This window comes from Pedobacter africanus, from assembly GCF_040548825.1.
GTDB classification, from domain to species: Bacteria; Bacteroidota; Bacteroidia; order Sphingobacteriales; family Sphingobacteriaceae; genus Pedobacter; species Pedobacter africanus_A.
On sequence record NZ_JBEPSL010000004.1, the window covers coordinates 346,029 to 461,371 of the forward strand.

Annotated in this window: 88 protein-coding genes (2 of these 88 cut by a window edge); 24 read left to right on the forward strand and 64 right to left on the reverse strand. The window is 45.2% G+C overall.

Annotation, left to right across the window (positions count from 1 at the left end):
- From ABIE26_RS21100 to ABIE26_RS21120, 5 genes are all read right to left on the reverse strand, one after another.
- A protein-coding gene (locus ABIE26_RS21100; protein WP_310145505.1) for an endonuclease/exonuclease/phosphatase family protein crosses the window boundary here: on the reverse strand, positions 1-289 show its start. The gene continues 548 nt to the left of window position 1, outside the view; 289 of the gene's 837 nt are visible here — the first part of the coding sequence; its start codon is at positions 287-289; its stop codon lies beyond the left edge, outside the window.
- A 29-nt stretch (positions 290-318) separates the two neighbouring features.
- Positions 319-1,017 carry a RadC family protein gene (gene radC / locus ABIE26_RS21105; RefSeq protein ID WP_310145506.1) on the reverse strand — a complete coding sequence of 233 codons (699 nt, stop codon included), beginning with the start codon at positions 1,015-1,017 and terminating at the stop codon, positions 319-321.
- Between the two features lie 70 nt (positions 1,018-1,087).
- Positions 1,088-1,342 carry a 30S ribosomal protein S20 gene (rpsT, locus tag ABIE26_RS21110; RefSeq protein ID WP_012780987.1) on the reverse strand — a complete coding sequence of 85 codons (255 nt, stop codon included), beginning with the start codon at positions 1,340-1,342 and terminating at the stop codon, positions 1,088-1,090.
- Positions 1,343-1,461: 119 nt separating this feature from the next.
- Positions 1,462-2,064 (reverse strand): GIN domain-containing protein, encoded by a 603-nt coding sequence (locus ABIE26_RS21115; protein ID WP_310145507.1) that lies wholly within the window; start codon positions 2,062-2,064, stop codon positions 1,462-1,464.
- A gap of 158 nt (positions 2,065-2,222) precedes the next feature.
- Entirely contained in the window at positions 2,223-2,936 is a 714-nt protein-coding gene (locus ABIE26_RS21120) for a superoxide dismutase (RefSeq protein ID WP_310145508.1), read from the reverse strand.
- A gap of 134 nt (positions 2,937-3,070) precedes the next feature.
- Between ABIE26_RS21120 and ABIE26_RS21125 the strand changes: the two genes are divergently transcribed.
- On the forward strand, positions 3,071-3,649 hold the full coding sequence (locus ABIE26_RS21125; protein WP_310145509.1) for a phosphoribosylglycinamide formyltransferase: 579 nt from the start codon (positions 3,071-3,073) through the stop codon (positions 3,647-3,649).
- A gap of 1 nt (position 3,650) precedes the next feature.
- Here the strand turns inward: ABIE26_RS21125 and ABIE26_RS21130 are convergent, their stop codons facing one another.
- The 4 genes from ABIE26_RS21130 to ABIE26_RS21145 all read right to left on the reverse strand — a co-directional run bounded on the left by ABIE26_RS21130 (position 3,651) and on the right by ABIE26_RS21145 (position 9,740).
- The gene (locus ABIE26_RS21130) at positions 3,651-4,715 is read right to left on the reverse strand and encodes an SO2930 family diheme c-type cytochrome (RefSeq protein WP_310145510.1); all 1,065 of its coding nucleotides are present in this window, start codon (positions 4,713-4,715) and stop codon (positions 3,651-3,653) included.
- Between the two features lie 10 nt (positions 4,716-4,725).
- Entirely contained in the window at positions 4,726-6,009 is a 1,284-nt protein-coding gene (locus ABIE26_RS21135) for a parallel beta-helix domain-containing protein (protein ID WP_310145511.1), read from the reverse strand.
- Positions 6,010-6,011: 2 nt separating this feature from the next.
- Entirely contained in the window at positions 6,012-8,762 is a 2,751-nt protein-coding gene (locus ABIE26_RS21140; protein ID WP_310145512.1) for a TonB-dependent receptor, read from the reverse strand.
- 93 nt (positions 8,763-8,855) lie between these two features.
- Positions 8,856-9,740, reverse strand: coding sequence for a LytTR family DNA-binding domain-containing protein (locus tag ABIE26_RS21145; protein ID WP_310145513.1), 885 nt, complete (start codon positions 9,738-9,740; stop codon positions 8,856-8,858).
- 101 nt (positions 9,741-9,841) lie between these two features.
- Between ABIE26_RS21145 and purH the strand changes: the two genes are divergently transcribed.
- The 6 genes from purH to rodA all read left to right on the forward strand — a co-directional run bounded on the left by purH (position 9,842) and on the right by rodA (position 17,079).
- The gene (gene purH, locus ABIE26_RS21150) at positions 9,842-11,368 is read left to right on the forward strand and encodes a bifunctional phosphoribosylaminoimidazolecarboxamide formyltransferase/IMP cyclohydrolase (RefSeq protein WP_310145514.1); all 1,527 of its coding nucleotides are present in this window, start codon (positions 9,842-9,844) and stop codon (positions 11,366-11,368) included.
- 85 nt (positions 11,369-11,453) lie between these two features.
- Positions 11,454-12,476 (forward strand): rod shape-determining protein, encoded by a 1,023-nt coding sequence (locus ABIE26_RS21155; RefSeq protein WP_084241394.1) that lies wholly within the window; start codon positions 11,454-11,456, stop codon positions 12,474-12,476.
- A gap of 44 nt (positions 12,477-12,520) precedes the next feature.
- Positions 12,521-13,357, forward strand: a complete 837-nt coding sequence (mreC, locus tag ABIE26_RS21160; protein ID WP_310145515.1) for a rod shape-determining protein MreC — start codon at positions 12,521-12,523, stop codon at positions 13,355-13,357.
- Positions 13,350-13,865 (forward strand): rod shape-determining protein MreD, encoded by a 516-nt coding sequence (locus ABIE26_RS21165; protein ID WP_310145516.1) that lies wholly within the window; start codon positions 13,350-13,352, stop codon positions 13,863-13,865. The genes mreC and ABIE26_RS21165 overlap by 8 nt, the downstream gene beginning before the upstream one ends.
- Complete coding sequence (mrdA, locus tag ABIE26_RS21170) at positions 13,865-15,817, forward strand: penicillin-binding protein 2 (protein WP_310145518.1); 1,953 nt, start codon at positions 13,865-13,867, stop codon at positions 15,815-15,817. The genes ABIE26_RS21165 and mrdA overlap by 1 nt, the downstream gene beginning before the upstream one ends.
- Positions 15,814-17,079, forward strand: a complete 1,266-nt coding sequence (gene rodA / locus ABIE26_RS21175) for a rod shape-determining protein RodA (RefSeq protein WP_310145520.1) — start codon at positions 15,814-15,816, stop codon at positions 17,077-17,079. The genes mrdA and rodA overlap by 4 nt, the downstream gene beginning before the upstream one ends.
- Here the strand turns inward: rodA and ABIE26_RS21180 are convergent.
- Positions 17,076-18,083, reverse strand: coding sequence for a hypothetical protein (locus tag ABIE26_RS21180; RefSeq protein ID WP_310145522.1), 1,008 nt, complete (start codon positions 18,081-18,083; stop codon positions 17,076-17,078). The genes rodA and ABIE26_RS21180 overlap by 4 nt on opposite strands.
- Positions 18,084-18,181: 98 nt before the next feature.
- Here ABIE26_RS21180 and ABIE26_RS21185 point away from each other — a divergent pair, with 98 nt between their 5' ends.
- Positions 18,182-18,763, forward strand: coding sequence for a thymidine kinase (locus ABIE26_RS21185; RefSeq protein ID WP_310145523.1), 582 nt, complete (start codon positions 18,182-18,184; stop codon positions 18,761-18,763).
- Between the two features lie 7 nt (positions 18,764-18,770).
- Here the strand turns inward: ABIE26_RS21185 and ABIE26_RS21190 are convergent, their stop codons facing one another.
- The 6 genes from ABIE26_RS21190 to ABIE26_RS21215 all read right to left on the reverse strand — a co-directional run bounded on the left by ABIE26_RS21190 (position 18,771) and on the right by ABIE26_RS21215 (position 32,020).
- Complete coding sequence (locus ABIE26_RS21190; RefSeq protein WP_354376251.1) at positions 18,771-20,804, reverse strand: glycoside hydrolase family 2 protein; 2,034 nt, start codon at positions 20,802-20,804, stop codon at positions 18,771-18,773.
- 38 nt (positions 20,805-20,842) lie between these two features.
- Complete coding sequence (locus ABIE26_RS21195) at positions 20,843-22,234, reverse strand: right-handed parallel beta-helix repeat-containing protein (RefSeq protein ID WP_310145525.1); 1,392 nt, start codon at positions 22,232-22,234, stop codon at positions 20,843-20,845.
- 139 nt (positions 22,235-22,373) lie between these two features.
- Positions 22,374-24,113, reverse strand: coding sequence for a RagB/SusD family nutrient uptake outer membrane protein (locus ABIE26_RS21200; protein WP_310145526.1), 1,740 nt, complete (start codon positions 24,111-24,113; stop codon positions 22,374-22,376).
- Between the two features lie 11 nt (positions 24,114-24,124).
- Positions 24,125-27,208: a SusC/RagA family TonB-linked outer membrane protein gene (locus ABIE26_RS21205; protein WP_310145528.1), complete on the reverse strand. Its 3,084-nt coding sequence runs from the start codon at positions 27,206-27,208 to the stop codon at positions 24,125-24,127.
- 41 nt (positions 27,209-27,249) lie between these two features.
- A complete protein-coding gene (locus ABIE26_RS21210) occupies positions 27,250-28,911 on the reverse strand; it encodes a RagB/SusD family nutrient uptake outer membrane protein (protein ID WP_310145530.1) in 1,662 nt (553 codons plus the stop codon).
- A gap of 4 nt (positions 28,912-28,915) precedes the next feature.
- A complete protein-coding gene (locus tag ABIE26_RS21215; RefSeq protein ID WP_409035707.1) occupies positions 28,916-32,020 on the reverse strand; it encodes a SusC/RagA family TonB-linked outer membrane protein in 3,105 nt (1,034 codons plus the stop codon).
- A 143-nt stretch (positions 32,021-32,163) separates the two neighbouring features.
- Between ABIE26_RS21215 and ABIE26_RS21220 the strand changes: the two genes are divergently transcribed.
- Positions 32,164-36,243 (forward strand): hybrid sensor histidine kinase/response regulator transcription factor, encoded by a 4,080-nt coding sequence (locus ABIE26_RS21220; protein WP_310145534.1) that lies wholly within the window; start codon positions 32,164-32,166, stop codon positions 36,241-36,243.
- 192 nt (positions 36,244-36,435) lie between these two features.
- Here ABIE26_RS21220 and ABIE26_RS21225 read toward each other — a convergent pair whose 3' ends face one another.
- The 3 genes from ABIE26_RS21225 to ABIE26_RS21235 form a co-directional block, all read right to left on the reverse strand.
- Positions 36,436-36,963 (reverse strand): ferritin, encoded by a 528-nt coding sequence (locus ABIE26_RS21225; protein ID WP_310145536.1) that lies wholly within the window; start codon positions 36,961-36,963, stop codon positions 36,436-36,438.
- A gap of 114 nt (positions 36,964-37,077) precedes the next feature.
- Positions 37,078-37,443, reverse strand: coding sequence for a hypothetical protein (locus ABIE26_RS21230; protein WP_310145538.1), 366 nt, complete (start codon positions 37,441-37,443; stop codon positions 37,078-37,080).
- Positions 37,444-37,544: 101 nt separating this feature from the next.
- Positions 37,545-38,213, reverse strand: coding sequence for a class I SAM-dependent methyltransferase (locus ABIE26_RS21235; RefSeq protein WP_310145540.1), 669 nt, complete (start codon positions 38,211-38,213; stop codon positions 37,545-37,547).
- A gap of 168 nt (positions 38,214-38,381) precedes the next feature.
- On the opposite strand from ABIE26_RS21235, the gene ABIE26_RS21240 reads away from it, so the two are divergent.
- Genes ABIE26_RS21240 through ABIE26_RS21250 form a run of 3 tightly spaced genes read left to right on the forward strand, consistent with a single transcriptional unit; the run spans position 38,382 to position 40,937 of the window.
- Entirely contained in the window at positions 38,382-39,167 is a 786-nt protein-coding gene (locus ABIE26_RS21240; RefSeq protein WP_084241496.1) for an MlaE family ABC transporter permease, read from the forward strand.
- A gap of 4 nt (positions 39,168-39,171) precedes the next feature.
- Positions 39,172-39,942, forward strand: a complete 771-nt coding sequence (locus tag ABIE26_RS21245) for an ABC transporter ATP-binding protein (RefSeq protein ID WP_084241411.1) — start codon at positions 39,172-39,174, stop codon at positions 39,940-39,942.
- A gap of 5 nt (positions 39,943-39,947) precedes the next feature.
- Entirely contained in the window at positions 39,948-40,937 is a 990-nt protein-coding gene (locus tag ABIE26_RS21250) for an MlaD family protein (RefSeq protein WP_310145542.1), read from the forward strand.
- 146 nt (positions 40,938-41,083) lie between these two features.
- Here the strand turns inward: ABIE26_RS21250 and ABIE26_RS21255 are convergent, their stop codons facing one another.
- The 10 genes from ABIE26_RS21255 to ABIE26_RS21300 form a co-directional block, all read right to left on the reverse strand.
- Positions 41,084-43,495: a glycoside hydrolase family 3 N-terminal domain-containing protein gene (locus tag ABIE26_RS21255; RefSeq protein WP_310145544.1), complete on the reverse strand. Its 2,412-nt coding sequence runs from the start codon at positions 43,493-43,495 to the stop codon at positions 41,084-41,086.
- 135 nt (positions 43,496-43,630) lie between these two features.
- Positions 43,631-44,080: a hypothetical protein gene (locus tag ABIE26_RS21260; protein ID WP_310145546.1), complete on the reverse strand. Its 450-nt coding sequence runs from the start codon at positions 44,078-44,080 to the stop codon at positions 43,631-43,633.
- Entirely contained in the window at positions 44,047-44,556 is a 510-nt protein-coding gene (locus ABIE26_RS21265) for a hypothetical protein (RefSeq protein WP_310145548.1), read from the reverse strand. The genes ABIE26_RS21260 and ABIE26_RS21265 overlap by 34 nt, the downstream gene beginning before the upstream one ends.
- Positions 44,557-44,699: 143 nt before the next feature.
- The gene (locus ABIE26_RS21270; RefSeq protein ID WP_310145550.1) at positions 44,700-46,337 is read right to left on the reverse strand and encodes an NAD(P)-binding protein; all 1,638 of its coding nucleotides are present in this window, start codon (positions 46,335-46,337) and stop codon (positions 44,700-44,702) included.
- A 1-nt stretch (position 46,338) separates the two neighbouring features.
- Positions 46,339-47,853 (reverse strand): polyamine aminopropyltransferase, encoded by a 1,515-nt coding sequence (locus ABIE26_RS21275; protein ID WP_310145552.1) that lies wholly within the window; start codon positions 47,851-47,853, stop codon positions 46,339-46,341.
- Positions 47,854-47,855: 2 nt separating this feature from the next.
- Entirely contained in the window at positions 47,856-48,080 is a 225-nt protein-coding gene (locus tag ABIE26_RS21280) for a DUF350 domain-containing protein (protein WP_310145553.1), read from the reverse strand.
- Positions 48,081-48,090: 10 nt separating this feature from the next.
- The gene (locus tag ABIE26_RS21285; protein WP_310145554.1) at positions 48,091-48,264 is read right to left on the reverse strand and encodes a hypothetical protein; all 174 of its coding nucleotides are present in this window, start codon (positions 48,262-48,264) and stop codon (positions 48,091-48,093) included.
- A 1-nt stretch (position 48,265) separates the two neighbouring features.
- Positions 48,266-49,570, reverse strand: coding sequence for a DUF4178 domain-containing protein (locus ABIE26_RS21290; protein WP_310145555.1), 1,305 nt, complete (start codon positions 49,568-49,570; stop codon positions 48,266-48,268).
- A 2-nt stretch (positions 49,571-49,572) separates the two neighbouring features.
- Complete coding sequence (locus ABIE26_RS21295) at positions 49,573-49,926, reverse strand: S-adenosylmethionine decarboxylase family protein (protein WP_310145557.1); 354 nt, start codon at positions 49,924-49,926, stop codon at positions 49,573-49,575.
- A gap of 72 nt (positions 49,927-49,998) precedes the next feature.
- Positions 49,999-50,976, reverse strand: a complete 978-nt coding sequence (locus ABIE26_RS21300) for an NAD-dependent epimerase/dehydratase family protein (RefSeq protein WP_310145559.1) — start codon at positions 50,974-50,976, stop codon at positions 49,999-50,001.
- Between the two features lie 86 nt (positions 50,977-51,062).
- On the opposite strand from ABIE26_RS21300, the gene ABIE26_RS21305 reads away from it, so the two are divergent.
- A complete protein-coding gene (locus ABIE26_RS21305; RefSeq protein ID WP_310145561.1) occupies positions 51,063-51,626 on the forward strand; it encodes a Crp/Fnr family transcriptional regulator in 564 nt (187 codons plus the stop codon).
- A gap of 207 nt (positions 51,627-51,833) precedes the next feature.
- On the opposite strand, the gene ABIE26_RS21310 is transcribed toward ABIE26_RS21305, so the two are convergent.
- The 9 genes from ABIE26_RS21310 to ABIE26_RS21350 form a co-directional block, all read right to left on the reverse strand.
- On the reverse strand, positions 51,834-53,096 hold the full coding sequence (locus ABIE26_RS21310; RefSeq protein WP_310145564.1) for a glycoside hydrolase family 88 protein: 1,263 nt from the start codon (positions 53,094-53,096) through the stop codon (positions 51,834-51,836).
- A gap of 22 nt (positions 53,097-53,118) precedes the next feature.
- On the reverse strand, positions 53,119-54,000 hold the full coding sequence (locus ABIE26_RS21315; RefSeq protein ID WP_310145566.1) for a DUF5017 domain-containing protein: 882 nt from the start codon (positions 53,998-54,000) through the stop codon (positions 53,119-53,121).
- 23 nt (positions 54,001-54,023) lie between these two features.
- Positions 54,024-55,625, reverse strand: a complete 1,602-nt coding sequence (locus ABIE26_RS21320) for a RagB/SusD family nutrient uptake outer membrane protein (protein ID WP_310145568.1) — start codon at positions 55,623-55,625, stop codon at positions 54,024-54,026.
- A gap of 11 nt (positions 55,626-55,636) precedes the next feature.
- A complete protein-coding gene (locus tag ABIE26_RS21325) occupies positions 55,637-58,777 on the reverse strand; it encodes a SusC/RagA family TonB-linked outer membrane protein (RefSeq protein ID WP_310145569.1) in 3,141 nt (1,046 codons plus the stop codon).
- Positions 58,778-58,942: 165 nt separating this feature from the next.
- Complete coding sequence (cslA, locus tag ABIE26_RS21330; RefSeq protein ID WP_310145571.1) at positions 58,943-60,997, reverse strand: chondroitinase-AC; 2,055 nt, start codon at positions 60,995-60,997, stop codon at positions 58,943-58,945.
- A gap of 22 nt (positions 60,998-61,019) precedes the next feature.
- The gene (locus ABIE26_RS21335) at positions 61,020-62,429 is read right to left on the reverse strand and encodes a sulfatase (protein ID WP_310145573.1); all 1,410 of its coding nucleotides are present in this window, start codon (positions 62,427-62,429) and stop codon (positions 61,020-61,022) included.
- Positions 62,426-65,521: a chondroitinase family polysaccharide lyase gene (locus ABIE26_RS21340; protein ID WP_310145575.1), complete on the reverse strand. Its 3,096-nt coding sequence runs from the start codon at positions 65,519-65,521 to the stop codon at positions 62,426-62,428. The genes ABIE26_RS21335 and ABIE26_RS21340 overlap by 4 nt, the downstream gene beginning before the upstream one ends.
- Before the next feature lie 63 nt (positions 65,522-65,584).
- Positions 65,585-69,703 (reverse strand): hybrid sensor histidine kinase/response regulator transcription factor, encoded by a 4,119-nt coding sequence (locus ABIE26_RS21345; RefSeq protein WP_310145577.1) that lies wholly within the window; start codon positions 69,701-69,703, stop codon positions 65,585-65,587.
- Between the two features lie 19 nt (positions 69,704-69,722).
- Positions 69,723-70,736 carry a zinc-binding alcohol dehydrogenase family protein gene (locus ABIE26_RS21350; RefSeq protein ID WP_310145579.1) on the reverse strand — a complete coding sequence of 338 codons (1,014 nt, stop codon included), beginning with the start codon at positions 70,734-70,736 and terminating at the stop codon, positions 69,723-69,725.
- 46 nt (positions 70,737-70,782) lie between these two features.
- Here ABIE26_RS21350 and ABIE26_RS21355 point away from each other — a divergent pair, with 46 nt between their 5' ends.
- A complete protein-coding gene (locus ABIE26_RS21355; protein WP_354376252.1) occupies positions 70,783-71,508 on the forward strand; it encodes a DUF2461 domain-containing protein in 726 nt (241 codons plus the stop codon).
- Here the strand turns inward: ABIE26_RS21355 and ABIE26_RS21360 are convergent.
- Positions 71,503-72,303 (reverse strand): endonuclease/exonuclease/phosphatase family protein, encoded by an 801-nt coding sequence (locus ABIE26_RS21360; RefSeq protein ID WP_310145583.1) that lies wholly within the window; start codon positions 72,301-72,303, stop codon positions 71,503-71,505. The genes ABIE26_RS21355 and ABIE26_RS21360 overlap by 6 nt on opposite strands.
- A gap of 76 nt (positions 72,304-72,379) precedes the next feature.
- Between ABIE26_RS21360 and ABIE26_RS21365 the strand changes: the two genes are divergently transcribed.
- The 5 genes from ABIE26_RS21365 (at position 72,380) to ABIE26_RS21385 (ending at position 76,604) form a co-directional block, all read left to right on the forward strand.
- Complete coding sequence (locus ABIE26_RS21365) at positions 72,380-72,643, forward strand: hypothetical protein (protein WP_310145585.1); 264 nt, start codon at positions 72,380-72,382, stop codon at positions 72,641-72,643.
- 29 nt (positions 72,644-72,672) lie between these two features.
- Positions 72,673-73,524, forward strand: coding sequence for an AraC family transcriptional regulator (locus ABIE26_RS21370; RefSeq protein WP_310145587.1), 852 nt, complete (start codon positions 72,673-72,675; stop codon positions 73,522-73,524).
- Between the two features lie 86 nt (positions 73,525-73,610).
- A complete protein-coding gene (locus tag ABIE26_RS21375; RefSeq protein WP_310145589.1) occupies positions 73,611-74,774 on the forward strand; it encodes an MFS transporter in 1,164 nt (387 codons plus the stop codon).
- Between the two features lie 5 nt (positions 74,775-74,779).
- The gene (locus ABIE26_RS21380; protein ID WP_310145591.1) at positions 74,780-75,541 is read left to right on the forward strand and encodes a siderophore-interacting protein; all 762 of its coding nucleotides are present in this window, start codon (positions 74,780-74,782) and stop codon (positions 75,539-75,541) included.
- A 43-nt stretch (positions 75,542-75,584) separates the two neighbouring features.
- Positions 75,585-76,604: a LacI family DNA-binding transcriptional regulator gene (locus tag ABIE26_RS21385; protein ID WP_310145593.1), complete on the forward strand. Its 1,020-nt coding sequence runs from the start codon at positions 75,585-75,587 to the stop codon at positions 76,602-76,604.
- Here the strand turns inward: ABIE26_RS21385 and nagA are convergent.
- From nagA to ABIE26_RS21400, 3 genes are read right to left on the reverse strand one after another with little or no spacing between them, the layout of a single operon-like run.
- On the reverse strand, positions 76,601-77,791 hold the full coding sequence (gene nagA, locus ABIE26_RS21390) for an N-acetylglucosamine-6-phosphate deacetylase (RefSeq protein WP_310145595.1): 1,191 nt from the start codon (positions 77,789-77,791) through the stop codon (positions 76,601-76,603). The genes ABIE26_RS21385 and nagA overlap by 4 nt on opposite strands.
- 2 nt (positions 77,792-77,793) lie before the next feature.
- Positions 77,794-79,014: a Gfo/Idh/MocA family protein gene (locus ABIE26_RS21395; RefSeq protein WP_310145597.1), complete on the reverse strand. Its 1,221-nt coding sequence runs from the start codon at positions 79,012-79,014 to the stop codon at positions 77,794-77,796.
- Positions 79,015-79,052: 38 nt separating this feature from the next.
- A complete protein-coding gene (locus ABIE26_RS21400) occupies positions 79,053-80,393 on the reverse strand; it encodes a sugar MFS transporter (RefSeq protein WP_310145715.1) in 1,341 nt (446 codons plus the stop codon).
- A gap of 188 nt (positions 80,394-80,581) precedes the next feature.
- On the opposite strand from ABIE26_RS21400, the gene ABIE26_RS21405 reads away from it, so the two are divergent.
- On the forward strand, positions 80,582-82,006 hold the full coding sequence (locus ABIE26_RS21405; RefSeq protein ID WP_310145599.1) for a Gfo/Idh/MocA family protein: 1,425 nt from the start codon (positions 80,582-80,584) through the stop codon (positions 82,004-82,006).
- Positions 82,007-82,116: 110 nt separating this feature from the next.
- Positions 82,117-82,854, forward strand: a complete 738-nt coding sequence (locus ABIE26_RS21410) for a glucosamine-6-phosphate deaminase (RefSeq protein WP_310145601.1) — start codon at positions 82,117-82,119, stop codon at positions 82,852-82,854.
- Between the two features lie 115 nt (positions 82,855-82,969).
- On the opposite strand, the gene ABIE26_RS21415 is transcribed toward ABIE26_RS21410, so the two are convergent.
- The 11 genes from ABIE26_RS21415 to ABIE26_RS21465 all read right to left on the reverse strand — a co-directional run bounded on the left by ABIE26_RS21415 (position 82,970) and on the right by ABIE26_RS21465 (position 93,490).
- Positions 82,970-83,713, reverse strand: coding sequence for an SDR family oxidoreductase (locus tag ABIE26_RS21415; RefSeq protein ID WP_310145603.1), 744 nt, complete (start codon positions 83,711-83,713; stop codon positions 82,970-82,972).
- A 182-nt stretch (positions 83,714-83,895) separates the two neighbouring features.
- On the reverse strand, positions 83,896-86,508 hold the full coding sequence (locus tag ABIE26_RS21420; protein ID WP_310145604.1) for a sigma-54-dependent Fis family transcriptional regulator: 2,613 nt from the start codon (positions 86,506-86,508) through the stop codon (positions 83,896-83,898).
- A gap of 212 nt (positions 86,509-86,720) precedes the next feature.
- Positions 86,721-87,500 (reverse strand): DUF1223 domain-containing protein, encoded by a 780-nt coding sequence (locus ABIE26_RS21425; protein WP_310145605.1) that lies wholly within the window; start codon positions 87,498-87,500, stop codon positions 86,721-86,723.
- A 122-nt stretch (positions 87,501-87,622) separates the two neighbouring features.
- Positions 87,623-88,384, reverse strand: coding sequence for a LytR/AlgR family response regulator transcription factor (locus ABIE26_RS21430; RefSeq protein WP_310145607.1), 762 nt, complete (start codon positions 88,382-88,384; stop codon positions 87,623-87,625).
- The gene (locus ABIE26_RS21435; protein ID WP_310145609.1) at positions 88,365-89,384 is read right to left on the reverse strand and encodes a sensor histidine kinase; all 1,020 of its coding nucleotides are present in this window, start codon (positions 89,382-89,384) and stop codon (positions 88,365-88,367) included. Before ABIE26_RS21435 ends, ABIE26_RS21430 begins: the two co-directional genes overlap by 20 nt.
- Positions 89,385-89,389: 5 nt before the next feature.
- On the reverse strand, positions 89,390-89,767 hold the full coding sequence (locus ABIE26_RS21440; RefSeq protein WP_310145610.1) for a winged helix-turn-helix transcriptional regulator: 378 nt from the start codon (positions 89,765-89,767) through the stop codon (positions 89,390-89,392).
- Positions 89,768-89,798: 31 nt separating this feature from the next.
- Positions 89,799-90,539 carry an SDR family oxidoreductase gene (locus ABIE26_RS21445; protein WP_310145612.1) on the reverse strand — a complete coding sequence of 247 codons (741 nt, stop codon included), beginning with the start codon at positions 90,537-90,539 and terminating at the stop codon, positions 89,799-89,801.
- An 88-nt stretch (positions 90,540-90,627) separates the two neighbouring features.
- Complete coding sequence (locus ABIE26_RS21450) at positions 90,628-91,080, reverse strand: organic hydroperoxide resistance protein (protein WP_310145614.1); 453 nt, start codon at positions 91,078-91,080, stop codon at positions 90,628-90,630.
- Positions 91,081-91,127: 47 nt separating this feature from the next.
- On the reverse strand, positions 91,128-92,036 hold the full coding sequence (locus ABIE26_RS21455; RefSeq protein WP_310145615.1) for an alpha/beta fold hydrolase: 909 nt from the start codon (positions 92,034-92,036) through the stop codon (positions 91,128-91,130).
- Between the two features lie 234 nt (positions 92,037-92,270).
- On the reverse strand, positions 92,271-92,429 hold the full coding sequence (locus ABIE26_RS21460; RefSeq protein WP_310145616.1) for a hypothetical protein: 159 nt from the start codon (positions 92,427-92,429) through the stop codon (positions 92,271-92,273).
- Positions 92,430-92,887: 458 nt separating this feature from the next.
- A complete protein-coding gene (locus ABIE26_RS21465) occupies positions 92,888-93,490 on the reverse strand; it encodes a competence protein (protein WP_310145617.1) in 603 nt (200 codons plus the stop codon).
- A 285-nt stretch (positions 93,491-93,775) separates the two neighbouring features.
- On the opposite strand from ABIE26_RS21465, the gene ABIE26_RS21470 reads away from it, so the two are divergent.
- Positions 93,776-94,096 (forward strand): hypothetical protein, encoded by a 321-nt coding sequence (locus tag ABIE26_RS21470; RefSeq protein WP_310145618.1) that lies wholly within the window; start codon positions 93,776-93,778, stop codon positions 94,094-94,096.
- Here the strand turns inward: ABIE26_RS21470 and ABIE26_RS21475 are convergent.
- From ABIE26_RS21475 to ABIE26_RS21485, 3 genes are read right to left on the reverse strand one after another with little or no spacing between them, the layout of a single operon-like run.
- Positions 94,059-97,130, reverse strand: coding sequence for a T9SS type A sorting domain-containing protein (locus tag ABIE26_RS21475; protein ID WP_310145619.1), 3,072 nt, complete (start codon positions 97,128-97,130; stop codon positions 94,059-94,061). The two genes, ABIE26_RS21470 and ABIE26_RS21475, sit on opposite strands and share 38 nt — an antisense overlap.
- Position 97,131: 1 nt before the next feature.
- Positions 97,132-98,901: a RagB/SusD family nutrient uptake outer membrane protein gene (locus tag ABIE26_RS21480; RefSeq protein ID WP_310145621.1), complete on the reverse strand. Its 1,770-nt coding sequence runs from the start codon at positions 98,899-98,901 to the stop codon at positions 97,132-97,134.
- Positions 98,902-98,919: 18 nt separating this feature from the next.
- Positions 98,920-102,159: a SusC/RagA family TonB-linked outer membrane protein gene (locus ABIE26_RS21485; RefSeq protein ID WP_310145622.1), complete on the reverse strand. Its 3,240-nt coding sequence runs from the start codon at positions 102,157-102,159 to the stop codon at positions 98,920-98,922.
- 230 nt (positions 102,160-102,389) lie between these two features.
- Between ABIE26_RS21485 and ABIE26_RS21490 the strand changes: the two genes are divergently transcribed.
- Positions 102,390-103,163, forward strand: a complete 774-nt coding sequence (locus ABIE26_RS21490; protein ID WP_310145624.1) for a rhamnogalacturonan acetylesterase — start codon at positions 102,390-102,392, stop codon at positions 103,161-103,163.
- A 3-nt stretch (positions 103,164-103,166) separates the two neighbouring features.
- Here ABIE26_RS21490 and ABIE26_RS21495 read toward each other — a convergent pair whose 3' ends face one another.
- Entirely contained in the window at positions 103,167-104,243 is a 1,077-nt protein-coding gene (locus ABIE26_RS21495) for a universal stress protein (RefSeq protein ID WP_310145626.1), read from the reverse strand.
- A 57-nt stretch (positions 104,244-104,300) separates the two neighbouring features.
- Positions 104,301-104,939 carry a hypothetical protein gene (locus tag ABIE26_RS21500; protein ID WP_310145628.1) on the reverse strand — a complete coding sequence of 213 codons (639 nt, stop codon included), beginning with the start codon at positions 104,937-104,939 and terminating at the stop codon, positions 104,301-104,303.
- A gap of 91 nt (positions 104,940-105,030) precedes the next feature.
- Between ABIE26_RS21500 and ABIE26_RS21505 the strand changes: the two genes are divergently transcribed.
- Positions 105,031-105,735 carry an SMUG2 DNA glycosylase family protein gene (locus ABIE26_RS21505; protein WP_310145630.1) on the forward strand — a complete coding sequence of 235 codons (705 nt, stop codon included), beginning with the start codon at positions 105,031-105,033 and terminating at the stop codon, positions 105,733-105,735.
- Positions 105,736-105,788: 53 nt separating this feature from the next.
- Here the strand turns inward: ABIE26_RS21505 and ABIE26_RS21510 are convergent, their stop codons facing one another.
- From ABIE26_RS21510 to kynU, 6 genes are all read right to left on the reverse strand, one after another.
- The gene (locus tag ABIE26_RS21510) at positions 105,789-107,378 is read right to left on the reverse strand and encodes a RagB/SusD family nutrient uptake outer membrane protein (protein ID WP_310145632.1); all 1,590 of its coding nucleotides are present in this window, start codon (positions 107,376-107,378) and stop codon (positions 105,789-105,791) included.
- A gap of 17 nt (positions 107,379-107,395) precedes the next feature.
- Positions 107,396-110,926, reverse strand: a complete 3,531-nt coding sequence (locus ABIE26_RS21515) for a TonB-dependent receptor (RefSeq protein WP_310145634.1) — start codon at positions 110,924-110,926, stop codon at positions 107,396-107,398.
- 294 nt (positions 110,927-111,220) lie between these two features.
- Complete coding sequence (locus ABIE26_RS21520; RefSeq protein ID WP_310145636.1) at positions 111,221-112,372, reverse strand: FecR family protein; 1,152 nt, start codon at positions 112,370-112,372, stop codon at positions 111,221-111,223.
- Positions 112,373-112,437: 65 nt separating this feature from the next.
- Positions 112,438-112,998: an RNA polymerase sigma factor gene (locus ABIE26_RS21525; protein WP_310145638.1), complete on the reverse strand. Its 561-nt coding sequence runs from the start codon at positions 112,996-112,998 to the stop codon at positions 112,438-112,440.
- An 81-nt stretch (positions 112,999-113,079) separates the two neighbouring features.
- Positions 113,080-114,039 (reverse strand): tryptophan 2,3-dioxygenase family protein, encoded by a 960-nt coding sequence (locus ABIE26_RS21530; protein ID WP_310145640.1) that lies wholly within the window; start codon positions 114,037-114,039, stop codon positions 113,080-113,082.
- A gap of 34 nt (positions 114,040-114,073) precedes the next feature.
- Positions 114,074-115,343, reverse strand: the 3' portion of a protein-coding gene (kynU, locus tag ABIE26_RS21535; RefSeq protein WP_310145641.1) for a kynureninase. Its footprint extends 17 nt past the window's final position; 1,270 of the gene's 1,287 nt are visible here — the last part of the coding sequence; its start codon lies beyond the right edge, outside the window — the gene reads right to left on this strand; it ends in the stop codon at positions 114,074-114,076.

Here is a 115,343-nt window from a genome sequence, read left to right on the forward strand (position 1 = left end):
CCTCACGCTTCCCGTCCGTACGCCCTACACCAACCATTTCATAGTTTGTATTTTCCAGCAACTGATCAGCCTGCAGGGCCAGCGCTTCCTGTACACATAAAATATCTGCATCATGAAATTTCACCAGCGCCTTTACATTTTCCTTTCTGTTAGGCCAGGCGTCTTCTCCATCCGTGGTATTGTTGTAGCGGATGTTATAGCTCATTACATTGATGTAATCCGCCGGCTTTCTTTGGGCTTTAGCAGCTGTTGTCAGCAGCAGCAAACCCATACATAATTTCGTCATCATCTTCATAAGTCCAATTTACAGCTTCAATGTTAAATTAACCCTTCATCTCCAAAACTAAAAAACAACTTATTCGTTACAATAAGATGGTCGAGCACATATAAATCGAGCGTTTTACCAGCGGCAACCAGTTTTTTGGTAATGCTTAAATCTTCAGCGCTGGGTTTAAGGTTTCCTGAGGGATGGTTATGTGCCAGGATGATATAGGCAGCATTATGCTCCAGTGCGGTCTTAAAAACAACCTTCGGATCGGCCACTGTACCTGCCATGCCCCCTTTGCTGACCAGCTGTTTGCCAATTACATAATGGGCCTGGTTTAGCATCAGGATCCAGAACTCTTCATGGTTCAGGTCGGCAAAAACAGGGAGCAGCATTTTATAAACATCAGCTGAGGTCATAACCTTCATCAGCTCTTCGCCCGCCGCTTCTTTTCTGCGTCTGCCCAGTTCAAGTGCCGCCACAATACCAATAGCCTTTGCTTCACCAATCCCCCTGAACTTCGAGAGGTCTTTTACCGATAGCTTACCCAATGCATCCAGGTCATTGTTACAGGAAACCAGTATACGTTTACTCAGGTCTACCGCCGTTTCGTCCTTATTGCCCGAACCTATTAAAATGGCGATCAGTTCGGCATCGGTCAGGTACCGCCTTCCATTAAGCAACAATTTTTCGCGGGGCCTGTCGGCTTCGGCCCATAGCTTAATACCCAATTTTTCCTGGTAAACCTTCATAGCGTAAATTCATTGAAACAAAAAAGGGATATGCAATGCATATCCCTTTTACAATATTGTAAAGCTATGTTTATTTTAAGCCATTCACAAATTTAGTCAGCTTAGATTTGTTGTTAGCTGCTTTGTTTTTGTGTATAACATTCTTTTTGGCTAAACGATCCAGCATAGAAACTACTTTAGGAAGTAATTCCAATCCAGTTTTTTTATCTTCCGCAGCACGCAATCTTTTGATAAACGTACGCGTTGTTTTTGCCTGGTACCTGTTACGTAAACGTTTAGCAGCGTTTGCTCTGATTCTCTTTAATGAAGACTTATGATTTGCCATTTCTTATTGTTAATATTTTATTTTAGCGTTACCGCTCTTTTATTGTTCTAATTTTCGGACTGCAAATATAGAATTAATGTTTTTAAATTACAAAAGCATTGTGCAAATTATTTTATGTTTTATTTTATCGCTGTAAGCTGTGCTGCAATCAGTCCCATATCCATATCAGCCTGCGGCCGCGTGGTGCTCAGGCTTAAAAGACCATCCAGCTGCACATTTTTTGTATTCGTAGCCACAGCGGTATGCTGATCAGTTACCCCGCTCATTTTCAGGCGTGCATGTTCACGTACGTTTGTATATAAACTCCCCGCTATGGCATCCACTTTTGCAGAAGCGCTCTGACTCAAAATCACCTGAAGGCATTTTACATCAAATTTATTGCTGGTTACCACCTGGGCATTCCCGGCAGCCTGTATTCTTTGCAGATCTTTTACAGATACCCGGATAACCACACAACCTATTTCTGAGGAATTAATATATAAGGTATTGCCTTTTCCCATCACCGATGTGAAAGCAGGATTAAAATCTTCCTCCACAAACACGCCTTCCTTATCACTTTGGGTTAAGAAGACCTTAACGTTTCCGCTAACCCATATTTTATTGAATCCTGTGGCCGGCATCTCTAACTGAATTGTGTTTGCTGCCAGACCTTTAACTGATGATGACGCTAAAAGTACTACTGCCAGTACTGCTGCGAATAATGTTTTTGTAAGGGTTTTCATAATCTTATGTTTTAAAATTGTTGTCTTATTTGTTTGTAGATAAGACGCCTTCAATTTCAAAACGTTGCAGCCCTTTTTTCAGCAATATACCAGTTCAGCAATAGCCACGACCAACACCCTAAACTTCTCGACCAATCCAGATCGTTTTCGACGAACGCCTACTTAAATCTTCTGCCAACAACGTCCCAGTCTACCACATTCCACCAGCTGGCGATATAATCTGCGCGTTTATTCTGATATTTTAAGTAGTAAGCATGCTCCCATACATCCAATCCCAGCAATGGCGTGCCTTTCACTTCCGCATTGTCAAACAATGGGTTATCCTGGTTGGCAGTAGAGCTGATCTTTAAGGTACCCTTGTCATTTACCAGCCATGCCCATCCCGAACCGAAGCGAGCAGCAGCCGCAGCAGAGAATTGTTCTTTAAACTTATCAAAAGAGCCAAAGGTTTGCTCAATTGCAGTTTTTAGCTTACCCTGCGGTCCGCCCGAAGTTCCTGGCTTCAAGGTCTCAAAAAAGAAATTATGGTTCCATGCACCACCGCCATTGTTGCGGGCTTTGGCCGAAAGCTTCGAAGCATTGTTAAAAAACTCCTTTTCTGTAGCGTAAGGTATATTTTCAGCAGCTATAGCATCGTTTACATTTTTGATGTATGCAGTATGGTGTTTGGTATAATGAATTTCCATAGTCAGCGCATCTATATTGGGCTCAAATGCATTGTAAGGAAATTTTAAGGGCAGCTGGGTAAACTTTAAAGCGGCAGCGCCTGTGTTTTCTGTACCGGCAATAGCCGCCAGCGGCGAAGCCATAGCTACAGCCAATGATGCGGTCAACGTATTTTTAATAAAATCTCTGCGGGTGTTTGTTTCCATGATCAGGATTATTTTACGGGATTAAAAGAATAATGATGCAATACTAAACCATTGCGCTATTATAACTAACGATATACGTAAATTGTTGCTGTGTGTGACTATATTTTTACAAAAATTTTATCTTTGACCTCTATATGAAGAAACGCATTGCCATATTTGCATCAGGATCAGGATCAAACGCTCAGAAATTAATGGAGCATTTTAAAAGAAGTACCGAAGCAGAGATTGCTTTGGTATTGACGAATAATCCTGATGCGTATGTTTTACAACGTGCAGACAATTTTGAAATTCCTTCTCACATTTTTGACAAAAAGGAGTTTTACCATAGTGACAGCATTATTGACATGCTAAAGAACCTGGAAATTGATCTGATTGTACTGGCAGGCTTCTTATGGCTCATCCCTAAAAAACTCATCGCCGAATATCCGGGCCGTATCATTAACATCCACCCAGCCATCTTACCTAAATTTGGTGGCAAAGGCATGTATGGCGACCATGTACATCTGGCCGTTATGGAAGCGAAAGAGCCCGAAGGCGGCATCACTATTCACTATGTAAATGAAAACTACGATGAGGGTGAATACATTTACCAGGCCAGGTACCGCATTGATAAATCGGACAACCTGGAGATGATCAAATTTAAAGGCCAGCAACTGGAACACCTGCATTATCCGCGTATTGTGGAAAGCATCATTAAGAAAATTAAAAAATAACCTATTTCGGCATACTGTTGATCCAGTCCCGGATCAGCTGAATACCTTCTTTATGGGGCAGGGTCCTGGCCAGTTCGGGCATAGCCGTTCCGGGCTCGGTGCTGTTCATCCGATAGGCCAGTATAGAATGTGCCGCATTGCCCGGAACGATGTCGTAATCCAGGCCGCCGGCACCGCCACCGGCAGAAACCGGCACTTTTCTTATCCCCAGATGATTCGGATTGTTTTGTTCATATTCCAGGAACAAACCGGTATTGTAGGCATCCCCTCCGCGGGTATGGCAATGCGCACAGTTTACATCCAGATAAGCCCTGGCACGCTGTTCCAGGCTAAAGTGCCTCGCATCCGCCCAGTTCGGCAATTGTGCTACCCCAATATCCGGCAAACCTTTTAGTACACCTTTTGCAGCCCAGGCGCGAAGCTGGTTCAGCTCCTGCCCTGCAAGCCTGATGTTCAGGTTTCTGATCTTAGGCCCGATAGGGATCAGCTCATCATCTTTGATATGACAGCGTTTGCAGTCGTTGGTATTGGGTACCTGGTAGTTGGTGAACAGCTTATTGCCTTCATTATCCAGCAGGGTGAGCGGGATTTTGGCTCCCGTAATGTGCCTTATTGCATCTGTCTGCTCATTGTTCCAGAGGTAATTCATTACTTTCCAGCTTTTACTGCCCGGGTCTTTAACCAGGAGCCGGGTCTCGATCATGATCTTTTCATGTTTTACATTGGTGTAGGCGAAATTTTTGATGATGATGGTTGAATCAGGAAAATCGGGCAGTCCGTCATCCTTATAACGCATCACCGCTCCTTTAGGCAATACGATAAAGCGATCTTTAAGGGCATAGTCTGTAAACAGCGGGGTACTGATGTCATAAGGCAGAAGCCCCTCTGCCGGTTGAAGTAATTTAAGCGGCCCCTTAAAAAAACCATAGTCGGAAAGCTGCGCTTTAAATTCAAAGGCATTGTGCTTAGCTGCAGTTTTGCTTTTATTTTTGCAGCAGCCGCCACTGATTAACGACAGCGAAACGCTGAAAAGAAAGATAAATCCTAAAATGAAAGTATTGCGCATCAGAAAAATTTTATTTGCATGTAAAAGGGGCCATATTGGTGTTGGGTTTCCAGTTTTCAGGTTTGCTGATGTGGAGAAAATCGGCATTTACGAAAACATTTTCTCCAGCCTGCCGGATACAGATATTATCGGGATTGGCAGCATTACCCCTGGTCAGCACATTGCTGGAAATACCATCGTACATGATCAAAGGGATTCTTTTATTTTTCCTTGACGGATCAGCCGCGTTCAACTGTTGCTCAACCGCTACCAGTATTTTCCCAATGCGGTGTTCATAAGCTGCCCGAGGAAAAGCTGCTCCCATTTCGATCTTGTTGTCGTGAATATTGATATTTTTTGAAATGGGTGAATAATTGGCATTTATTTTTTCAGCAGCCTTGTCATCCACTGCAAAACCAGATGCAATGGTAATGGACGAGGAATTGTTGTTGATGATCCGGTTGTTATAAAGTTCTATATCAGACGCCGCCAGGATGATGATCCCGCTTCCCGGTGAGGCATTGCCCACTCCCCATGAGGTACCAAAGCTGCCGGCTTTGGCAAAATTCCTGAAATTATTGTCGTGGATGTAATTGTTATAAGCCTTTACATGGCCTCCTTTTTTAGAGAGGTCGGGCAGGTCGAACACCAGGAAGCCTGCGGTATTGTTGTAAAACTCGTTGTCATACACCTCTGCATGGGAAGTATTTTCAATTTCGCAGCCCGCAACATTTTTGGCTGCCCGGCATTTCCTTACAACGGCACTATCTGTTTGACCTACGTAAATACCTGCATCCGAAGAGCCTTCCGTATAACAGTTTTCAATCAGCACATTTTTACACATTACCGGGTAAATGGCATAGCCCCCGCTGGTCGAATCGGCTTTGCTCCATACCGCATGCAGGTTGGTAATGGTAATATCCCGGCTTTTGTTGATCTTGAGCAAGTCGCCCTTTGAATCACGTATCGTCATTCCATCAATGGCAAAACCTTTGACATCCGTTACCCTGATCCCTTCACCACCCTGACTCTGGGCCTTAAAATCAAGAATGGTTTTATCGTGCCCCTCACCCCTGATGAGGATGTGCTTTACCTGTGCAATGCTCAGGTTATCGAATTTGTAGGTACCCTGTTTCAAAATGAGCTCTGTGCTGTCCTTTATGCTGAGGAAAGCTTCTGCAATCTTCTGCTCGTCACCAGGTTTAAAGGTCAGAATTGTGGTGTATTTCCCTTGCCGGGTCGTTTGGTTTCCGCCGCAGGAGAACAGCAGTATGCCTGCGCTGAACAGGGCAGCGGCTAAATGTAATGGTTTCATATTTATAGAATGTTATAGGCGTAGGTTACGTAGTAAACAGCCCCGATATTAGGGTTGGCCACACCAGTTGAATAGTATTTATTGGTAATATTTGTAGCACCCAGTCTGATTCCCGAACGTGCTTTGACCAGCTTATAGCTAACCTGCGCGTCGATAACTGCAGAGCTTGGCACATGCCCCTCTGCCAGTCCGCCCGATACCACATAAAAGTACCCCGGTTTATAGCGCAGGGTGGTCCCGAACGACCAGACCTGTTTTTTTCCAAAGCCGCTGTTCCCGAATTCCATATTGATGTGGTAATTTGGAGTATTGAAGTTGTTGATCTGGCTGTTGTTCTTGTTTTTAATGTGGTCTGAAAAGTAATTTACCTTTGCCAGGAAGTTATGGGACAGGTCTACGCTCACACTGGCCGCATAACCGTAGGTGTTCACCGTTTGCCCGCCATTAAAAGCAATATTGTATTGTACATAGGTACTGTGGTCTTTAAAAGCAGTCACATCATTGGTGCCGGGGGTATTGGCTACGTTGGCATAGCCAATAAAGTTTTTCCAGGTAGAGAAATAGCCCAGGACATCAAACATCACCCGCTTTCCTATCAGCGCAGCATAGCCCAGTTCAAAGGCATTTACAGATTGTGGTTTGATGTCGTTGTATTCAAATCTTTTGAGTTGGTTCGCATCGCCCGACTGCTGGTAGGCCGAAACACTTTCCAGGGTGTATGGCGGATACTTGTTAAACTGATAGTTATCGTTCAGCAGCAAGGAAGAACCGCCCGAAGAATAACTGTTGTAGCCATTAAGTGTGTTTTGCAGGGCCTGGATATTGGATGGAAAACTATAGGCATTCTGATAGGAAAAACGGATAAAATTTTCTTTAACCGGCTCGTATACAGCCGAGGCCCTTGAGGTTACTTTTGGAGAAGAAAACAAGGTGTTTTTATCGTAGCGGAACGAAGTGCTCAGACTTAACCTGTCGGCGGCCAGTTTTTTGGCCAGTTGCACATAGGCACTGTATTCCTTTACATTGATCGGCTTGTCTTTATCGGGAAACAAAGTGTTCTTGCTGTTGAGGCTGTAAAGGCGCCAGTTTACCCCGGCAATGATGTTTACAAATTTTATATGTTCCGCAAAATTATACTGTGCCTCTGCATTGTACAATTTACTCCGGTCCAGAAACAGCGTTCCTCCTTCAGAAATGGGCGTATTGGAAATCTTTTCTTTGAGTGTATTAAACTGAGCGCTGCCCAGCTCTGCCCTTCCTTTATCGGCAAAGGCCCTGGCCGCCAAATGTGCGTCGCCAATACTTGCCCCTCCGGCCAGTGCTTCCAGCAATGCACCTGTATACTCAGGGTACCAGCCGCCTGTTGCACCGTCGTAACTGGTTTTCCAGCCTTCATTGATGTACTGAGACGTCGGCCCGGCAATTATGGTCCTTCCCGAGTTTTCGGAAGTGGTGTAGGCCCTTACAAACCAGTTATTACTTTTCAGTTCGGCCCGGTACTGTCCCACTTTAAAATTTTTAAGCTGGTACCTGGTATCGTTGGTATATACAATATTGCCCGTACCGTAGGTACCCGAAACAATAGCTTCCAGTTTTGGATTGATCTTATACCTGAATTCTGCATTTACTTTCAGCAATTTCGCTTTATTGTCCAGGTAACCATATTCAGGATAGCCTGTCCGGCTTACATAATTGGGTTTGGCCAGCAGGGGTTCTATCAACGGAGCAAGTGAAGGATCACCGGCAAGTGCGCCTTGCAAAAAAGGGTTGATATCGGCATTCGTAGCGCCTCCGTAAAAATTCACCCCGTTATAGTTGGGGTCTGTAAACCGGGTTCCCGGACCGTTTTTGTTGGTACTGTCGGTTGCCACCCAGTCGCTGGCTTGAGTGTATTGCCCGTTTACTTTAAATGCCATTTTTTCATTGATCTTGGTGGCATAACGAATGGCCCAATCGTAATAGGGCGAGGCCCCCACCGGATCGTAGGTATTCCCGTTTTTCACATGGTTGACACCCTGAGTTACCAGCACACTTAAACCCTGGTACTTAAAAGGGTCTTTTCCGGTCATGACCATGGTTCCGTTTAAGCCTCTGGATCCGTATAAAGCTGAAGAAGCCCCCGAGAGCACCTCTATGTTATCCACATCCAGCTGGGTTAAACTGATGGCAGAACCCAGGGGAAAGTTGAGCCCCGGCGCCTGGTTGTCCATTCCATCTACAATTTGTGTGAAATTTGTGTTACCACTGGTATTAAAGCCCCGGGTAGAAATACTCGTAAACCCTATACTGGACACCGTTACATCGACCCCCTTTAGGCCCTGGATCATGTCCATATAGTTTAACTGGGGCGAATTACTGATATCCTTGCTGCTGATCTGCTCGATGGTTACCGGCGAAGACAGCTTTTTCTGTACCACCCTGCTGGCAGAAACCACAACCTCCTGTCCGAGTATGGCCCCTGGTACAAGTGTAAAATCTATAGGGCCCGTACCGCTGTTCACCTCAATTTCCCTGGTTTCAAAACCCATGGAAGAAACAATCAGTACTATCGGAAGTTTCTTTTTGACGCTGAGCTGAAACCTTCCGCGGTCGTCAGAATACGTTCCTTCAGTCGAGTTTTTCACTTTGATGGATACTGCAGACAGCCCCTCCTGTGTGGCGCTGTTCCTGATTGTTCCCCTGATCACCTGGGCGTTCAGTCCTGCAGATATCATCAGGAAAGGGATCAACAAAAATAGTTTGGTTACCTTCATTGCGCTAGAGTTTGGTTTGTAATTGGTTAATGCAATATAGATTACAGAACCCTTGCGGTACAATGACTGAACTGTGTTTGGGACGAAGCAGGCCTATAATGGGGTGAATGAACGGGCCTCGAAATGTTTTTGATGGGAAGCAGACACCGGTATCCTTAGGTCCGGCAGGGCATCAAACTGAATGACATACCCCCGGCTTGTTTTTCTGGCCGAAGAAACCGCCGTCATGTTAACAGTGTACGACCGGTGCACCCTGATGAGTCCCGCATAACTACAGCAGGATTCAATTCTTTTAAGTGTGGTCCGGATCAGCTCTTTTTTTAACTCCCCTCCCAGCAGGTAATGGACATCTACATAATTGTCTTCTGATTTGAAAAACAGGACATGACTGGGTTGCAGGGTTAAAATAAGTTTCCCGTTTTCATCGCTGATCAGCAGCTGATCTGATACCGGCTTATGCGTGGTTGCGGTAAGCGACAGCTGGCGTGCCAGCTTGTATTGCTGTGCCCCAAATAAAATAAGCAGGGCTATTGCATACGGAGGGATGGCAATGAGAATGGTATAATTAAAGGTATCCAGGTAATTGCGTACAGAAAGTTCGGGATGGTGGTTTAAGATCCAATCGCAAGCCAGTACCCCGAATGTCAGGATCATAATTTCGGCAATAAAGAAAAAGAAATAGCGTGCATAGGTAAGGTATTGCAGACGCAGCCATTTGCGCAATCCAAACTGGGTGAACAGCAGTGTAAGTGTTCCGGCCAGGGAAAAGATGCTGAAGATCTTTAAAAGGTCGAGCTTCCCTACATCATACCATTTGTTGATGTTAAAAGGCACGAAAGTATACATAAAAAGCAGGCTGATCAGGGTAACCAGGCCAATAAATATGATCTTGTTAGTGCGGCTGTTGAGTAAGGAAAAATGGCTTTCCAATATCACCTTAAAAAGGGGGCTGGTCTTAAAAGTTGTAATTCCTGGCATAAGAGTTAGTTAGATTCAATAAATCAATTTACTAATTTTTAAATTCTCTTAAAAATTTATCCCATAAAAATCCTAATTTTGCGGCTCAAATTTTTTCTCCGATGAGTCAATCTATAAAGATCAAAAACGCCTTAATTTCAGTTTATTATAAAGATGGTTTGGAACCCCTGGTACGCTTACTTGCCCAGCAAGGTGTGCAGTTATTCTCTACAGGAGGTACCGAGCAATTTATTAAAGACCTGAATTTACCTGTTACAGCTGTTGAAGACCTTACCGGTTATCCTTCTATTTTAGGAGGAAGGGTAAAAACCCTGCACCCTAAAGTTTTTGGCGGTATTTTAAACCGCAGGGCTTTGGCATCCGACCAGGAACAAATTGCCCAGTATGAGATTCCGGAGATCGACCTGGTTATTGTTGATCTGTATCCTTTCGAGGAAACCGTTAAAGCTGGTGGCACCGAGCAGGAAATCATCGAAAAGATTGACATAGGCGGCATTTCCCTGATCAGGGCTGCAGCCAAGAACTTCAACGACGTGGTCATCCTGGCGTCTAAAGATGATTATTCAACTTTGCAGCAGCAACTGGAGGCCCAGAATGGGGAAACCACACTGGCACAGCGTAAAGCTTTTGCCAAAAAGGCATTCCACACCTCGTCGCATTACGATACTGCAATTTTCAATTATTTCAATACCGAAGAACCGTTGAATGTATTTAAACACAGCATCAGCGATTCACAGACATTAAGGTATGGCGAGAACCCGCATCAACAGGGTGTATTTTATGGCAACCTGGATGAAATGTTTACCAAACTTAATGGCAAAGAACTTTCTTATAACAACCTGGTCGACGTAGATGCTGCGGTAGCGTTAATAGACGAGTTTGAAGAGCCTACTTTTGCCATTTTAAAACATACCAATGCCTGTGGTGTAGCCTCTAAACCAAGCATCCTTGATGCCTGGAATGTGGCATTGGCCTGCGACCCGGTTTCGGCCTTTGGCGGAGTGCTGATTGCCAACCGGGAGATAGACCTGGCTACTGCGACCGAGATCAACAAGCTGTTTTTTGAAGTACTGATTGCCCCTGCTTACCAGCCTGAGGCTGTTGAGCTTTTCCGCGGCAAAAAGAACAGGGTAATTTTACAACGCAATGAGGTAGCGCTCAACAAAAAACAATTTAAAACCTTATTGAACGGGGTAATTGAGCAGGACAAAGACCTGGTTATTGAAGGCCCTGAGCAAATGACACCGGTAACTGAAAAAACACCTACAGCACAGGAACTAAAAGACCTGCATTTTGCCAATAAAATTGTAAAACATACCAAATCAAATACCATTGTATTTGTTAAGAACGACCAGCTGCTGTCGAGCGGTGTAGGTCAGACCTCCAGGGTGGATGCCTTAAAACAAGCCATCGTTAAAGCTGATGCTTTTGGTTTCGACCTTAAAGGATCTGTAATGGCCTCAGATGCTTTCTTCCCTTTCCCTGACTGCGTAGAAATTGCAGCCGAAGCGGGCATTACTGCCGTTTTACAACCAGGCGGTTCTATCAAAGACGCAGATTCTATAAACATGGCCAATGAAAAAGGAATTGCAATGGTGACCACAGGGGTAAGACATTTTAAACACTAATTTATTTGTCTGCGAATACAATAAAAAGCTGTAGTTTTACATTATATAGTACACAGAATTTTTAATATTTAACTATCACCTATAAATGGGTTTATTTAATTGGTTTACACAAGAAGTTGCTATCGACTTAGGTACAGCAAACACCTTGATTATACATAACGACAAAGTAGTAGTTGATGAACCTTCAATCGTTGCTTTTGACAGGCAGACAAATAAAATTATCGCAATTGGCAGGCAAGCCATGCAGATGGAAGGTAAAACCCATGACAATATTCGTACCGTAAGACCGCTTAAAGATGGTGTAATTGCAGACTTTAATGCCGCTGAAGCCATGATCAAAGGAATGATCCGTATGCTGAACGGTGGTAAAGGCTGGATGTTCCCATCCCTAAGAATGGTGATCTGCATCCCTTCAGGGATTACCGAGGTTGAAAAACGTGCGGTAAGGGATTCGGCTGAGATTGCCGGTGCCAAAGAAGTATACCTGATCCATGAACCTATGGCTGCTGCAGTGGGTATCGGTATTGATGTGGAAGAACCAATGGGCAACATGATCATTGATATAGGTGGCGGTACTACCGAAATCGCGGTAATTGCTTTATCGGGTATCGTGTGCGATCAATCCATTCGCGTTGCCGGTGACAATTTTGATTCGGACATCGTAAACTACATCCGCCGTCAGCACAACATCATGATTGGCGACCGTACCGCTGAAAAAATTAAAATAGAGGTAGGTGCGGCTTTACCTGAACTTCAGGACCCACCATCAGACTTCGCCGTTCAGGGTAGAGACCTCATGACCGGTGTTCCCAAACAGATCACAGTTTCCTACACAGAAATTGCGCACTGCCTGGATAAATCTATTTCTAAAATTGAAGAGGCTATACTTAAGGCCCTGGAGATCACTCCGCCAGAACTTTCTGCAGATATCTACCAGACCGGGATTTATTTGACCGGTGGCGGGGCTTTGCTTCGTGGCCTGGATAAACGTGTGGCAGCAAAAACCAAACTTCCGGTTCACGTGGCCGAAGATCCGCTTCGTGCAGTGGTACGCGGAACAGGTATCGCCTTAAAGAACATTGGTGGCTATAAATTTTTAATGCAATAAAGTTTGGGTTAAAAACCAAACTTTATTCCCTAAAGTAAATCGAAATGCGTAACCTTTGGATTTTCATAAACAGATATAACGCATTTTTTCTTTTTATTATCTTTTTCGCTATTGGTGTTACCCTTACGGTAAAGAACAATCCCTACCAGCGCAGCATCATGGTCAACTCCACCAATGAGGTTGTTGGCGAAGTGTACCAAAACCTGAATGTTTTAAAGAAGTACATCAACCTTGGCAATGTAAACGACAGCCTGGCCCAGGAAAATGCTAAACTAAAGACAGAACTACTGACGCTAAAAAGTATAGACAGTGCTAAAAAAACAACCATTACAGATACTGCAGGTAGGCCTCAATACACCTATCTTTCGGCAAGGGTAATTAAAAATTCCATTACACTGCGCAACAACGTTATTACCATCAACAAAGGAAGCGCGGACGGGATTGCTCCCGGGATGCCGGTAATATCGCCCGGAAAAGGGGTAGTGGGTCATGTACTGGATGTTTCTGAACACCTGGCCACCATCCGGTCCCTGTTACACAAAGATGCTAAAATCAGCGTGGTGGTTAAAAACACCAAAGCCATCGGTACACTGGTGTGGGGCGTTGCCAATGCCGATTACAGAAAGGCTTATGTTAAAGACGTACCCAACCATTTTAAAGTAAACCTCAAAGACAGCATTGTAACTTCAGGATTTGGGTCTTTCCCTCCGGGGATTCCTGTTGGAACCGTCACTAATACCGGGGTAGCCACAGGGGATAATTTTATGTCGCTCGAAATTAAACTTTTCAATGATTTCAGTACCTTACAGTATGTGTACGTAATTTTTGATAAATATGCCGTTGAACAGAAAGAATTAGAAGGAAAATTGCCCAATGAATAGCAGATTAGTATTGGTAAATATAATCAGGTGGTTTGTACTTGTGTTGATCCAGATCCTTTTGCTGAGGAACCTGAGTTTTTACAATATCGCGACTCCATTTGTATACATCCTGTTTCTCCTGCTCCTCCCTTTTGGCATGCCGAACCTGTTGCTCTACCTTGTGGCTTTCATTACGGGCTTAACACTTGATGCGTTTTACGATACCCTGGGTGTGCACACGGCGGCCTGCGTTATGCTGGCCTTTGTAAGGATACTGTTCATTTCCGTAACGGTAAACCGCGATGGTTTCGACGAGCCGGAACCTACTTTAGGAAACATGGGCTTTAAATGGTTTATCCTATACGCCTTTTTATGTACATTCTCCCATCACCTGGTACTGTTCTTCCTGGAAACATTCCGTTTGACAGAATTTTCTTATACCCTGCTCAGGTGCTTCTTTAGCGGCATATTTACCTTGTTTACTGTTGTATTGATAGAATTTATATTCTATAATAGAAAAATGCGCTAATGGATAATCTCTTTGGTCGGAAATATGTAATACAGGGTTTATTTATCGCAGTTGCGCTGATACTGATAGGCACCCTTTTTTATATACAGGTGGCCAGTGATAAATATTTCATTTCGGCGGAGAGTAATGTGCTGCGCAAGATCTATACGTTTCCGGCAAGGGGTGTCATTTTTGATCGCAATGAAAAGCCTCTGGCCCAGAATGAAGCAGTATATGACCTGATGGTCATCCCCAACCAGGTCAAAAACATCGACACTTTAGCGCTTTGCCAGCTCATAGGTATAGATACCCCTACCTTTAAAAAGAATTTTAAAAAGGTTTCCAACCAGTCCAGGTATCAGCCCGGCATTTTCGAAAAGCAGCTCTCTATTCAAACTTATGCTGCGCTTTCAGAGCAACTTTCCCGTTTTCCCGGTTTCTTTGTACAAAGCCGTACCATTCGTCATTACCCGGACAGTGTAGCTGCACACTTCCTGGGCTATATCAAGGAGGTATCTCCAAAAGACATCCAAAACTCTGAAGGGTATTACCGCCCGGGCGACTATATCGGTAAATCCGGTGTGGAAAAATCTTATGAAACTTTGCTAAGAGGTGAAAGAGGTGTGGTAAATATGATGTACGACGTCCATAACGTGCCCAAAGGCAGTTATGCCGAGGGCCGGTTTGATACCACTGCGGTTTCGGGCGACCGGCTGATCTCCTCTTTAGATCTTAAACTGCAAAAGCTCGGCGAGCAGCTCATGCAAAACAAAGTAGGGAGTATTGTAGCCATAGAGCCCGCTAGCGGAGAAATACTAGCCTTTGTAAGCAGCCCGGGATATGATCCAAACTTAATGGTGGGCCGCAGTCAGGGCAACAACTATATGGCCCTGCTCAGCAACCCCAACCGTGCATTTAACATCCGGCCTATACAAGGTTACTACTCACCGGGTTCCTCCTTTAAGCCCCTGGATGCCTTGCTAGGCTTGCAGGAAGGGGTAATTGACCCGAACACAACTTTTAATTGTCCGGGTTATTTCAAAGTAGGGAGCCATACCGTAAAATGTGAACACGTTGATGGAAATATTGCCCTGCGCAGGGGGCTGGCCAGATCGTGTAACACTTATGCCTGCTACGTTTTCCAGCAGCTGATTACCCAGCGCAAGTATGCCAACCAGAAAGTGGCTTACGATGAATGGCAAAAGAAGGTCAGAAAATTTGGCCTGGGCGATAAACTGGGCATAGACCTGCCTTCAGAAAAAGCCGGAAGGCTTTATGATGCTGCTTATTATTCAAAAAAATACAGTAAATACTGGAACTTCGGAACAGTAATTTCCCTGGCTATCGGACAGGGCGAAATGGATGCTACTCCACTGCAGATGGCCAATATAATGGCTATTATTGCCAACAGGGGCTATTACATTAAACCCCACCTGGTAAAAGCCATCGGTAAAAACAGGGTGATCAAAAAAGAATATGTCAAAAAAAACTATGTAGATGTAGAGGCACGGCATTTTGAACCGGTAATTGATGGAATGCAGGATGCTGTGAATACGCCCTGGGGAACAGCCATAAAATCCAGAATTGAGGGGATACTGATGTGCGGAAAAACGGGAACAGTACAAAACCCACGCGGTAAAGACCACTCTGTTTTTATAGGTTTTGCACCGAGGGACAACCCTAAGATTGCTATCGCTGTAATTGTAGAGAATGCAGGTTATGGCAGTGCCTATGCGGCACCTGTTGCCAGCTACATCACCGAATTATATCTAAAAGGTACACTATCAAAAGACAAAATTGCCCAGGTGGAATGGATGAAGAAACAGGTGGTATTACCTGAACCGCCAAAACCAAAGGTAAAACCTAAGCCAAAAGATACCGATTCAGCTGTAAAGGTACTTCCGCCAATACCTTCCACAGGAATCAAACCTGAAGATAAAACGATCAATAAACCCATTCCTACTACCAAATGAGCAATCAGCAAAGCAACAGGTTTTTCTTCAATGTAGACTGGATCACTATCCTTGTGTATGTAGCATTATGTACAGTTGGTTTTGTGAATATTTATTCTACAACTTTTAAACCCGAAGAATCCGTGGCTTTTAGTTTTGCTGCCAACTATGGCAAACAGCTGATCTTTGTAATTACGGGATTGATATTAGGCCTGTCCATTTTATTGCTTGACGGGAAGTTTTTTAGTGTCTTCTCGCCCATCATCTATGGTGTTACCATGCTGCTTTTGCTGGCAGTACTTGTAGTTGGCCGTAATGTAGGTGGTAACCAGGCCTGGATACCGCTCGGATCTTTTCGTTTACAACCTTCCGAACTGGCCAAGTTTGGAACCGCATTGCTCCTGGCCAGATACATCAGCTCTTACAGCCCGAAACTCAACACTTTGAAGCCTGTAATGATGGCAGCTGTGATTGTTGGCTTGCCAATGGCACTGATTATGCTTCAGCCAGATGCAGGCTCCATGCTGGTGTTTCTATCTTTTATGTTTCCCCTTTACAGAGAGGGCTTACCGGGATATCTGCTGGTTATTTTCTGGGGAATGGCATTTCTGTTTATCCTCAACCTTTTTGTACCACCATGGATCCTGATTTCTGCTATCCTGGCAATGGGTGGTTTATTTATTTATTTCAACAAAAAAAAACAGCAAAGAATGATCACGATAGGGGTCATTACCATAGCTGCAATAGGTTACCTGTTCATTGCCAAAGCCATATTTGAAAACGTACTGACCACACGGCAGCGCACACGTATAGAAGTAAGCCTCGGCTTAAAGACCGACCCTAAAGGCGCAGGGTATAATGTGAATCAATCCAAAATAGCCATCGGTTCAGGCCAGCTTACCGGACGCGGTTTTATGGAGGGTACACAAACAAGATACGACTATGTACCAGAGCAGAGCACTGACTTTATTTTTTCGACCGTTGGAGAAGAATGGGGCTTTGTTGGTTGTTTTACCGTAATCGCATTGTACATTTTTATGCTGCTGCGTATCATTAATCTGGCCGAACGGCAGCGCTCTACCTTTTCAAGGGTTTACGGTTATTGCGTTGCCTGTATCATCTTTTTCCACGTATTCATCAACATCGGCATGACCATCGGGATTATACCGGTTATAGGCATTCCTTTGCCCTTCATCAGCTACGGGGGCTCTTCACTCTGGAGCTTTACCGTATTGTTATTTATCTTCCTGAAACTGGACTCGAACAGGATGGGCTTTATTTAGCCGGCCGGAAAACGTTGGTTCAGCAACTCATAAAACTGGTCAACAGTACCCTGTTTGGCGGCCCAGTTGTTTTTTACCGCATAATTGTGCTGTAAAAATGTATCGGCAGTTTTAAAATCAGGCATCTTGTTGAGCAGCTCAATCGCTTCTGCATAAGCCAGGTTATAACCATTAAAAAGATCTTTGATGAACAGTAATTTCTGGTTAAGGTTGATGGCCTGTTTCAGGTCTGTAATCACGGCCCTATTGCTTTCTTCGTTCAGGCTCCCAGCCAGGTTGTTTTTACCTGCCAGCAAGTCGTTTAAGGTTGGCCTTACTGCACTGGGTTCTGGTTCAGCCGCCACTACCCTGGCTTCTACTTTATCTGGTACCGGTTCTGGGATATAAACCTGAACGATCTGCTCTTCAACAATATCGGGTACAAGTTCTGGCTCAGGCTCAGGAATGGCTTCCGGCGCAGGTTCCGCTGCAAGGACTAACGCTGACTCCTCCTCTTCAGGAACTACTTCTGTAATTTGTTCAGGCTGGCTGTCCCTTAGTTTTTGTTTCTGGGCAATGATCTCTTCTTCTTCAGCGCTTAAAGGCCGGTCAAAAATAGCCTCTACCGGTTGCTCTTCAAATTCAAATTTATCCATTACAGGAGTTTCATTCAACAGGAATTCCAGTTTTGAAGGTTCAGATTCCAGCTTAAACAGTTCATCCTGAAAAGCAGGTTCTGCAGCAGCTGGTTCTGCTATCCGGGTAGCAGGTTCTTCATGAACTACTGTTATTTCGGCCCCGGCCGGGTCCTCTGCAATGTGTTCTGCTATGGCGCGCTGTGGCCTGTTGCTATTTATTTTCTTTACAATCTGAACATGATCTGATAAAAAGTTTGCATTCGCCAGGAAAAGTTCCAGTTCCAGCTCATTGAGCTGACCTGGGTTTTGCGCCAAAAAATCGTACTGATCCTGAAGTTCATTTAGTATCTGACCTACTTTTTTAAAAATATCCTCTTGGTTCATCATAGCTTAATAACGGGAGATTTGATGTTTTATGTTGGTAACTTGCTATTCAAAAGTACTACAAAATTCTGATATTAGCAGGCTTTAAGATCCTATTCAACATGTTATTCAGCGAACAAAATTACAGGCGGGGCGAGTATTGCGGCAGTATTGAGGTAATTTGCGGCTCTATGTTTTCCGGCAAAACAGAGGAATTGTTAAGGCGTTTAAAACGTGCACAGATCGCTAAACTGAATGTAGAGATCTTTAAACCAAAAACAGATACCAGGTATGACGAAACTGCGGTGGTTTCGCACGACCTGAATTCGATCCAGTCTACCCCGGTAGAAAGTTCATCGGCAATTTTACTTTTAGGTGCCAATACGCAGGTGGTAGGTATTGATGAAGCTCAGTTCTTTGACGATAACCTGCCCGAAGTTTGTAACAAGCTTGCACAGAAGGGCATCAGGGTTATTGTTGCCGGACTGGACATGGATTTTCAGGGTCAGCCTTTTGGCCCGGTTCCGGCCTTAATGGCCATTGCCGAACTGGTAACCAAAGTAAATGCAGTTTGCGTACGCTGCGGCAGTCCGGCAGTATATTCCTACCGAACCGCCGCCAGCGAAAGCAGGGTACTGCTGGGCGAAAAAGACAGTTATGAGCCCCGGTGCAGGCATTGTTTTCATTTAGGCGATATGGCCTGAGTTTTGGCTACATCTGGTTCCAGACACAACTATCCTCCAACACTTTTCCTCCAGTTACAGACCTTACCAGGATGGTATTCTTACCTGGCTGCAGTTTAATATGCTCCCATAAAATGATTTTCAAACCGTCCGGTTTCTTCTTCTGGTAAACCTTTCCATTTACCCATAAACTAACCATTCCTGCATTGCAAAACACCTTAACGGTCGCTGTTTTGTTATGTCTGACGTTGTTCCTCTGCTCTGCAATGTACAGCATAGGCTCCGGGTTCCAGTTGGCTTTATAAAAGTAGAAAGCATCCTTTTTTATTTTTCTATCGTACGTTACCAGCCCCTTATCGTTAATGGCATTGTGATCCCCTTCGGTGCGTATGGAAGATCCAAAATCAGCCAGTACCCATACAAATTTACCCCATACAAATGGTCGCTGCTTCAATGCTTCCCAGTGTTTTTCATGGAAGGCAGTCTGCCACTCTTCGGGATGAAAACGCCCGGCGGGGGCAGGTTTAGTGAGCGTTTCAGTATGTTTAAAGGGGCTGGCCCCTGCGCCGTACTCGCTTACCGAGATTGGGGTAAGCGGCAGAACCCGATGTGCATCATCAGCCCATTTCCCCACTTCATCGAAATTGCCGCCATACCAACCGTAATATTTGTTCCAGCCCATCAGATCGGTCAATCCGTTAAATTCTTCCGGCTCCAGATTTGACGCAAGTGTGGTTAACCTACCCGGGTCTTCCTGTTTGGCCAAAGCGTTCAACTCCTTAATAAAAGGCTGCGGATCATCATAATTGAGTTTTAGTTCATTGAACATCCCCCAGAAACAAATGGAGGGGTGGTTGTAATTCTGCCTGATCAGCTCAATGAGCATTTTCCTGGCGTTGGCTTCCAGTTCTTTATTTTTCAGATAACCGGCACCCGTATACCCACCAGGTCCTACAAAGGGAATTTCCGACCAGAGCACAATCCCATTACGATCGCACAGATCATAAAAGTGTTTATTTTGTGGGTAATGCGTTAAACGCATGGCCGTAGCTCCCAGTTCTTTAATGAGCTCCATGTCACTATCATGATCTGCATCGCTCAAAGCAGAACCTTTTCCTGCCAGATCTTCATGGCGGCCCGCACCATAGAGGTCAAGGTATTTCCCGTTCAGAAAAAAGCCTTTGTCAGGGTCTACCTCAAAAAAGCGTAACCCCAAAGATTGTGACACCTGATCAATGAGCTGGTCATTTTTTAAGAGACAAACCTCTACCGTATAAAGGTAAGGGTCAGCCTTCCCGTTCCACAAGCGTGGATTACTAATACGGATATCCTGCCTGGCTTCCCTGCTGTTTACATCGGTAATGTTCACTACCGAAGATGCAACCAGGTTTTTCTCCCGGTCATATACCCTGGTTTTTAATGATAATCCGCGGTCATTTCCAACAGACAGTTTACTTAGTACAGTAATTCTGGCAGATTGCGCAGACACTTGTTCCTGACTGATGTATACCCCTGAAGCGCCATGATCCAAAGGGCTGATGCAATCCTGGTCTGCAATGATCAAAGAAACCGGGCGGTGAATCCCTCCGTACACATTAAAATCGCCATGCAGGGGAATGACATCTAAACGGTAGGCATTGCTGACCTGCACAGTAAGGGCATTGGCCCCCGGCTTCACAAAATTTGTGATTTCCACACAAAAACCGGTATACCCGCCTTTATGTTCATCTACAAATTTGTTGTTCAGCAATACCGTGGCCACACTGTTTGCCCCTTCAAAATACAGAAACAGGCGCTTCCCCTTCATTGCATCCGTTACGTTAAGGGTGTTTTCGTAAATAGCCGAGGTACGGTCATAGTTGGCTACACCCTTTAGCGTTTCTGCTGCATTCCAGGTATGGGGCAGGTTAACCTTTTGTTTTTGTATATTTTGTTCAAAATTGTATGCAAAATAAAATTGCCAGTTCTTATTTAAAGGAAGGATCTGCCTGCCATTACTGCCATATCCGGATACCCCACTAAATAGGAAAAGAATAAAGGCAATGAAGTTCTTATACTGCATGATATGATTTTGTATTTCCGTCTGTTTCTTCAATTATTTTACTTGTTAAGTTTTAACTTCTTTAAAAGCGACCAGGGGTATTTTCTGGTATTCTTATCTTTAAGCATGGTTTCACCATTAATAACATTTAGCAGGTTTCCCCTACCCACGATATTCCCTTTAAAATCGTTTTCTTTCCAGCTCAATCGTTCATACTGTTTCGCTGTTTTACTAAAAACCGCAGATGAAGCCCCGGTATAATGAATGATATTGCGCTCAAACAGCACATTTTTCTGGCCACTGTATTCCACATCAACAAATTCTATCTTAACAGAATCCTTTGAATTGTTATAAAAAACATTACCGGAAACCAATGTACTGTCTGAAGCAGATGCAAAATTAAAAAGCCTTTTACGGTTATTGCCGTCATTTATACTCAGATTATCTCTGATGATGCTGTTCCTGGTCATCCTGCTTTTTACATTTATGGCATCAGAAATAACCAGCATAAATCCACCTTCGTTATCATGACTGTAGTTGTTCTGAATAATGGTATGGTTACAATTGCCATCAATATCAAACGACTGACCGTCGTTTGACCAATCATCATTTTGGGTATAGGCTACTTCATTAAATTGAATTACCGTATTATCGCTGCTGTGCGGCCATATCCCTACCGCGTTGTCTTTTGCTCTTGTCCGGATGTAAAACAATTTATTATGCTCTACTAAAGCACCGTCAAAAGCTTTGATCACAATTCCGTCTCCGCCTATGTCTGAGATAGTACAGCCTCTGATTGTCAGGTTCCTGTTCGGGAACCAATTGTTCCTGAAGCCGAAGGTTCCGTTTCCCCGGATCCCATTACGGTCCACACGTTCCAGCCTGCAGTTTTCAATAAGCAGATTTTCTATATTGCTTGCTTTAGGCCCCTGGCAGTCCCAAAAAATTCCGTGGCCCTCTTTACTGCCTTTTTTATTGTCGCCATTGATGTCGTGCACAAACAAATTTGACAGGCGGATATTGGAAATGGTACCTATATCTTCAGAAAGAATACGGACCCCGGTTGGCCCTGTTTTTTGCTCTTTGACGCCTGCATCAAAATTGGAGATGTCCAGAAACTCAATGGCCAGGTGGCTGATGTTTTTTATCCGCACGGCATCAGTAAACTTACCCTCAGCAGCAATAACAGGCAAAGCGCCCTTACCATAAGCCCCAAAAACAATAGGTTTTTCCTGAGTTCCCGAACCCTGAGGCACCAGTTGTCCCTGCCATTTGCCTCCGCGCTTAAAAAGCACCTGATCGCCGGGATTAAAAACCTGCGCATTCACTTTTTGCAGTGTTTTCCATGGCCGTTTTACCGATGTCCCTTCTTGATTGTCATTTCCATTCTGCGGATCTACGTAGTATTTATTTGCCGCAACAGTATCATTTGCACTTAGTATTCCAGGCATTGTTAAACTGCAAAGCAGCAATAAAAAATTAAGTAGCATCGTTCTTGTCATTGCCATTTCTTTATATAAAACCATCAGATTCATTCAATTTTACGCTAAGTTAGCATCCCCTTCGATATATCCGGAGGGGGAATTGTGATTACCAACCTGGGTTCTGTACCAGTTTCGGAGATTTTGCAATCTCAGACTCAGGGATAGGGAACAGGTAAAATGCCGGTCTGAATGCATGCGGTTTGATATCTATCACTTCATAGGTGAAATTATTCCCTGTTTTTGTGATTTTCATTCCTTTTAACATTACATTGTCTGTTACTTCCGCAATTTTCCATCTTCTTACATCCCATATCCTATGCTCTTCCAGTGCAAGTTCTACCCGGCGCTCATTCTGAATAACCAAACGCATCTCGTCCTTGGTAATGCCACTCTTTAATCCATAACTGCTATTTAATCCCGGCAATATGCCAGCCCGCTTCCTGATTTGGATCAGGGCATTGTATACTTCAGCTGTGGGACCCTGGTATTCATTTAATGCTTCTGCATAATTGAGCAGAATTTCAGCATAACGGATTAAAGGATAGCAGCGCTCGGTATTTCCTGAACCATCTTCAATCATCATCTTTCTCCAATAATAACCCGGAATATTGATCGGTCCTGTAGCAGCTGGTCCGTCCGGACTCGAACCTACAAAAGTATTAACGGCCACCATGGCATTGCTACTGGCCAGAAAGAACCTGGAGCCATTGTAAATAATGCTGTTTCCAAAACGTGGATCCCTTTTAACATAGGGATCATTAGGGTTATATCCTGAAGCAGGATCGGTTATTGGCAATCCGTTTTCCATTCCAAAAGCATCCACCAGCTGCTGGGTCGGCGCACTCGACTTACCGCTTCCGGTTCTTGAAGTAGGCAGCAGATTATTTTCATATTCCCTGTTTGGGGCCTTCATTGCAGCAAAAAGGTACTCATTATTGTAACGCTTCAGAAACACATTGTAAAATCCATAGCCCATCCGCGTTACATTATCCTCCATCAAAGCATAGCTGCCTGAGTTGATGATCTCTTTTGCTGCCTGCGCGGCCTTATTCCAGCGTTCCGGATCTGCTGTAGCATAGCCGGCAATATTCTTCAGCGCTGCATCAGTGGCAATCCCCCCTCCGTTAAACAATGGACTGGCAGCATACAATAACATTCTCGACTTTAAGCCCATACAAGCTCCCTTGGTAATGCGGCCATAGTCCTGCTGTGGCTGCTCACTGAACGAGGGGAGGTCTACTGCAGCCGCTTCGCACTCCTTTACAATATAATCTACACAGTCGCCATAATTAGAACGGGTCAGATCAATGTTATCAGTAGCCGTATAGGTTGCATCCCCTATCAGAGGGACCCCGCCATACACTTTTACCAGCTGAAAATAATACCAGGCCCTCAGGAAACGGGCTTCAGCTTTCAATTGTTTCTTTAAGCGCTCACTTAAAGGGCTACGTCCAATATTTAAAAGAAAAACGTTGGCCCTTCTTATGTTTTCCCAGGGCGTTTTCCAGTTATTCAATACCTGTGCCTGCTTGGCAACATTGGTACTGGAGGCAGAAAGCGCTCCGCTGGCCATTAATATCGCATCGTTCTGTGGCCCCGTAAAACGAACAGGGATGGCCTCATCTGCCAATACCGGGTGCCCGCCACCTTCCCAGCGGTTGGCGTCGAAGTTAAAGCCCACATCCACGTAAGAACGTGTGAGGAAGGCAATAGTCCGCACGCTATCTGTAAAAGTAGATTCCTCATTTAAGTCACTAGGTTGTTTGGCGTCAAGAAAACTTCCTTTTTTACAGGCCCCGACTCCCAACAGGAGCACTGCCATTATAAAGTATATATTTTTTTTCATGGTCTTACTCATTATAATGAAAAGTTAGCACCGAAATTATAGATGCGTTGATTAGGATATGCAGTAATTGCACCGGTATTGATGATTCCACCCGACGCATTAACCGACTCGGGATCTGCCTGATAGAACTTGTTTACATTTGTCCAGGTTAGCAGGTTATACCCGTTTGCATATATCCTGATACCCTTGAAACCAATAGCCTTTGTCCACTGAACCGGCAACTGGTACCCTACCTCCATGGTTTTTAGCCTTAAGTACTTGGCGTCTACTAACCAGAAATCTGATAAAGATACGTTTGCACGGCTGATGGTACTATTGGTTCCCAGTAAAGGAAGTTTTGCTTTATTGCCCAGTTCAGGTGTCCAGGATTGTTTGTGTATGGGCTGAAAATTAGAACTTAAGCCCTCAATGGCTTCCGAAGCAAAATACATGGAGTAATCGTACGAGCCTTGCAACAATGCACTGAAACTAAAACCTTTGTAATTAAAACCAAGGGTTAAGCCCATCGTGGTACTTGGTAAGTTCGGGCTCCCTACCGGCCGTTGGTCCAATGCGTCAATGATTCCATCTCCGTTCAGGTCCTTGTACTTTAAGTCGCCGGGCTTGATGGCTGTGGTCGGCTTGGCGCTGTTTGCTATATCATCCGCATTCTGGTAATACCCCTCAAACACATAACCAAAACCCTGGCCCACAGGCTGACCGGTTCTTGCCAGCCATGGATATCTCGGATTTGCCTCATCTCTGAAAACAATTTTATTTTTGGCGTATGAAAAGGTTGCGCGGGCAAAATACTGGAAGCTGTTAATATTGTCCCTGTAGTTCAGTTCGCCATCCCAGCCCCTGTTATTCACCTTTCCCAGGTTAACAGGAGGAAGACCGATACCAACAATAAGGGGAACACTTGCCCTGCTGGTCAGGATGTCAAACCTGTTGTTGTTGAAATAATCTACTGTAACCGTAAACTTTCCCTCAAACATACTCATATCCAATCCCACATCTGCTTTCTTCTCCTTTTCCCAGGTCACGTTATCATTGCCAAGGGTCCCCTCCAGTATCCCGGCATAGCTGTTGTGTTGCTGTCCAAAAGAATAGCTACCACTATTGGTATAAACCTGATCATATACAAACTTTGCATCACCGATATTATCGGAGCCAACTAAACCATATGATCCCCTGACTTTAAACAGGTTGATAAACGGAATGTTCTTTTTGAAAAAGGATTCTTCGGCAATGTTCCATCCGGCAGATATTGCCGGGAACCAGCCATTGCGTTTTTTGCCAACAAATTTATCGGTACCGTTTCGCGCTGCATTAAATTCCAGCATATACTTTTGTTTATAATCGTATCCGGCCCTTAGGGTAACACCCCTGAAGTTTGTAGGCAAACTTGATCCTGCCTTACCATTGTCATTTTCGATATAACTGTTCCTGTTGTATAACCCCAATGCATATACCCGGTGGGCATCAAAATTGCGATCATAATTCAAAGAAGCCTGAACATTGGTAGTTCTGGAAACACCTCCTGCTGAACGGCTCAGGTTATAGGCTGGTATCCGGTAAATGGTGGCATCTTTAGGGGTATAGGTTCCTGTTTCCTGGTTGTAGTAATACATCGGAAAGCTTGTGCTGGTCCTTGCCAGGCCCCTGGTATTCGTCTGCGAACTGGCATACGAGATCAATGCCTTTGCTGATAAGCCCTGGGTAAGCATGTCCAGTTTCTGCGTTCCCCCGAAAGTGATGTTCAGGTCATTGTCAAAACTTCGGTTATAACCCTGTGTAGCTATCCTTCCTACCACGTTTACACCACTTAAACTGGCATTGGTTCCATAACTGCCATCCGGATTATATACCGCATAGGCAAAGGGGGGCAAAAAATTAAAGCTATAGATTTCACCGATAAGTCCATTTGAGTTAGGGCTATTCGTGATCGGCTCGTTTGTTTCGCCAAAGCGGCCCGTCATATCCAGCCTGAAATTTAGTGTTTTGGTGGCCTGAATATCCAGGTTTGACCGGAAATTGTAACGCTTATAATAATGAGTATTGTTTACTTCGCTTTTTTTGCTGAAATCTCTCAACGCTCCGTTTTGCCACAAATAGCCTAATGAAACGAAATACTTGACACTCTCCGTACCACCAGAAATATCCAGATTGTTTCTTGAAATCAGCGAAGTTGGCTTCATAAGTGTCTTAAACCAGTCTACATCAGGATGTCCATAGGGGTCACTGCCGTCCTTAAAAAGTTCAAGGTCCCTGTCTGTAAAACGCTTGGTCTGGTCACTGTTTACCAGGGCCTCGTTGGTCAGCAAAGCGGCTTCATAAGAACCTAAAAATTTAGGGGTAAATGTTTTTTGCTGTAATCCCAATTCAGATTTAAAATTAATCACGGGTGCTCCGGCTACACCTCTTCTGGTGGTAATTACCATTACTCCGTTTGCGCCTTTAACACCATAAATTGCAGTTGTGGAAGCATCTTTAAGAATGGAGATGCTTTCAATCTCATTCGGATCGAGTTGGGCAACGTCAGAGTAGCTGTATTCAATATCGTCTACAATAATCAAGGGGCGTTGTCCGGGAGTATAACTACTGACCCCCCGAATAAAGAAATCTGCACCATCTTTGCCCGGCTGGCCGCTTCTCTGCTGAGAGAAGAAGCCCGGTAATCTGCCAGCCAGGGTATTCTGGACACTGGCTGTTGGATTTTGCCGGATTTCAGCAGCATTAATGGAACTCACTGCCCCGGTATTGGTAATTTTCTTTTGTTTACCAAAACCCACAACGATTACTTCTTCAAGTCCTTTGGCATCAACCGTAAGGGTAACATTTACTTCCGATTTACCAGCAACGTTTACTTCCTGAGAAATAAAACCTATACTCCTTACGATAATGGTTTGACTGCCACCCTTGAGTGTCAACTGAAACCCCCCGTCTGCCCCGGTCTGGGCCCCATTGTTGGGAAGCCCTTTTTCACTAATAGTGGCACCAGGCATCGGTCCCCCGCTTTCCCTGACCAATCCTTTTATCACTTTGGTTTGCGCCAGCAAAATACCCGGCCCGAAGAAAACCATTGCAAGTGTGATATATATAATTCTTTGCATAACCTTTGTTCGTTTAGTTTATTTCCAGAGAACCATATGACCTACCAGCCCTGGTTTTGGATTAAATTTGTGTTTTTAGTGATCTCACTGTAAGGAATCGGATAACTGTACATTTTTCCTGCATCAAATGTTACCGTTGCCGCTTCAACCGGTGTATAGGTAAATACCCCTGGAGCTGTACGTATAATTTTCATTCCATGCAGTTTTCCATTCATCACCTGTTCAGCAATCTTCCATCTTCTGATGTCCCAGAACCGTTGCTCTTCAAAAGCCATCTCCACCCTTCTTTCATGACGGATCACTTCTCTCATCTGGTCCTTTGTAAGATTTGCAGCCAATGTAAAAGGTACCAATCCTGCCCGTTGCCTGATATCTTCAATTGCCTTTTTTACCTCTGCCGTTGGCCCGGAATATTCATTCTGTGCCTCGGCAAAATTCAACAGGGTCTCTGCAAAACGAAAAATAATGGGGTTGTGCGTCTGATTACTGTAAGTTGTCGCATTGGAGAAATCGGCCATAAACTTCCTGGCATAGTAACCTGTACGGGTTTGTGTAACAATGCCGCCCGGTTTATCCAAGCCCCCCTCAAAGGTTTCCACGGCCCGTTTTACCCAGATCATTCCGTTGTGGAAAATTGTATGATAAAAACGCGGATCACGCGAAAAGTATGGGTTTGACGCACTATAGCCCGATGTCGGATCAGTAATTGCTTTTCCGTTTTTCATTTCAAAAGCATCTACCAATTCCTGTGTCGGGCTGGTCAGGCCGTTGCTGGCTACTGCATCTGTATATCCGATTGGCGCATTGTTCCGCTCAACAGAAATATCTGGTGTACGCTGAAAAGCCAGAATAACTTCTTTGTTTTTACGGGTAGTAAACACATTCAGGTAAGAACTTTCCAATCCAATGGTGTTCGTTAGCGTCATCAGGTCTCTCGCTGCATTCGCCGCCGCAAGCCATTTCGAAGGATCGTTGTTGCTGTTGTATAATGGACTAGCCAGATACAATAAAAGCCGCGACTTTAACGCCAGTGCAGCAGCCTTGGAAACCCGGCCTAAATCTGCGTCCTGAATCGGATTAGGCCGGAGCTGGTCTTTTACTGCTTCGAGTTCAGAAAGTATATACTGACTGCATTCCTCTGCAGCATTTCTTTTAATTGCCAAATCATCATTGATTGTCAGTATCCGATCTCCAAGCAGTGGAACACCACCGTAACGTTTAAAAAGTTCAAAATAAAACATGGCCCGCAAAAACCGGCTTTCGGCTATCCAGTAGTTTTTCTCGGCAATCATAGTTTTGAGAAAAGGCACCTTTCCAATATTGGCCAGGAAAATATTGACTTTTCTGATGCCCCTGTAATTTTTGTCCCAGGCATCGTCTACCACACTGAAAGAACTGATCCTTCCGTTTGTAAAAGACTCTATGTTACTCGAAGCCCTTGAGGAAATGGCATCATCGGTGGCGGCATCCAACATATCATTGGTAGACAATCCTGCAAAATTTGAGCCTATACGGTTGTAACCTGTAGGAAGTAAAGTATAGGTATCATTAAGAAAATTCTTGGCGTAATTGCCCAATGAATCTGTTGTATCAAAGATCAGATCCTCGGTCCATCTTTCCAGCGGGACTTCTTCAATATTATTTTTCTTACATGCGGTTAAACACAATAATCCGCCCAATAAGATGTATATAAAATGTTTCATAGGATTAAAGTTTAATGTTGATTCCTGCGTTAACAATTCTTTGTGCCGGGTAGGCAACACCAAAGGTTTCCGGGTCGTAGTCTTTTGTCTCCGAGAAGGTGTAAAGGTTCATTCCATTTACAAAAACACGGATCGATGCCAGCTTAACCTTTGCAGCCAGTCGCGAAGGCAAGGAATAGCCCAGTTCCATATTTTTTAACCGCATATAATTGCCCGAACGCAGCCAGAAAGAGGAACTGGCCTGGTTATTCGGGTTGCTTCCAACTGAAAGACGCGGATAGGTAGCTGTTGCTGCAGTTGCAGGAGTCCAGCGGTTCAGATGCTGTTCAAAGGCCTGTCCTTTCCCTTCGCTCTGAAATTCCCATTGGGTAGGGCCGTTTACATACACATTACGGTTTTGTGCACCTTGGAGCAAAGCACTGAAATCAAAGCCCTTGTAGTCAAACCCAAAGTTCAATCCATAATAAATAATCGGTCTTTTATTTTTCAACCCGGTTACATCAAACTGGTTAATGATCCCGTCTTTGTTCAAATCCCGGTATTTGATGTCGCCCGGAACAGGATTATAGCCTTCTGTTTTAGGACTGTTTGCAATATCTGCTGCATTCTGATAGAAGCCCTCTGCAATATATCCAAAGGTTTGGTCTGTCCTTTGCCCGGTTCTTTTCATCCAATCGTATTCTCTCCGCACCTCATCACTATACTCAATGACATTGTTGTTGGATGTTACATTTCCGGCAATGAAATAATTGAAATTCTTAACATGATCACGATAGGCCGCATTCAGATCAATCCCTTTATACCTGATTCTTCCAATGTTTTCCAGGGGGAAGGTGTTTCCGATAATACTGGTATTTTTTCCCCTGGTTTGCAGTAAATCAAAAAACTTGTTGTTATAATACTCTGCAGTCAGCGTCAGTTTATCCTGAAACAATCCAAAATCAACTCCGAGGTTAAATTTATCCGCTTTTTCCCAGGTTACATTCGGATTAGCTAAGGTCTGCTCTCCTACAGAAAAAACGAAGGTACCCGATCCGGTTCCGAAATAATAACCCTCACCATCAGCAAAATACTGATTGTAAACAAAATAGCCTGCATTGGCATTTCCCGTCCGGCCATAACTGCTGCGCAATTTTAAGGTAGTGAGCCAATTTACATGATTTGCTATAAAGTCTTCTTTTGCTATGTTCCAACCCAAGCCGGCAGCAGGAAAGAAGCCATAACGTTTGCCATCGCGATAGCGGTTCAGTCCGCTATAGTTCATCACCACCTCTGCCAGGTATTTTGCTTTGTAATCGTATGAAAATGTTCCGCCCAGGGTTTTGTAAGTCAGCGGCAAATCGCTATAAATACTGATAGACTGAATGTTGGCTGTAGCTAAGGCTTTGATGTGATGCCCGCCAAAAGACTGGTCATAACCTGCAGAAAGTTCAGAATAGAGGTTTTTGTATTGATAGGTATTGGTACTGGTACCAGGATTAATTGTTCCATCAGTACCAAAACGCTGGTAAGTAATACCAGCAGGGTCATTTTTACCCTGATAAACAGCAAACGTTTTTCCCCGCGGGGTCACCTCCGCCAGGTTGGTGTTAAAGGTCACAAAACCTTTTACCCACAAGCCCTTGAGCACATCTTTCAGGTCCCTTTTTAAAGACAGGTCTGCTGACATTTCCCTGGAATAACTCAAAGTATAACCCGAGCGCACGCTTTGTCCGTAAATGTTTCTTTGGTAATCCTTATTGCCTCCTAAAGAGCCATCCGGATTAAACAAAGGATAGGCGCCATTAGGTGTAGTAGCCAGCGAAGCAAAAATCGTATTTATGCCCAGGTTTACAGATCTTCCATTGAAAGTAGCAACGCCGCTTCCCCCCGGAGCAGTACCATTTTCAATCCTCCCAAACAGGTTCAGGTTGAGCATCAGGTTGCTGGTCAGGTCAACATCTATATTGGTACGTACGATGTATCTTTTGAAATCTGAATTGGTATTGTAGGTATTCTCATCAGATGTCTTTAAAAGCCCCTTCTGATCCAGATAATCTACACCTACAAAGTAACGCGCACTGTTTCCCCCGCCCGAAGTATGAAGGTTGTAACGGGTAAAAGGAGCATTATTCCGTAGTATCTCTTTATACCAGTTTACATCGGGATGTCCCATCGGATCTGAACCGTTCCGGTAAGCTTCCAGATCTTCGGCAGTGTAAACAGGTGCTTTCCCATCGTTAACCAAAGCCTCATTATATAACGTAGCATAATTAAAGGCATTTAAGGGTTTAGGCATACGCATCGGTGTTTGCAGCCCTCGTTGCGCGGTGAAGGAAATCTTTTGTTTACCAACCTCGCCTTTTCTGGTTGTGATCAGTATCGCCCCACCCGATCCCCGAACGCCAAGCATTGCAGTAGCAAGGGCGTCTTTCAGAACGGTAACAGATTCGATCTCTTCCGGGTCTATTGAACTCACATCTCTGGGTACGCCATTGATCAGGATCGTTGGCGACTGTCCCCTTAAAAAATAGTTTGAAGCATCCAGACCGGGTATACCGGTTGACTGAAGGGTACTTAGTCCAGACATTCTCCCGGTCAGTGCATTATTAACAGCCGTGACTGGTGAACTGAGCAAATCCCTGGCATATACACTTTCGGTAGATAAAATGCTCGAAGACCTGCTTTGAGTATCATACAAACGATAAACACTGTTTTGCGGTTTTTCCGACTCTATAAGCACCAGATCGAACTTCCCTCCTGAAACATTTATCTCTTTTGTAAGATATCCCTTTAAAGAGAAAACAGCGACCTCGCCCGAATCGATCAGCAAAGAATATTGTCCCTTGCTATCTGAGGTTACAGCAGTGCTACCCGACTTGTTTCTGACCTGCACCCCAAAGAGCGGCTCTCCGTAGATATTTGTCAGCCGGCCGCTCAGCACTCCTGGGGTTACCACCGGACTAACCGTTCCTTTGTCACGTTTTTCAACCTGGGCAAAGGAAAAAATGGGAACAAGTACAACAAACAGCAGTCCTGTAAATAAGAACTTTCCGTATGCATACGGTCCCAATGCTTTTAAGTAAAATTTCATCATAATTTGTTTAGTTAAGTTATTGATGATGGGCATCAAAAATTATTTGGCTGTTGTAAAGGTGTCCGGATTATTAAAAACAGAGGGATGAAAATCCTCGCTATTTGGGGAGAAAATCTTGTTTTAATATCAAAAAACAGTATCTTCAATTGCTTAACTTAACCATCTGAATTTAACCAGTGATCATCAAACGAACCATTTTGACGGTCTTTGTCATTCTGGTACAATTGTACTGTAAAGGACAAGAGCTTGTCTTCAACCATCTGATGGCCGAAGATGGCTTGTCGCAGAATTCTATATTTTCCATTACTCAGGACAGCCGGGGCTTTATGTGGTATGGATCCAGGTTTGGATTAAACCGATATGACGGCATCAGGTTTAGTTTGTATAAAAGCAGTGCAACTGATACCAGCACACTTAGCGATGACTACGTAACGGCCTTGTATAACGACACTAAGGGAATATTATGGGTGGGTACAGCCAATGGACTAAACAAATTTGATCCCAGGAAAAACACCTTTAAACGCATTACACTGGCAAAGGTGACCGGCGACAGACCTTACATTTTGGTAAGAAATATTCAGGAAGACAGCCAGGGACGGCTGTGGATTGCCAGCAACAAGGGGCTCTTTTTTCTTAGTGACCGAAACTCTGATAACTTTTCAGGGGCTGAAAAACTGGGACTGCCTTTGAATATTGCAAAAAGTGACATTTTAAGTGTGTTCGAAGACCATGATCATGAGCTGTGGATAGGCACCAACAATGGCCTGGTACGCCTTTCTATCAAAAAACGCATTGAGTCCATCAAAATATTTGTAAATGATAATAGTCCGGGCAGCATCAGCGACAATTCCGTTACGGGAACAGTAGAGGACCTGCAAAAAAAACTGTGGTTTGCAACCGAAAATGGTGGAATAAATCTATTCGACAGGAAGACACAAACTTTTACAGCCTTCAAACATGGGCCGTTAAACAATAACGGGCCTGCACATAATGCCATCAGGAAAATGATCATGACCCGTTCCGGCGAAATATGGATCGGCACCCAGGAAGGGCTCAGCATATTAAACCCGCAAACCAGAAAATTCAGGAATTTCCAGCACCGCAAAGCGAACCCAAAGAGCCTGAACCAAAATTCCATATACAGTATTTACCAGGACATCAATGGCTCGGTATGGATTGGAACATATTATGGTGGGGTAAACGTAGTTTATGCCGCAGCCACAAACTTCAAAACCTGGCAATATCATGAACAGCACCCTGGTTTGAACCATAACGTAGTAAGTGCGATTACGGAAGACAAAAATGGCAAGTTATGGATTGGAACAGAAGGAGGCGGATTAAACTATTACAACTGGAACAACAAACACTTTGGTGCTTATACCTATAATGCAAATGATCCGGAAAGTCTGGGTTCCAACCTTGTAAAAGCAGTTTACAAGGACAAAACCGGAGACATATGGGTGGGCACGCATGGGGGTGGATTAAATCTGCTTAATCAATCGACCGGAAAATTTACCCGGTACCTCACCCACAAGAATGACCTCAATACCACCAGATCTGAAATTGTTGCGATGCTTGAAGACAGCTACGGAAGGTTCTGGGTAGGCAGCCAAACAGGATTAAGAATATTTGACAAGGCCAGTAGCAAACTACAAAATAAGCCCCTTTCAGGTAAATTGAAAATATTTGAAGATAAAAATATTAAATTCCTGTTCGAAGATGCTAAAAAGAACATCTGGATAGCTGCTACTACCGGCCTCTATACTTTTTCCCGAGACCTTAAAGTGTTTCAATCTTTTCGTTTACCAAAAGTGAATAACAGTGTCAGCAATAATTCCAACTTCATCAACTGTATTATCGAAGATCAGGGAGGAAATATCTGGATAGGGTTCTATTATGGCGGTTTAAAGATGTACGATCCAAAAAAACGCAGTTTTTCACGCACCTATGGGGTTAAAGACGGGTTGCTTAGCAGTAACGTACTGGGCATCATTGAAGATGATAAGCGTCAGCTATGGATCAGCACTTCAAATGGCCTTTCGAAATTTGATCCGCAAACACATACCTTCCAAACCTATATTACCAGTGATGGCCTTGCGGGCGATGAATTCAATTACAATTCTTTTTTTAAAGGTAAAGACCGGGAATTCTTTTTTGGCGGTTACAATGGCCTGACCCATTTCTTCCCCGATCAGATCAATAAAAATAACTACCGGGCACCGGTTGTGTTCACCGACTTGCTGCTTTTCAATAAACCCGTAAAAATCGGCACCTCAGATGGGCTGCTGGAACAGGATTTGGGTTTCACCAGCAAGCTACAGCTTAAATACGATCAGAATATTTTTACGATACAGTTTGCTTTGCTGAACTATATCAAATCGAAAAAGAACAAATATGCTTACAAACTGCAGGGCGTAAATACGCAATGGATTGAAACCAGTATTCCGGCCGCATCTTATACCAACCTGCCCTCAGGAAATTATACACTTTTAGTTAAAGGAGCAAACAATGACGGCCTATGGAGTAAAGTCGCAAGCATACAAATCGAGATCCTGCCGCCATTCTGGAAAACCTGGTGGGCATTTTGTATTTATAGCATTTTAGTGGTTGCCATCGTGTTCTTCATTACCAGGTTCTTCTACCTGCGGGAGTTGCTGATCAAAGATGAAGAGCTTCATCAGAACAAACTTAATTTTTTCACAAATGTATCTCATGAAATCCGCACCCACCTTACGCTGATCATGGCTCCGATAGAAAAAATGCTGGATAGCAGCCGGCAAACAGCAGCGCTGAATAAAGAAATGAGCAGCGTAAAAAGTAATGCGGACAGACTGCTGAAACTGGTTAGCGAGCTTATGGACTTCAGAAAAGCAGAGACCAGGCACCTCAAACTCCGGATTACGGCCTATAACCTGGTCGATTTCATTAAAAACATCTATAGTTCCTTTGAAGCGCTGTCAGAAAAAAAACAGATCGATTATACGCTGACCTATGATCAGGAAAGCCTGATGGTTTATTTTGATAAGGAACAGCTTGAAAAGGTCTTTTTCAATGTGATCTCCAATGCATTTAAATTTACCCAAGCCGGTGGTCAGATTGCCATTGCCTTGAAAACCTTATCAGATAAGGTGGTTGTTAATATTACAGATACAGGAAGAGGCATAGCCCCCGAATACATGGATCGTCTGTTTACTAATTTTTTCCAGATAGACGATCATAACATCCAGAATACGGGCTATGGAATTGGCCTGGCCCTTTCAAAGCATATAACAGAACTTCACAAGGGCAGCATTGCAGTAAACAGCATACCTGCCCAGCACGAGGGCCCGGGTTATACCAACTTTACAGTCACACTACAGCTGGGCAATGGGCATTTTAAAAACACCGGTTACCTGCAGCCTGAAGGTTCGGCAACAGAAAACAATAAAAGCAGCATTACACCACCGGCCGAACATAGCGACATATCAAAAACAACAGACGACAGCACCAAAGAAAAAGCTTATACTGTTTTAATTGTCGAAGACAATGCTGCCCTGCGACGACTGATTACGGAATCGTTGGAGGAGGAATACCGTATCATAACCGCTAAAAATGGCGTACACGGCTGGACAAAAGCTACTGAAGAAGTACCAGACCTGATTGTAAGTGACGTGATGATGCCCCAGATGGACGGGTTTACACTTTGCGGCAAACTGAAATCGGATGAAAGGACAAGTCATATCCCTGTTATCCTTTTAACGGCCAAAAGTGCTGAAACAGATCAGATCAGCGGCCTTACGGGCGGGGCGGATGTTTACCTGACAAAACCATTCAGTCAAAAAATACTTCAACTGAATGTGCGCAACCTGCTTACAGCAAGAGCGGTCATGCGCCAGAAATTCAGCAGGCAGCTGATCCTGGAACCCCAGCAAATCGCCCTGGCCCCGGTGGAAGAACAATTCCTCTCCAGGCTCATCCTGATCATTGAAAACAACATGGAAAACGAACATTTCGGTGTAGAACAACTGGCGGAGGGGATTGGAATGAGCCAATCGGTCCTCTATAAAAAGCTCAAAGCACTCACCAATATGTCTGTAAATGACTTTGCAAAATCCATACGCTTAAAGCGTGCAGCCCAGCTATTGCTGCAAAAACAATACACCGTGTATGAAATTGGCTATATGGTAGGTTTTGCAGACCGCAAGTATTTCAGCAGAGAGTTCAAGAAACAATTTGGCAAAACGCCTAGTGAATATATGGACACCGTCAGCCATTAGGACAGTTCTTGCACCTTTTCCCCTCTTTATACTTTTCACAGCACTCCTTTTTCTTTTTGTCCTTTTTCTTCTTTTTATCTTTTTTCTTTGACATGGCCTGTTGAATAAAGTATTAAACAAAAAAAGGTACATACTGTTTTGCCTGTTGCATGAGTATGTACCTTAACACCGGAGAACCGGGAACAATATTGTTTACGCTTCGCTGTAGCTGATCTGGCCTACGTGCTTGTCGATTTGCCATCTGCCGGTTCCTTCTTCGCCAATCACGTCAAACAGTTCAACTGCCCTTCTGGCTTTATATTCTTCTTCTCTTTGCTCTTTAAAGAACCAGTTTAAGAATTCAAGTGTTACGAAATCCTGCTCTTTGTGGCAACGTGCCGCAATATTTTTGATGGATTGGGTTACACTGATCTCCTGCTCAAGGGCTTCCTCAAAAACCTCACGGAAAGAGTTGTACTCAGCTTTAACATTTGTGATCTCAGGAGAAATTGCATTTCCGCCCATATCGAGTACATATTTAAAGAATTTCAACTGGTGCATTCTTTCTTCTTCTGCCTGTTTGAAAAAGTAATCTGCAGAGTAATCATAACCATTGCGGTTGCACCATGAAGCCATAGAAAGGTAAATGGCAGATGAATGTGCTTCTTTTTTTATTTGCTGGTTTATAAGTGCCTCTACATCTGATGAGATTGAACACTTAACACGCATGATGTCTTTCATAATCCTATATATTAATCGTATTATTTTCTAACACAAAAATACGGCGAAGGATTTAAAATAGTGAAAATAAGGTTAATATGGAAAGAATCTAAGTCCAGTTACGTATGCTTAGATTTAGATGACAATGCGGTGCAAACGGTCCTGAATGATATGGTTCAGTTCCAGCATTACAAAAGTTCCCTGCAGCAATTCCTTTAATTCAATGATCTGCATCAGCGACAAAACGTAGCAATGATCGCAGGCGCAGATAAAAAGGATTTCTACATCAGGAGATTTGGTATTGTTTAGCAACAGGTCTTCAATATCGATGTGATAAACTGCCTTTTTCAGTTTCAGAATGTTACGGTAATCAAAACGGGCCAGCTTGCCGGCAAAGTCTACATACCAGCAATTCTCAGCGTCGGACTGATAAATAGCACCAGCTTTAGTACTAAACACCTCAACAAAATCGACTGATGACTGAATGGTTAAATTTTGCATTGATAAATCTTGATGGAGACAAAGGTGATTATTATTTAGATTTATTCCAAATCAACTGAAAGATTTTTTGGTTTTTTTTTAACTGGCCTATCAGCTGTGCATTAATGCTTTGTAGCCGTAATCACAATAATATCCCTGTTAACCAACTCCCCCGTATGACTGCTGGTAAGATCTTTTTGCGCACTGATGTTAAGCATAGAAAAACCAGCCCCAACCAAAAGGTTTTCAGCCGCAGCAGCATCATACAGTTTAAACCGGTATTTGGTAAAAGGCAGCTGCTTCATAAATTCTTCGGTAGCAATGGCCATACAAAATATACCACCAGGTTTTAGCACTCTAAGTACTTCCTGCGCATACAATATTGGTTCTTCCCAGAAATAAAGCGTATTTACGGTAAAGATCTTATCAAAAAAACTGTCACTAAAATTCAGTTTATCGGCCTCAGTAATTTCGAAACTAACCTTTCCTGTATCCAGCAGTTCTTTATTGATGTTCGCAGCCTCGGCCACCATGGTATCAGAAATATCTGCTCCATAATAACGCAAACCAAGGGCCTTGCTCATCAGCTGACTTACATGACTGCCGTTACCCGGGCCAATTTCCAGGACGGTATCACCTTCGGTTAAGGCCAATGCCTCTATTGCCGCAAGTGTCATGTTGTGATTGGTATGCGCCATACGTTCGGCGGTTATCAGTCCGTCTGCGCCCTCAGGTTTGCTGAGCTGGCTGGCGATGTGCATTAACACTTCTTCGCTTAGTGGTTCTTTCATGTCGTTCTGGTTCTTATACAAACTTATAAACTTTTTTATAATCGTTCTAAATAAATAAAAAACAACAAACTCCATTATAAAATTACATTCATTTTCTTCCGCAAAAATTAACTTTACAAAATTCTGGCTTAGCGTTTGATGGTAAGGCTTAAAGCAAGAGCTTATTGCATGGAGAATAAAGAAGTAGCTAAAGGACCGGGCAAATTGGCCCGGATGTTTTTAACCTTATATGATGTTTATAAATTCATAGCCCGTTTTTTTAAAGAGGGTTTTCTTCCTCCATACGAGGCAAAAGAGCTGTTTCGCCAATGTTATGAAATAGGCTACCGCTCTGCTTTATTGATTTCAACAACAGGTTTCATTACCGGAATTGTATTTACCAAACAATCGCGTCCTTCTTTATCTGAATTCGGAGCAACTTCATGGCTCCCTTCACTGGTAGGGATCGCGCTGCTCAGAACACTCGCTCCTTTACTTACAGGTTTGATTGCTGCTGGTAAAGTAGGTTCCAGTATTGGTGCCGAACTGGGTTCCATGCGGGTTACCGAACAAATAGATGCGATGGAAGTTTCGGCCACTAACCCTTTTAAATTCCTGGTATCTACACGTGTGCTTGCCGCCACCATCACCATACCTATCCTTACCTTTTATACGGCAATGGTGGGCATGCTTGGTGCTTTGCTTAACGTTTCGCTCAGCGAAGGAACCAGCGCCAAGGCCTTCTTTCAGTCTTCCTTAGAACAGATCACCTTCCTTGATATTACCGCATCTACCATCAAAGCCATACTTTTTGGCTTTACCATTGGCATGGTTGGCTGTTACCAGGGCTACAATTCGTCAAAAGGAACTGAAGGCGTAGGTAAGGCAGCAAATTCTGCAGTAGTCATTGCCATGTTCCTCATTTTTATTGAAGAGGTTGTTTCCGTTCAGTTTTTTGGTTTATTCAGGGGTTGATCTTATGGGAAAAACAGCAACATTTCATCACAACGAAAAGGTCATAGAGATCAAAGGGCTGAACAAATCTTTTGGCAACTACCACGTGTTAAAAGGAGTAGACCTCGATTTGTACAAAGGAGAGAACCTGGTGGTACTCGGTAAATCGGGAACCGGAAAGTCCGTGCTGATCAAGATCATTGTTGGCTTGCTTACCCCCGACGAGGGCATGGTTAAAGTACTTGACCGCTATGTAGACCAGATCTCTTACAAAGAACTGCTTGCTCTACGCTTGAAAGTAGGCTTCTCCTTTCAGAACAGTGCTTTGTACGATAGTATGACCGTAAGGCAAAACCTGGAATTTCCATTGGTAAGGAACCAGCGGAAGCTCACCAAATCGGAGGTGAACCTTGCCGTTGAAGAAATGCTGGATGCGGTAGGCCTGCTGCAAACCATTAACCAGATGCCCTCAGAGTTGTCGGGCGGACAAAGAAAAAGGATCGGGATTGCCCGCACTTTAATTCTGCGGCCAGAGATTATGCTGTATGACGAACCTACAGCTGGGCTGGATCCGATTACCTGTCTGGAAATAAACAGCCTGATCAACGAAGTTCAGGAACGTTTCCACACCAGTTCTATTGTCATTACGCACGACCTTACCTGTGCAAAAGCAGTTGGTAACCGGGTGGCCATGCTATTGGACGGACAATTCCAGCGCATAGGCACATTTGAAGAAGTTTTTAACACAAGCGACGAAAGGGTTAAACCTTTTTACGATTATAATTTTATCCAGTAAAAGATATGCAAGTAACAGACAACCGTAAACAGATAACAGTAGGCGTTTTTATACTGCTTGGCCTGGTCATATTCGTTTTAGGGGTTTTCACTTTAGGAAGCCAGAGAAAAGCGTTTGTAAAAAGCTTCACTGTAAATGCTGTTTTTAGTGATATTCAGGGACTCAAAGCCGGGAACAATGTTTGGTTTTCGGGTGTAAAAATCGGAACAATCAAAAAAATCCAGTTTTATGGTATCTCGCAGGTTCAGGTATTCATGAACATTGAAGAGGACGCCCATAAATACATTCATAAAAACGCTTCGGCAAGTATCAGCTCAGACGGATTGATCGGGAACAAGATTGTGGTGATCAGTGGCGGTAACCCTAAATTTCCTTTTGTGGAAGATGGGGACCAGCTACAGGTTGCCAATACGCTTTCTACCGATGACATCATGAAAACCTTTCAGGTAAACAACAAAAACCTGGTAGATGTAACTTCCGACTTTAAAGTGCTGGCCAAAAACCTGGTTGAAGGCAAAGGAACAGCCGGTGCACTACTGGCTGATGAAAAGATTGCCAACAATTTTAAAGCCATCGTAGAAAACCTGAAAACCACTACGGAATCGGCAAACAGGATGGCCGCCGAAATGAATACTTTTACCAAAACCTTAAATACCAAGGGCGGACTGGCGGATAAGCTAATGACAGATACCGCGGTTTTTGCAAAACTACAGCAATCGGTAAACGAACTTCAAAAAACAGCGGCTTCAGCATCGGCCATGACCGAAAACCTCAACAAGGCAACGGCCAAGTTTAATCAGACAGATAATGCTGTAGGTTTGCTGATCAATGACCAGCAGACGGCCGACAGGATCAAAGGCATCATGAAGAACCTGGAAACCAGCAGCCAGAAACTGGATGAGAATATGGAAGCACTGCAGCACAATTTCCTGCTGCGCGGTTTCTTCAAGAAAAAAGCAAAGGCAGAAGCAGCGGCTGCAGCTCCTCAGAAATAAAAATAACCGTTCTCTTCATCGCGGGAACGGCGAAGCCCTCTTGAAGGCCAGCGTCAATAATCACTCCTGAAAAAACCTTTGGCTGAAAAAGCCAAAATTTTCCAATGCTCTTCAGAGAAGGTAATTTTTGTTTGAAAGCGTGATGCTTATTTAAGCACTGTAAACTCTTTTTTAAGTTTGATGTCTTCTGAGGAGGTGCCGATCATGACCTGAAATTTTCCGGGTTCAACGGTCCAGTTCATGTTTTTATCCAGAATAGCCAGGTCATCCGGCTGTAAAGTAAACTTAATGGTTTTGCTTTCCCCCGGGTTCAGGCTTACTCTTTCAAAGCCCCTCAGTACCGACTCGTAGGTAGTTACGCTACTCACCATATCTTTCAGGTACAGCTGCACCACTTCGTCACCTTTACGCGCGCCGGTATTTTTTACAGTTACACTGGCCTCTATTCCGGCCTGGTTATTGATCTCGGCAGCACTTAACTGCAGGTCACTCAATTCAAAAGTAGTATAGCTCAGTCCGTAGCCAAAAGGGTACAAAGCCCCCAGCACCCTGGTCTTGCCATTGCCATTCGGGTCGTCGTTTTTACCCTGACCCGCCTGCGATCCCGGCTTAAAAGGGAAATTCAGTTCAATCTGTCCGATGGATTTCGGATAGGTCATGGTTAACTTGCCACCTGGATTGTTTTCTCCAAACAGGGTTTCGGCTACCACCTTACCGGCTGATGGCCCGGGGAAACCAGCCTGCAGAATAGCTGGCAGATACCTGTTCTCCCAGTTAATGGTCAAAGGCCTGCCATTGATCAATACCATTACCACCGGTTTTCCGGTAGCATACAAAGCCTGTAAAAGCTGCAGCTGCCTGCCGGGCAAATTCAGCCCCGTACGCGATTTACTCTCTCCAACCTGCTCGTCCGTTTCACCCACAACAGCAATAACAATGTCCGATGTCTTTGCTTCGGTTACCGCCTGGTTGATCTGGCTTTGCTCCTCGCTGGTCAGCTCCGTGGGGATGATCTCACTTTCCGGCCATTTTGCGTCAATCACCTCACAACCTTTTGAATGGCTTACTTTTGCTGTTTTACCGGCAAAAGCTTTAATTCCTTCCAGAACCGATACTATCGGGTTATTGGATGGCCCGTACCTGCTGGTAGTATAATTTACTTCGGTTGCCAAAGGCCCGGTTACCAGGATATTCTTATAGTTGTTTACATTTAGCGGCAGCAGGCTTTTATCGTTTTTCAGCAGCACCATCGATTCCCTGTTCAGCCGTACCGCCAGTTCTTCATCAGCGGGGGTATGCACCTTTTTATCAGAAGCCGCCGGATCTTTTACATAAGGATCGTCAAATAGCCCCAGCCTGAATTTGACACGCAGCACATCAGCTACACGCTCGTCAAGGGTTTTCATGGATACCGAACCTTCCTTAACCAATTCCCTCAATGGAAGTATAAAGTTTTCCGGCTGCGTAAAATGGGTACGTACGTTCAATCCGGCTTCTATGGTCTGCTTTACAGCTTGTTTATAATTCTCGGCCACATGGTGCTTTCCCGACAGGAATTCAACGGCTTCACTATCCGAAACCACATAGCCCTCAAACCCGAACTGCTTGCGCAAAAGTTCTGTCAGGAAATAATAACTGCCGGTTACAGGCTCGCCGTTCCAGTCGTTGTAACTGCTCATCACCCCCATTGGTTTTGCTTCCCTGATTACTCTTTTGAAAGGATAAAGGAACATTTCGTGCATTTCCCTTGGCGCCACATGCGGGTCTGTACGCGCCTGTCCGTCGCGCCCGCCTTTGGGCACACTATAAACAGCATAGTGTTTTAAAGTGGCAGCTACCCCCTGGCCCTGAATCCCCAGGGTCATCCGTTTACCCAGTTCGGCAATCAGGTAAGGATCTTCGGCATAACATTCCACCACCCTGCCCCAGCGCTGATCGCGCGCCACATCAAGTATAGGGGCGTATACATTGGTATAACCCAGGGCTTTTGCTTCGCGCCCAACGATACTTCCCGCCCGGTAAACCAGATCCTTGTTCCAGGTACTGCCGATGTTAACCGGAGCAGGAAAAGGCGTAGCCCTGTCATGGCAGAGCCCATGGATGCCTTCATTGCTGAAATCTACCGGGATGCCTAACCGCGTTTCCTCTACAAACCACTTTTGCACAGTATTGATGGCATTAGCATGTTTGCTGAAAGGGTATGAGTACTGGGTTACCGCTTTTTTATTGTAAGGGAGGCTGTTCAGTTCCTCGTCTATATTTGCGATCCCATCTTTCCAGATCTTCGTTTTCCATTCCGGTGTTGGCATTTCATCTTTCAATACCCGGCCGTAACCATACAGGGTAGCGGTCTGACAGGTTTTCTCATCCAGGTTCATCTGGCTGAGCAGGTCCCTTACCCTCGCATCAATGGTTTTGGAGGGGTCTTCAAAAACATCTTTTTTACCGTTTTTGTTAAAGTCGACCCAGCCTTTATGATAAATATTTTTAGTTTGTGCACCTGCGGCAGAAGCCAGGAACAGGAGCGCCATCCATGTAAGTGATTTGTATGTTTTCATGTCTGAGATCCGGATGTAGAACCGGACTTCTAAAATAGGCTTTATACAGACTTAAAAATGCGCTGAAATTGGCCATTGGTTCAGTAATTTTAACATTTTCATTAAATGCTGCCATAACCTTTTTATAATATATTATCATGTATTCCGGCCTTTGTTCCGCCATATAAATCCATCGAGCACATAATGTGTACTCTGCGGCAGCGCCAGCAGGGGGATGAGCAAAGTCAGTAAGTTTCCCTCAATCTGGGGCAAAGCAGAAAACAAAGAAAACACATGGGGATGTTCTTTCCAGACAAATCCATCCCATAGGCCTTCTTCCAGATAAGCCAGCAAAAGGATAGTTAGTATAAACACCAGCACGCCGTATTTACCAAAGGTCAAACGCTGCAGCTGCCCGGTCCGGCCTGTTTCTTTACGGTAATTTTTCTTCTCAAAAAACCAGATCAGCGCTATATAGGGAATACCGTGCGAGATCACATTCAATGTGGTAAAGGCCATGTCACCGTTAAAATAAACAATTCCAAAATACCAGGAAAGGAAAGTCCCCGATATCAACAGGTTACGCGCAGATTTATTTGCCTCCATTTCAAAGACAGCCAAACCTCTTTCAAGAGGTAAACCGCAATAATGATAAAGTACAGAGCGGTAAATAGGGAAGTTAATGTTCCCGAAGGAAAATGGATAAAATCATCCGCCACAAACCAGTTAAAATTTCTGCTTTCGCCAAAGTGCCAGTAAAGGATGGGATAAACTGTGGCTGTATATATGGCAACGTTATCTATCATTTTCATCATCCTACCAGTTTTTTCAGTACGCGAGTATAAGCGCATAAAACCGTATTGTTGCCTGATGAAATGGAACACAGCCAGGTAAGCCAGTATCCGCCAGAACAACAGACCATCGATATGATATAACAATACTCCGGAAAAATAACACACCAGCGGAATACCGATCAGCAGGCCAGACTCCTTTCTGAAACGTTCAGGATTGAAATATGTCCTGTACAACGTAGAATAAACATGGGCCACATCAATAAATACAACAAGGAAAAACCAATACATCGCAGGCATTAAGGGTGTAACCCTAAACTTTTCTGGAAAAAGACATACAAGCAGAAGCGAAAAAAATGGGGGTAATAGGATAAAAATACTATCGGACCATGCTGAATTTAGCCAGGGTTGCGCGCTATGTTCCTTTTTCACGATCATCCCACTTCTTTAAGTAGTGATTTCGCTGCCCGTATCCCCTGATGAAAACCTTCTTCAAATAAGGATATACCACTGAGGTCCGTATGCGCAAAGAAAATTTTGTTGTCAACAGGCTGCTGTGCCTTCTCGCGTTCCGGACCCCATATATAATTTACGGCCGGCACCACCATCCCATGCCCCCATACCCACACTTCAACGGCAGCAATCATAGATGTGATTCCAGGATGCATATATTCCAGTTCGGGGAGAATAATATCCAGCCATTGCTCGTAGTTTCTGGCATAGGCTGCCAATCGGGAAATCCTCGGTTCCCTATCACACAAAGGCAAATAAAAAGTAATTACCCTAGCGTTATCTTCGCGTTTTGTCTGCTGATGCCCGGCATATACATACCCTACTGAAGGCATTCCATAAGGCACATTGTCCCATGAAAAATCCTGTAACCCGGAGGAGGAAAAATTATTAATCGTAATATTGGCAACCGCCCAGGGTGCATAATTTACTACATCATAGTTGAATCTATCTTGTCTTTCATGTCCCAGCAAACGTTTATTCACAAACTGTGGGGCAGCAAGAATTGCATTTTCTGCAAGTACCATATAGACGTGGTTTTTAACCAAATCCAAAATGCTGACTTCGACCTTGCCCTCTTTGTTTATAGTAAGTCCGCATATCATAGCCGATGTTTTGATCTGCTTTTCCAAACCTTTCCTTAACAACTCTACAAGAAAAGCATTACCTTCAGGCCAGGTAAGCACTGCACCAGCATCAGAATTTGCGGAAGTTCCTTTATGACCCGCAAAATAATTTAAACCCGCCCATGCTGAAACCTGCTCTATTTTCTGTCCGTAGTCGTCCTTGCAGCAATAATTCAGGTACCATAAAAGGTATTCAGAAGTAAAACCTTCCTTAGTCAGATAGCTTTTAAAAGATAGTTTATCTAAGTTCCTGTAATTTTCATCTGCAGAGGCATCATTTATAGGAATATTGAAGGCATACTTCCCGTCGCGCCCCTTTTCACGTTTCAATTTTCCCATTAGTTTAAAGAAAAGATCTATCTGTTCCTGGTCAGTCGCCGAAATGCCAAATTTAGGTATTAAACCTTCCTGCCATTGTCCGTTAATCAATAACCGTTCTTCAGGATCAAAACACAGATAATACTCATTGTAAAAGGGCAGTCCGTTCTCAAAATGAGTAATGATCCCCTGTTCTTTAAAAAATTCGATTAACAATTCGTCCTCGTTGTTGGCAATAGTAACATAGTGAGCTCCTCTGGGATAGGCAGAAAACCGGTTGCCCCCTGCATGGGCATTGCCGCCAATATGGCCTTCAAGCTCAAAAAGCTCAAAATCCTGGTAACCCTCTTTTTTTAGCCAGCGTGCGGCCGACAATCCCGAAATACCGCCGCCTATGATCAGCGTTTTTACCTTACGCTGGTATACGGGGTCGGCCAATGAAACTTTGTCCCTGAGCATATGCCCCGCTTTCTGATCAGGTCCCTTAAGGCCGCCTGTGATATGTTTATATCGGTCAGGCCTTCCACCTATCTTTCCGGCACATCCTTTTAAAAATATACCAGCGGTTATCAGTCCGGCACGCAGTAAAAAACTTTTCCTTGCAATCCCTCCGCTCATATTATTGATAGGTTACTGCTCCCCACTCGTCTTCAAAATACTTTACCAGCACCTGATTGTTGAGTTTGTTCACCCCGGCATCTACCCTTTTCATGTCTTTAGGAAAATACAGCATTTGCGCCATACCTTCAGCGGTAATAAATCTTACATCAGCCGGAAAATTTGAGGGTTTTACCCAGGGACGGCCTGTTGCAGCCATAATGTAACCCCAGTCGCCAAACGATGGAACATAATTGTGATATGGAATGGTATGGAAACCCACCGACTCCAGTGTCTGGTTTACACACCAGTAAGATTTCGGGGCAACATAGGGTGAAGTAGACTGGACCACAATCAGTCCGTGATCTGAAAGTGCCGATCTCACCAGGCGGTAAAACGAGTTGGTGTATAATTTCCCGACCGAATAATTGGAAGGATCAGGAAAATCTATAATAATAAAATCATACTTCTGTTGTTGGTTTCTTATCCAGGTAAAAGCATCGGCATTAATTATTTTCACCTTCGGAGACAGCAGGGAAGATTTGTTCAATTCCAGCAACATACTATTGGATTTAAACAGATTTGTCATTCCAGGATCCAGATCTACCAGTGTAATCTCTTTCACATCAGGATATTTAAGTACCTCGCGCACCGCAAGTCCGTCGCCGCCGCCCATGATCAACACCTTTTTGGCATTAGGCACCGACGATAAGCCCGGATGTACCAAAGCCTCGTGATACCGGTATTCGTCGTCCGAACTGAATTGCAGGTTTCCGTTCAGGTAAAGCCTTAGCATCCTGCCCTTTTTAGTTAAAACAATACGCTGGTAATTGGTGCTTTTAGAATAAATAATGGTATCCGTATAACCCAGACTTTCCGAATAACTGGTAATAGCATTGGCAAATACAAAACCGGCAAGCAGCGCAAACAGACACATTACAGCAGCGGTCTTAAGATAAATTACACGCTTGATTTCCTTTCTGAAACTTAAACATACGATAAGTGCTATCGCCACATTCAGCATACCGAACAGATAAGAAGTTTTGATCAATCCCAGATAAGGGATAAGCAACAGGGGGAAAATTATAGATGCGAGTAAAGCGCCAATGTAGTCGAAAGTAAATACCTTCGAAACCAGGTCCTTAAATTCATACCGGTCTTTTAATATCCGCATCAGCAGTGGTATTTCAAGTCCGACCAGGATTCCCGTAACGCCAACCAAACTATAAAGGATGATCCGGAAAGAGGCAGCACTTTCAAAAACAAGGTACAAAATGCTGGAACTTGTCCCTCCTACCAGGCCCACCAGAATTTCTATCTGTATAAACCAGAAAAGGATATCTTTCTCAAAATACTTTGAGATCCATGAGCCTATTCCCATAGAGAAAAGATACAAGCCTATAATGGTAGAGAATTGCGTAACGGAATCGCCCAACAGGTAACTTGCCAGGGTCCCGGCAATCAGTTCATAGATAAGTCCGCAGGTGGCAACAACAAATACAGAAGTTAACAGTAGAACAGGTAACCTTTTATGCATGGCTATCCATGAATAGAAGAGCTGACAATAATAGCTACTGCAATGATGAATGCCGCGCAAACTATTGCAAGTGCCATATTCTGTTTATCTATAATTTCCTTCCACAGGTTTTCAGGTGTAATTTTTTCTATGATCCAGAATGCGATCACCAATATCGCAATTCCCAACACAGAGTACAGCACAGAGGCTACTATGTATTTGTAATTAATCAGTTCATTTATCCCCATATTGATAATTTTATTTATGATTTAATCTGTTTCCGTAACCACCGTAAAACCTTTTCCCGGTGTATTCTGTATTCCGTTTTACCTGGCCCTCCCATATTGCCTTTCCATAGTATGAGGAGTAGGCATAGCAGGCCAGAACGATCACTCCAATGGTAAGGTACAAGTATTTTAATACTGAGTTCATGTTAACTATGATAAGGTGAATAATCACTGTTTTCCCATCTCTTCCTTTCAAAAAAACTCATTCTGAGCAGATTAATAAGCGGAATCAGACAAAGAACAAGCAATGCCACAAAAATATTCCGCCACAAAATGATATTGGTTGTAATCTTAATCCCCATCATGCTGCTCGCCGGACTTCCGGCAGCCGGATAGATGTTCATATGGTATTTACCCCTGGGAATCCCGACAACAACAACTTCCGCTGACTTCTCACCTTCACTCCATCTTTCTCCATCTTCAATTCCCTCATAGTATTCCACTCCTTTGGTAACCTCCCAGGTTTGGTTTGTGGTTTCATTAACCAACACCACCGTGGCCTCCAGCCAGCTGTTACTCACATCTGAACTTATGGTCATATCCAATGCCGAAGCAACATCCCGGAGCTCAAAACTGCGGGACATAATGGGTTTAAATTCATTCAAACCTTTGTCGGGCGTATAAGTAAGTTCCAGGGTTTCGTCAAATATAACCTCCTCGGGTTTTAAGAAGGAAATAAAAAACTGGATAACCATCACTCCCAATATCAAATAAAGCCCCATCATCAACGACCATTTCCAATCCTGATAGGCCCTTGAAGGCTGGTTAGAGAGTACACCTGTTTTTGAGGGAAACTGATTTGCATCCAGACCAAAAGCAGCGGCAATTATTTTGGGTTCCATGTACTCTCCCTGGTAATAGTCTTTTTCTTTATCAAACCTTGCCTGCTCTTTAATCAGGATATAAGGGGGTGCGATGTATTCCCGTACATTCATCTGCTCCTTCAACACATCCCAATCAAACTCACCGGTTACAGAAGTTGTCCTGGGGGCATATTTATGAAACAATTTGTACTCCACATCCTGATACATGATGTAGTCATTTCCGTCGAGCGGTTGCTTTAACCCGGGTAAAAAATTCTTACCAAAAATGAGGTTCCAGTGCCCGTCATACTCAGACAGCATGGCATACCCTTTCTCATAATTGTAAAGCACATACTCTCTCCAGGCATAATTTACATTATCTTCATCCCGTTCAATGTAGGCAATTATCTTAAAAGGGATATCCTTCAACACACCTTGCGTTCCCAGCGGAATAACAGGAGGTAATAGCGGAGCCTTTATGGTTTTTATCTTCTTTGGCTGTTCATTTACAAACTGGATATAGGATTTGCAGGATGGACAGGTACAAAATTCAGTTCCGGCAGGATCATAAAGTGTAATCCCGGCCTGGCATTCCGGGCATTCTGCTTTTTCTTTTTCAGGGAAGGACGTTAGCGTTGTTGTTGCCATACCTATCTGGTCAATTCTGTTCTCTGGCGTTCTGAACCTTCAAAAAAGGCCAAGGCCTCGGCATAAATCCCCCTCACTTTATCCTCATTATCCTTTTGGTAATTGGATAAAAAGACATCAAATGTAGCCAGCTTAAATTCAGGCCAGGTATGAATAGATAAATGGGATTCGGTAAGGCAAATCACAGCAGTAAAGCCTCCCCCTTCAAAATTATGGTATACCTCTCCCACTTTTGACAGCCTATATTTAACAATCAAGCCGTCAAAGAGAACTTTACAGTTTTCAAATGAGGACAGGTATTCCGGTTTTCCGGCAATAAATTCAGAAAGGATGTGCAGGCCTGGTTTGTAGTGCATTAATTTAAATCGGCATCAATTCAAATACCAGTTCAAAAATATAAAAGTATTTTAAATTCCAAAGTTAATTTCTTACCAGAGAAAGCCTTTTGCAAACCGCAGCGGATGGTAACCTTTGGCACCAACAACTCCGGCCAGCTTACTTTTTATACTCTTACCTCTTTTAAGACAGTCCAGCACATACCTGAAATCGTATTTCGGCTGCCAACCAAGTTCTTCCCGGGCCTTCTGGTTTACATACACCCGGTCTATCTGCGGCAGCATCTTCCAGTTGCAACGTTCAAATATATCTTCGTAATCCGGAAAATATCTTTTCAGCACCCCAGGGGTGTTCGTCCTCAGGTCGGTCAGATCCTCTTTTGAAAAAGGGCTTGTTGCACTGATAATGTACCTGCCAAAACCGATCTCCGCTGCACGCGCTGCCGCCAGAAGATGCGCGCTTACCGCATCTTCCAGTTCTACACGCCTGAAAAGCAGTTCATTTGCCTTAAGGTTATCGCCTGCATAAGCATCCTGCATCTGCTTCACATCATCCTCTTCCGGAAAAAACCGGGATGTTCTTAATATGATCACCGACAGGCCCTGGTTTCTGTGGAACAGCTGACAAAGATCTTCTGCAGCAGTTTTGGTTACCCCATATATGTTTTTAGGTACAGTTTTCACCTCTTCCGTGATCCAGGCCGCAGGCATTCCCGGCGGTGGCACAAGCGCATCACCAAAAACACTGGTGGTACTGGTAAAAATGAACTTTTTTATCCCATTGGCAACAGCAGCCTGCAACAGGTTAAGGGTACCTGTAATATTGGTATCAATAAAATCCTGCTCACTATGTGTGGCCACATGGGGCTTATGTAATGTGGCGGTATGAAAGATCACATCAACCCCCTTGGAGATTCTTTCTACAAAGGCTGCATTTTCTATAGAACCTTTATGCGTTGTAAACGGAGAAGCCTGAATGTCGACCCCGATTACCTCCTCGCCTTTATTTCTTAATGTGCGAACCAGTGCCTCTCCCAAATGTCCGGCACTTCCTGTAACCAATACTTTCATGTGCTTTTTTGATTTGTTAATTTTATCTGCTGACAAAATTAGGCTTAACTTATCTTTATTTTCGGACATTTGTCCCGGATACAGTTATGATCAGAAAAAACGAACAATTGCTGAACTTCATGGTTCGGCTGGCCGAAAATCCGGATATGCCGGGTGCCATAACGCTAAGAAACCTGGATGCGGGCACCCGTCTGATCCATCAGGGCGAAGCAAGCCGGAATGTATACGTCATCAAATCCGGTGTGGCCAAATGTCTGTTTACAGAGGAAAGTGGTAAGGAATACATCCTCGCCTTTCTGGGGGAAGGGGAAACCCTGGGTGAAATAGAAGCCATCAGGAAATTGCCTACCATTTGCAGTATAGAAGCACTGACTCCGCTATGCGTTTACAAGATCAGCAATGTACAGTTCCTGCACTTTCTGGAAACCATTCCTGAATTTTCCAGGATTTTACTGGAGCTTATGGCCATCCGGCTGTCTGATATTTCTCTTAAAGGGGCCAGACAGCAATTACAGCCTATTTCCGAATTGCTGCCCAACTTACTGTCGGCATTAGAGGCCCAGCATATCGAATTCACAAAAAAAGACCTTTCTGAATACCTGGGCATTACTTTAAGGAGTCTGAACCGGGCATTAAAAGAGGAGAAATAATTTCAATCTGCGTTCAGGCTGTGTTCGCCCTGCGTTCGGGCTGCGTTCGAGTTTGAGGGCGCATTGAAGGCGCGTTGATAAGGGGTTGGGTAGGCCTTGATGTACCCAAAGACCTACCCAACCCCTAATCAAGGCTTGCTCAATCCCTGCTCAACCTCGAACGCAACCCGAACGCAGGCTAAACGCACTCAGAACACAGGCTATTCTTTACCCTTTGATCTTCTGGTACCTCAGTAAGGCCTCCAGGAAGTAATAATCTGCGTATACCAATGGTACATCAATCTCAGAATTGTGCGGAAAGCTACCCACACAATGTTTTAAAATAAAGCCCGAATTGGTTCCCGGCTTGGCCAGGTATGCTGTATCAGACAATGATTTCAGCATCTGCTCCGCTGGCTTAAAATATTTAGTTCCATCTTTACTAAAGGTACTCAGCTCCAATAAAGCAGAAGCGACCAGGGCACCTGCTGATGCATCGCGCGGAATGTAAGACAGCTTTCTGGATGCATAGTCCCAATCGGCATGATAGCCCTTTTGCCCCACGTTAAAATCCCAGTAAGGGATCTTATCCTTGGGAAGGTTCGGGTGGTTCAGGTAAAAGTTAGCTGCCTTTTGCGCAGCTTCCAGAAAACGTTTGTCTTTAGTTTCCCTGTACATCATCGTAAAGCCGTAAATGGCCCAGCCCTGGCCTCTGGACCAGGTAGAGTTGTCCGCAAAGCCCTGGTTGGTCTGCTGGTGCAGCACTTTTCCGTCTGGTGCATAGTCAACCACATGATAGGTACTGTAATCTGCCCGGAAGTGGTTTTTCATGGTGTTTAGCGCATGACTTACCGCTACATCCCTGTATTTAGGGTTGCCTGTTAATTTAGATACATAACACAGCATTTCCAGGTTCATCATGTTGTCAATAATTACCGGGTATTGCCACATGGTTTTGTTGTCCCAGGACTTCTTTGCGTTCCAGGATTTGATCAGCCCTACTTTGGGGTCAAAACGGGTTAAGGCAGATTCGGCCGACTGGATCAGGATCTTATGGTACAATGCCAGCTTTGCAGGGTCCTTCTCAAACCTGATTGCATGGCCATAAGAGCAATACATGACAAAACCAATGTCGTGGTGCTGGGTTAAAAACTGTGCCTTCTCCAAAGCTTCGGTCCATTTGGTAGCGGCAGCTTTCCACTCCGGGTTTTTCGTATACTCATAGATATACCACAAGCTTCCGGGGAAAAAGCCCTGGGTCCAGTCCCAGATATCGGTTGTTCTTACCGAACCGTCTTTATTGCTGGTACGGGGAAACTGGGTCAGGTCGGTCGATGTTTTTAACAGCTGCCGGTATTGTTGCTCGGCAACCGTAAAATCCTTTTTGATCAGCGCTGTTTTTGGAGAAAGCCATAGAAATGCAGAAGCTGAGGCCGTGACGGCCAGTGCCGCCCCAAACAAAAGGCTGCGTCTTTTAAAGTTAAATTTCATGTGTGTCTGTACTATAATGGGTTTAAGGATTGTTTACAGTAATGTCCAATTGCTTAACAGTAGTCTTCGACTCGTACACATTGGTATTTGAAGCTACGAAAGTTGGCTTAAAATCTCCCTTTTCTTTGTAGATATATTGATAGGTAGTGATCCGTGTAGACATGTTCTTTAACGCCACTCCCCTGTCTGGTGCAACTTTGCTTAAAAACAAAGGCTTGGTAATCACATATCCGGAGTTATTCCCTATCCCTGCAGCACCACCCTGAAACTGCAGCTGTGCACTGGTAATGGCCCAGGCCCTTGGCGAATTGTTTAGGTTTACGCTCACCCAGCCTGCATCTGCAATTCCGGTAACCGTTACACGGCTTTTATCTGGCAGCACATTACTAATGGCAAAATTTTTAATGGTCCAGGTCCGTTGTGTTGAAGCAGTAGAACCTGTAAAACTAAAGGCCAGAAAAATCGGCTTATCTGACTTATAAGCCGACAAATCGATTACCCCTGAAGGCGTATTGTCGGTACCGGTCGACAATACCGCTTTACTGGTAATATCTGTCCAGGTAGCGGCAGCTATAGCCGCCGCGGTATAGGTTCCTGAAAAATCAGAAGACACCAGTAATTTTAACGTATTTGTCTGCGTACCAAATTGCATAAAGGACGTAAAATTCAGTTCAGGTGTCCCATCTGCCGCTGTTCTTTCCCTGTTCTCATACTGTAAACCTTTCTCTCCTGAATAAAAGGTAAGGAGCTCAGGATTGCCGCTGATCTGGAATTTAACCGTATCGCCGGCTTTATAAGTAGTTTTATCTACTGATACATTGAAATCGAGTTCTGCGACTTCTTTTTTATTACACGCTGCAAGTACAATTAGCAATGCAGGGAGTATACGATATATATGTTTCATGTTTGTTTCGTTTTTGGTTAATGTTACCATCCCGGGTTTTGTACCATACCCCGGTTTAATGAAAGCTCCAGTGTAGGTATAGGATACAACTCGTGTTTAGTCCGCACGTTTTTCCCTGCCAGGGCACCATAAGCATAAGCGGTACCCCCGGTATTCGTAATCTCTGTACCCAGGTTATTCATGGTCGATACGAACATCCCCCAACGGATCAGGTCGTGCTTACGCAATCCCTCAAAAGCCAGTTCCCTGAAACGCTCTTCCTGTATCAAAGTCCGCAGGGCCGCAGCCGACCCTATTGTTGTGGTCACATCAGTGGCATTGGAACGGTCGCGAACTTCCTTAACAGCCGACAGGGCAATATTTGTTGGGCCATTCACCTCATTTTCTGCCTCTGCCAGCATCAGTAAAACATCTGCATAGCGTAGCAAAGGAAAGTTTACAGGTGTATAGTTTTTGTTACGCGGCAGTACCTTCTCGTAATGACGGCGCCATTTTGCGATGTTCCTGTTATAGATCTGTGCCGAAGTAAAAAATGTAGAATCCTTAACTGTACTCACACCGCTTACCACGTTATAGGTATAAGCATAAGGCGCTATGGTCCAATCTCTTCTGGTATCTGACGCGCCATAACTGTTGTACAATTTCGTTGTTGTGTTTACAAAGCCATACGAAAACCCAAATACCTCATCGTTACATTGTATACCAATACCATTGCCTAACCTGCCTGCTTCAAAATCGCCGCCACGGTTACCATACAGTTCTACTTCCCACATCGACTCCTTAATATCGTACTGGTCTGCGCAATGTTTGATAAATATGTTGGAAAAACTGCCGTTCAACTGGTGTTCTTTGGGGCCGCTATCTGGTGTTACCACCTTTTTTGCCCATTTTAATGCCTCCGCATACTTGGAAACGTCATTTAAAGGATGTCCCGCCATTTTGAGGCATACCCTCGCCAGGATACCATCTATAACAGTTTTTGAAACCCGGCCGCCAAAACCAATTTTAGTTGAGGTGTATACCATGCTTTCAGCTGCTTCCATCTCTTTGAGGATAAAATCGTATACCTGGCGCGAAGGTGTGCGTGCAATATCCACTTCATTTACCGATGTTGAAGGTGTGGTTTTCAGCGGCACATCGCCCCAGAAATCTACCAGTACGTAATAGTAATAGGCACGCAGGAACCTGGCCTCGCCTTTAATGGCATTCTTTGCCGTCTCGTCCATTGCAACTTTATCTGCATTGGCCAGCAAAAGGTTTGCCCGCTCTATACCCATATACAGGTATTTCCACATTTCATTTATGGTCGGGTCGGCAGCATCAAAATTATAAACCTGCGGCCCTGCAATTGTGGCACTACGCGAATAAAAACCGTCATCGGCAATGGAATGGATCAGTGGAATGTTACTTCCGTACATTTCTTCCTTACCCAGAATATCGTATATACCGGTTAAGGCGGTGTTCAGACTGGCCTCATCTTTAAATGAATTTTCGGGTGAGATGAAGTCCTTCGGAACTTTGTCCAGAAATTTTTTACATCCTGCACCGGTCATTATCGCTGCGAATAAGACGATGGAGAGTAGCGTTCTCTTGCTGATATGATGGAATAAATTATATGTGCTCATGATCATGCTGATTATAAAGAAAGATTTAAACCGAAAGTGATTGTTTTTGGCCTTGGATAAGATGAATAATCAAAGCCCGGCGTTAAGGCGGTATAATAAACCGATACCTCGGGATCTGAACCGGAATAGTTTGTCCAGGTGAACAGGTTCTGTGCCGAAGCATATACCCTCAGGGTCTTAACTTTCATCCGCTTCAACAGTGAAGGTTCAAAGGTATACCCCAGTGAAACCGTTTTTAACCTCAGGTAAGAGCCATCTTCTATGATCCTGCTGGAATAAGCATTGGGGCCTTTACCACCTACCCGCGGCATATCGGTATTGGTATTTTCAGGTGTCCATCTGTTCTGGAACGTTGCATACTGGTTCAGGTTGGTTTTATTGCCGGCCTCAAAAAGCAAACGGTTTGCATTCACAATATCATTGCCGTAAGACCATTGCATAAATACGCCCAGATCAAATTGTTTATACCTGAAATTGTTGTTGAAACCACCCTGGTGAATCGGGTAACCGCGGCCAATAACCGTGCGGTCGTTATCGTTGATGACCCCATCACCATTCAGATCTTTATATTTGATATCTCCGGGCTTAATGGTAGTGGCCGACGAGCGGTCTGAGGTATTGGTGGTCACCAGGTCTTTCAGCACGTAACTGCCATTGGGCAGCTGATCAAAATCACTGTACTGATATACCCCTTCCCAGATATACCCGTACATCTGCCCCAGTGGCTGCCCTTTTTTGGCAATGTATAAAGGCAGGTTCTTAAAATCCTGGTCCCAGTTTACATTGGTCAGCAAACTCTCCTGGTTTTGTGTCAGTTCAAGCACCTTGTTTCTGTTAAAAGAAATGTTTAAACTGCTGTTCCAGCTGAAGTTCTTCGTGTCTACGTTCACCGTATTCAATGCAAACTCAAAACCGGCATTGCTGGTTTTACCAATATTTTTAAACGCATCGACATAACCTGTGGTTAAAGGCAATTGTGCATTCAGCAACAGGTCTGAGGTTGTTTTTTTATAATAATCCATGGTCAGGGTAATCCTTTGTTTCAGGAAGCCAAGGTCCACCCCAAGATTGGATTGGGCGGTATTCTCCCATTTCAGGTCCAGATTGGCCAGGCTTGTAGGATATACACCTTGCTGCAGACTGTTGTTAAATGCATAATAAGCATTGTAAACCCCGCTGGTATTGTCAAAACTTAAACGCGCATAACTCGCATAGTCACTTACGCGGTTATTTCCGGTTATGCCCCAGCTCATGCGTAATTTGGCGTCAGAAAAAACGGTCGATTTCTTCAGGAAGTCTTCATTAATGGCCCGCCATGCAAATGCAGCAGATGGAAAATAACTCCAGCGGTTATCGGCACGAAACTTTGATGAGCCATCGGCACGGAAAGATCCGGTAAGCAGGTACCTGCCTTTATAATTGTAATTTACCCTCGACAGGAAGGACATCAGCGACCATTCCGAATTGATTGCGGTTACCTTAACCGGAATACCTTCATCCAGACCGCTTAAGCCCAGGGATTCATTGGGAAGGTGGTTTGCCGATACGCCATAGCGGTGGTAATCGCTGCCCTGAAAAGTAACACCCCCCAGTATATTAATGGTATGGTCTTTATTGATGGTCTTGTTATAAGTCAGCGTGTTTTCATTCAGCCAGTTGTTTACATCGGTATACAGAATAGTTCCGTTCACTTTATCCGTACTTCCGGCATAACCATAACGGGTCAGGGAATTATTAAAAGATTCATTTCTTGAGCTGGTCCTGTTCACCCCGCCGCTAACTTTCAGTTTCAGGTCTTTGCTCAGCTGATATTCCCCGTAGGCATTGCCAATAAAGTTATTTGTAAAGGTTTGCCTGAGTTCATTTTTTGCCGATAAGATCGGATTGATCCGGTAATCGTTTGTTGGATTTAAATCCGGATCGGTAAGGGAATTCTCGAGGTCGAAGTTACTGCCTGAAAGCGGGCGGTATCCCCAGACGCTATACATCAGGTAATTCATGGCCGAGAAAGCTGCATCCGGTGCTGAGGGAGAAGTACCAAATGTTTTTGTACTGGTATAAAACAGGTTTGTACCCACTTTAAACTTTTTATTGATGTTCTGGTCGAGCGTAACCTTTCCCTGATAACGTCTGAACCCGGAATTGATGATCACCCCGTCCTGCCCCAGCATATTGGCCGAAACCGAATAACGGGTATTGTTTGATCCCCCGCGCAATGAGATGTCGTGGTTGTGCATAGGCGCAGTCCTGAACAAGCGGTCCTGCCAGTTGATGCCTTGTTCGTTTCTGTAGCTTTCCAGCGTTTTGCCATCTTTGAAATAACTTTGCAGAATTCCTACCGGATCGATTTCATTCTGTAGTTTCACAAATTCATAGGGATCCATCATTTCCACGGTATTGATGTTCCGCTGAAATCCGTAATATCCATTGTAATTGATAACAGGCGCGCCTTCCTTACCTTTTTTGGAGGTGATCAGAATGACACCATTGGCACCCCTGGCACCATATATGGCAGTTGCAGAAGCATCTTTTAAAACCTCTATGGATTCAATTTCTGAAGGGCTCAATACATTATTGTCTGGCCCCTCAATAGGAAAACCATCAATTACATATAAAGGCGAATTGTCTTGTGTAAGTGAATTGGAACCACGCACAATAATATTGATACCGGCACCGGGCTTACCTTCTGAAGAGCTTACCTGCACACCGGCTATACGTCCGGCAAGGGCCTCATCAAATGATTTTACCGGGGCCTTGCTCATGTCGTCCATGTTTACACTGCTTACGGAACCGGTAATATCTTTACGGGCCACTGTTCCGTATCCGATAACCACTACATCATTCAGGGTTTTGCTATCTTCCGCAAGTGTAAGGTTGATTACACCTTTATCGCCAACACTCATTTCCTTTTGCAGGTAACCTACATAGGTAAAAACCAGTGTGCTGCTTCCCTGCGAAGGAACCTGGATGGCATAACGCCCGTCTTGATCGGTAGTGGCGCCGGTCTTTGTACCTTTAACCTGCACACTTACCCCGATTAAGGGAAGGCCAGACCCCTGCTCTGTAACCTTACCTTCTACCCGGCGCGTTTGCTGGGCAAAAACTGTAATGGACCAGATCATACACATTAAAAAAAGGTAAATCTTTCTCATACTTAAAAAGTTTAAATTTGGTTTCTCGTAATCATCCCCTGGATTACTGTTCTCAAATTTGCGAAAGGACACATCAAAAAAGGGGGCAGAGATTAGTTTATATAAGGGTAATAATCAGTTAACATGGTCTGTACATACCAATTCAATGCTTTTTTTAGCTTTTACTCATTTCAGCACAACCGTTGAACCGGCAAAGCCTTTCTGCGGCAATTCAACATTATGGTTCCGGATACGCCCCGTTTTCAGGTCCTTAAGCGTGATCTGGAATATCTGCTCTTTCTGCAAAGGATCGGCTACCCTAACCACCTGCTTTCCGTTCAGCTTGCTGAGCATCAATGCACAGGGTTTATCCACACTGATTTCCAGTGCCGGTAACTTTAGCGTACCTGCCTCATAAAAAATGGCCTGCAACAGGTCAAGTTGCTGGTGGTAAACGGCCTGTAACGCTGCTGTATTCGATACGATCTGTATAACAGACGGGTTGAACTTCTTCATTTCAGCAGGTTTAGCAATCCCCGGAAGTACGAGGTATGCATAATGCGCATTTTCCGGCCTGCTTCCATGGTCTAACCAGAGTTTGAACACCTTTCCTGAAAGCTCTTTTTTTGAATGGGACTGGTTGATGTGGTACCAATTACCTTTCTGGGTTTCCTTACTGAGTTTCCTATCGCCTCCCTCCGGAAAATAATAGCCCACACCATCATGCCATATCCAGTCTGCGTTTTCGCTGACCTCGCCGTTTAACCAGCACTGATTTAATGTGGTAGTGATGTGCTCCGGTGTACTGCTGTTGATACCTGCACCCAGGCATACAATTTCCTTATCAAAAAAGAGCCAGGCCTTTTTTGCCTGAAGGCTGTCGTAATCCAGGGCATAGGCACTTGCGCCATATACACCGTCTGAAACACCTCCGGCAAATGCGTTGCTGCCCTGTTCACCCCAAAATTTGGTCAATGGACGGTCCTGCACATAATCCCTGCTGGTGGTACCCGGAATTTTATCCCATTCCCATACCGGCATAATGTTATAATACTCTGGTCCCCGCAGCTGGATATTGGTTGCACCGTCAGAAAGGTATCTTCCCAAAAGATTTTCTCCGTTCCCTGCTTCGCTGCGTTTGGTACGGCCACTTACCATGCGTACGTTAAAGGAGTAAGCAGGCCTGAGGTGCTGGGTATAGTCGCCACTCCAGAAATGCCGGTGCCAGGCTTCAACCTTATAACTTGCCGATTGTGTACTGTCGGTTCTGGCAATGGCATTGTCCCAATCCTGCAGGTGTTCGGGATCTATTCTTTTGGCCACTTCCAGCCTGCTTTTTTCTTTTTGCTTTCCCAGGATACCTGGCCGGCTTACACCCCTGCCCTCTACATTAAAATCCATATAACTGCCACGGATCGCTTTCAGGTAACTCTCTCTGTAGTATTTAGAGAACATGGCCAGCTTTTCCGCACTCATGGCATAGGGCGTGTTCCTGACATAGTCGGCCAGTTTCAATATCCCTGTAATAAAAACCGCCCCATAGCTGGAAATCTGTAACTGAGGACCGTGCTGCAGGTACGAATAATCGTATTGAAGCCCCTCACCATAATGTACAAAACGGATGGGGTCAAATAACTCCTGAACAGAAAAAGAAAGCAGGGCTTCATCATTGCTGAGCAGCGCGCGATAAAAATAGTGCAATGCCACATCGGTTTTATTGGCACCCGTCTGCTGCTCCACATCTCCTCTTTTCATCCGCTCAATAAGCCGGCCTTCAAGATCAGCATCCAGCTTCTGCTTTCCATAACGCATCATGATCAGCATTTCACCCAGGGCCTGTGGTGTGGCAATTTCATTGTGCCACCAGTTACTGCTTTTAGGGTCCTGCGCGTACCAATAGCCAAAGGCTTTTGAAATCACTTCAAACACCTTTTCATCGCCATAAAATTTACTGTCTTTATTCAGGTAGGCAACGATCAGGCTCTGCATTTTCAGCAGATGTTCATTGGGCATCCAGTTGGTAATGGATTGATCGGCATAGGGCACGTCTTTCCAGCTTCCGTTTGTTTGCATTGCCGCCAGGTTTGCGGCAGCAATTTTATCGGCATTACGACCCGCTTTTGCCAGGTCCATCACTATCCGGGTCATGATAATTTCGCGGGAGGCAGACAACTGGGCTTTTGCCAGCCGGGGTACCATTACAGCTAAAAGCAGCACACAGATCAATAACAGTTTTTTCATTTTTTTAACAGCATTTAATGATTTAAGGGTACATTCTTTCCATTTCGCGGCCGGTGGTTTCCATGCGGTGCTTCATGATCTGGTTGTAATCTCCATAGGTACTGTACCAATGAGGCTGGTCCAACCCTTTTTCCCATTGGGCAAGACTGCCCAGCATTTGCTTTACTTTAGCCGGGTATTTTGCAGCAAGGTTCTTTGTTTCGGAAATATCCCTGCCCAGGTTAAAGAGCAATACGTTTTTGATGCTGTCCTTTTCTTTTATACGGATCAGTTTCCAGTTTCCTTCCCTCATGGCTGCGGCTACCCCTCTTCGCCAGTAAAGGGCTTTATGCGGCTCTTTTTTATTACCTGCGCTCAGGTAAGGCAGCAGGTTTACCCCATCCAGTTTTTTTGTCCCTTTCTGTTTACCATTTCCGGCGGCAATGGCGGTTGGCAGGATATCTAAAGCGCTTACCGGCCTGCTGTCGGTCTTTCCGGCAGCAATATGTCCTGGCCATTGCATCATCATGGCTACGCGGATCCCGCCTTCCCATTTGGAACCTTTCATGCCCCGCAGTGGTCCGTTGTCTGAAGAGTTTACCGTAGCCCCGCCATTGTCGTTGATGAAAATAACCAGTGTGTTTTTGTCCAGTTTGTTTTGTTTCAATGTGGCCATTACCTTTCCTATACCGTCATCCAGCGAGGTCATCATGGCTGCATAAGCCCTTCTACCGCTGTCGGGAATATTGCTGAAACGTTCCATCAGGTCTTTCCTCGCGTTCATGGGGGTGTGGACTGCATTGTAAGAAAGGTACATGAAAAAAGGCCGGGCCTTATTTTCCGTGATAAATGAAGCTGCTCTATCCGTAAGCATGTCTGTGAGGTAGGTAATCTCGTTTTCCGGCACAACTACTTTGTTATTGTATAGCGCATGTTCCATGGTTCTTTTGCCCTTATAGCCAAAAAAATCACGGTGCCCCCCGGTGAAGCCGTAAAACTCATCAAAGCCGCGGTTCAGGGGGAAATGCTTTTCTTCATCGCCCTGATGCCATTTACCTATGGCAATAGTTCTGTAACCATTGGACTGCATTTCATTGCCTATGGTTTTTTCGGTGGGGTCCATCCCCACATCCGTTTTCTGATAGCCCGGAGCAAGCACATTGGAAGTATTGTGTTCAAAACCAAAGCGCTGCTGGTAGCGTCCGGTTAAAATACCAGCCCTGGATGGCGCGCATACAGAAGCCGAAACATAGGCATCGGTAAAACGTACACCCTGCTTTGCAATGGCATCAATATTTGGGGTCGGGATCTGCCTGCCTCCGTAGCAGCCAAAATCTATATATCCGGCATCATCGCTTACAATGACGATGACATTGGGTTTGGCCGATGGCCTGACCTGTGCTATAGCCCCTGTTACACATAGGGCTAAGAAAAATACAGCTATCTTCTTCATTTTACATTTTTCTTTTGATTTTGTTGAACCAGTTCTACCGCCGATACCAGTCCGTCTTTGCACCGGATGTCCAGCTGGGTGTTACCATCCTTATCTACCGTTGCTTTTACAAGCTCATCATTGTTCCGGGCTGTTGCCCATTCTCCTTTAATGCGTAGGGTAACAACAGAAGGCCTGGCGGGCGATCTGTACCAGCTCCTGGAGTAAATGCTCACTTCTTTTCTTTTGCCGGAAGCATCTTTCGGACTGTCATCCGGCCCTTCATAGAAAGCGAGATCGGGGTCGGTAACCGACATGGAGAGTTTAGCGCCCTTATGCTGATACATGAGCAGACAAGCTTTGCTGTTGCTGATCAGCAGCGAATCGTTGAGCACCTTATTGCTGCCAAAAATCGCCGTAGCCGTAATCTGCTGCGCCGCATACCATACCGAATGGGCAATGCTGTCCTGCTGCAATACCCGGTGTACAGGAGCTTTACTCTTCATTCTTAAACTCATTTTTTCCAACTGCTGTTTGTCTGTCTTTACCAGCATGGCGTATTCATAGCCCGCGTTTAGAGGTGCATTTCCGTGCTCGAGGGTCAATTTAGCAAAATTACCGCTGGTTTCGCGGGCATCTTTCTGGTCGCGTGACAGCTGCCGGTCTTTGCTGAGCACCGCATTTTCTGCATCAGGGATATAATATCCTATGTTCCTGTTGTCCATTACCGTCATGCCTTTTCCTCCCTTATTTTCTTTATATGGGAAAGTGTTTACTTCAATTCCATTTACCACAACAGGATCACTGGTACGCTTCAGGTAATTCTGAAAAAGGGTGGTCTGTGTGGGATATTCAGCAATGCTGTTACAGATATCGGAACCCAGGCATATCACCAGGCTATCAAACATAAACCAGGACTTGGTAGCCCTGAAACTGCCCATATCGTACTTGTCGTGCCCGTGCAGCTTCATGGCAAACATTCCCTGCTGCTTAAACGTGGTTCCTCCGGCAAAGGGTTCATCAGAGATCAGCATTTCTTCAATGCCGCTAAAGTCATCGGCATTGATAATGTTCGCCCTTAGTTTATCCATTGGCAGCTGAAGTGTAGTAGTGCCCGGAATGTTGTTCCAGTTCCAGCCCTCATCTTTAAAATTACTGCCATCATCTGTTTTGCTTTGCGGAAACAAAACTTCCAGCTGCCCATAGGCCAGGTAACGCCCATACATATTGGCCCCCGGGTACGACTCATGGCTGATGAAATAGCGGTTATGCCCGCGCAGGGTCAGGAGCCAGTCCTGCCGGCGGTGGATGTCCAGGAGGCCATAGTTTAAGTTCCAGTGCCCATGCGGATAAGCTGCCGGCGTAATGTGCATATTTTTAAAAGCAGTGGTCCACTGGCTGCGTTTTCCCTCGTTCAGCCTCAGGTATATTGCTGCCATCAGGGTATCGGCTTTCAGCTTTCCATCCGGTGTTCCGGCCATGGCCATCCAGGCATAAGGCATATCGGCAATGCCCCAGTTGCCCGTTGGATGCCTGCCAGATAAACTTACAGGCCACTTAAAAGGATTGGTATAATAGTGCATCATCAGCAGGCTGTTCCTTAAGCTCTCATGGGCAGGCTGCTGCATGCGGAATGAAGTGCCGCTAAGCACATAGACTATGGGTGCAATACCGGTGTAGCCTCCGATTCCGTAGGCAGGATAAAGGTTGCCATGATGAAACACAGCGCCGTCTGGTTTAAAAGCCCCTTCGATGGTATGGTCGGGAACCACGTTTTTCGACAACCAATTGGAATAGCTGTGCAGGTAACGTAATTTTTCCGGTGAATCATCCAGCATTAAAACCGCTGAAAGCATACTGCCCAGCAGGGTATTGAATACATCTATGTTTGATGATGGCAGGCTATCGGGATGCTGCAGTGTGCGGCCCAGACCGCTAAACCAGCTCATGCTTTTAAAAGTCCGGTCCAGCTTACCTTCTTTTTTGATCAGGTCTTTCATCAGCCAACAGGCGGTGTAAAATCCTTCCAGGTTATAGCCATGGTGATGCAAAGCACCCATCCCGCTGCCATAAGCCCAGCCCTGATCGTCCAGATGATCCAGCAGATCCATAAAAATATTTTCAAGCCGGTGCTGCTCCCCGGCATCTTTTGAGCTGGCACAGGCCTGGGCTACCTGCAGCATAAATTGCGAATAACGTTTGATCCCTGACAACCTGTTTGCTTCTTTTACGCTTTCAGTTGGCGACAAGGACAGCAGCTCCGTGTCGTTCATCGAATACACAGGCCTGCCGGTTATATTTTGACCATCCCTACGGATGTTCCAATAGGCAAATTCTTTCTCTATTGCCGGCAGCACAGTCTTCACTTTGTCTTCTGCTGGCAGTACCTGCTCCCGGTACCGTTTGCTGATCGTGGCCAGCTCTGTTATTTCTTTACCGGTGATACTTTTTGCCAGGGGCAGATAACCCGGCGTATGGCTAAAGCTATACAAGGCATTCCAATGGGCATTGGCAGCTTTGTCTGCCTCCGGGTTGATAAAAGGCAACTGTTCGTCGCGCATGGGCGACCGGGGGTTAATGGTCACATTATACATCAGCTGATCTATAAAAAGGGTTCCCTTCTTCAAAGCTGCCGGGGCCTGTACCTCCAAAGTATTCATGCCTGGTTCAGGTTTACCGTTCATGTCGCGGTGATACATTACCCATGCAGTACGCCAGCCTTTAAAGTTCAGCTTAAATTCAAAGGTGCATGCCGTTTGTCCTTCCACGCCAAACTTAAACAGCAATTTATCATTCAAAGGTGCTTCATTATATACCCACACTACAAAAGTACTGCGTGGATTGCCGGCTACCCGGCTCAATGCTTCGTTCTTTAGCTTAAGCAAACTTTTGCCGCCTTCCTGCCAGTCCCACTGCACGCTTTGCCGGCCCAGTTTAAAATGGCGTTGGGAAAGCGATAAGCTTCCATTAACTGCCTGCCAGTTTTTGGGAATATTTCCCTCACAAATGTCTGTCTGCACCTGGGCATAGCTATTTGCTGTAGCAGTCAATAGCAATAAAAAAACAAACCATAAGCGTTTCATATCTGGTCTTCTTCTGGAATTGATGTTCATACAGATCCAAATATTGGCTTTAATTTACCCAATAGCGGTCACAGATCGGTTCAAATGGGGGTACTAATCTGTTTTTTGGGAATAGTCTGAAGGAGCGGTACCAAATTGTTTGCGGAATTCCTTGCTGAAGTATTTTCTATCGTTAAAACCTACGGAATAGGCTACTTCTGCAATGTTCATTTTATGATCTGATAACAATTGTGCAGCTCTTTTGAGTCGCTGCGATTTGATAAAATCTGTAATAGAGAGGCCGGTAAGTGCCTTGATCTTTTTATACAGCACCGTCTGGCTCATGCCAATATCTTCTACCAGGCTGGCTACATTGAAGTCCGGGTCTTCCATCTTATCCTCTACCAGCTGCATCAACCTGTTTAGAAATTTCTCATCGGGCGACACCATTTCCAGCTTCCTGGGATTAAGCATGATCTGCCGCACATACTTTTGCTTCAGTTCTTCACGTCCGTTTAAAAGGTTGCGGATGCTCAGTTCCAGTACCTGTATGCTAAAGGGTTTGGTGATGTAGACGTCGGCCCCTGCTTCGAGCCCATGTACCTGCTGCAGCTGTGAAGCCATAGCGGTAAGCATAATTACCGGGATATGGTTTGTCCGTTCCTCCTGTTTCAGCCGGGCACAAAGCTCCAGACCGTTCAGCTCCGGCATCGTAACATCGCTGACGATGAGGTCCGGGACATGCTCAAGGGCCGTTTCCCATCCCTGCAAACCGTTCATACTTTCCAGGATATGGTAAGTATTTTGAAGGGATTGTACAATAAAACCTCTCAGCTCGTCATTGTCCTCTGCCACCAGTACGGTGTATTTTTTTTCAACAGGGCTTTCTGCAACTGCAATGGTTACCTGCTGTTCGGGCAGTACCATTTTATCGGACAGCGCTGCTAAGTTATCCGGCGCAGCCGATAGCTCATCTGCATTAAAATGGTCTTTTCCCAGCGGAAGCTTAACTGTAAGGCTTGTTTTGCCATTTCGGCCTTCAAGAGCCTGTTCACTCTCTACCGAGATCTGCCCTTTGTGCAATTCTACTATGTTTTTAACCAGCGCCAGGCCTATCCCCCAGCCTTCGGCACTTGCTGCACCCGATTTAACCTGGTAAAAATTGGTAAAAATCTTGTCCTGAAGTTCTGCAGGGATCCCCACGCCGGTATCTGTGATGGCAATGATGGCCTGGCCCTGTGCTTCGCTTACCGTAAAAGTTATTTTCCCCCCATCGGGTGTATATTTAAAAGCATTGGAAAGAATATTGTAACAAACTTTCTCCATCTGGCTAATGTCGTAGTATACCAGGAGCCGCGCGCTGCTGCAATTGAAATGATAGTCTATATGCTTTATTTCTGCCAGGCCTGCATAGGAATCATAAATACCGCGACAAAAAGCAACCAGGTCATTTTCGGATACCTGCAGACTGACATTCCCACTCTCTATCTTTCTGAAATCGAGCAATTCGCTGATCAGGCCCAGCAAACGGTCTGTATTTCTTTTAATACCCAGGAGTTGCTGGTTTACCGTATTGTTTTCTGTTGTCAGTCTGATCAGTTTCTCCAGCGGAGCGAAGATCAAAGTTAAGGGGGTACGGATCTCGTGCGAAATCCTGGTAAAGAAGTCCAGCTTCATCTGGTAAAGCTCCTGCTGCCGCTCATTGTTCAGGTGCTCGTAATAAAGTTCAGATTCCAGTCGTTGCTGCCGCCTGGTAAAACGAAGTACAAAATAAAGTACTGCAGCGCCCGCAATGAAATACAGAAGGTAGGCCCACCAGGTTTTCCACAAAGGCGGAAGTATCCTGATTTCCAGGCTGGCGGGTGTACTGTTCCACAAGCCATCGTTATTGCTTCCTTTTACCAGGAGTTTGTATTTCCCTGCCGGTAAATTGGTATAGGTTGCTGTCGGGATGTTCACATAGTTCCAGTCTTTCTCAAAACCTTCCAGCTTATAGGCATATTTGTTGCGCTGCGGCTGTATGTAATTGAGGGCAAGAAAATCTACAGAAAAAATATTCTGGCTGGCGGCAAAGGTAACCACCTTTGCAAAACTGATGTCTTCCTTGAGCAAATGATCGGGCCCGTCAATAAGTACAGGTTTATTGAACAGCTTAAGGCCCGAAAAAACAATTTTGGGCACAAGGGTATTTTCCCTGATGTCGCCCGGTGTGAAAGCGACCAGCCCATTGTAGCTCCCGAAATACAATTTACCATTCTTATCCTTGTAGGCCGAGTTGATGTTGAACTCATTTGCGGGAAGCCCGTCGCCTGTATTGTAGTGCTTAAAAGACTTTCTGCGCAGATCAAACTTGATCAGGCCCCGGTCCGTACTGATCCAAAGATTGCCATCGTTATCTTCCAGCAGATCGATGATGTTGTCGCTGGCCAGGCCGTTTGCACGGTTATAAGTACTGAAAGAACCGGTTTTTGGATGGTACAAACTTAGTCCGCCCCGCATGGATCCGATCCAGATGTTACCACGACTGTCTTCCAGCATACAGCTGATCTGATTGGATTTAAGACTGTCCTTATGCTTGTCGTTTCTTAAAAAGACCTTGAACTGCTTCGCGCCGGGCCTCAGCAGGTTGAGCCCCCGGGGCGTACCTACCCATAAATTCTTTCTGGTATCCTGATAGGCAAACCTGATGTAGCCACTGCTCAGCCTTAAGCCTGCAGCAGGTTCAGAACTGATGACCTGGAAGGTCTCTTTTTGCGGATCGAAAATGTTCAGCCCTTTTGAAGAGGTACCCAACAGCAACCTGCCCTGGTCATCTTCCGAAATACTACTGATATAGCCGTAACTCAAGCCGCCGGCACGGGGCGGATAGTGCTTAAACTTACCACTTTCCGGATTAAAAAGTTCCAGTCCGCCCTGGTAAAGGCCAATCCAGATCCGGTCTTTACTATCCTTAAAAATTGCTTTAATGGTGTTATTGCTCAGGCTGCCTGGATCGCGTGGGTCATTTACGTATTTTTTGAAAAGGCCGGTCTTTACCTCAAAATAATTCAGTCCCTGCCCTTCAGTGCCAATCCACAGGTTGCCTTGCTTATCGGCTTCAATCACACTGATAATGTCACTGCTGATGCTGTTCCGGTATTTGTTGTATTTATAAATGGTAAATGGAATGGTATTGCGGTGCGTAACGTTTACCCCTCCAAACATGGTCCCGATCCATACCGAGCCCTGATCGTCTTCATAAATCTCTTTAATGGAGTTGTCGCTTAAACTTTTCCGGTTATCCGCATCATGTTTATAAATGGTAAAGCGAAGCGTTTCAGGATCCAGGACATTCAAACCATTCATGGTAGCTACCCATAGTTTCCCGTTTTTGCCGGGCAGTACCTTACGGATGATGTCGTTGCTCAGGCCATCAGGGTTCAGCGCATTGCTTTTAAACCTGATAAAGGAACCCGACTCGGGTACAAAGAGGTTCAGGCCTTCGGTTTCCGATCCTACCCAGATCCTGCCCTTGCGGTCTTCGGTCACCGTCCGTATGGAATTGCCGCTGATGCTTTTGGGATCGGCAGGGTTGTGATGAAAAGAACGGATCTGGTACCGGCCATTCTTTAAGGTCATTACGCTCAGTCCTTCCGTTGTACCCACCCAGATGTTGCCCCTGCTGTCTTCAAAAACAGCATAAACAGCGTTTCCGGCCAGGCCGTCTTTCTGGTAAAACTTTTTAAATTTTCTTGAAGAAGGCTCCTCCAGCATGCTCAGGCCAAGGTTGGTTCCAAACCACAACCTTCCTTTACTATCGGCCAATATGGAAAGCACGATCTTATCGCTGATGCCATGCGGATCTGCTGCATTAAAGGGAATACGCTCAAAAGCATCCTTTTCAGGGATGTACCGGTTAAGGCCATTCTGCGTACCTACCCACAGGTTTTTCTGTTTGTCTTCCAGCAGGGCATAAATATAATCCTCGGAACTAATGGAGGCTGGGTTCTCCGGATCGTTCCTGTAGATTTTTACGCCTTTGCCGTCGTACCTGTTCAGGCAATCGCGCGTGCCGAACCACATATAGCCCCTGCTGTCTTTACAAATGGCAAGCACCGTACTTTGTGAAAGGCCATTACTTACCGATAAATGATCAAAAGAAAGCTGGGCAAAGCTTTTAGCAGAAAAGCATAAGGAAATCAGCATCATGGCTGTCCTTATGGTCAGTATCCTGGCGGTTAAAAGCTTCCTCATTTGCTGCGAAAAATTTTTCCTATAACAAAATTACGGTTTTACCAATGGTTTTACCGCTCTCCTGTAAGCCATGTGCAGTTTTAAGGTTATCGGCTGTAAGTCCGTTAAGCGTGGTTGTCAGTGTATGTTTTAAGATACCTTCATCCAGTAAATCTGCCACCCGGTTCAAAATGTTATGCTGTTCCTGCATGTCGTCCGTCTGAAATGAAGAGCGGGTATACATAAACTCCCAGCTAAAGCTTACACTTTTGCTTTTCAGTTTGTTCAGGGCAACAGGCGTACCGGCGCCGGTAATGGAAGCAATATGCCCCTGTGGTTTAATCAAATCGGCCATGGCATCCCAATAGGCACTGGTATCTACAAAATCAAGAATAAAATCTACCATGCTGAATCCTGCGGCATTCATTGCTTCGGTCAGGTTGCGGTGATCTACAACCACATCAGCACCCATTTCCTTGCACCATTGTATGCTTTCGGGGCGCGATGCGGTAGCAATAACGGTAAGTCCGGCTATTTTTTTTGCCAGCTGTATAGCTATAGAGCCCACACCACCGGCGCCACCGATAATCAGCAGGCTTTTACCTTTGTCTTTTTCAGGACTGATGCGGATCCTGTCGAACAGGATCTCCCATGCCGTAAGTACGGTAAGGGGCATTGCGGCAGCTTCTGCAACTGTGAGCGACAAAGGCTTTTTTCCGGTAATCCGCTCATCCACCAATTGGTATTCGGCATTGCTCCCGCTGCGGTTAATGTCGCCCGCATAATATACCTCGTCTCCTTTTTTAAATAAGGTTACCCCGTCACCTACGGCTTCAACAACACCACAGGCATCCCAGCCAATTACCTTTGGCGTATCCAGCACGGTATCTTTAGCTGCGTTCTGCCGTATCTTAAAATCGACGGGGTTTACGCTAATGGCCTTGATCTTCACCAGCAGGTCCCGCCCCTCAGCATGGGGAACCGGGGTGTCAAATTCTACAAAACTGTCTTTTTCAGTAATGGGTAATGAAGTTTTAAATCCGATTGCTTTCATTTGTTTATCCTATATCCAAAGATAGGCAATTCAAGAGAAAAGGCTTATGCCTATATTTGCAACACATCACATCCATATGTCAAAATCTGCTGAACAACAAACACAGGTCTATGAAAGTACTTTCAGTTTCCTGAATGCGCTAAAAGACAACAACAACCGGGACTGGTTCAATGCCCATAAAGAAACGTTCCAAAAAGAACAGAGCCTTATTGAGGGCTTTGCCCAGGCTTTACTGGAAAAACTATCGGCACATGAAGTTTTAGAAACCCCTTCCGGCAAAAAAAGCCTGTACCGCATATACAGGGACACCCGCTTCTCGGCCGATAAAACGCCTTATAAAACACACTGGAGCGGCAGCTTTAAACGTGCTACCAGATACCGCAGGGGCGGATACTATTTTCAGATTGAACCCGGCAATAGTTTCATTGCAGGCGGGTTCTGGGGGCCGGTACCGGCCGATTTAAAACTTATCAGGGATGATATTGCCTTTGATGATGCCCCCCTAAGGAAGATCATCAGCAGTCCGTCATTTGTAGCCAATTTTGAAACGCTGAGGGGCGAGCAGCTAAAAACGGCCCCAAAAGGCTTTGACCAGGACCATGCAGCCATTGACCTTTTACGCTATAAACAGTTTTTGCTGCAGCGGCGCTTTACAGATAAGGAAGTTTTAGCAGATAGCTTTTTAACTGAGGCCAGCCTTACCTTTCAGGCCATGCGCCCCTTTTTCGATTATATGAGTGAGGTGCTGACCAGCGACAGCAATGGTTTATAAGCTCAATTCCATCAGCAAAGGGTAGTGATCGGACAGCTGATCAGTAACCTGATCCCTGACAATACGGATGTCGAGACAATCTTTTTTTAGTGCACCGTTCAGAAAAATATAATCCAGCCGGCCATATTGTTTGACGCCGTTTTCATATTTTTTTGTCGGATAGCTGAATTCCTTCACCTGTTTTTTAAATGCAAAGGCATCAGTAAACCCGGCTTCCAGGAGTTGCCGGATTACACCGTAACGCCTTTTGTATCCCTTTTCCTGGTAAAGCAGGCTATCTGTTGCAGCAAAAGCGTTCAGATCGCCCATGATCATCAGTTTTTCCTTTTTGGGAAGCGTACTGCTCCATGCCAGGATATTACTGATCTCTTCCTTACACTTTTCGTACGAGAAAGGCGACAAATGGGTAACCACCACATGATAGTGCTTTACCCTGGCACAGATATAGCCATGGTGCATGTTGTCGGTTACCTTCTGCACATTTACAATAGGATATTTTGAGGTGATGCCCATAGGCGCAGCCCGCTCTTTGGTCAGCAAAACTGCATAAGCGTGCCCATATCTTCTGGCCAGCCGTTCCAGCGAATCCTGAGTAAAAGTGCTCAGCTCCTGCATGGCAACCATGTCGGGATCGATACCTTTAACCCATTCTACAAATATTGCCGCCTGGGCCGGATTTTTCTGAAAACCTGTTAATACATTATAGTCTAATACCTTAAAGCGGCCCTGTGCCCGGGCGCTAAAAAAAAGTACAATTAACAAACAAATGTTACATATAATCTTTAATACATTCATCGTTATAGTCGGAGATAATACATATATTTACTGTTACCGAAGGTAGTATAATATATAACAGCAACAATTTCTGCTAATGAAAAAACTGAGATCAAAAGTAGTAAAAGCGCTCAAAAAAGAATTCACCTTTGAATGCACCATTTCTTCCCGAATGAACCAGGTCATCTTGTATGTAAGCAACATTGACTTTGAACAGCACCTAGGGAAACTGATACAGCAAACGCAACAGATCATTGATAAACATTTCCCGCAAAGAGAAGACAACCTTTGCCTGGTTATCCGGGAAATTGGCGGAGGCCACCAGAACATATTCAAGATATGGAAGCCTGCGGGTTATTAAAAACAGCCGGATAAAGTAGCATAAAGTTCTTGAGGAATAAAATACCTGTACATCATAATGAATTGCAGCCAGGTGGTATTGAGTTACTTCCCTTTACAGCTGTAGCCGGTGCGCCCAAAACCCCGCACAGGGACGATCATTATATGTTCATGCTGCAGCAAAAGGGAGCATCTGCCTGGACCATTGATTTTAAAGAATGGAAGCTGGAGCAAAACTGCCTGTGTTTTGTAGCACCGGGCCAGGTGCATCAGTACCTGGGCAGTAAAGCTGCTGAAGGCTGGTTGATTTTTGTAGAACAGCAACTGATCCCAGCCGAATACAGCGTAATTCTGGATACCTTTATGTACCACCATCAGGTGGTAAACCTCAGCAGCGGGACCCCGGTTTTTGCATTGGCCGACACCCTGTACAGATTTACCATAGAAGGGGAGCACCTGCTTTATCAATCTATCCTTCATGCATGCGTAAGTACTTTAACAGGCATGATTACAGCTGCTTTTATTCCTCAAAACCGTGTAAATGTGCTAACGGGCAGTCATAAATACCAACTCGTTATAGCCTTTAAAGCGCTCATTAAACAGCAATTTAAGGAAACCAAACAGGTTAAAGATTATGCAGCTCAGCTGAATATTACCCCCCTATATCTGAACGAGCTGAGCAAAGCGCTGACCGGATTTGTGGCCAGCTACTGGATTCAGAAAGAAACCCTGCTGGAAGCCCAGCGCCTGCTCTTTTACACCGATATGGATGTAAAAGAAATCGCCTTTGCACTGGGTTATGAAGACCATGCCTATTTTTCCAGGTTCTTCAAAAAAAATACCGGGACAACCGCTGGAACGTTTAGAAAAAACAACCATCGTTTGTCCAATCATAACCATTAAAAGCCAACCCTGATACTTCGAACCGCTTCCTAGTTTTGCAGCTGTAAACTCAAACAGTTGAGTAGTATGTTAATTATACCACAGATATGAATCAGGGAACAAAAAATTTCACAAAGACGATAAGTCCAATTATCATTTCCGTATTTGCGATCTACCTCTGCATAGGAATTACCTTAGGTACCATTCCTTCCTTTATTAAAAACGAATTGCATTACAGCAGTTGGATTGTAGGCGCAGTTATCGGGATACAATTTCTAGCCACTTTGCTAACAAGGGCCTATGCAGGAAAAATTGCAGATACCAAAGGCGCAAAAACGGGTAACCATTATGGCATACTAATGGCCATGCTTACCGGCCTCATTTACCTGGCCAGCGTGTTTTTTAAAGACAACCAGCTCCTGGCTTTACTGATTTTGTTTTTAGCAAGAATTATGCACGGTGTATCTGAGAGTCTGGCCATAACCGGAGCACTGACCTGGGGTATTGGCCTGGTAGGTCATCAGCAATCGGGCAAGGTAATGACCTGGAACGGGATTGCCATGTACGCGGGGATTGCATTGGGGGCTCCCCTGGCCATGTATTTACACAGTGTATCAGGATTGGGTTATGTATTTGCACTGATCCTGCTGCTGTCGGCCGCAAGCTGGCTTTTCACTATGGAACTGCCCAATTTACCGGTCGACCTGGCCCATCAGCGTACCCCCTTTTATAAAGTGATCGGAAAAATAGCTGATCAGGGATTGGCACTGGCATTTTCTTCTATTGGATTTGCATGCATCTCCTCTTTTATTGCCTTATTTTTTAAAGAAAGAAACTGGGTTAATCCATCATTGCCCTTCTTAACTTTCGGCGGGTTCTATATACTCACAAGAGTTCTTTTCTCCTCGTTCCCCGACAAATTTGGCGGTTACAAAGTCGCAATAGTATCCTTCCTTATCGAAATAGCGGGCCAGCTGCTCATTGGCTTTTCCAATTCAGAAGCAATGGCAATTGTAGGCTGCAGTCTTACCGGCATCGGGTTTTCACTGGTCTTTCCTGCATTGGGGGTACTGGCCATTCAAAAGGTAAGTCCGCAGATGCGTGGCACCGCCTTGGGCGCCTATGCTGCCTTTTTCGATGTATCACTGGGGCTTGCCGGGCCTATTGCAGGCGTTATTGCCGGACTGTACGGCTATCAATCTGTTTATTTTTTTGGCGCACTGAGTGCCTTACTATCCATTGTTGTGCTAAGCATCAGAAATAAAAAATAAAAACCATGGAAATTCAGAAAAAAATCATCCGTTCGGTCTTTAGTGTTGCCGAAAAAAAATACCTGACACCTCATTATATCCGCATCCTGTTTGCGATGACGGAAACCCAAATGGAAGATTTCCGGAACATTACGATTGGGGCCAACAATAAAATATTCATTCCGGTAAAAGGTGCAGCTGAGGAAGTCACACTCAGGAGGACCTATACCACCCGGAATATAGATTGGAAAACCCAAACCTTATGGATTGATTTTGTGGCGCATGGCGACAATAGCCCGGCATCTGCCTGGGCCATCAACGCACAAAAAGGGGATACACTGGAAATTGCCATGAAAGACAGCAAACGGCCTTTGGTTCCGGAACGGGACAATTACCTGCTGATTGGCGACATGACCGCCATGCCTGTAATTGCTGCAATCCTTGAACAGCTGCCTGCCCATGCCAAAGCAGAGGTCATCCTGGAGGTTTACCACAATCAAGATGAAATGAACCTGGTTTCTAAGGCTGATGTTACCTTAACCTGGTTACACAACCGGGAGCTGGATCATAGCAGCAGGCTGGCAGATACAGTAAAAAGCAATCCCCTGCCACTTTCCCATAGTTTTGTATTTATTGCGGCAGAATCTGATGCGGTAAAGGAACTGAAAACTTACTTCCGGGACAAACACAGTTGGGGAAAAGAGAATTGCAGCATTACCTCTTACTGGAAAAGAGGCAGATCAGAAGATGAGTCGGGTAATGAGCGGGCCATGGAAAGACAGGGTTAATTCCTGTTTTTTTACTAACTTAGGCACATAAAAACCCCTTTTTATGGCCCGTCATTATGTAACGATAAAGGATATTGCAAAAATTTTAAACATTTCTGTTTCTACGGTATCCAGGGCCTTAAGGGATACCTATGATGTGAACCAGGAAACCAAGGAAAAGGTACTGGCCCTTGCCGCAGAGTTAAATTACAAGCCCAACTTCAATGCAACCGGACTGGCGAAGGGCAGTACGCACAACCTGGGGGTAATCCTGCCATTTATTACCAATTACTATTTTTCTACGGTCATTACCGGTATTCAGGAAGTAGCTTACAATAACGGTTATAACATTATTCTGTTTGTCACCAACGACTCGCCCGAAAGGGAACTGGCCATTATGGAGAACCTCTCTGTTTCCAGTCTGGATGGTCTTTTGGTTTCCATTTCTTCAGATTCCGATTCCTGCAGCCATTTTCAGGAGATTGTAGATGAAGGCATCCCCGTGGTGTTCTTTGACCGGGTAGCCAGCGAAATTGATACCTCGAAAGTAATGCAGGATGACTACAACGGGGCTTTTGAAGCCGTAACACACCTGATTGAGAACGGGTATAAAAAAATAGCCCATATTGCAGGTCCTAAAGGGCTTAGCTTTACCGAAGCCAGGCTACGGGGCTACCTGGACGCATTGAAACAGCACAACATTGAGCCGAACGAGGATTGGGTAGTTTATTCGGGCTTTTCGCAAGAGCACGGAGAAGCCGATACCCGGCAGCTTTTGCAACTGCAACACCAGCCAGATGCCATTTTTGCTGTAAACGACAGAAAGGCGATTGGTGCTATGCTTACCCTTAAAAACAAAGGGATTAAAGTGGGTGAAGAATTTGGCGTAATTGGCTTTACCAATGATCCCATGTCAACAATTATCTCGCCCAGCTTATCGACCATTGCAGAACCCGCCTTTGAGATCGGAAAATTGAGCTGTGAGCTCCTCATCAAACACATCACCAAGAAATACTTTCATGCCGAAGAAATTGTATTGCCCGGCAAACTGATTGCCAGGGAATCCAGCAGCAGAAAAAACTAAGGGCGGCTGTAAACCAATTTGCCGTTTACGATGGTGTGCCGGATATTGATATCCTTGTCGAAAATCAGCACGTCGGCATCCTTGCCTGCAACCAGTGCACCTTTGCGGTGTTCCAGGCCCATGATACGCGCAGGTGTTTTGCTGATCATCCTTACCGCATCTTCCAGCGAAACCCCGGCCATTTGCACCATGTTCCGCACCAGCCGGTCAGCCGTAGCTACACTTCCTGCAAAAGAACTTCTGTCGGGCAGCTTGGCTACACCGTCTTCTATGATCACTTTCAAGCCGTTCTTTAAACTCCCCAATACACTATCACCTGGTGGCATTCCTGCAGCCCGCATGGCATCGGTAATGAGTGCAGTGCGTCCCGCGCCTTTTATTTTAAAGATCAGTTTTAACAGTGGTGCCGGCAAATGGACGCCATCAGCTATGATCTCCACATCCATTTCATCAATCAGGTAACCGCTTTCTACTACGCCTGCATAGCGGAAGCACTCGCGTCGGGTTACACCGGACATGCTGGAATAAAAGTGTGTAGCCAGTGTATAGCCATTTTCAAAGGCCTCGAGTACTTCCTCATAAATGGCATCTGTATGCGCTACTGCCGCCAGTACCCCATTTGATTTCAGGTACCTGCCAAATTCAATAGCCCCCTTTAATTCGGGCGCAGCACTCCACCTTTTGATCACATTGGTAGAGGCCAGTATTTCCTTGTATTCTGAAGGGTCAGGATCACGGATATACCGTGGGTCCTGTGCCCCCCTCTGGCTCAGCGCAAAATAGGGCCCCTCCAGGTGCATGCCTATAAAAGCCGCCCCCTTATGGTTTAGCTGATCGGCCTGCTCATAAATCCTCAGGGTTTCCAGCAGGTCTTCCTTTTCACTGGTTAACGTGGTTGGACACATGGCCGTAGTGCCATAACGGGCATGGGTTTCGGCAATGCCCAGAAACGCCTCTATGGTGTTGTCCATAAAATCGTGCCCCCCGCCCCCATGAATGTGCAGGTCTATAAAGCCCGGCGAGATGTAATCCCCCCCGGCATCAATTTCTTCCGCATCCGGAAAATCAGCGTTCCCTTCAATTATGGCCACAATCTTTCCGCCCTCAATCAGTACGGCAGCCTGTTTAATGATTTTATAGGGCGTAATGACCTGCCCATTGTATATTTTCAGCCTTTGGCTTTGCATATTTAACTTGAATATTCTGGTTTCCAGAGTTGTATGGTTTCTGTTTCTGCTGCTGTATTGCCCATATGAATGGCTATGGACGAATCTTTTGCTGTAGCTGCATTGGATAGTGGTTTAGCTTTGGTAAGGATACATTTTGCAAAATCCTTCAACGCATAAACCGTGGGTTCCAATGATTTTTCGCCCGGTTTTTCAAATACCAGCTCATTGCCTTTCCCCTGGGTGGTCACTGCAATGGTAGCCCCGGTAACCCCGTCTACCGTGCCCCTTTTGTTGTTCAGCACTTCCGGATAAATAAATGCCTTATCACGCTGTATTTCCAGGGTTGCTTTATCGCCCAGGATCCGGATCCCGTAGCCGTTATAAGCATTGGAAAGCACTGAGGTTACACTCACTTTTATGTCGTTCGGATATTCGTAAATGGCCCTGATGTTGTCGTAGGTATCCCTGCCGTCTTTCCAGTAATTTACACCGCCCATTGCAGTCACCTTTAATGGATGGGAATTGGTAAGGTAATGCACGGCATCAATGGCATGGGCGCACAATTCGGACAAGGGCCCGCCGCAATACTCTTTGTACATCCTCCAGTTGATGGCACGCTCCATCTTTGGATCAGTTACCGGAAAACGCCAGTTGGAGTTGCGGTTGTACTGGCATTCAAAATGGGTAACCTTTCCAAGCCAGTTCTGCTCCATCACTTCTTTTACCTTATGGTACAAACCAAAATAGCGGTACTGGTAGCCTACCTGGAAAACCAGGTTGGATTGGCGTACCTTTTTTTCCAGCGCAATGGCCTCGGCAATGTTGTACGACATGGATTTTTCGAGATATACATGCTTGCCTGCCGACAAAGCATCTGCAGCCATGGGGCAATGCAGGTAAAGTGGGGTAGCAATAATCACCGCGTCAATATTTTTATCTTCCAGCAGCTTACGGTAATCTGTATAGGCCCTGGCACCTTTGGCTGCCTGCTTTAGGCCGTTTTTAAGGTGTTCGGGTATGGGATCGCAGCAAGCTGTAACCTGTAGTTCCGGTATCCCGCCAATGAGCTTGATCAGGCCGGCGCCCCTTGATCCGGTGCCGATTACCCCTATCCTGATGCTGTCATTTCTGAAATGGCCCTGCGCTGCAGCAGGAAAGCCTGCATAGCTTAACGCTAAACCCGACAAAGCCAGGGCATTCCTGGTTAAAAATTGTCTTCTTGAAAGTTCTTCCGGTTTCATTGTTTTATCTCCTTTAGAAAACCATTTACAGCTTAAATTTAACGATTAATTGATTGAATTGACCAGTTTCTGATCTGGTAACCTTTAAATGCATAGAATACCAGGTACAGGTAACATGGGAACAGCACCCAATAGGCCGTCCGGAGGTCATATACATCAGCAAGGTAACCATAAAAAAGTGGCATAATGGCATTTCCGCAAAGCCCCATGATCATAATTGAAGCCCCCAGTTTGGTATACCTGCCCAGACCGTCGAGTGCAAGCGGCCATATACCTGCCCACACCAATGAATTTGCCAGTCCGAGCAGCACCACAAACCAGATGGAAATATCGGCCGTATGCCCCAGAATGCGAACCGGGCCATGTCCAAAAATGATCAGCAAAGTAAACACTGTACCCAGCAGGGTGCAAATGCGCAGCACATTTACCTGGCTGATGAATTTAGGGATGATCAGTATCCCTATGGTATAACCGCAAATGGTGGCAAACAGCGTATAGGATGGAAAAATTTTGGCTTCCAGCAGGTGGATGTTCATGGAACCTGCATAACCTATGATCGTGTCAATAGCGATAACCTGTGTGCCTACATGCAGAAATATGGCAACAGCACCCAGTATGAGGTGAGGGAACTGAAAAATACTGGTCTTGCCTGAATTGGCAGCTGCTACGTCCTCGCTTTCATGTTCGGTATCAATTTCCGGCAGGGGCGAGTAACGCACCATCAGGCCAAGCCCAACCAAAACCGCACCTACACAGGCATAGGGAACAATCACCCTCCTGATCAGTTCGTCGAGCGCGGCGCTCTTCTCTGCCGCATTCATTAAAGGCAATTGCTTAAAGAGTTCCCCATCGGTTGCCTTCAGTATTACCGCAGCAAACAATAATGGCGCCAGTATGCCTGCCCCTTTATTGCAAATGCCCATGATGCTGATGCGCTGGGCAGCCCTTTCCCTGGGGCCCAGAACCGTAATGTAAGGGTTAGCTGCAGTTTGCAATATGGCCAGCCCTGCACCCAAAGAAAACAAGCCCAACAGAAAAACTTCATAAGTGCGGGTCAGCGCAGCCGGCACAAATATAAACGCACCAAGGGCCATGGTCCAGAAACCGATCATCATCCCCTTTTTAAAGCCTACAGATTTTAAAAGAAAGGAGGAAGGTACAGACATGACAAAATATGAGATGTAAAAAGCGAAGGCCACCAGGTAAGATTCGAAATTGCTCAGTTCACAGGCGATTTTGAAATAAGGGATCAGGATGGCATTTATCCAGGATACAAAACCAAAGATAAAAAACAATAACCCGATAATGAGGATGGAAATCAAGGTATCGCGCTTGCTCAGGGAACCTACCGATACAGAAGAAACTGGTTGTTTGGCCATAGTTGATTGGTATATGATCTGAAAAACGAAACTAAGGATATCAGCAGAGAATAAAACACTACAGAACAGATAAATGAGCGGCAACGCTACCGATAACGTTCTCGCTGTTTTATTCAGTTTTTCACTCAGATTCTTAAAAGTCATTTAATAGCTTTGAAAAAAACTCATCATCAATAATCACACAATTAATGAAGAACAACAGGAGAGATTTTTTAAAACTGAGCGGTTTGGCAGGCCTCGGACTGGCCTCTTCCGGTATTTTATCGGGCTACAGCCCTGCTGAAAATCCGGGGCAGGACAATATCCTTAAACTGGCCAAAAGGGTACACAAGCAGGAGTTTAACATGAGCGGCTATGCCGCCCCTAAACTGGATACGGTGCGTATAGGTTTCATAGGCCTGGGCAACCGTGGTGCCGCAGCTGTAAAACGCATGGCCAGAATTGCCGGTACCAGCATCAATGCGCTGTGCGACCTCCGTCCGGAAAAAACCGCTGCATCGCTTGATAATTTAAAAAAGACCGCACACAAGCCCGTGGTTTACACCGATAAGGAAGAAGCCTGGAAAAAACTCTGCGAGCGCGACGATATTGACCTCATTTATATAGCTACTCCCTGGGAACTGCATACACCCATGGCGGTGTATGCCATGAACCATGGCAAGCACGTATGTACCGAAGTACCTGCCGCAACCACACTTGATGAATGCTGGCAGCTGGTGCAAACTTCTGAGCGCACAAAAAAGCATTGCATGATGCTGGAAAACTGCTGCTATGACTTCTTTGAAATGCTTACCCTGAACATGGCCAGACAAGGTTATTTTGGGGACATCATCCATTGCGAAGGTGCCTACATCCACGACCTGCTGGAGGGGAATTTTTCTAAGACCAAGTATTACGACATGTGGAGGTTGAAGGAAAACATTAAACATAAAGGCAACCTATATCCTACCCATGGGCTTGGCCCGATATGCCAGGTAATGAACATCAACCGCGGCGATAAAATGGATTACCTGGTGTCGGTTTCTTCCAATGACTTCATGATGAACGAAATGGCCAAAGAACTGGCCGCCAAAGATGCCTTTTTTAAACCTTATGTAGGCAAAACCTACAGGGGCAACATGAGCACCACTACCATAAAAACGCAGCTGGGCCGCACCATTATGGTGCAGCACGATGTGACCTCGCCAAGGCCGTACTCCCGTTTGCACCTCATTAGCGGAACCAAGGGCACCGCCCAGAAATACCCGCTGCCGGCACGCATCTCCAACAGTCATGAAGGCTGGCTTTCTGAAGCTGAGTTCAAAGCTGTGGAGCAGAAATACACCCCTAACCTGGTCAGGAAGATTGGTGAGATGGCCAAAGCGGTAGGCGGGCACGGCGGAATGGACTTTCTGATGGACTGGCGTACCATAGATTGCCTGAGAAACGGATTGCCTTTAGACCAGGATGTTTACGATGCCGCATTGTGGAGCTCCATATTGCCGCTGAGCGAGTGGTCTGTGAACAACCGTTCAAATTCTATTGATGTTCCTGACTTTACGGGGGGATCCTGGAAGCAGAATTTACCTGTAGACATTTCCCTTTCAAAGGGCGGCACCACAGGAGTTATTTAAGCAGAAAAACAAACTACCTGAACTGCCCCTTTTTGGGGAGAACGGGTAGCTATTGCCCTTAAAACCGGCAGAAGAATTACATAAATCATTGAAAACACGAATACAATAAAATGGAAACAAGCGTAACAAACAGTCCTGAAGAACTGGGAATTGCCGCCGGAAAGGCTGCGGCAGACCTGATCAGGGAAACCATCGCCAGCAATGGCAAAGCGAACATTATCCTGGCCACAGGGGCGAGCCAGTTTGAAACTTTAAACCAGCTGATCAAAGAAGATATTGACTGGAGTAAGGTAACCATGTTCCATCTGGATGAATATATTGACCTGCCGGAATCTTCTCCTGCCAGTTTCAGGAAATACCTGAAAGAACGCTTCCTTGAAAAAGTTTCGCCCTTAAAAGCGGTATATCTTGTTAATGGCGAGAACAACCCTGAAGCCGAATGCAAACGCCTGGGCGAGATCATTCAGCAAAACCCTATAGATGTGGCATTGGTGGGCATCGGCGAAAACGGGCACCTGGCCTTTAACGATCCTCCTGCAGATTTTGACACGCATGTGCCTTACCTGGTGGTGAACCTGGACGAGCAATGCCGCAAGCAGCAATTTGGAGAAGGATGGTTTAAAAGCATTGACGATGTACCTACGCAGGCCATCAGCATGTCGGTTCAGCAGATCCTGAAATCCAAACACATCATCTGCTCTGTGCCCGACCGCAGAAAGGCCCAGGCGGTAAAGGATAGCCTGGAGCAGCCGGTAAGTAATAAATACCCCTCCAGTATTTTACAGCTACACCCAGACTGCAGGTTCTATTTCGATAAGGCATCGGCAGAACTGCTTTCAGTGGTATAATAAAAAAGCTCTTCTAAACGAAGAGCTTTTTTATTATTAGTCAGTCAAATTAGCTGATTATTAAGTGATTTTAACTGGCTAACGGAAATATAGTCTAACCACAAAAATATTTTATTTACTGTGTGGATAGCCATTGCTGCAAATCAGTAGCCCCAAGCTTTGCGTTGCCCTGAGGTACCAGGCCATCATGGGGAACAGGGCCGCCAAAATACTCGCTTTTATTGTTCGTGATTACCTGTTTAGTGCTGTCCTTTTCCCTTAAATATGCGGCAAAAAATTCGCTGAGTGAATGGCGCTGAGGACCGGCAATTTCCACAATACCGTTAGCTGGTGCAGAAAGCGCCAGTTCAGTCACAAAAGAAGCAACATCTTCAGCAGAAATCGGTTGAAATTCAACATCTGAAACATGCACTTCATTGTCCTTGGTAGCCGCACCTACCAATGCCGGGATGAACTCCAGAAACTGCGTACTCCTGATAATCGTATAAGGCAATTCTGACTGCCTGATCAGGTTTTCCTGCGCCAATTTAGCACGCATATACCCCAGGTCCTGCATGCGGTCTACCCCAACAATTGATACAGCAAGGTGGTGCTTAACACCTGCATTGGTTTCAGCGGCCATCAGGTTGCGGCCAGAGTTTTCAAAAAACTCCAGTACAGGCCCGTCTTCAAATGATGGTGAATTGGAAAGATCGATCACAATGTCCGTTCCGTTCATTGCCTCCGCAAGTCCTTCTCCTGTAATGGAATTCAGGCCTGTAGAAGGTGAGCCCGCAATAACGCTATGACCAAGCTGGCGAAGCTTACCCGCAACTTTTGTTCCTATAAGTCCTGTACCGCCAATGATTACAATTTTCATGTCTTTAATTTTTAAGTGATTTGTTTTATGTCAACTGACTCATAAAAGTCCATTTTAATGCCAAAACAACAACCTATTGAATTACAATCAATTAAACATAAGTACCAGAATAATTTTCACGATATATAGTGAAATCACTTTACAAGTCACTTTATAAAGTGAGATAAAAAGCGAACGGGAAGTTAATTGCTAAAATAATCTGCTTTATGAATTTGCAATTTCTTGATTTTAGAATGAAGCGTATTGCCGGGTATGCCAAGTATTTCTGCCGCACCACCAGTGCCAGAGATCTTTCCACTGCAGCGTTTCAATACTTCTATAATATAAGTCCTTTCGACTTCTTCCAACGAACGGTTGCCCGGCAATTCTGACAATTGAACACTACCGATGGAATCATCTGGCAAATAAATTTCACGTACCGTATGATCATTGGCCAGCAATACACTACGCTCCATCACATGCTCCAATTCACGCACATTGCCGGGCCACAAATAGCTCCGCAATTGTTGCATTACCTTAGGTGATATCCTGGTCACTTTCCTTCCTGTAGTCTTAGCGTATTTACTCAGGAAAAATTCCGTGAGTGCGTCAATATCTTCAATCCGATCCCTTAAAGGAGGAAGTTTGATGGGAAACACATTTAGGCGGTAAAAAAGATCAGACCTGAAACGTCCCGCCCTTACTTCCTCCTCCAGATCACGGTTAGTAGCGGCGATCACCCTAACATCCAGCTTAATGGTTGTCTTTCCACCAACCCTTTCCATTTCCCTTTCCTGCAGTACCCTCAACAATTTAACCTGCGCCTCCATAGGCATTTCACCGATTTCATCGAGAAACAATGTGCTGTTATTGGCCAGCTCAAATTTACCGATCCGCCGCTCAACCGCCCCCGTAAAAGCTCCGCGTTCATGGCCAAACAATTCACTTTCAATCAGATTTGCAGGCATTGCTGCACAATTTAACTTGATCATCAGCTTATCTTTGCGCAGTGATGCGTTGTGTACCGCACGCGCTACCAGCTCCTTTCCTGTACCTGTTTCCCCACAGATCATCACCGTAGAATTGCTTTCTGCAACAAGCGAAATCAGACGATACACCTGCTGCATCTGTTTTCCACTACCAATCATTTCTGAAAAGTTATAAATGGTCCTGATCTGTTCTTTCAAATAATCATTTTCGTCTTCCAGTCTTTTCCTGTATGCTGATATCTTTTCACTGGCCTTTATATTCGAAACAGCAGTAGAAATCTGGGCGCAAATGCCTTTGAACAGCGGCATGCTAAGGTGGTCGGCAAGCATCCAGATTGTGCCCAGTATTTGATCCCCAACCTTTAGCACGGCTGCATACATATTCTTAAACCCGGTTTTCCCCCAGAGTGCCGCATATTGCTTATGCGCTGTCTGCATCTGTTCCTCAACATTCAGAACAAGCGCCCCGCTACTTTTCAGCACCAATGCGGTATAATGTTCATCGGTGGTAATCTTTTGTTCAGAAAGCTTGTCAAAATCACTAACCAGTCCTTCAAACAGACTTTTATCAAACATGTAGGGGCTAAGGTGCTGCCCATCATCGTCGATGAGCCGCAGCATTGCCAGCTTGGTATTCAGCAGCCGGTCCAGCACTTTAAAAACAGCTGTTTCCAGATCTGCCTTGGCCATAACACCAGCAATATCATTGGAGAAATCCAGCAAAAAGGATTGCTCCTGCTGTTTCCGTAGCAGCTCCTCATTGGCCATAATATTATTCATGGCCACAGCAATCTGGGCACAGATGCCTTGCAGAATAGGGATATTGATCTCATCTATACTTAGCCACAAAAGCCCGATATTCACATTTCCATTACGTAACGCAATACCCACCATAGTCTTAAACCCCATATCCTGCCAGAGGTCCAGGTATTTGGATTTAATCCCACGCTCGGCTTCCCTGCTAACGCTGAACAGTAAGGGGATATAGCTATCCAGCACCCTGTTCTGCAGGCCATCATTTATGGGAAATTTAGCAGACAACACTTCCTTGAGTAAAGACGGGTTACCTCTGGCGGTTCCCGGATCGTAAACATAGGCACTCATGGTGAGGTCATCTTCATTTATTTTTCTGATTACATAACCGCCCTCAGGAGTAAGTTTGCGCAATGTTGTACGCACAACAACAGCGAGGTCTTCTTTAGTGCGCACAGATGTCATGTCATTACTAAAATCCAGCAGGAAAGATTTTTCCTCCTCTTTCTTCCTGATGTCTTCATTTTTAATGATGTTGGATACCGCACTTGACAGCTGCGACGAAATACGCCTGATAATATCCTTAAAGTCCTGTGTAAAACTGTCTGTCCGATCTGAATAAATATGAATAAATCCTATTGGTTTATCTGCATTCATCAGCTTCATCATCAAGACTTGTTTTACGCCCATATCATAATTTGCACGCAGAAATACAGGACTCTGAGGATGTGCCATCTCATCTTCCAATTCAAAAATCACAGGATAATCCGTCTCCAGTACCGATTTAATAAAAGGTTCATCCAGAGAAAATCTGGCATTGACGAGTAACGCATAGTCAGGATGTGTCCTTATCGGTGAAGATTCGTGGTCTAAAAGAAAAGGTTTATAGGTATCATCCAGCACGTCTATCAGCGTGATCATGGTGTGGGTAAAATAAAACAGACCCTTTATCCGCTTTGAGAATAGCGTAATGAGGTCATTCTTCTCTCTTACACGTGTAATATCATTGCCCAACTCTAAAAGGATCTGTCGTTGTTTCTCTAAAAAATTCTCATGTTGTAAATGCCTTGTCATAGAATCAGCTTTAGTATCCACTGCAGGATGTGACGTGGCCCCGATAGGCATGGTATAGTGTTTAGCAATACAAACATAATAATAAAAAGGAATTATTTTATACTGCTTCAGAGTTGCATATGCTTCCTTGCGTCCCGGAAATCAATGGTTTCTGAGTTCTAATCCAAAGCCCGCTTGCCAGCGCAGGCCAACTTACTCCCAGTCCATAAATATTAAGTTGCAGGGGTCGCCCTTATAGCTGCATGTATGGCCAAGGATTTGCGGTCCTGAAGTAAGCCTATTACTTCCCAGCCTGAGGTGTTGTAATCTTTAGGCAGCTTGATTCCTATTTTCCCACTGCCAGATTGCTGCAGGGGGAAAGTCTGCATGCTTCTTACAATCTGAGCATGAGTTAAGGTACGGCCTTCATTCTCGCCACGTTTAATCTGGTGCACCGCGTTTTTTTGAACCAGGGCAATCAGGAGCTCGTCATCCTGCGTATTTCCACTGACCTGATAGTTCAATTCCAGTGTGCTGTTTTTAAGGGCACCGGAAAGCTTTAGGCTGCTTTCAGGACTACCACTAAGCGCACTTGCAAGTGCAAAATCCAGTGCCGGGCGATTGGATCCAACGAATTCTGTCTTACCGTTGACCACTACCTGCGGGGTGTAAACCTGTGCACGGAGTTTGCTAGCATACTGATACTGGCGTTTGCTGAAATCAGGATTGCTGAACACATCCCTCCAGCCTTGGTGGTCCCAGTAATCAACATGGTATGCCAGTACGTAAACAGGCTTATCACCCGCCTGTTGCTGCACTTGTGCCAGCAGTTCGTCAGCTGCCGGGCAGCTGGAGCAGCCTTCGGAAGTAAAAAGTTCCAGAACAACAAAACCGTCGCCTTTAATGGTTTTTGAGATAGATGATTTAGAGGCCATGGACCGGCTTGCCAGCGTGGCGACCAGTACCAGGACTATAGCCAGCGTACTGAGAATGCTTAAATGGATCGTTTTCATAATTTGAATCTTTAAATTTGATTCAAACTTAGGGACTGGCAAGACCCAAAAACAGCAGATTCACTCCGAAACGGACAATTGGTGCCGCCACTTAGACAGGACCTGCGCCGAACCAGTTCTGATTAACGGTTCTCCATCCAGGAAAGGAAGGCAGTGGATTTTTCTTTGTTGATCAAAAGCTTTTCCGGCGTTTCAATGATCAGCTTCACATATAGCTTGCGTAGAAAATAATGCTCGATCTCCTTGATGGCGCTGAAGTTCACCAAAAACTGACGGTTGACCCTAAAAAACTGTTTCGGCGAAACCGATCCGGCCACCTGATCAAGGGACTGGTTAAGGGGAAACTCCTGACCATCGAAGCACATCATCGAGGTTGACTCATTGCGAATGTAGAAATGGGCAATCTGCGCTACCTGCACTGTGGTATACTTCTGATGTTTAAAAACCAGAAAACTGGTTTTTGCCGAAGGCTGCACCATCTGCAGCAAAAGCTCGCTGATATCCGGGGTCGCTTTTTGCTGGAAGAAATTTTTCAGGTTGTCCACTTTTCTCATCGCACCGGCGATGTCTTCTTTAGAGAACGGCTTAAGTACATAATCTACCCCATTGCGCTTAAAAGCGTCCAGAGAATATTCATCGAAAGCCGTACAAAAAACAACAGGGCAAATGATATCCACTGATTTGAATATCTCAAAACTGAGGCCATCGGCCAGCTGAATGTCCATGAACACCAAGTCGGGATGCGGGCCTTGTGAAAGGGCCGAAACCGACTCCTCAATACTTTGGTACGGTCCGGTAATTTTAGCAAGAGGGCGGAGTTCTTTGAGTATGTTTTCAAGGGACTTAGCTGTGCGAAGCTCGTCTTCAATAATGGTGATGTTCATAAATTAGTGGTAGCTTGATTTGGAATAATTGCTGGTCATTGTGTATTTCTACTTGCTTGTCCAGCAAATGACTGTATTTGAGTTCAATGTTCTTCAGACCAACGCCCAGGGAATTCTCTTCGCTATTTTTCAGCTGTATATTATTTTCCACTACGATCTTGTCGTCCTGAAGATAAATATTAATGTAAAGCGGTTTTTTGAGCGATACCACATTGTGTTTTAAACAATTTTCTACCAGCAGCTGTAGGGTAAAAGGGGGGATGAGCGTTTTTATAGCTTCATCATCTAGTGTACTGTTGAAGATAAATCCGTCGTCAAATCTGGCCTTCTGAAGGAAAAGATAGGCATTTAATATTTCCATTTCTTCGCGCACATGAATAAGATCCAGTTTACGGCTTTCCAGAGTGTACCGGTAAAAATTGGAAAGCTTAAGGATAAAGTCAACCGATTGCTTGTCGCCAGTCTCTACCATCGCTTTTAAAGTATTAAGACTGTTGAACAGGAAATGTGGGTTGACCTGTTGCTTAAGCAGGTCATACTGCGCACTGAGATTGTCGTTTCTAAAGCGCTCCAGTTCCATGCTCACATGCTGGTTTTCATAATTCTGCTGCAACAGGTTCAAGAACATATAAAAAACCAGGTTAATCAATATTCCCCGAACCTCGACCATAAGCATGGTTGGCCCAAAATCAATGTGCGACAGAATGAGTTGTTGAATATAGGCCAGGCCAAGCATCAGAGCGAGACCAAAAAGCAGGGAGTTGAGCAGTTTCTGATAAGAAATTTGCTGGCCAGGCTTTTTTTTACTTTTCCTGGCCAGCATGTAAATATTGAAATACCACATGCATATGGCGAATACTGCCGTAATGCCCGCATTCACTGCAGCTTCCAGAAGGTTGAACTGGTGAGAGGCTAGCTGCGGCACCGAGGAGAGCAACCCAAGCACAATGGAGCTGGTCCAGATGATGGTATTGGAGATTCTAAAAGTTGATCTATTCATGAATGCTAGGCCTGTTTGATTCGCTTTCTATGCTGCTTACCCCAGCTGATCATCTCCAGAATAATTCCACCAAAAGACATGCAGTAATCGGTTTCAGTATACTCTACAAGAACAGGTATATCAGGTGTCACCGTTCTTTTGATCAGCTGGTTAGCTTCCATATCCTTAAGTTCCCTGGACAGCATCCTGGAGGTAATGCCCGGAATGCTCCTTTGTATGTCCCTGAACCGCCGGTTGCCGTTACAGATCGAATTGATGATCAATAGCCGCCACTTGCCACCAATTACATACATGGTATCCTGTAGTGCCTGCACTTCCTCCTTTTGGTTCCTTGGGTTAGATAAGATTTCACCGGATTTTCGGATTTGTTCTTCACTTGTCATATGGACTAATTTACAACATCTCCGCCATTATCTATAAACTCATTCCTCCGTCGATAATGATGTCTGAGCCGGTAATGAAACCCGAAGCCGCTGAGCAGAGGTAAGCCACCATTTTGGCTACGTCATCTGCACTGCCAATTTTGCGAAGTGGAATGCGCCCGATCATCCAGTCATCCAAACCTTTGCGGCTGGCCTCATCCAATCCTAGTTTGTTCAGGATCTCGGTCTGGGTAGGTCCTGGACTGATTGCATTCACACGGATACCGCGCGGGGCCAGTTCAAGGGCAGCAATTTTCATAACTGAGTTTAAAGCTGCTTTACTTGAACTGTAAATCGAGGAATTGGCTCCATTCATGCTTGCTGTATTAGAGGAGAGAAATACTACAGATGCACCATCGCTTAAGACTGGTATAAACCGGCTCAGGGTAAAGTAGGCACCTTTGAAGTTGACATCCATAACGTAATCAAAATCGCTTTCAGCTGCCCCTTCAATTGATGATCCGCCTAAAACCCCGGCATTAATGAACAGGATATCGATGCGGCCGTATTGTTCACTAATTTTCGCGGCAAGTTCTTCGATGTCAGCAACCTGTCCCTGATCGCTTAACAGTCCGGTTACGCCCAGCTTTGCTGCCGCCTGCATCAGCGCTTCTGCCCTGCGGCCAGTAATGATAACCTGGGCGCCTTGCGCTTTTAATTCTTTTGCAGCGGCATATCCTATCCCGCTGTTCCCCCCGGTAACCAAGGCTATTTTTCCATTTAAATTTCTCATAATGATTTGATAATTAACTTAAGCAAAGGTAAATCGCATCTGGTATAATTTTGTTACCAGTATAACCGATGATACCAGAAAACCTTTCTTATACAGTGACGGATATTTCTACGTTGATGTTATTTCTGCTGGCCTTTGAATATGGGCAGGTCTGGTGAGCAGCTTCTACAACTGCTGATGCCTCTTCCAGGGTTAACCCTGGAAGGTTAACCTGAAGTCTGGCCTGCAAAGCAAACCCTTCCTGCCCAGTTCCCAGGTCTACCTCAGTATCTACCGAGGTACCCTCAGGAAGTTTGATTTTAGCGACAGCGGCATTGTGCTGCATGGCACCTATGAAGCAGGCAGACCAGCCTGCAGCAAAGAGCTGTTCAGGATTGGTGCCTTTACCGCTCGTTCCAGGACTTGACAGGTTGATGTCCAGGCGCCCGTCTGTGCTTTTAGCCGATCCGTCCCGGCCTCCTGTTATATGAACTTTTCCGGTATAGAGTACTTTACTGACTTCTGACCCACCTTTGGCGGTTAAAATGATTTGATTTTTCATGTATCTTATTTTACGTGCTTTTGTGTTAAAACATTAGTTTTTGATGACTATTTTGTCCATTCTGCTACTTCCAATATGGCCTTCACAAATGCCTTCGGGGCTTCCTGAGGTAAATTGTGGCCTACCCCGCCAGTTATATTGTGATGCGCGTATTTTCCTTTAAAGCGGATGGCGTAAGCAGCCGGATCAGGGTGCGGTGCTCCATTAGCGTCTCCTTCAAGGGTAACTGAGGGAACAGCAATGGATGGAGCTGCTGCCAGTTTGGCTTCCAGCTGGTCGTATTTGGCTTCTCCTTTAGTGATTCCCAGCCTCCAGCGGTAGTTATCGATGACTATCTGTACATGGTCCGGATTGTTGAAAGCAGCTGCTGACTGGTTATAAATCTGTTCGCTGAAATTCCAGGTTGGGGAAGCGGTTTTCCAAATGAGTTTGTTAAATTCAGCGGTATTGGCCTTGTAGCCTTCCAGACCTCGGTCTGTGGCAAAGTAATATTGGTACCACCAGGCCAGTTCTGCCTGCGGGCTAAGGGGCGCTTTATTACCAGCCTGGCTGCCGATCAGATAGCCGCTTACCGATACCAGTCCTTTTACCCGCTGCGGCCAGAGCGCGGCCATGATGTCTGCAGTGCGGGCGCCCCAATCAAATCCGCCCACTATGGCGCTTTTAATTTTAAGGGCGTCTAAAAAGGCGATCATGTCTACTGCCAGGGCAGATTGCTGACCATTGCGGGCTGTACTGTCCGATAGGAACCTGGTACTTCCGAACCCCCTGAGGTAAGGAATCAAAACCCGGTAGCCTTTGCCTGCTAAAATTTCTGAGGATTCTTTGTAACTGTAAATGTCATAAGGCCAGCCGTGCAGCAGCAGCACAGCCTCACCGTCTGCCGGGCCGGCCTCCACATAACCAACGTCTAGCAACCCGGCTTTTACCTGTTTGATATGATTGAATGGATTCATTGACTGCGCTTTTGATGGTGAGCTAATGAGCAGCTGCAGAGCTGCAAAAATAAAGGCAAAGCATGCTGTTAATAGGTGCTGAATTATCGGTTGATTTTTCATATTATGTAATTCTTTTATTGATTTGATAAGATAAAATTAGGTGGGTGGCTGCTGATTAGGAATGTAAGTCATGCTCAAGCAGACAAGTTTGGGGCTGAGCCAGACAACTGCCAGGCCGGGCTGGCAGGATGATTAGCCAGAAGGTTTTTTTTTGTTTTTAATCTGTAGGGTAATCATCCCGCAGCTTTGAGGATCCTTTTCAAATCTTGCTATGGAAATCGTCAGTACCGAGGCTGCAGCGATCAATGCTCCAGCGATACGTTTCTTGAATTCGATTATTGTATTTTTCATAACCGGGTATTTTTGTTTGATATCAAAACTACCCGGTCGCACGCCAAATCCCCAGTACAAATGGGCTCATTCGGGCATTTCCTACAGTAAAGCAGGCTTTAAAGGCAGCGAACCGTTCCTCCATCTACCCTGAGTACTGATCCGCTGATGTAATCTGCATAAGTACTGCACAGGTATTTAACTTCATCCAGCTCTGTTCCCCAGTTAAACTTCGATGCCGCGTGAAAGCATGAACCTTCCGTTTATATAATTTTGATTTATTGTCTTCATGGCATTCTAATTAAGCAGTCTCCTACGAAACCTCATGTTGAGAACAAAATTCGGTAAAAATGATGCACATAGCTTTGCTGAAAAGTTCAATTTTATTTACTGAAAAGCCCATGAAACCGATAAGGGACTAAGGAATGTTATCTGGAATGGAAAAAATCTGGTCTGGCGGCCTCTTTTTATGATGAGTGCTACAAGCCAATATATCGGCTTACAAAATCTTTTCTTGAAATCATATGCAAATAAGCATAGGCGCCAGATAGTTGAGCGCGCTGCTTTAGCTGGTATAAAAAGTGTCCTCCCAGATCTATGATGAGTGGACGTCTGGCCTGATACCAAACCTTATGAGGATTTTTCCAGCAAAATGAATAGTAATGAGCGGTTAAGGGAATATCCCTTAACTCAGGATGATGAAAATTCAGGCGTTTTATTTTTCCGCGGACATTCAGCAAATCATCTTTTCTAATCATGGAAAGATGATCTGAATGACAGAATTCATAACCCCGAAGCCTTGGGTCGTCCACATCGGGTAAATGCTTAAGAATCCGGAAACCTTTGAATTTTTTTCCGTTCAGCACCCATACCAGCTTTGGGTAATAACTTTCCCTGCTTTCCAGTTCTGCCAAACTGATGGGTGAGTTCTGAAATTCCAGGGTTGTGCCGCATGGGGTATACACATCAGCACGGTGCTGCTCCTGTAAGTTGCTGTCATGAAAGGACACCTCCCGGTAATCGGGCGGGAAAGCCATTTTCCAATCTCTATGCCAGGGCGTTTCGCCTAAAAATAACCCCATCTTTGTTTAATACTATTGTTATTAGTGAAGCAACAAAATTATACTAATAACAATAGCAATCAAAATTTTGTGAGATTTGCCTGATTCCTGGTGGTTAATGGCACTACTAAAAGCTGATTCCGACATGTTAGCCAGCCTTTCCAGATACAAAAAAGGCATATGCGGCGCCATACAGTGCCGGAACTTTAATTCCATTCCTACCCTTCAACTTTTCTTTAGCCTGGTGTAACATAATTTTTTTTCGGAGGTCTGCCAATAATCCATGCTACTTCTAAAATTGTAGACGTGATTGACGGAGATGATTTCCGTAAAGGTGCCTGGTACATTATGCCAGAAAATAAGCCCGACCTGTACTATGTATCTATTCCACATAAGCCCCATAGGGTTACCTTCAGAACCAATAAAGGTTCCATTTCTTTTGATACCCGTTATGGTGGCATCTATGATTTTGACCTTGGCGCTGGCGGGAACAACATTAAAAAGGGGTCGGTAGACAAAATTAAGATGAATTTTGATGGCAAAACCTTTCTGATCAATTCCGACGGGCGGAATGAAGTGCCCTGTTATTCTACATCTTCACAAACATTCCGTTTTGCCTTGTGCTGATGTTGTTGAACTCAATGATATATGAACCTTGCGGGAGCTGGGCAACCTCTACTTCTGTCTGCTCCGCTCCTGCCTGAACTTTTTTAATGATCAGCTTCTTACCTGTTATGCTATAGACATTCATCGTTGCAGATGCCCCGGCCTTAGGGTGTTTTACCGCTAGTACCGTTGAAACGGGGTTTGGGTACATTTTGAGCTTTTTTGTTTCCTGCATTGCGGCGGTATCAGGCATTTTAGCCACTACAGAGCTCCGCCTCATTAATGCCGGGCTATTGTCTATACTTACCGTATTGCTGTAAACAGTAGGTCCGGTACCATCAATGCGTTTGCTTCCTACCTTATAGTATACCAGCTGCCGGGGTGCGGTATTGTCTTTCATCAGGTAAACAGTTTCGTTAATGCCCGCCGCACGCTCGCTGATTTTTGTAAATGAGCTGCCATCCGCAGAGCGGTACAATCCCAGATTGAACTGATCTTTTGCCCAGTCGATATTGAAGTTTACCTTAACGGTGTCCAGTCCTCCTTTTTGTGCATCGATACCCAGAAAACCAACCTGCTGATCGGGCGAAGGGATGCCATTCAGGTATTTTTCGAGCAGGGTATAACCATCCGCACCATAAGTGTTTTTGTCCAGTCCGGTTGAATCTGTTGCTGAGTTCTGGATCATCTTTTCCCACCAATCTGGCAGGCCGTCGTTGTCTGTATCTCCTGGGTAGGTTGTACTGGTTAATACCGGCCAGCCGCCAACTGTATTCTGGCTGTCTATAATGCCTGAAGGATGTACCATTCCGGAAGCCACATAACTGCTGTCCTCGTAGGTTGCAGTACCCGTCAGCGTTTCTTTAATGATACGCCGGTCAACGGTATCTCTGCGGGGCAGGACGGCTCCTGCGCTGTTCATTACTGCCGTAAAGGCATCCTCGGCCGTCTGCGTTACAACAGGTGCATAAGGGAAGGCACTGAGTGCTTTTCCCGCTGCCTTCATGGCCGCAGCATTATAATAACTGTCTAGCTGCACCCCTGTTGTCCAGTTGTCTGCAGTTACTTCGGGAAAACCATGCACATAATTGCCGCTGACGTAAAATTTTCCTCCAAATACGGTGTCGCCCGCTAAAGTGGTGCTGTAACTGGTATACAGCAAGATCCGGTTTTTACGGTTGGTAGCCGAGCTTGTGGCAGCCCCCGTAGTGGCTGGCCCTGCTTTATGGTAATTGTTGACCATGTTATAATGCCCCCCCGGCCCTCCATACGGGGAGCCAACCCAATTGTAAACCACATTGTTCCTGAAGTCTGTATATTCGAGTTCCGGCTGCAGCGTAGTGGTACTGCCTGAAAAGCGTGGGTTTCTGTTGGAATTGCTGGCCAGCAGGTTATGGTGAAAAGACGCATTCTGTCCGCCCCAGATCCCTCCGTAACCATGAGGGGTACTTTTGGTATGGAGCGAGCGGTAAAGGCTTTCACTCAGCATGCTCCATTGCAGGGTAAAATTTGAAACCGCATAAAAAGAGCCCACTTCATCGGTAGACCAGCTCATGGAACAATGGTCTACAATGATGTTTTTAAAGGGCTGGGTAATGGGGGTGCCAAATCCATTGTACATGGCATCTACTACCTTAGATGAATCGCCCGGCACGGTAATGATATCTCCGGGGCGGGAACGGATGTGCCTCACAATAACATTGCTGGCCCTGATGGCCAGTCCATAGTTTTTCAGGCAAATGCCATCACCCGGTGCACTTTGCCCCGCAATGGTGATGTTGTCTTTGGTAATGGAAATAACACTCTGCAGGTTAATGGTACCGGAAACTTTAAACAGAATGGTGCGGTTGGGCTGTGATACGGCATCACGCAGGCTTCCGGCAGCATTATCATTCAGATTGGTTACATAATAGATGTCTCCGCCCCTGCCCCCTTTGGCATAACGTCCGCCTCCTTCTGCCCCCGGAAAGGCAAGCTGTGGGGAAACCTCACTAATGCCGCTGATGGTCACATCTTTGGAAACCAGGTAACGGCCGTCGGTAAATGCACTGGTGGTCCAGGGATAAATCCTGAGGTAAAAACTACGGTTATCCGTAACCGGAATGTTCAGGTTTGAGAAGGTGTTCAAAACAGGGCTTGAACCAGATGCCAGGGCCATGTTTGCGGCCAGGTCAGTAAAGTTAAGCCCATCTGTAGACCAGCAGATGCGGGCGTGGCCGGCTGATGAGGAATTGAAACTTAAAGGTACCTTTACCTGGGTTACAACCAGGTCATAGCCCGCAGCCGGGTTCATTACATATTGCAGATAACGGCTGCTGTCTGGTGCGGTATTTGCAGGCCAGGTCCCGTCTAATGGTAAAATGCGCTGCCCGCCATTACCGGAGATGTAGTTGTTTACTTTGAGTCCGGATAGTGCCTGTTCAGTGCCACTAACCTGCCCTGTTGCGGCAACTGCCTGGTTTGCCGTTAGGGCCCATAACGCGGTCGGAGCAACCGTTGTTGTTCCGCTAACAACCAGGTTCTTTATCAGTACATATTTACTGGTTACTGCACTGGCCGCCCAGGGCGAAATCCTGAAATACAGTTTCTTTCCGCTCGGCACGGTAATGTTCAGTCCCCCAAAAGTATAAGCCTTGGGTGTTGTACCTGAAACCAGGGAAAAATTAGCCGTAAGGTTTGTGAAATGGACACTATCGGTAGACCAGGCCATATTTACACGTCCTGCGCTGGAACCGTAAAAGCTGATCATCATTGCTACGGAACTGATATTCAAATCGTTTCCACTGGAAGGGTTCAGTACAAACTGCATGAAGCGTGTGCTGTCTGGCTGGCTCTGGGCTGGCCAGCTACCCCCGGGTGGAATGGTACGTTGCCCGCCTGAGAGGTAATCCTGAATGGATAATCCCGAAAGCAGTTGCGCCCCGGCAGCAACATTACCCGTTACAGTGGCATTCTGATTGGCGGTTAAAGCCCAGCTGGCAGTTGCCGTCGTCTGGGCACAGAGCTTCATGGCAGCCATGCAGCAAAGCAGGACTACCAGAAATCCCCTCATCATTTTAGTAACCATAGTCTTGTTTCAGCTTTGGGTTCGACTCTACTACAGATTGAGGTAATGGCAGTAATTCGCTATGATTGGGTTTAAAGTATTGTGCAAAGTTAGTGATCCAGGCGGCCGTAATAGAACTTACCCAGCCCACCCTGGTATAACCCGTAGGTGTTGTAGCTGGTGTTGGTGCATAAAGGGAATTGCTGAATATGACTTCAGTGGAAGCCGATTTATAATACATATTCTGCGGAAGGTTATTGTAGGGGGCTTCCTTATTCAGCATTTTGGTGTAATTGGCACGGGTTTCGGCAATTTTTGAGGCCAGCAGGTTCCAGCGGATCAGATCGTACTTGCGGATGCCCTCGGCCCCAAACTCAAAATAACGTTCATTTACAATGGCGTTAAAAAAATCGGCCTTGCCGGATGGCGTTACACCAATGGCAGTTTCATTGCCTTTGAAACCTCGTTTCCGCACTTCTTCATAAGCAGATTTTGCTGCGGCAGTAGGCCCATTGTTGAGTTCATTCTCTGCCTCAGCAAACATCAGCAATACATCCGGGAAACGCAGGATGGGCCAGTTGATACCGGTTTGCTGGCTGGCGGATGCGGGTGCGGGGTTCCACCAGTCGGCCCGGAACTTTCCGCTCACCATATTCACCATGGTTTGTACTGCCTTGGTCTTATCTGCATTATTGTAGTAGGGCGCCAGTGTTACATCCCTTCGGGTATCCAGGGCATTGAAGGCATAAAAATAAACCGGCACTGCCCGCACCGAACTGTTACCCAGCTGGGCTGTACCTGAAGATGCATAAAAACGCGGCCCGTCATAATAGCCGATCCTTCCGCTGATGTCTTTTCCAAGGGCCACTTCAAACATTACCTCGCCATTGGGCTCAATCTTAAAAGCGTCGATGTAATTTTTGAATACATCCTGATAGGTAGGGTTAAGTGTGTGTTTATCTCTGCGTGCCATAATTTCGGCACATTCGTCGCGGGCAATTTTATAAAAATCAAGGTAGTCTGCCTTACGTTCCATTTGCTCGGAAGCACTCCGCAATGAATAACCGCCTCTGAACAATGCAATCCTGGCCCTTAAACCTTTAACCGCCCCTTTGGTGATGCGTTCGTCGGCCGCAACACCGGCATCGTTACGCCAGGGCACCAGCTCAGCAGCTGTTTTCAGATCGTCAATCAGCCTGTCGTAGATCTGATCGCGGTCGGTTTTTGGCAAGTAAAGATCAGCCTGGTCTATTGCAGGCTCAAATATGGCAGGAAGATCGCCCCAGTTCCTGATCAGCTCCAGGTAAAACTGGGCGCGTAAGGTAAGCGCTTCGCCATAAAGGCGTCTTAACTGCTGCTTTTCCGTTTCAGTGCCATTGTTATACATGGCCATTGCCGGAATGTTTTTGATGCAGATGTTTGCCCTTTCTACCCCGGTATAGAGCTGTTGAAAAGGCAAAGTAAGCTGCCCATTGGTAGACTGCAGATTGTACCTGGATAAATCGCGGGAGTTGTTGTCTGGTGCCGAAGCATTGGTAACCCCAATAAAGTCATCTGTATCGTAAGGATACATCATGCTTAGCCGGCTTCCATAGCCGTTATCACCAGTCAGCTGTTCGTAAACGCCCATCAATGCACTGGTAGCATTAGACACATTACTGAACACAAAACGCTCATCAAAAGCAGATGGGGGCGACATGTCGAGATAACGTTTACATGAATTCAGGCCAAGCATAAAAACAAGCGCAATGGCTATAGGGAAAAATATTTTTGCTTTCATCTTTTGAGCTTTTAAAGGTTAAAGGGAAAGGTTAATACCAAATATATAAGTGCGGCTGCGCGGGTATGCCGAGTAGTCTACCCCGGGAGTCACCGGATCAGAACTCCTTACGTTCACTTCAGGATCAAAGCCGGAATAACCTGTAATCACCGCTACGTTGTTTGCGGTAGCATACACCCTTAGCTTATTGATTTTAGCCTTGCTCAGCAGTTTTACAGGAAAGGTATAGCCTAAAGTAATGTTGTTGAGCCTTAGGAAGGAGCCATCTTCAACGGCCCATGAAGTCGGATAAAAAGCCCCGCTTCCGGTAATGGGCTGCCATATCCTGGCATCTTTGTTCAGTGCGGCCAGCTGATCAGGCGGAATGCCTGTAACCTGGGCAACACCGCCCGTTACCGTAACTTTCTGCACCACGTTGCCATTGGCATCAATGGTTTTCCAGCGATCTTTCATCAGGGCCAGCATATTGGTGTTTGGGGTATAGCTGTTTGTAAACTCAATTTTATTGGCGTTGTACACATCATTGCCCACTACAAAGTTGACAAACATGCTCAGGTCAAAGTTTTTATAAGTAAACTGCTGGTTAAAGCCCCCGGAAAATTTAGGGGTGGCATTGCCGATGATGTCCTTATCGTTTTCATTAATGATGTTATTGCCATCGCGGTCTTTAAGTTTCATCCAGCCGGGCTGGGCGGTACCCAATACACCCGATACATCGGCTACGCCAGGTTTAAGCGTATAAACCTGTGTTGCGGCATCGTAATTGAAATCGGCGACACTGTAAAAACCATCTGATACATAGCCATACATGGAGCCGACAGGTTTACCCACCTGTACAATATAATCTGAGGGCTGGCCCGATACAAAAGCTACCGCCGGTGATGGCAGGTAGCTGGAGGCTGTAGCCAGTTTTTCAATTTTGTTGCGGTTAAAGGCCAGGTTAAAATTGGTGGTCCAGGAGAAATCTTTACGCTGTACCGGGATGGCATTCAATTGGAATTCCAGTCCCCGGTTAGAGGTCTCGCCTGCATTCTGCAGCTGTGTAACATAGCCTGAGATGGAAGGGATACGCACACGTAGCAGCAGATCTTTCACTTTATTCTTATAGGCATCAATGTTTAGTTGTACCCGGTTATTCCACAGGGAAATATCGAGACCAATATTTTGCGTAACGGTAGTTTCCCATTTCAGATTTTTGTTGGCCAGACTGGCCGAGCTATAGCCCGGATTGATCACTTCGTTAAGCGCGTATTTGGCATTGGTAGAGAAAGTGGTGAGGTATAGATAATCGTCAATCCTGTTGTTCCCCGATGCTCCATAGCTGGCACGCAGCTTCAGGTCGGAGATAAAACTAAGATCTTTCATGAAATCCTCTTTGGATATCCTCCATCCCAGTGAGCCTGAAGGGAAATAGCCCCATCTTTTATCAGCAGCAAATTTTGAGGAAGCATCTGTCCGGAACGTAAACTTGGCCAGGTATTTATCTGAGAATGAATAGTTCAGTCCGGTAAAAAAGGAGAGCAGGCGGCTTTCGCTGATCACATTGCTGGGATACAACGGCGTGCTTTGGCCGAGGCTCAGCTGTCCGAGTGCCTTTTCAGGGGTAATGCCCATAGGGAACAACCTCAGCTGATCGAGCCTGACCTCGTCTTTCAGGTTATAGATCTCCTGGCCCAGCAAGGCACTAAAATTATTTACCCCTTTTTTAAAGGTATAGGTAAATACGTTCGAATTATTGAGACTAAAACGTTTGGTATTGTTGATATTGACGATGGGTAGTCCACTCCCATTCATGCGGGCATTGGAAGTGAAATAATCATCAAATGCGTTGAGCGTATTGTTGCTGAAGTTTACCCCGGCTGTAGACCTGAAAGAAAGCCCCTTGATTAACGTATAATTGATATAGCCGTTGATGTTCAGGTTGTCGGACGGACGGTTTCTGTATTGCGCATCACTAAGCTGGATGGGGTTTAATACCCCAAGGCCGTTCCCGGTATTGGTTTCGTTGAAATAATCTTCATCCAGCACATCATCGCTCATACCCGTGGTGTTGAGCGGTTTGTATTTAATGGTATGCCGCAGCAGACTATAGGTTGCAGTGGTCTCGTTAGTAGACACCCCCGAGCCCTGGATTTTCTGGTTGTTGTAGCGCGCGCCAAAGCCTGCCCGGAGTTTATCGCTGGCCCTGTGGTCGAGCTTCAAGTTAAAAAGCTGCCGGTTAAATTTAGAATTGAGCATGATGCCCTGCTGGGAATTATTGGTGTAGCTAACGTTGAAGGTAGTTGCCTTGCCTCCACCGGTAAGCGCCACGCTATGGGTTTGCGAAACCGCATCGCGGCCAAATGTTTTTTCCTGCCAGTCTACCGGCGGCACATTTTTATAATCGCCAATATTGGCAAAACTGCCATATGCCTGCTCAAAGGCTGCCTCGGTATTGGTCAAGCCCCTGGACCGCTCGTACTGCCGCAATACAAAATCGTAAGGGCTCATCACGTCCAGCTTGTTTTGCAGCTGTGCCAGGCCCAGGAAGCCATCATAGCTTATCCGGGTTTTGGCTTCTTTACCTCCCTTGGTTGTAATCACCACCACACCATTGGCACCCCGGGCACCATAAATAGCCGTTTCAGAAGCATCTTTCAGCACCTCTACAGACTCGATATCTGTAGGTGAAATATTGGATAAACCATCCTCTACCTGCACCCCATCAATGATGTATAAGGGTGAGTTGCTTTGTGTAATAGACCCCCCTCCTCTAACCAGTACCCTTACATCAGCACCGGGCATTCCTTCATTTGCCGTAATCTGAACCCCGGCAAGGCGGCCTGCCAGGGCTTCGGCAGCCGAGTTTACCGGTATGTCTTTCAATTGATGCGCATTAACCGAGGCCACTGCGCCTGTAATGTCTTTGCGCTGCAATGTTTTATAGCCTATGGTAACTACTTCGTTCAGCATATAAGCTTCGGGCTGAAGCCTTACTGTAAGTTCCGTTTCGTTCGTAATTTTTACTTCCCGGGGTTTGTAGCCCAGGTACTTAAACACAAGTGTAATTTCAGCACTGCCCGGAACTGTTAACTTAAATGCACCGTTTACATCGGTGCTTACGGCAATGGTTTGTCCTTTAACAATTACCGACACGCCCGGCAGCAGCTCATCCTCTGCCTGGCTCATCACTTTACCAGAGATGGTACGGTTTTGCTGTGCAAAAGAAATCCCCGAAAAATGCAGCAAAACAAAAAATACTTGCAAAAATCTTTTCATAATGTTTGGTTATAGCTGGTTTAGCACGACAGAGCAATCGCTTATAACAAGATTACATTATTCTGATGAAGATCATGAGCCATTTAGCCCTAAAAATGTATGCAAGCGTTACCGATAACGTTATCGAAACCGCTTCCGGTAATTTTATACCTTTATAAGGCAGTGCGGAAACAGCAGACAAGTATATTCGTGGAGAACGTGGAGAACGTTGAGAACATAACCCTACAATTATGAAACAGACTATAAAAACCCTGGTTGCAGCAATAGCACTATTGTTTATATTCATCGGCTTTAAAAACGGACAAAAGAAAATAACGGTTTATTCTATTGGCGATTCGACCATGTGCGACTTTGCCCCCGCCTACCTTTCCCAGTTTGGCGGGGAAAACTATCCCATAAGGGGCTGGATGCAAATGATGCCTCCATTCTTTAAAGACAATGTGCTTATACACAATGCTGCCCGCAGCGGCAGAAGTTCTAAAAGTTTCAGAACAGAGGGGCATTGGAAACCAGTGCTGGAAAAACTGAAGGCCGGCGACTATGTATTTATTATGTTTGGTGCAAATGACCAGAAAGCAGACACGGCAAGACATACAGATCCGGCAACTACCTATCGGCAGAACCTGCTGAATTATATCCAGGAAACGAAGGCCAAAGGGGCATACCCCATTCTTTTTACTTCACTGGTACGCAGGCATTTCGGTAAAGACGGCAAACTTACGGATACCTATGGAGCATATGTAAAGACTGTGCAGCAGCTTGGCGCAGATACAGGTGTACCGGTAATAGACCTGAACAGGAAATCCGCAGACCTGGTAACAAGTTATGGCCCTGAAGAATCGAAAAAACTCTTTCTGTATATTGAGCCCGGAAAGTTCAGTAAATTACCGCAAGGCAAAAAGGACGACAGCCACCTGTCTGTATTCGGGGCCACAGAAATTGCCCGTCTTGCGACACAGGGCTTAAAGGAAATTAAATCGCCATTGGCAGCCTACCTTAAATAGTTTTTATTTGTCTTCCCTGAACAACAACAGGGGAAGGTGGGTATGGTAAGCGAGTTTTTCGGTCATACTGCGGTGAAATATGCCTTCAAAAAAGCCGTATTCCCGGGGCACGGTGACCAGCAGCTGTATCTGGTGTTCTTTTGTAAAGTCCATGATCCCTTGCACCAGGTCGTCATTATCGGTGTAATGGTATTCGGGATGTTCCTCGTCCCACAGGCGGTGCAGGGCAGCCAGTTCATTGATTGTTGCCGGGTTAAAGCTGGCCCCATCCCGGGCCACATTTAAAATGTACAGCTTGGCATCCAGTTTATGGATCAGGGTTCTTATGGCCTGCGTAGGCGTAGTTTCGGATACTTTTTTAAGGTCGCATGCGAATACCACCCGTTCTATTTTTTCAAATACTGCATTGGCCGGAACAATAAGTAAAGGCACCTTACATTCCTTTGCAATGGTAATGGTATTGCTGCCAATAAATACCCGTTCCAGGTTTCCTTTTCCGGTAATGCCCATAACTACCAGGCCCAGCTGCAGCTGTTCGGCAAGCATATTTACCGCAGCCACAAGGGGACGTTCATCGGTCCGGATGGTTACAGTAGTCCCGCCGCCGGTAAGGGGGAGGATTTCATTTTTCAGTTCTTCCAGTTTCGATAAGGTTTCCTGCTGGAAATCTACCGCCGGAGGCGGTGTCTGCAAGGGAATTTCAGTAGTAAGGGGGACAGACATGGAGTGGTAGAGCACGATATTGATGCTGTTGAAACTGCATGCCATTGCCGCTGCATATTTGGCTGCATTTGTGGCCGCCGGCGAAAAATCAGTGAGTACCAATATGTTATGGGCGGCATATATCTTTTCAAGGTAGCTGTCGATAGCTTCCTGGATGGCTGCAAAACCCTTTTCCGATATGGTCCTTTGCCCGGCCTGCTCCACCTTCCACTCACCTGCGTTTAAACGTTGCAGCAGGATAGGATCGTGTTCATTGGTAACCATTTCCACCTTAAACCTGCGGTGATGGTCGAACGCGGTTACAATTGCATCCAATTCCAGGTTCCCAACTTTAAAGGCTATCGAAAATGTTTCCATGACATTTTTTATTAAATTAAATCAAGAGCACATCAACAAGCAGCAGCATACAATAAGTTAAACAATCCTGCTTGCAAAAAGTTTCTTAATTACTTTTTCCACCCGCTTCCGTTTGCTCTCTTTTTCAATCTCATCTATCCGGGAATTGAGCGTTTTTATAAAAACAGCCTTGTTGCTTTCGTTAATTACAGGAACTGCATTTTCTGCATACATGGGCAATTGATTGGTGGCACTGCTCATCAGCTGCTCATTAAATAATGAAAAGGCAGATGCTGCGTATTCCGGGATGCTGCATAGTTTGATCAGTATGGCCATTAAATGGTCTTTGGTGATCACCGACCCTTTTTCTGCAACTGCAACCAGCAGGGGCAGCTGCTCAAATATAAGTCCGGGCATCTCAAGCACAATGGCATTCAGCGCTGTCATAGCCCCCCATTGCAGCCTGTTGTTTTTGCTGCTGAGCAAGGCTACCAGTTCATCCGCGTTCCCTGCAATCATTTTCGGTTCAAGTGCCCCTATTTCATAAATGACCTTGAGACAATCACTTTGTATAGCTTTACTTTTATGGTTAAGGTTGCTCATCAGTTCCTGAACGGCATTGGTATCTTTTTTCTGAACAATTTGCCTGGCCAGTTCCTGGTTAGGTACCTCATCTCTCCTGCCAAGTGAAGTTGAAAGTTTTTCTATTACACTCATGGTCTCTATTTTTTGGTAGCTGAATAAATAATCTACCCAAATTAACTAAATTACCCCTGAAAAGCCCAACGAAATATAACCTGCCAGAGTCATGACATTTGCCGATAAAGTTATCCTGTTTAACCGTAACCTAACCTATACCGGGTCTGATCTGCCCCCGGGCATCCGTATCATGAACCCTTTCAGAGAACATGAGCAGACCATGGGCCTGGTAGAACAATTTTACCATAAATACTACAACGATGAGCGGCCACGCCAGCTCATATTAGGGATCAACCCCGGCAGGTTTGGGGCCGGCCTTACCGGAATACCATTTACAGACCCCAAACGGCTGATTACGGAATGCGGGATCCCCTATACAGGCAAACTTTCACACGAACCCTCTTCGGTTTTTATATATGAAATGATCCATGCTTTTGGGGGTCCTGAAGCTTTTTACAACCGCTTTTACATCAGTTCACCTTGTCCGCTTGGCTTTACTTCGATAGGTCCAGGCGGTAAAGAAAAAAATTACAATTATTACGACAGTAAGGCCCTGGAAAGCGCAGTCTATGAATTTATGATAGAGAACATCAGGAAGCAGATCGCGTTGGGTGTTAACACCGAAGTTTGTTTCTGCTTCGGGACCGGAAAAAATGAGAAGTTCCTGCGCAAGGTAAATGACAAGTACAGGTTCTTTAAGACTTTGGTGCCGCTGGAGCATCCGAGATTTATTATGCAATACAAAACAGCCGAAAAGCAATTTTATATTGACAAATATCTTAGTGCGTTTAAAGCTGTAAGTTCCGGCTCGTAGCTTTCCTGGGTAAAAAAGCCCGGCCTTAAATGGCCGGGCTCATACATTTATGATCAATTACCTGAAAAAGGATTCTGATCGGCCGGAGTGAGCACCTCATTATTGCTCATTTCCAGTTGAGGGATCTGACAAATAAAGCGGTAGTCGTTAGATGGCAATGTACCTGTAGGCTGGCTTGCCGAGGCTACATAACCGTTCAGCTGACTTACACCCCAGGTATAGTGTCCTTCCGGATAGCTCGCTGTTTCCTGATAGCGGATCAATGGCCGCTGCAGGCGCAGCAAGTCGTAAAAACCGGTAACCCCTTCGCAAAGCAGTTCTTTACGTCGCTCTACATAGATCGCATCCAACAGGGCTTGTCCGGCTGCCACGGTGGTTACAGCAACAACTCCTCTTGCCCTTTGCAAACGGTTCAGGTAGGTAAGCCCATTGCCATTTCCAAGACGTGCAGCAGCCTCGGCCATGATCAGCAGCATTTCTGAACCCCGCATCAGCGAAACCTCGGGCCGGGTATTTCCCTGTACCGCCCCATTGGCATCTCCGTAATGCTTGTACTTGTTGTAAGCCCATTTGGTAGACCATTCTTTGGAGGCATTCTTTGTGCGTTTCCAGAACTGGTACCTGTCTTCTGTTTTTTCAAACAGTTGTTCGTATTTACCATCTGCAAAGAAATCGAGAAAAGCGTAAATAGGTCCGTCTGTAAAACCCTCGCCATAGCTTTCATCCTGATTGTACCAGAAATTAAACTGGGTACTGCCGCCAATATTGTCGGTATCGGTGTATTTCATCGCCCAGATGATCTCCGGATAGCCATTGGTGATCACTTTATCGAAACCGGCCCGGTACTGGTCGCGTGTAAGCAACACATTGTAAGCATTATAAACTGTTGTTGCCTCCGCAAGGGCATTCTGCCAATCGTTCATTACGAGGTAAACCCTGGCCAGTTGCCCGGAGATTACATTTTTATCAATGGTCCATTTGTTGGGCCGTTCAAAACCTGCAAGCAGGCTTTTTGCCTCTTTAAGGTCAGTCAGAATCTGATTGTAGCAGGCTTCTACGGATGAGCGCGGCATACTTGAGGGGTCAGCAGAAGACAGCCTTAAAATTACACCTGGTTTATTTTTGGCGATGATATAGGTTTGCTGATAGTTCTGTATCAGGTGAAAATAACAGATGCCCCGGATGGCCTTGGCCTGTCCCATGATCTGCTGCTTAAACTCGGCATTTCCATCCGCCTTTGGCAAAGCATCTATAACGGTATTTACCTGGTTGATGATTTTGTACATCATTGACCAGATGGCTTCAGAATTGCCTACAATCTGTGTCCTGGTGGGGTCATAATTGTAAGAAACATACTGGTTCCCGGCCATATTGCTATGGCAAAGCATATCGGCACCGCCCAGGTCCACATACATCTGCAAACCGGCCAGTCCTGCATATACACGGTCAGCACCATCGTTATTGAAATAGAGTTTTCTGTAGGCCGAAGTCAGCACCATATTGAGCTGGGTAGCACTTTTCAGCACAGCGCCATCCGAAGTTTCTGTAGATGACTCTGTGGTCAGCAATTTTTTACAACCTGCAAAACCCGTCATTAAAACCACCAGGGCCAGGAGTAGGAATATTTTATTGATGTATTTCATTTTCTTAGCATTAAGTGTTAAAATGAGACTTGTAAACCGCCCATATAAATTCTTCTTGAGCCCTGAACGCCATTGTCGGTAACTGAATTGCCATTGTAATTGTTGCCCAACACACCAGTTTCCGGGTCTGAATAGCGGTCTTTCGCGGAACCGAATGTGAGCAGGTTGTTTCCTGTCAGGTAAATCCGCGCCGTTGAGACCCCGAGTTTTTTTGTCAGCTCTTTAGGCAAAGTATAACCCAGTGTGAGGTTCCTCAGACGCACAAAACTGTTATTAAACACATAGAAATCAGAAGCTTTCCTGGTATTTGAATAGTTGTCATTAGACCAGCGGGGGAACAAAGCCTGGTCTCCAGGATTTTTCCAACGGTCCTGAACCAATTCCTGGATCACACCTACCCCACCGCGTAAGGCAGTACGTTCAATATATCCGTAGTCGAACATCTTTCCGCCCAGCGAATAGTAAAACATAAATGAAAAATCGAAACCTTTATAACCGAAAGTATTGGTTACCGCTCCATAGGCTTTAGGGAGTGCAGAGCCAATATACTGGTAGTCGTTGGTGGTCACCTCTCCATCATAATTTTCGGTTATTTTCCAGCCTCCGGCCCCGTCACGGATCCAGTAACGCATGTTCCCGTTGTCAGGATTTACACCGGCATTTTTCACCATAAAAAAATCGTAGATGGAATGTCCTTCTTCCAGTTTATAGGTAGCTGCACGGTTGGAGAAGGTGAAGGATCCTCCAGGCAGATAGGTAATTTCGTTTTTCAGGGTTGAAATGTTGGCATCAATTTTCCAGTTGAAATTATTGCCCCGAAATACCTCTGCGCCCAGGGAAACTTCGATACCGGTATTCAGGATATTGCCCAGGTTGGTATTTAGCCCATTTGCTGATCCGGTTTGCGCCGACAAAGGAAAGGGTTTATAATACAACAACCCTGAAGACTTTCGGTTATAATATTCTACCGAGCCTGTGATCCCTTTAAAAATGGTAAAATCTATCCCCACATTCAGCTGGTTATTGCTTTCCCATTGCAAGCTGGGTGCCGCAAAAGCTGATTGTCTGAGTCCTGCATTTCCGTAGAGTGGATCTGATTCAAAGACCCCCTGATAAGCATATAAAAACTCGGCTCCCGGACTGCCATCGGGATTTCTTCTGTTCAGCTTATCGTTTCCTGTTGCGCCGTAACTTCCGCGAAACGAAAGGTTGTTTATCCAGGTAATATTTCTCATGAAATCTTCAGCGGAGACCCTCCAGGATGCCCCTGCAGAGAAGAAACTGCCCCAGCGGTTATCGGGATGGAAACGGGAAGAACCATCGCTCCTGAAGGAACCCGACAAATAATACTTGTCTTTAAAGTTGTAATCCAGTTTTCCTAAAAACGAAAGCAATCCGTAGCGGTCTTTGTATGAACTGTTGCTCCAGTTTTTTGTAGTGGAGGCCAGTTCGTATTGCCCAACCTGCATGATCCCTTCGCCATAAGCCGTATTGTATAAGCTGTTATAGTTGTATACTTCCTGTCCGGCAAGGGCGCTGAAACTGTGATCACCGATCTTTTTGTTCCAGGTAAGGAGGTTGTTCCAGGTAATGGAGGTTATATCTGTATTGCTTCGGGTGGCATTACCGCCAGAAGTAAGCACGGTAAGTCCGTAAGGCGCCATCTGCCCGGAGCCATGCACAGCCGAACCATACACAAAATTTTTGTTGCTATTGTTATCTATACCAAGGCTGCTCTTAAAATTCAGGTTAAAAGGCAGGTCTACACTTGCGAAATAACGGGTAGAGATCATGTTGCGCAGATTATTGTTGAAACTCTCATCGTTAGGGTTGTTCCAGTAATCGCCGCCATTGTTTAAGGGATGGATTCCGAAGAAATTGTTCACGTAAGAGCCGTAGTCAAACATCCGCTCTCCTGTTTTTTCGGAATATACCCAATCTGTATTGTCGATATTCCTTAACCAAGGCGAAGCCATGGTGGTACTGAACATCTGGGCGCGCATTGAGCCAGAGGTATTCTGCCTGGAACTGCTGTAAGCCATATTACCTCCCAGCTGGAGCCAGTCAGTAACCTGGGTGGTGACGTTGGCCCTGAAGGTATAACGCTTAAAATATTGGTTGCTGGCATAACCGCCATCGTTAAGATACGATCCTGAAAACAGGTAATTGGTTTTTCCGCTGCTGCTGGTCCCGCTAACATCTACACCATAATCTTCACGCAATTTACGCGAATACACCGCACTATAAACATCATAGTCGGACGGGTTCCATACCATTTCCAGTTTGGGGTTGATGTACGGGTTGCCGTTTCCGTCGTGCAACACATAATTTTCATTGATGTGCCTGAAAGGAGATACATAGCTGGACTGACCGGCAGAATTGTTTACGGCTTTAAGTAATTTGCCCAGCACATTATCTGAAGCCCATTTTCCTGCATCAGCCTTCGTCATTCCATACTTGTAAAACTGGTCGTTATACATCCCTTCCCAGGTATTGAGGAGTTGCTCATAAGGATCGGCCTTTACCGGATTTTTAACTGCGTTATCGGATGTACCCCAGGCTGCGCGCAGGTTGATCTGCGGAGTGGAGGATTTTCCTTTTTTGGTGGTGATCATCAGGACCCCGTTTGCTGCGCGCGAACCATATAGCGCAGACGCCGCAGCATCCTTTAGTACGGTGATCGATTCAATATCACTTGGTGAGATAGAGCTCAGCTGTCCGTCGTACGGCATACCATCTACCACGTACAAAGGGTTTGAAGCGCCACTCATGGAACTGATCCCACGGATCTGGATCCGGGTGTCACCGCCGGGATTTCCTTCGTTATTTACCACATTGACGCCACTGCCCATCCCCTGCAAGGCTTCAGCAAAACCAGAACCGGAAACCTTTGACAGCTTCTCGGAGCCGATCACAGCAGCTGAACCGGTAAAAGTCGACTTCTTCACTGTACCGTAGGCAACTACCATCACATCGTCCAGTCCCTGGACCGTGCTTGCCATTTTTATGTTTAGCGGATTTTCTCCGTTCCATACTACCTCCTGTGGCACAAAACCCACATAAGTGACCACGATGATATCTCCTTTTTGGGCATCATCTATTGCAAACCTGCCGTCCTTATCAGAGATCACATGTCGTGATGTACCTTTTATGGCGATTGACGCACCTGGCAAAGGGTTTCCTTCGTTGTCCCTTACGATACCACTCAATCTCACCGCCGTAAGCCGGTCTACCAGAACACCCACAAAGGAAGTGGGTTTCTTTTCAATGGTTACCATTTTAGCGTCTATGGAAAAAGTTACAGGCTGGTTTTTGAAACATTCCTGCAATGCAGCCTCAAGGCTTACATTTTTTACGTCGATGGTTACCGGCCGGGAGCCAGCGATAATTTTGTCGCTAAATACAAAATCAAAACCGGTTTGCTTTCTGATCTCATTGAGTACAGTTGCCAGTTTGGCCCTATCGTGCCTGAGCGTAACATTCTGTCCGTAAGTAGCAGCACTCACCTGTAGAATAGCGGAAGTCAGCAATACTATAATCAGCTTCATTATGAGCAAAATTTTGGCCACGGGAGCCTTAGGCCTACATAGGCTTTTGGTGTAAAATATCATATATTTACAACTTGTTTAATCTTGGGCTGCCCCTACGTCTGAAAGTTGAAGGCAGCTCAAATCAGTTCATTAATCAATTGTTTAGCAATTGCCCGGAGTTTCCGGGTCTGATGAATAAGCTTAAACACCAGCCGGGAGTGGTGGTACACTTCCGGCTATTATCCGCTTATCTTTTGCCGGGGCTTAAGGATCGTTTTTGTAGATATTTTTCATCTGATTAGTTTTGGTTAGTTATGATGTTGATTGATTTTTAACAATGATTTTACTGCCTATGACCTCAAATTTTAATCCGGCAGACTGTAGTGCTTTCAGCAAAGCAGAGATGTTTTTCCGGCGGGATACTTTCCCGGTAAATGTTCCTTCTTTATCTACCCCCCTGGCGTAAACTACCTGTACGTTGTACCACCTTGCAACCCGTCTCATTAAAGAAACGAGAGGTTCCGATTGGAATATAAAATCGCCGTTTTTCCAGTCTACTGCCTGTTCAACATCTACCATAGCTACGTTAAGCTGTGCACCTGCTAAAACGGCCTGTTCTCCTGGCTTCAATATGCGTGTATTGACAGCAGTACCTGTTCCTTCCGGACTTAACCTTATGCTGCCTTCCAGCAGTGTTGTTTTCAGCTCAGGTTCATCTGTATAAGCATTGACGTTGAAATGTGTACCCAATACCAGGATTTGCTGATGGGCTGTTTTTACAAGAAATGGGCGCTTTTTGTCCTTTGCTACTTCAAAATAAGCTTCCCCTGAAAGCGTCACTTCCCGTGTTCCGGCACCGGAGAAAGAAACGGGATAGGTTACAGATGAAGCAGCATTTAGCCAGACCATTGTTCCATCGGGCAGTCTCAACTGGTAGGATTCCCCTTTTGCGGTAGACAGTTTATTCACCGCCTGCGGATCGGCATTTTCATCATTTTTGAGTTCATACACCAGCTGCCCTTCGGCAGTTTTAGTAACACTTACACCAGGTCCGGCTGCAAGTTGCCCTTTAACATCGCTCGTCAATACTATTTTCCGTCCGTCTGCCAGGGTTAATGTGGCTGCATTTTTCCCTGGGGCAATATCATGCCTAAGCAGGGAACCTGGCTGAACCCCAGATTTGTTGTTGCTCCAGAAATAAGCCCCTCCTATTATGAAGATAACCGCAGCCGCTACAGAAATCATTTTAAAGAACTTTAATTTATAGTTCTTCCTGTTCGTGGTAAGCCTGCTCCAGATCTCATCTCCGGCTTGCTGATAATTTTCAGGTTCAGGCGCTTCTCCCGCCGATGCAGCAGCCAGATTGTACAAGTACTTTACTGCAGCAACTTCTTCAGGAGTACAAATTCCTTTTTTGTATTTGTTGAGCAGTTCTTCCTGTTGTTGGTCTGGTTGGTTCATCATTTAACAGCTTTTTAAGGTTGTATAATTGTATAACAACTGAACCATGCACAGGATGCAGATAAAAATTAAAAAAACATTAAAAAGGATTGAAGCTTGTTTTTAAGTATGCTGATGGCGTTGCTAACCTGTCTTTTAACCGTTAAAGAAGAAATTTGCAGCTCTTCTGAAATTTCCTGGTGTGTTTTAAATTCCTTCCGGCTCAGTTCAAATATCCTGCGCATCTTCGGCGGCAGGCTTTGGATCCCGGCTTCAATCAGTTTTGCAAAATCCCGTTCAATAACCTGTTCATCGGGCAGAATTGCAGAAGGATACTCCATAACAGCTTTGTGCTGTTCCACATACCTTGCTTCAATTTTAAGGTGCTTTAATTGATTAAGTATTTTGTTTCTGCTGGCAGCATATAAAAAAGCGGCCACAGGAGGTTTCACATCCGTTTTTTTTAACCATAAAGTAGTAAATACCTCCTGAACCACATCTTTTGCTTCTTCATCATTTCTGAGCATGTTACGGGCATGACGGTATAACAGCTGCCAATAGCGGTCGTAGATCAGCTGATAAGCTTTCTGATCACCCGACTGGAATGCCTCCAGAAGTTCATCATCGCCCATAACTGATAACTGACCCATACCGTTTTATTTTGTGTAACAATATTAATATAATTTCTACACATTTGCGGTAAAACAGTACAAAATGGACAGTTGTCCGCTTTAAATCCTGTAGCTTTTCAATACATTCATTACCCAGGTTTTACCCCATTCTTCAATTTGCCCATCCGTCCACAGGAAAGGGAAGAAAATCCTTTTTTGAAAACGCGGCGGCAGGTATTTTTGCCAGTTGGTACCGCCTGTTGCTGCAATATCTGCCGGGTCTTTTTCCAGATAACGGACTGCCGACTTATAATGTGACAGGGGCCATTCTACATTAACGAACAGATCCAGTTTACGCATTTCCTCCTGCAGAGCCGTTACATCCTGTCCTTCTTTTAGCAGCCTTCTGTACAATGCCGCAAAATTAGTTTCGGTGTTGTCTTTTGCCAGCTGCAGAAACTGCGCGGCATATTTTGCAATGAATTGCTGAAGGGTAAGCGTCTGCTTTCCGGTGGACAATTCTGAGGCGCCAAATTTCCAGTAAATGTATTCAAACTGTTCTTCAATTGTTGCATCTGCCAGTTCCTCTCTTTTGCTTTTGTCGACCAGCCGGATGAGGTCTGTAGCACTGATCTCGATCATGCGGTACTGGCCCGACTGGAAACCGCTGGCTGGCAGCAGTGACATCCTGAATTTCAGGAACTGTGATTTGTCCATCCCATCCACCATGATATCGAAAGAAGAGACCAAAGCCGTAAAATAGGCATTGATGCGTTTTAACCTTTCGGTAAAGAATGTTGCTGTTAATGTCGGCTGCGCGCTGATCTGCCTGCATTCGTGCAAAGTAAGCTTAAAGTAAAGTTCGGTAATCTGGTGGTACATGATGAAGATCTCTTCATCGGGGAAGGGGGTCTTGGGGTTCTGAAGGCTCAACAGCGTGTCGACATGTATGTAGTCCCAATAAGTGAGGTAATCTGCATAAAGCAGGCCATCCAGGTAGGCATTGATGTCCTGTCCCATGGCGGCAAATTTTTCCTGCAGCTGGGAAAGGCGCTCGTTAATTTCTGGTGTGATTTCCATTTCTTATTTTTTTTATTTTCAAATTGATGTGTTCCTAAATCAGTTCTTTACTGATTTTCAGCAGCTGCTCACCTGTTATAAATACATCTTCAAAATTGTTATACAAGGGCACAGGGCTTAAGCGGATCACATTTGGTTCCCGCCAGTCGCCCAGAATATTATTAGCCATCAATGCATTAAAAACCTCCCTGGCTTTGTGCCTGGCCACTATGGAAACCTGTGCCCCACGGTCTTCCAGGGTACCGGGCGTGATGATCTGGTATTGTTCTTCGCCTAAGCTTTTATTTACTTCAGCTATCACATAAAAAAGATAAGCGGTCAGTTTTTGACTTTTCTCTCTTAAGGGTGCTATAAAACCTGCTTTTTCGAAAATACGCAGGGAAGCATAATACAGGGACATCGGAATTACCTGGGTACAGCTTACCTGCCAGCCATCTGCTCCTGCTTCAGGCACAAAACCTTTGGTCATTTTGAAACGTTCCTGCTCCTGGTAGCCCCACCAACCGGCAAAGCGGTTAATGGTTTTGTCCTGAAAATGCTTTTCATGAACAAATATGGCACTAATACCACCCGGGCCCGAGTTCTGGTATTTATAAGAACACCAGCAGGCAAAATCAACATCCCAGTTGTGCAGCTGCAAGGGAACATTGCCGGCAGCGTGGGCAAGGTCGAACCCTACAATAGCGCCTGCTGCATGCCCGGCTTTGGTAATGGCAGGCATATCGTACCATTGGCCGGTAAAGTAATTGACACCACCAAATAGCACCAGCGCGATTTCATCTCCCTGGCCTGTAATGGCGGCAAGAATATCTGCTGTACGCAGGGTATGTTCGCCTGCTTTTGGTGCTACTTCAATGATGGCCTCCTTAGGATCGTAGCCATGAAAACGCACCTGGCTTTCGATGGCATACTGGTCTGAAGGGAAAGCTCCGGCTTCCATAATGATCTTAAACCGCTTGCCTGATGGCCGGTAAAAACTTACCATCAACAAGTGCAGGTTTACTGTAAGCGTGTTCATTGGGCAAACTTCCTGGGAGCTTGCACCAACAATTGGCGCCATCAGCTTTTTGAGTTCCTTGTGGTAAAACATCCAGGGGCTTTTACCTTCAAACCAGCCCTCAACGGCCAGATTGTGCCAATTGTCGAGCTGCTGCCCAATATGCGACCTTGCGGTTTTAGGTTGCAGGCCCAATGAGTTGCCGCATAAGTAAATGAAAGGTTTGCCATTTTGTTGTGGAAACAAAAACTCATTTCTGAGTTCGCGGAGCGGATCCTGCTGATCCATATTCCGGGCAAATGCCAGA

What these genes read in the sequence shown, in the direction of transcription:
- radC (WP_310145506.1), bottom strand. Translation starts at nt 1,017, where the DNA reads ATGAAGGTTTACCAGGAAAAATTGGGTATTAAGCTATGGGCCGAAGCC.
- rpsT (WP_012780987.1), bottom strand. Translation starts at nt 1,342, where the DNA reads ATGGCAAATCATAAGTCTTCATTAAAGAGAATCAGAGCAAACGCTGCT.
- ABIE26_RS21115 (WP_310145507.1), bottom strand. Translation starts at nt 2,064, where the DNA reads ATGAAAACCCTTACAAAAACATTATTCGCAGCAGTACTGGCAGTAGTA.
- ABIE26_RS21120 (WP_310145508.1), bottom strand. Translation starts at nt 2,936, where the DNA reads ATGGAAACAAACACCCGCAGAGATTTTATTAAAAATACGTTGACCGCA.
- ABIE26_RS21125 (WP_310145509.1), top strand. Translation starts at nt 3,071, where the DNA reads ATGAAGAAACGCATTGCCATATTTGCATCAGGATCAGGATCAAACGCT.
- ABIE26_RS21130 (WP_310145510.1), bottom strand. Translation starts at nt 4,715, where the DNA reads ATGCGCAATACTTTCATTTTAGGATTTATCTTTCTTTTCAGCGTTTCG.
- ABIE26_RS21135 (WP_310145511.1), bottom strand. Translation starts at nt 6,009, where the DNA reads ATGAAACCATTACATTTAGCCGCTGCCCTGTTCAGCGCAGGCATACTG.
- ABIE26_RS21140 (WP_310145512.1), bottom strand. Translation starts at nt 8,762, where the DNA reads ATGAAGGTAACCAAACTATTTTTGTTGATCCCTTTCCTGATGATATCT.
- ABIE26_RS21145 (WP_310145513.1), bottom strand. Translation starts at nt 9,740, where the DNA reads ATGCCAGGAATTACAACTTTTAAGACCAGCCCCCTTTTTAAGGTGATA.
- purH (WP_310145514.1), top strand. Translation starts at nt 9,842, where the DNA reads ATGAGTCAATCTATAAAGATCAAAAACGCCTTAATTTCAGTTTATTAT.
- ABIE26_RS21155 (WP_084241394.1), top strand. Translation starts at nt 11,454, where the DNA reads ATGGGTTTATTTAATTGGTTTACACAAGAAGTTGCTATCGACTTAGGT.
- mreC (WP_310145515.1), top strand. Translation starts at nt 12,521, where the DNA reads ATGCGTAACCTTTGGATTTTCATAAACAGATATAACGCATTTTTTCTT.
- ABIE26_RS21165 (WP_310145516.1), top strand. Translation starts at nt 13,350, where the DNA reads ATGAATAGCAGATTAGTATTGGTAAATATAATCAGGTGGTTTGTACTT.
- mrdA (WP_310145518.1), top strand. Translation starts at nt 13,865, where the DNA reads ATGGATAATCTCTTTGGTCGGAAATATGTAATACAGGGTTTATTTATC.
- rodA (WP_310145520.1), top strand. Translation starts at nt 15,814, where the DNA reads ATGAGCAATCAGCAAAGCAACAGGTTTTTCTTCAATGTAGACTGGATC.
- ABIE26_RS21180 (WP_310145522.1), bottom strand. Translation starts at nt 18,083, where the DNA reads ATGATGAACCAAGAGGATATTTTTAAAAAAGTAGGTCAGATACTAAAT.
- ABIE26_RS21185 (WP_310145523.1), top strand. Translation starts at nt 18,182, where the DNA reads ATGTTATTCAGCGAACAAAATTACAGGCGGGGCGAGTATTGCGGCAGT.
- ABIE26_RS21190 (WP_354376251.1), bottom strand. Translation starts at nt 20,804, where the DNA reads ATGCAGTATAAGAACTTCATTGCCTTTATTCTTTTCCTATTTAGTGGG.
- ABIE26_RS21195 (WP_310145525.1), bottom strand. Translation starts at nt 22,234, where the DNA reads ATGCCTGGAATACTAAGTGCAAATGATACTGTTGCGGCAAATAAATAC.
- ABIE26_RS21200 (WP_310145526.1), bottom strand. Translation starts at nt 24,113, where the DNA reads ATGAAAAAAAATATATACTTTATAATGGCAGTGCTCCTGTTGGGAGTC.
- ABIE26_RS21205 (WP_310145528.1), bottom strand. Translation starts at nt 27,208, where the DNA reads ATGCAAAGAATTATATATATCACACTTGCAATGGTTTTCTTCGGGCCG.
- ABIE26_RS21210 (WP_310145530.1), bottom strand. Translation starts at nt 28,911, where the DNA reads ATGAAACATTTTATATACATCTTATTGGGCGGATTATTGTGTTTAACC.
- ABIE26_RS21215 (WP_409035707.1), bottom strand. Translation starts at nt 32,020, where the DNA reads ATGCCCATCATCAATAACTTAACTAAACAAATTATGATGAAATTTTAC.
- ABIE26_RS21225 (WP_310145536.1), bottom strand. Translation starts at nt 36,963, where the DNA reads ATGAAAGACATCATGCGTGTTAAGTGTTCAATCTCATCAGATGTAGAG.
- ABIE26_RS21230 (WP_310145538.1), bottom strand. Translation starts at nt 37,443, where the DNA reads ATGCAAAATTTAACCATTCAGTCATCAGTCGATTTTGTTGAGGTGTTT.
- ABIE26_RS21235 (WP_310145540.1), bottom strand. Translation starts at nt 38,213, where the DNA reads ATGAAAGAACCACTAAGCGAAGAAGTGTTAATGCACATCGCCAGCCAG.
- ABIE26_RS21240 (WP_084241496.1), top strand. Translation starts at nt 38,382, where the DNA reads ATGGAGAATAAAGAAGTAGCTAAAGGACCGGGCAAATTGGCCCGGATG.
- ABIE26_RS21245 (WP_084241411.1), top strand. Translation starts at nt 39,172, where the DNA reads ATGGGAAAAACAGCAACATTTCATCACAACGAAAAGGTCATAGAGATC.
- ABIE26_RS21250 (WP_310145542.1), top strand. Translation starts at nt 39,948, where the DNA reads ATGCAAGTAACAGACAACCGTAAACAGATAACAGTAGGCGTTTTTATA.
- ABIE26_RS21255 (WP_310145544.1), bottom strand. Translation starts at nt 43,495, where the DNA reads ATGAAAACATACAAATCACTTACATGGATGGCGCTCCTGTTCCTGGCT.
- ABIE26_RS21260 (WP_310145546.1), bottom strand. Translation starts at nt 44,080, where the DNA reads ATGGAGGCAAATAAATCTGCGCGTAACCTGTTGATATCGGGGACTTTC.
- ABIE26_RS21265 (WP_310145548.1), bottom strand. Translation starts at nt 44,556, where the DNA reads ATGTATTGGTTTTTCCTTGTTGTATTTATTGATGTGGCCCATGTTTAT.
- ABIE26_RS21270 (WP_310145550.1), bottom strand. Translation starts at nt 46,337, where the DNA reads ATGAGCGGAGGGATTGCAAGGAAAAGTTTTTTACTGCGTGCCGGACTG.
- ABIE26_RS21275 (WP_310145552.1), bottom strand. Translation starts at nt 47,853, where the DNA reads ATGCATAAAAGGTTACCTGTTCTACTGTTAACTTCTGTATTTGTTGTT.
- ABIE26_RS21280 (WP_310145553.1), bottom strand. Translation starts at nt 48,080, where the DNA reads ATGGGGATAAATGAACTGATTAATTACAAATACATAGTAGCCTCTGTG.
- ABIE26_RS21285 (WP_310145554.1), bottom strand. Translation starts at nt 48,264, where the DNA reads ATGAACTCAGTATTAAAATACTTGTACCTTACCATTGGAGTGATCGTT.
- ABIE26_RS21290 (WP_310145555.1), bottom strand. Translation starts at nt 49,570, where the DNA reads ATGGCAACAACAACGCTAACGTCCTTCCCTGAAAAAGAAAAAGCAGAA.
- ABIE26_RS21295 (WP_310145557.1), bottom strand. Translation starts at nt 49,926, where the DNA reads ATGCACTACAAACCAGGCCTGCACATCCTTTCTGAATTTATTGCCGGA.
- ABIE26_RS21300 (WP_310145559.1), bottom strand. Translation starts at nt 50,976, where the DNA reads ATGAAAGTATTGGTTACAGGAAGTGCCGGACATTTGGGAGAGGCACTG.
- ABIE26_RS21305 (WP_310145561.1), top strand. Translation starts at nt 51,063, where the DNA reads ATGATCAGAAAAAACGAACAATTGCTGAACTTCATGGTTCGGCTGGCC.
- ABIE26_RS21310 (WP_310145564.1), bottom strand. Translation starts at nt 53,096, where the DNA reads ATGAAATTTAACTTTAAAAGACGCAGCCTTTTGTTTGGGGCGGCACTG.
- ABIE26_RS21315 (WP_310145566.1), bottom strand. Translation starts at nt 54,000, where the DNA reads ATGAAACATATATATCGTATACTCCCTGCATTGCTAATTGTACTTGCA.
- ABIE26_RS21320 (WP_310145568.1), bottom strand. Translation starts at nt 55,625, where the DNA reads ATGAGCACATATAATTTATTCCATCATATCAGCAAGAGAACGCTACTC.
- ABIE26_RS21325 (WP_310145569.1), bottom strand. Translation starts at nt 58,777, where the DNA reads ATGAGAAAGATTTACCTTTTTTTAATGTGTATGATCTGGTCCATTACA.
- cslA (WP_310145571.1), bottom strand. Translation starts at nt 60,997, where the DNA reads ATGAAAAAACTGTTATTGATCTGTGTGCTGCTTTTAGCTGTAATGGTA.
- ABIE26_RS21335 (WP_310145573.1), bottom strand. Translation starts at nt 62,429, where the DNA reads ATGAAGAAGATAGCTGTATTTTTCTTAGCCCTATGTGTAACAGGGGCT.
- ABIE26_RS21340 (WP_310145575.1), bottom strand. Translation starts at nt 65,521, where the DNA reads ATGAACATCAATTCCAGAAGAAGACCAGATATGAAACGCTTATGGTTT.
- ABIE26_RS21345 (WP_310145577.1), bottom strand. Translation starts at nt 69,703, where the DNA reads ATGAGGAAGCTTTTAACCGCCAGGATACTGACCATAAGGACAGCCATG.
- ABIE26_RS21350 (WP_310145579.1), bottom strand. Translation starts at nt 70,736, where the DNA reads ATGAAAGCAATCGGATTTAAAACTTCATTACCCATTACTGAAAAAGAC.
- ABIE26_RS21355 (WP_354376252.1), top strand. Translation starts at nt 70,783, where the DNA reads ATGCCTATATTTGCAACACATCACATCCATATGTCAAAATCTGCTGAA.
- ABIE26_RS21360 (WP_310145583.1), bottom strand. Translation starts at nt 72,303, where the DNA reads ATGAATGTATTAAAGATTATATGTAACATTTGTTTGTTAATTGTACTT.
- ABIE26_RS21365 (WP_310145585.1), top strand. Translation starts at nt 72,380, where the DNA reads ATGAAAAAACTGAGATCAAAAGTAGTAAAAGCGCTCAAAAAAGAATTC.
- ABIE26_RS21375 (WP_310145589.1), top strand. Translation starts at nt 73,611, where the DNA reads ATGAATCAGGGAACAAAAAATTTCACAAAGACGATAAGTCCAATTATC.
- ABIE26_RS21380 (WP_310145591.1), top strand. Translation starts at nt 74,780, where the DNA reads ATGGAAATTCAGAAAAAAATCATCCGTTCGGTCTTTAGTGTTGCCGAA.
- ABIE26_RS21385 (WP_310145593.1), top strand. Translation starts at nt 75,585, where the DNA reads ATGGCCCGTCATTATGTAACGATAAAGGATATTGCAAAAATTTTAAAC.
- nagA (WP_310145595.1), bottom strand. Translation starts at nt 77,791, where the DNA reads ATGCAAAGCCAAAGGCTGAAAATATACAATGGGCAGGTCATTACGCCC.
- ABIE26_RS21395 (WP_310145597.1), bottom strand. Translation starts at nt 79,014, where the DNA reads ATGAAACCGGAAGAACTTTCAAGAAGACAATTTTTAACCAGGAATGCC.
- ABIE26_RS21400 (WP_310145715.1), bottom strand. Translation starts at nt 80,393, where the DNA reads ATGGCCAAACAACCAGTTTCTTCTGTATCGGTAGGTTCCCTGAGCAAG.
- ABIE26_RS21405 (WP_310145599.1), top strand. Translation starts at nt 80,582, where the DNA reads ATGAAGAACAACAGGAGAGATTTTTTAAAACTGAGCGGTTTGGCAGGC.
- ABIE26_RS21410 (WP_310145601.1), top strand. Translation starts at nt 82,117, where the DNA reads ATGGAAACAAGCGTAACAAACAGTCCTGAAGAACTGGGAATTGCCGCC.
- ABIE26_RS21415 (WP_310145603.1), bottom strand. Translation starts at nt 83,713, where the DNA reads ATGAAAATTGTAATCATTGGCGGTACAGGACTTATAGGAACAAAAGTT.
- ABIE26_RS21420 (WP_310145604.1), bottom strand. Translation starts at nt 86,508, where the DNA reads ATGACAAGGCATTTACAACATGAGAATTTTTTAGAGAAACAACGACAG.
- ABIE26_RS21425 (WP_310145605.1), bottom strand. Translation starts at nt 87,500, where the DNA reads ATGAAAACGATCCATTTAAGCATTCTCAGTACGCTGGCTATAGTCCTG.
- ABIE26_RS21430 (WP_310145607.1), bottom strand. Translation starts at nt 88,384, where the DNA reads ATGAACATCACCATTATTGAAGACGAGCTTCGCACAGCTAAGTCCCTT.
- ABIE26_RS21435 (WP_310145609.1), bottom strand. Translation starts at nt 89,384, where the DNA reads ATGAATAGATCAACTTTTAGAATCTCCAATACCATCATCTGGACCAGC.
- ABIE26_RS21440 (WP_310145610.1), bottom strand. Translation starts at nt 89,767, where the DNA reads ATGACAAGTGAAGAACAAATCCGAAAATCCGGTGAAATCTTATCTAAC.
- ABIE26_RS21445 (WP_310145612.1), bottom strand. Translation starts at nt 90,539, where the DNA reads ATGAGAAATTTAAATGGAAAAATAGCCTTGGTTACCGGGGGGAACAGC.
- ABIE26_RS21450 (WP_310145614.1), bottom strand. Translation starts at nt 91,080, where the DNA reads ATGAAAAATCAAATCATTTTAACCGCCAAAGGTGGGTCAGAAGTCAGT.
- ABIE26_RS21455 (WP_310145615.1), bottom strand. Translation starts at nt 92,036, where the DNA reads ATGAATCCATTCAATCATATCAAACAGGTAAAAGCCGGGTTGCTAGAC.
- ABIE26_RS21460 (WP_310145616.1), bottom strand. Translation starts at nt 92,429, where the DNA reads ATGAAAAATACAATAATCGAATTCAAGAAACGTATCGCTGGAGCATTG.
- ABIE26_RS21465 (WP_310145617.1), bottom strand. Translation starts at nt 93,490, where the DNA reads ATGGGGTTATTTTTAGGCGAAACGCCCTGGCATAGAGATTGGAAAATG.
- ABIE26_RS21475 (WP_310145619.1), bottom strand. Translation starts at nt 97,130, where the DNA reads ATGATGAGGGGATTTCTGGTAGTCCTGCTTTGCTGCATGGCTGCCATG.
- ABIE26_RS21480 (WP_310145621.1), bottom strand. Translation starts at nt 98,901, where the DNA reads ATGAAAGCAAAAATATTTTTCCCTATAGCCATTGCGCTTGTTTTTATG.
- ABIE26_RS21485 (WP_310145622.1), bottom strand. Translation starts at nt 102,159, where the DNA reads ATGAAAAGATTTTTGCAAGTATTTTTTGTTTTGCTGCATTTTTCGGGG.
- ABIE26_RS21490 (WP_310145624.1), top strand. Translation starts at nt 102,390, where the DNA reads ATGAAACAGACTATAAAAACCCTGGTTGCAGCAATAGCACTATTGTTT.
- ABIE26_RS21495 (WP_310145626.1), bottom strand. Translation starts at nt 104,243, where the DNA reads ATGGAAACATTTTCGATAGCCTTTAAAGTTGGGAACCTGGAATTGGAT.
- ABIE26_RS21500 (WP_310145628.1), bottom strand. Translation starts at nt 104,939, where the DNA reads ATGAGTGTAATAGAAAAACTTTCAACTTCACTTGGCAGGAGAGATGAG.
- ABIE26_RS21505 (WP_310145630.1), top strand. Translation starts at nt 105,031, where the DNA reads ATGACATTTGCCGATAAAGTTATCCTGTTTAACCGTAACCTAACCTAT.
- ABIE26_RS21510 (WP_310145632.1), bottom strand. Translation starts at nt 107,378, where the DNA reads ATGAAATACATCAATAAAATATTCCTACTCCTGGCCCTGGTGGTTTTA.
- ABIE26_RS21515 (WP_310145634.1), bottom strand. Translation starts at nt 110,926, where the DNA reads ATGAAGCTGATTATAGTATTGCTGACTTCCGCTATTCTACAGGTGAGT.
- ABIE26_RS21520 (WP_310145636.1), bottom strand. Translation starts at nt 112,372, where the DNA reads ATGATGAACCAACCAGACCAACAACAGGAAGAACTGCTCAACAAATAC.
- ABIE26_RS21525 (WP_310145638.1), bottom strand. Translation starts at nt 112,998, where the DNA reads ATGGGTCAGTTATCAGTTATGGGCGATGATGAACTTCTGGAGGCATTC.
- ABIE26_RS21530 (WP_310145640.1), bottom strand. Translation starts at nt 114,039, where the DNA reads ATGGAAATCACACCAGAAATTAACGAGCGCCTTTCCCAGCTGCAGGAA.